This window comes from Streptomyces sp. NPDC046866 (genome assembly GCF_040704625.1).
GTDB lineage: Bacteria > Actinomycetota > Actinomycetes > Streptomycetales > Streptomycetaceae > Streptomyces.
The window spans coordinates 57,253-171,173 of sequence record NZ_JBEYXN010000015.1 but is presented as its reverse complement, the minus strand read 5'-3'; the positions used below and the strand labels follow the sequence as shown (position 1 = coordinate 171,173).

The window sequence follows — 113,921 nt, the reverse complement described above, 5'->3', positions numbered from 1 at the left end:
GTACGTCACCCAGCCGTCGTACGACAACTGCGCCTCGCCGTGGCGCGGCGCCGACACGCCGACGGCCGTGCTGCCCGCGGGGCACGCGGACAGCACGTTCACCGAGCCGGACCCGCCCGGCTCCACTGTCAGGTGCAGGCCCCGGGCGGCGGGCGCCCGCAGGGGCAGCGCCTCGGCGTCGAGCTTTGCGGTGCGGGTCGTCCTGCGCCCGCTCCCGTCCGGGATGCCGACCATGATCTGCGGCCGGATCCGCCGGGCCGCGGCGGTGTCGTGCACGCGCAGGTGCAGGACGCCCGTCGCGGTCTCGCCCGCCTCGGCGCGGAGGCGGAACCAGCGCTGCTTGGGGAAGAACTCCAGGCCCTGCATGCCGACGATGTCGGCCGCCTCGGCCAGCGGGGCCCGCAGCAGGTAGCCGAAGCCGCGCGGCGCGCCCTGGTCGGGGGCCGCGGACAGGCCGAGCTGGAGCGTCTCGCCGGGGGCGACGCCGCGGCGCGGGTCGGCCGAGCTGTACAGGGCCGCGTACACGGCGCCGGGCGCCGAGCCCTCGCCGAGGGCCCGGCCGCGGCACAGGAGGTGGTTCACGGGACGACTCCTCAGGCGCCGGGGTACGTGGAGACGCGGGACTGGGTGCGGTGGCGGAAGGTCTCCTCGTCCAGCCAGCCCATCTCGCTGTAGTCGAAGCGCGTGCGGTCCAGGTCCCGGACCCAGCGGGCCGGGATGATGCCCTGCTCCAGCATGCTGCGGGCGGTGAAGCGGGCGACCTCGATCGCGCCTTCCGCCCGCAGGTGCACGTTGTCGCCGTCCAGGATGTGCTCCTGCAGGGGCTCGCCGCGGCGCAGGTACACGAAGACGGCCTTGCTCGCCTCCGGTCCGAGCTCCTCCCACCACTGCAGGCTCTGCCCGTACACGTCGACGACCGGTACGTGCTCCTCCTCGGCCAGCAGCCGGGCGGCGCCCGGGTAGTCCCCGAGGAAGCGGGCCACGTTGCCGTGCCGGTCGATCCGCCGCCGCTCGTACGGCAGGTAGATCACCGGGTGGCCCCCGCGCTCGCGTGCGCCGTGCACGTACGCGGCCATGTGCTCCAGGAAGGTGGAGTACGGCTCGGTGTGCAGGCCCGGGTCCGGCTTGATGTCGTTCTGGCCGAAGCCGAACAGCAGGTAGTCGCCCGGCTCCATGTTCTCCAGGATCCACTGGAGCCGGCCGCGCTCGCGGAAGCTCTTGGAGCTGGCCCGCGCCCGGGCGCAGGCGACCACCTCGACCTCGTCGGTGAGGAAGAGCGGGAGCGTCTGCGCCCATCCGGCCATCGGCAGGAAGCTGTACGGGCGGCTGACCGCATTGGAGCCGCCGACCACGAAGATCCTCGGGCGGCGGCCCGGCTGCGGGGAGGGTGCGTACGTCACGCCTAGACCCCCTGGTCCTCCGTGGTCTGGATCAGCACGTTCGCGAGCGCCTCCTCGAAACCGCTGCGCTGCGCCGGCGTCGAGGTCGGGTCCTGCCTGCGTACGTCGATCACGTGGCCGGTCATCTCGGACAGCAGCACGTCCAGCGAGGTCAGCGCCACCGACTCGGAGGTCAGCAGCGAGCCCGCCGGCTCCTGGCCGAAGGCCTTGGTGCGCATCGGGGTGGCGGTGCGCTCGGGGTTCACGCAGTTGACGCGGATGCCGTCCTCGGCCCACTCGTCGGCCAGCGCCTGGGTCAGGTTGACCATGGCCGCCTTGGTGGAGGAGTACAGGCTGTACTCGGCGCGGCCGCGGGTGTAGCTGCTGGAGGTGAACAGCAGCAGCTGCCCGCCGGTCTCGCTGAGGTACTTGTACGCGGTCCGGGCGATGTGGACGGGCGCGAGGTAGTTGACCTCCAGCGCCTCGCGGATGGTGTCGTTGTCGGTCTCGTCGAGGCGGCCGACGCGCAGCACGCCGGCCGTGTTGACGACGTAGTCGATCCGGCCGGTCTCGCCGTAGGCCTTGGCCAGCGCCTCCTCGACGTGGCCGGGGTTCTCCACGTGGGTGCCGGTGGTGGAGCGGCCCAGGGCGTAGACGCGGGCCCCGAAGCCCTCGGCGATGCGGCAGATGTCGGCTCCGATGCCGTACGAGCCGCCGAAGACCACCATCGTCCGGCCGGCCAGCTGCTCGCGGTAGGCGGCCTCGCCGGCCTGGGCGGGTGCGGCGTGGGAGGCGAGCTGGAACAGCTTGTCGGCGATGAACACGTCGACCGGCTGGGTGACCTTCATGTTGTAGTCGTCGCCGGTGACCACGTGGACCGGGACGTCCGGCAGGTACTTCACGACCACGGAGCAGTCGTCGGTGGCCTGGAAGAACGGGTCGGAGGCCGCCCGCTCGTACGCGGCGCGGATGGTGGACAGGCGGAAGCCCTGCGGGGTCTGGCCGCGGCGCAGCCGGGAGCGGTCGGGCACCTCGGTGATGAACTCGCCGTCGTCGCCGTGGGTCCGGGTCACGATGACCGTGTCGGAGGAGGGGATGGCCACGTCGACGGCCTGGTAGCGCTCCAGGGACTCGACGCACTCGCGCACCACGCGCTGCGAGAGCAGCGGGCGCACGGCGTCGTGGAAGAGGAGGTTGCAGTCCTCGCCCTCGGCGAGCCGCTCGGAGGCGGCGCGGATGGCGATGCGGGTGGTCTCGCTGCGGGTCGACCCGCCGGCCAGCACCGCGGTGACCTTGCCCAGCTTGGCCCGCTCGACGATGCGGCGGGCGTCCTCCACGTAGGCGGGCGTCATCAGCAGCAGGACCTCGTCCACGTCCGGCGCGTTCTCGAAGACGTGGAGGGTGTGCTCCAGGATCGGCTTCCCGGCGATCTTGAGCAGCTGCTTGGGTATTTCGAGCCCGATGCGCTGGCCGGTGCCGCCGGCGAGGACGACGGCGATGGTGCGGTGGGGGACAGGTCTCGGGGACACGGTCTTCTTCTTCCTGAGCGGGAGGATGCGGCACTGCGGTGGGGAGGCCGGCGACGCGGTGGGACGGGGGAACCGGGGCGGGGCGGCTACACGGGGAAGGGTGCCTGCTCCGGGTATTCGATGGGGAAGTCGCGCAGTCCCCGCCGGTAGAGGTCGTTGGCGGCCGCGTTGAAGCGGACGATCGAGGGCGGGTACTCGGCGCCGAGGAGGTACTCCTTGAGCTGCTCGCGGTAGGGGGCCATGACGTCCCGTTCGGGGTGGAGCGTGGCCTCGAGGGCCTCGGCCAGGCCGTTGCAGTCGGCGTCCAGCAGGTACGAGGCGTACGCGGTGCGCTGCTCGTTGCGGAACTCCTGGTCGGGCAGGCCCTCCAGGTTGAAGATGGCGTACGGCTTCAGGGTCGCGACGAAGTCCGAGACCACGCTCGACATGTCGCCGATGAGGAGGTCGGACTGGTTGAAGCAGTCGTACAGGGCCGGGATGCGCTCGGTGACCACGTGGTGCGCGGCGTCGGGCATGGCGCTCCAGTACAGGGCCCCGGCCTGGTTGCGGCTGCGCCGGATGCGCGCGGTGCGCTCCTCCTCGGTGAGGTCGGGGTACTTCGAGCGCACGCCCCGCTCGGAGAGGTCGGCGATGCGCTGGTCGATCCGGGCGAGCTTCTTGGCCGCGGCCTTGGAGTCGGTGAGGTTGCGGCCGAAGCGGCGGGCGTTGTCCTCTTCCAGCAGGGCGATGACGCGCCGGTGCGCGGCGGCGGCGACGGGGGAGCGCGAGCCGGTCAGCGGGTGCGGCTTGTAGATGATCCGGATCTCGCGGTCGTAGTCGAGGAGGGCCTCGATGAGCTTCTCGCCGGCCGGGATGACCGAGGTGTAGCAGGCGTCGTCCGTCCAGCCTTCCCAGGTGGGGGCGTAGATGACGGTGGGGATGGGGCCGGAGACCCTGCCGGTCCAGCGGTGCAGGGGCATCAGCTGGGGGCGGCCGACCTCGACGATCTGGTGCGGGGAGACGGCGTGCTTGATGCGCTCGTAGCGGTCGCGGCCGGCCCGGCCGGCGACCCAGATCTCGTCGAAGACCTTGCTGACGCGGTTGCTGCTGGCGAGCTTGTCGCTGTCGCCGTGGCCGATGAAGACGTGCTTGACCTCGGCGCGCTGGAGCATGTGCACGTTCTTGCCCGCATTGCCCGGATAAAGGGCGACACGCAGCTCGTTCATCTCGATACGGGCGAGATTATCCGCTTTGGGAATGCAGATGACGGGGACGGAGGTCGCGTCCAGGTAGCGCAGGGTGGCCCGTTCGCGCAGCACGATGATGGGCCGCAGGTCGAGTGCCTCCAGGGCCTCCAGCCACATGTTCACCTGGTACATGAAGTCTTTGGAGATGGCGGCGAACGTGAAGTACAGCGCGACCTGGGGGCGGTATTCGGCCAGCTGGTGGTTGAGCTCGTCGATGGCCTCGTCCGTGGTGGGCAGCTTGAGCGCGTTGCGCGCGTCGGGCACCAGCACCAGCAGGGAGAAGTAGGCGAGGAAGACGGTGGTGATCATGCCGTACGTGACCCAGCGCCAGTCGTCCGTGGCGATGGTGGCCAGGGCTCCGGCGACGAGCGGGATGTCCAGGTGCAGCGTCTTCCTGACGTGCTTGTTCATCAGGAACGGGTGGGGCATGCGGCGGATGCCGAGCGCCTCCAGGTCCAGTCCGCGGGTGGTGAAGGGAAGCTCGTTGCGCATCTTGCGGACGTGCTTGAGCAGGGCCCCGTAGGCGAGCTGGAGGATGAACAGCAGCAGCAGGCCGATGGTGGTCATCTGGGCCACGAACGACTCGATGTCGGCCACGGCCCCGCACAGGCCCAGCAGCAGGAACTGCCGGATCAGGAAGCGCATGGTCAGACCGAAGCGAGAGTCGCGCAGCTTCTCCAGGGTCGGCGACTCCGTGTTGTGGAGCATGAGGTCGGCGACGTAGCTGAGGGCGGCGCAGCCGGCGAAGAGGGGGAGCGAGACGAACGCGACGGCCACGAGCATCCCGAGGAAGCTGAGGATGAGCGCAGCCGTGATTCCGACGCCGAGCGCGGCGCGCAGCCGCTTGGAGCCCATGGTGCGGTGCCTCCCCCGTGGAGGTATAAGAGTCGCGTGAAGTGTCGCAGTAGTATAAGCAGCCTGATGGAGGCCCCCAGAACGTGCGGTGAACCACAGGCCAATGATTGCGGGCCTTCTCACGCGAATATGTGACGACGGTCCCTCGGCCGGGCGATGCCGGTCTCAGGGAGTGAACCGATACAGCGCCAGGTCGCGCCGGTCCTTCTCCTTCACGGAAAATCCGATGCACAAAGCGGGTTGGCCCCCGGCGCGGCTCACCGCGATTCCCTCCGGCTCCCGAAACGCCAGATCCGGGGCCACCGTCACGTGGTGGCGCCCCTGCGCCTTGCCGGTCCGCACGTCGATTGCGGAGATATAGGTATTACCGCCCGACTTTCGCGGATTCTTGCCGTTCTTCCCGCTGTACGGATTGCCCGTCAGCACGTACACGTAGTCGCCGTACAGTGCGCAGCCCTGGAACCACTCCTCCTCCTTGACCTGCACACCGGCCCGGATCGTCTGCGCCGCGTCGAAGCGCCCGTCGAGGAAGTCGGCCATCCCGTACACCGAGAACCGGTGCACGCCCTCCTCCTCGTGGCTCACCAGGACCCGCTCGTCCTCCAGGTCGAGCGCGGGGCACACGTCGACCGAACCGGGCACCGGGTCGAAATGCCGGACCGATTCGTGGGAACTGTCGAGGACCTCGCCGTCCTTGAACGGCACGCGCACCACCGTGCGCCCGTAGCCGCTCCCCGGATCGGCCCGGCCCTCCAGCCATATGTACGTACGCACCCCCGTCGGCTCGACGCCGAAGGAAATTCCGTGGCCGAAGCCGCGCAGATACATGTGCCCGAGGATTTTCCCGGAACTGCTCAGCCGGGTCAGGCACATATCCCCGGCGGACTTGCGCTCGCCGGAGTCGCGCGCCTCGTCCTCGCCGTCGAGCTGCAGACCGCTCTGCACCGTCTGCAGCACGTAGACCTGCCCGTTGGTGTCGTCGAACGCGAACGACTGCGGGCCCGTGGTGTTGAACAGGGGCGACGGCGCCAGCAGCTGGGCGCCGGTGCGCATGTCGAACTCGCCCGCCAGGGGCTGGGGATCGCCCTGCCCGCCCGGACCGCCGGGCCGAAGCGCCCACGCCAGGCCGCCCGTACCGAGCCCGGCGGCCGCCGCGCCGCCCGCGAAGAGCAGGGTCCGGCGGCTGAAAGGTCTCTTGCCGTCCGCCACGGGCCGTATTCTGCCAGCTCACCCGGGTCGCCCCGGCGCCGGGCCCCCGCACAGCGGCGGACGCCCGCCCCCGGTCACGGGGACGGGCGTCCGTACGGCTCACACGGTGTCAGGCCGTGGCGGCGGCGGCCGGCGTCAGGCCGGGACGCTCGCCAGACCCGGGGCGAGGAACCGCTTGCCGTTCACGCGCTCCGAGATGCCCTCGCGGTCCAGGTACGGCGTGATGCCGCCCAGGTGGAAGGGCCAGCCGGCGCCCGTGATGAGGCAGAGGTCGATGTCCTGGGCCTCGGCCACGACACCCTCCTCCAGCATCAGGCCGATCTCCTGCGCCACCGCGTCCAGGACGCGGTCGCGGACCTGCTCCTCGGTCAGGACGGAGTCGCCCTGGACCAGGAGGGCGGCGACCTCGGGGTCGAGCTCCGGCTTCCCGGAGTCGTACACGTAGAAGCCGCGCTTGCCGGCCTCGACGACCGCCTTCAGGTTCGGGGAGACCTTGAAGCGCTCCGGGAAGGCGGCGTTCAGGGTCTCGGAGACGTGCAGGCCGATCGCGGGGCCCACGAGCTCCAGCAGCACCAGCGGGGACATCGGCAGGCCGAGCGGCTCGATGGCCTTCTCCGCCGTGACGACCGGGGTGCCCTCGTCGATGACGTTCTGGATCTCGCCCATGAAGCGGGTCAGGATGCGGTTCACGACGAACGCCGGGGCGTCCTTGGTGAGGACCGCGGTCTTCTTCAGCTTCTTGGCGACGCCGAAGGCCGTGGCCAGCGAGGCGTCGTCGGTCTTCTCACCGCGGACGATCTCCAGCAGCGGCAGGATCGCGACCGGGTTGAAGAAGTGGAAGCCGACCACGCGCTCCGGGTGCTGCAGCTTGGAGGCCATCTCCGACACCGACAGCGAGGAGGTGTTGGTGGCGAGGATCGCGTGCGCCGGGGCGACCGCCTCGACCTCGGCGAACACCTTCTGCTTGACGGACATCTCCTCGAACACGGCCTCGATGATGAAGTCCGCGTCCGCGAAGCCCTCGGCCTTGTCCAGGACGCCGCTCACCAGCGCCTTGAGGCGGTTGGCCTTGTCCTGGTTGATCCGGCCCTTGCCCAGCAGCTTCTCGATCTCGGCGTGGACGTAGCCCACACCCTTGTCCACGCGCTCCTGGTCGATGTCGGTGAGGACCACCGGCACCTCCAGGCGGCGCAGGAACAGCAGCGCCAGCTGCGAGGCCATCAGGCCCGCGCCGACGACGCCGACCTTGGTCACCGGGCGCGCCAGGTTCTTGTCCGGGGCGCCGGCCGGGCGCTTGCCGCGCTTCTGGACCAGGTTGAAGGCGTAGATGCCCGAGCGCAGCTCGCCGCCCATGATGAGGTCGGCCAGGGCCTTGTCCTCGGCGTCGAAGCCCTTCTGCAGGTCGCCGTCCTTGGCCGCCTCGATGATCTCCAGGGCGCGGTACGCGGCCGGGGCCGCACCGTGCACCTTGGAGTCGGCGATGAAGCGGCCCTTGGCCACGGCCGCGTCCCAGGCCTCGCCGCGGTCGACCTCGGCGCGGACGACCTCGGTCTCGCCCGTGAGGACCTTCGCGGTCCACAGCAGCGACTGCTCCAGGAAGTCGGCGCCCTCGAAGATCGCGTCGGCGATGCCGAGCTCGAAGACCTGCTTGCCCTTGAGCTGGCGGTTCTGGTTCAGCGAGTTCTCGATGATCACCGAGACCGCGCGCTCCGCACCGATCAGGTTCGGCAGGATGGCGCAGCCGCCCCAGCCGGGGACCAGGCCGAGGAAGACCTCGGGGAGGGAGAAGGCCGGGATGGCCTTGGAGACGGTGCGGTAGGTGCAGTGCAGGCCGACCTCGACACCGCCGCCCATCGCCGCGCCGTTGTAGTACGCGAACGTGGGCACGGCCAGCGCCGACAGGCGCTTGAAGACGTCGTGGCCGCCCTTGCCGATGGCCAGCGCCTCGTCGTGGCTCTTCAGCAGTTCGACGCCCTTGAGGTCGGCGCCGACCGCGAAGATGAACGGCTTGCCGGTGATGCCCGCGCCGACGATGGAGCCGGCCAGGGCCTCCTGCTCGACCTGGTCGAGCGCCGCGTTCAGGTTGGCCAGGGACTGCGGGCCGAAGGTGGTCGGCTTGGTGTGGTCGAAGCCGTTGTCCAGCGTGATGAGCGCGAAGCGCCCGGCGCCGAACGGCAGGTCCAGGTGGCGCACGTGCGCCTGGGTGACGACCTCGTCCGGGAACAGCTCGGCGGCGCCCTTCAGGAGCTCAGCGGTGGTGCTCACTTGGAGTCTCCCTCGGTGTCGAAGTGCGGGTTCTCCCAGATGACCGTCGCGCCCATGCCGAAGCCCACGCACATGGTGGTCAGGCCGTAGCGGACGTGCGGCTGCTCCTCGAACTGGCGGGCCAGCTGCGTCATCAGGCGGACGCCGGAGGAGGCCAGCGGGTGGCCGAAGGCGATGGCGCCGCCGTACTGGTTGACGCGGGCGTCGTCGTCGGCGATGCCGTAGTGCTCCAGGAACGCGAGGACCTGGACGGCGAAGGCCTCGTTGATCTCGAACAGGCCGATGTCCTCGATGGACAGGCCCGCCTGGGCGAGGGCCTTCTCGGTGGCCGGGATCGGGCCGTAGCCCATGACCTCCGGCTCCACGCCGGCGAAGGCGTAGGAGACCAGGCGCATCTTGACCGGGAGGTTGTTCGCGCGGGCGAAGTCCTCGGAGGCGATGATCGCGGCGGTGGCGCCGTCGTTCAGACCGGCGGCGTTGCCCGCGGTGACCCGGCCGTGGGTACGGAACGGGGTCTTCAGGTTCGCCAGGTTCTCCAGCGTGGTGCCCGGGCGCATCGGCTCGTCGGCGGTGACCAGGCCCCAGCCCGTCTCGCCGACCTCCGCGTTGGTGTTGCGCACCGAGATCGGGACCAGGTCCTGCTGGATCTTGCCGTCGGCGTACGCCTTGGCGGCCTTCTCCTGCGAGCGCACGGCGTACTGGTCGGCGCGGAGCTTGGTGATCGTCGGGTACCGGTCGTGCAGGTTCTCGGCGGTCATGCCCATGAACAGGGCGGACTCGTCGACCAGCTTCTCGGAGACGAAGCGCGGGTTCGGGTCCACGCCCTCGCCCATCGGGTGGCGGCCCATGTGCTCGACACCGCCGGCCAGCGCCACGTCGTACGCGCCGAAGGCGACGGAGCCCGCGACCGAGGTGACGGCGGTCAGCGCGCCGGCGCACATGCGGTCGATGGAGTAGCCCGGGACGGACTGCGGCAGGCCCGCGAGGATGCCGGCCGTGCGGCCGAGGGTGAGGCCCTGGTCGCCGATCTGCGTGGTGGCGGCGATGGCCACCTCGTCGATCTTCTTGGGGTCCAGGTCCGGGTTGCGGCGCAGCAGCTCCCGGATCGCCTTCACGACGAGGTCGTCGGCGCGGGTCTCGTGGTAGATGCCCTTCGGGCCCGCCTTGCCGAACGGGGTGCGGACGCCGTCGACGAAGACGACGTCCCTGACGGTACGAGGCACGTTGGCTCTCCTCCAGGTGCGGGATGGCACTGCTGCGCGTAGCGGCGCCCTGCTACTGAGCGCCCGCTCACCCGGCCCATGCTACTTGCGGGTAACCAATGTGCACACCCCCTGCCCCCGGAGCGGCGAAGGTCACACCCGGCCGCCGCGCCACTTCCCGCGCGCGCCCCTGCGCACGCCCGCCCGATCGGACCGCCGGGAGGCCCCGATGGGGTCGTCCTCGGCCCTCCGCGGCCGGGCGCCGGGCCGGGCCTCCCGGCCGCCCCGATCCTTGGCTCCCCCGGGGCAGGCGCCCCGGGCCCCTCTGCGACGGAAACGGAGTCCCGCATGCCCATCAAGCACACCGACCACGCCGTCCAGCACAAGTCGACCGTCCCCGCCAACCGCGACACGCTCGTGAACCTCTTCGTCCGCGAGTACGACGGCACTCCACTGGGCACCCCACCCGATGAGCGGCGCGCGGTCCTGATGCTGCACGGCAGAACCGTGCCCGTCCTCGCGGTGTACGACATCGGCCTCGGCGACTACAGCTGGTCCCGGGTGCTGGCGCACGCCGGCTACGACGTGTTCATGATGGACCTCCAGGGAATGGGCCTCTCGCCCCGCCCGGAGATGGACAGCCCGTGCAACGCCAACCCGGCCCACCACGCCCGCGTGCTCGCCCCCAACCTGCCGCTGACCTCCGACTGCGCCCCCTCGTACCCCCACCAGCTGGGCAATGCGCAGAGCGACTGGGACGAGCTCCACACGGTCGTCGAGTACATCAAGGACCTCCACGGAGTGGAGCAGCTGGACCTGATCGGCAACTCCGCCGCCGCCTACGCGCTGGGCCCCTACGCCATCCAGTACAAGGAGAACGTCCGGAGCCTGATGTTCCAGGCGCCCGTCTTCAAGCCCAACGGCCCGGACAGCGCCCCCGGCACCGACTTCGGCGCCCCGTCCCCACTGCCCCTGAACACCCCGCCGTACCCGATGGCCCTCGGCCTCGTGGAGGGGTTCAAGTCGGCCTGGGACGCGGAGACCAGCGCCGACTGCCCGAGCCAGCGGGCGCCGGGCATCGAGGACACGGTCTGGGAAGCGATCATGGCGAGCGACACCAAGGGCCGCACGTGGGGCAAGCCCCTGCCGGACGGCCGGACGGAAGGGGTCAGCCGCCAGCGCCAGACTTTCTGGTGGGGCTGGAACAAGAAGACCGCGCCCCTGCACGGCACGCTCGGCGGCCCGGTCCCCGTCTTCATCGTGTACGGGGACCTGGACAAGACCGTCACCACCGGGGACCTGTCGGTCACCGAGCTCTACAAGGCCATCCCGGGGCCGAACAAGCTGATGTTCAAGGTGTCCTGCGCCAGCCACCAGATGCCGTGGGAGGGCCGGCGCACGACGCTGCACACGATGTCGAAGCAGTGGCTCAAGCACGCCAAGGTGTTCGGGAAGGACAAGGGCAGCTTCCACCTGGACGACCACGACGACGTCACGCCGCTGCCCGTGCCCTAGGAGCCGCCGCCCCGACGTACCGGCGCGGGCGGGCCCGCGGGCCGGCCCACGGGAAAGCCCCCGGCGCCGAAGGCAGGCCGGGGGCTTTCGGTTCGCGCGCCGTCGGGCAGGCGGGCGGGCGGCGCCGGTCAGGTGGCGGTCGCGGCCAGGGCCGTGACCAGGGCCGGGGTCACCTGCTCGATCTGCCACGGGCGGGCGCCGTGGCCCGCCAGGGCCTCGGCCACCGTGTCCTGCGCCAGCCGCTGCGGTGGCTCCCAGCACAGCCGGCGGACCGTGTCGGGGGTGACCAGGTTCTCCTGCGGCAGGTTCAGCCGCTCGGCGAGCGCCGAGACGGCGGTGCGCGCAGCCGACAGCCGGGCCGCGGCGGCCGGGTCCTTGTCGGCCCAGGAGCGCGGCGGCGGCGGGCCCGCCGGGGCGGCGCCCGGCTGCGGCAGCTCGTTCTCCGGCAGCGCCCTGGCCCGGTCCACGGCGGCCATCCACTGCTCCAGCTGGCGCCGGCCCATCCGCTGCCCGTATCCGGGCAGGGCCGACAGCGCGTGGACGTGCGCCGGCAGGGCGAGCGCGGCCTCGACGATCGCGGCGTCGCTCAGGACCTTGCCGGGCGAGACGTCGCGGCGCTGGGCGATGCGGTCCCGCACCTCCCACAGCTCCCGTACGACGGCCATCTGCCGGCGGCGGCGCACCTTGTGCATGCCGGAGGTGCGGCGCCAGGGGTCCTTGCGCGGCGGGGCGGGCGGCGCGGCGGCGATGGCGGCGAACTCCTGCCGGGCCCACTCCAGCTTGCCCTGCCGGTCCAGCTCCTTCTCCAGCGCGTCGCGCAGGTCGACCAGCAGCTCCACGTCGAGTGCGGCGTAGCGCAGCCACGGCTCGGGGAGCGGTCGGGTGGACCAGTCGACGGCGGAGTGCCCCTTCTCCAGCGCGTAGCCGAGCACGCTCTCGACCATCGCGCCCAGTCCGACCCGGGGGAAGCCGGCCAGGCGGCCGGCGAGCTCGGTGTCGAACAGGGAGGTGGGGACCATGCCTATTTCGCGCAGGCACGGCAGGTCCTGGCTGGCGGCGTGCAGGATCCACTCGGTCCCGGACAGGGCCTCGCCCAGCGCGGACAGGTCGGGGCAGCCGACGGGGTCGATCAGCGCGGATCCCGCGCCCTCGCGGCGCAGCTGCACGAGGTACGCGCGCTGGCCGTAGCGGTATCCGGAGGCGCGCTCGGCGTCGACGGCCACGGGTCCGGTGCCCGCGGCGAAGGCCGCGACCACCCGGGCGAGCGCGTCCTCGTCGGCGACCACCGGAGGGATGCCCTCGCGGGGTTCGAGCAGCGGAATCGGCAGCCCATCGGACGGAGTGTCGTCGTCCGGGGGGCCGCCCCCGGGGGTGGTGCGCAGGTGTGCTGCGGTCTCTTGGGCGTCGGTCACCGCTCAAGGGTATCCGCGGATCGGACGCGCCCGTCGCCGGAACGTTCCGGCGACGGGCGCGCTGGCGGGGTCCCGCCGTTCGCCCGGGGTTACTGCGGCGTTGTCGGCGGCGTTGCCCGCGGTCCGGCCGTCGGCCCTGCCTTCGGCGGTCTTTTCGGGGGCGGCTTCGGTGGTGTCGGCGGCGGTGTCCTCGGCGGTGCCGTCGTCACGGCGGCCGAGGGCGGGGAAGCAGGGAAGCCCGGAGAGGTCGGGCCAGTCGGGGAGGACGGGGAAGTCAGGGGAGTCGGGGGAGTCGGGGACATCGGGGAAGGGGCGGTGCAGCGGTCAGTGGATGATCCCGGTCCGCAGGGCGACGGCGACCATGCCGGCACGGTCGCCGGTGCCCAGCTTGCGGGCGATGCGGGCGAGGTGGGACTTCACGGTCAGGGCGGACAGGCCCATCGAGACGCCGATGGCCTTGTTGGACTGGCCCTCGGCGACGAGGCGCAGCACCTCGACCTCGCGGCCGGAGAGCTCGCGGTAGCCGCCCGGGTGGCTCGGGGCACCCGGGGGGCGGCGGTGCATGCGTGCGGCGGCGGCGCCGATGGGGGCGGCGCCGGGTCGGGTGGGGAGCCCGATGTTGGTCCGCGTGCCGGTGACGACGTAGCCCTTCACACCGCCCGCGAGGGCGTTGCGCACGGCGCCGATGTCGTCGGCGGCGGACAGTGCCAGGCCGTTCGGCCAGCCCGCCGCGCGGGTTTCGGAGAGGAGGGTCAGACCGGAGCCGTCGGGCAGGTGCACGTCGGCCACGCAGATGTCGCGCGGGCTGCCGACGCGGGGGCGGGCCTCCGCGATGGACGACGCCTCGATCACGTCGCGTACTCCGAGGGCCCACAGATGGCGGGTCACGGTGGAACGGACGCGCGGGTCGGCCACGACGACCATGGCCGTCGGCTTGTTCGGGCGGTAGGCGACCAGGCTTGCGGGCTGCTCGAGAAGAACGGACACCTAGGCCTCCTGGGGGAGTGGCGGGACGGCCGGCTCTGGGGAAGGAAGCCGGTGCGAACCGTGCGGATGGTCACTGACTCCTTCGGCACGTCACCCGCCCGGCTTTAGGGAATGATCACGATTTGGTGAGTAACAATTCGGGCAATTCGGACGCACGATCGATCATCGGGTGATCAGATGCCCACAATCTGTGCCGCATTCGGGCGACGGGCCGAAGCCTTTCGATCAGCCGTTCCAGCCGCCGTCGCCCGCACGGGCGCCCCGCCCCCGTGCGGGCGCATCCGTACGGCGGCAGCGGCCGTGGCGGCGCCCGCGTACGGCGCCACCGCTATGGGTGGTGCGGACCCCGGCGCTGTGGCAGGGAGACCACGCCCGTCCCGGACTCGCCCGGACCGGTCGGCGGCAGCCCCGCGATCTGGCACAGCAGCTCGCACCACGCCGCCAGGTGCCCGGGGGTGTCGGGCACCCCGCCCACGCCCTCGCGCGGCGTCCACGAGGCCCGGATCTCGATCTGCGTCGCCGGCCGCCGCTCGGCGAGGCCGCCGAAGTAGTGGGAGCCCGCCATGGTCACGGTGCCGCCCTCCTCGACGTACGACAGCCCGCGCGCGTCCAGCGCCCCCGTCAGCCAGGACCAGCACACCTCCGGCAGCAGCGGGTCGGCGGCCATCTCCGGCTCCAGCTCAGCCCGTACCAGCGTCACCAGGCGGAAGGTCCCGCGCCAGGCGTCGTGCCCCGCCGGGTCGTGCAGCAGGATCAGCCGGCCGTCGGCGAGGTCGTCCTCGCCGTCCACGACGGCCGCCTCCAGGGCGTACGCGTGCGGGGCCAGGCGCTGGGGCGGTCTGGCGGGGTCGATCTCGATCCCCGGTCGCAGCCGCGCCTTCTTCAAGCCCTCGACCGCCCGTCGGAACGGGAGCGGGACGGAGCTCTCCTTCCCGCTGTCCATGCCGTCCGCGCCATCTGAAAATCGTCCCTGAGCCGCAGCCATGCCCGGAAGACTAGGCGGAACGGGGGCTCGTACGGCGCAGGGACACCCGCGCCGGGCCGGGCACTTCTTCATACGTGCGAAGATTTGCGGCGTGAGCGCCAACGACCGCCCGACGGGCCAGCCGAGTCAGACGTACGATTCCGCCTTCCTGAAGGCGTGCCGCCGCGAGCCGGTACCCCACACGCCGGTGTGGTTCATGCGGCAGGCGGGGCGCTCACTGCCCGAGTACCGCAAGGTGCGCGAGGGGACCCAGATGCTGGAGTCCTGCATGCGGCCCGACCTGGTCACGGAGATCACGCTCCAGCCCGTGCGGCGCCACAAGGTCGACGCCGCGATCTTCTTCTCCGACATCGTGGTCCCGCTGAAGGCCATCGGCATCGACCTCGACATCAAGCCGGGCATCGGGCCGGTCGTCGCCCAGCCTATCCGGCGCCGCGAGGACCTCGCACAGCTGCGCGACCTGACCCCCGAGGACGTCGCGTACGTCACCGAGGCCATCGGCATGCTCACGGGTGAACTCGGCTCCACCCCGTTGATCGGCTTCGCCGGAGCGCCTTTCACCCTTGCGAGCTACCTCGTCGAGGGCGGGCCGTCGCGCAACCACGAGCACACCAAGGCCCTCATGTACGGGGACCCCGAGCTGTGGGCCGACCTGCTGGACCGCCTCGCGGAGATCACCTCCGCGTTCCTGAAGGTCCAGATCGAGGCCGGCGCCTCGGCGGTCCAGCTGTTCGACTCCTGGGTCGGCGCGCTGGCCCCGGCGGACTACCGCCGCTCGGTCATGCCGGCCTCGGCGAAGGTCTTCGAGTCCGTCGCCTCGTACGGCGTCCCGCGGATCCACTTCGGCGTCGGCACGGGCGAACTGCTCGGCCTGATGGGCGAGGCCGGCGCGGACGTCGTCGGCGTCGACTGGCGGATCCCGCTGGACGAGGCGGCGCGCCGGGTCGGTCCCGGCAAGGCGCTCCAGGGGAACCTGGACCCGGCGGTGCTGTTCTCCACCCCCGAGGCGGTGGAGGCCAAGACGGACGAGGTCCTGGCGGCGGCGTCCGGCCTGGAGGGCCACGTCTTCAACCTGGGCCACGGCGTCCTGCCGACCACCGACCCGGAGGCCCTGACCCGCCTGGTGGAGTACGTCCACACCCGCACCGCCCGCTGATCCCCGGCCTCCGCCGGGGCCGGGCCCCGGCGGGCCGTCAGGGCCTGGCGTCGGTGCAGGTGAGCTGGACCGCCTTCCGCTCCGACGTCATGTTCTGCGCGTGCAGGTCGGTGGTGACGGGGCGCTGGACCGCGGTCGGGGGGACTGTGACCACCCTGAGGACGGACGCGGTCCCCGCCTGCCCGTCGAACTCGACCGTGGCGGGTTGCACGGGGTCCGCCGGCATCCCTTTCACGATGCCGGCGGACCGGCGCCGACGGGATCACGGCTGCTTGCAGGTGAAGGTCACCAGATCGCTCTCCTTGACCAGGTTGAACTCAGGCACGTGGAGGGTGACGCGGACCTCTGCCTTGGAGCTGGTCGTGGGCGTTCCCGCCGGCACCACCAGCAAGTCGCTGTGCCCCGTGTTGCCGGGCTCGAAGGTGTGGGAACGCTTCTGTATCGGGTCGGCGCTGGACAGGAGCGTCCAGTACCAGCTGACCTTGCCGGTGCCGGTCACCTCGATGAGGCCGTCGAACTCGGCCTTCTGCGGTGTGCTGCAGTCGACCGTCTGGTCCTTGGTGAGGGTCTTGATGCCGATCCTGGTGACCTTGACGTCCTGCTTGCCGCCGTCGTGCCTGCCGCCGTCCGGCTCGTTCCGGGGCGGCGTCTGGCAGTGGACGCTCTCGCTGTGGTCCGCGCCCTCCGGCTTGTAGCTGACCTGGTACGTGCCGTACCGGACGCCCTGCCGGTCCAGCTTGCCCTGGGCGTCCACCGTTGTCTTGAACGACGTCTTCGGCCCCTCGATCCGCACCGACTGCTGCGGGGAGAACCCGCTGAGGTGGAGGTCGTAGCCCTTGTTCCCGCCCGCCCCGCCGGTGGTGTGCGGTATCAACGCACAGGCGGGCACGGGACGGGCGGCGCCGGTCGCCGACGTGCGGCCCGGTGCCGCGTGGGCGGGGGCGAGGGCGAAGGCGACCGAGGATGCGAGGAGCGGGGCGGCGAGGAGAGCGCTGCGCCGGTGCCGGTTCATCGTGCTGCCCTTCGTCAGAGGAAAGCCCCCGATGTCCGGTTTCAGGATATCGGGGGCCGCTACGCCCCCGCCGCGCGTACCGCCGACACCGCCTTGCGGGCCGCGACCAGGATCGGGTCCCACACCGGCGAGAACGGGGGCGCGTAGCCCAGGTCGAGGGCGACGACCTGCTCGACCGTCATGCCCGCGGTGAGGGCGACGGCCGCGATGTCCACCCGCTTCGCCGAGCCCGCCCCGCCGACGATCTGCACCCCGAGCAGCCGCCCGGTGCGCCGCTCCGCCAGCATCTTGACCGTCATCTCGGCCGCCGCCGGGTAGTAGCCGGCCGTGGTGGTGGAGCCGATGGTGGCCGTCACGAAGCGCAGGCCCGCTTCCAGGGCGTCCTTCTCGCGCAGGCCGGTCCGGGCGATCTCCAGGTCGCAGACCTTGCTGACCGCGGTCCCCACCACCCCGGGGAACGTGGCGTAGCCGCCGCCCACCCCCGAGCCGATGACCTGCCCGTGCTTGTTCGCGTGGGTGCCGAGCGGGATGTGCCGGTGGCGCCCGGCCACCAGGTCGAGGACCTCCACGCAGTCCCCGCCGGCCCAGATGTTCCCGTGTCCGCGGACCCGCATCGACAGGTCCGTCAGCAGGCCGCCCGACTCCCCGAGCGGCAGGCCCGCCGCCCGGGCGAGCGCCGTGCGCGGCTCCACGCCGATGCCGAGGACCACCACGTCCGCCGGGTACTCCTGCCCGGCGGCCGTGGCCACCGCGCGGGCCCGGCCCTCCTCGTCGGTCAGGATCTTCACCACCTCGGCGCGGGAGACGGTGGCGATGCCCATGCGGTTCATCGCGCCGTGCACCAGGCGGCCCATGTCCGGGTCGAGGGTGGCCATCGGCTGCTCGCCGCGGTGCAGGACGGTGACCTCGTACCCGCGGTGCACCAGCGCCTCGGCCATCTCCACGCCGATGTAGCCCGCACCGACGACCACCGCCCGGCGGCCCGGCGTGCGCTCCAGGGTGTCCATCAGGCGCTGCCCGTCGTCCAGCGTCTGGACGCCGTGGACCCCGTGCGCGCCGATCCCGGGCAGCCGGGGCCGGACCGGGCGGGCGCCGGTGGCCAGCACGAGCTTGTCGTACCCGGTCCACGACTCGGCCCCCGAGTCCAGGTCGCGGACCCGGACCCGGGCGCCGGCCGGGTCGAGCTCGACGACCTCCGTGCGGGTGCGCAGGTCGATGCCGCGGGCGCGGTGCTCCTCGGGGGTACGGGCGATCAGCCGGTCCCGGTCGGGGACCTGGCCGCCGATCCAGTACGGGATCCCGCAGGCGGAGTACGAGGTGAAGTGCCCGCGCTCGAAGGCGGTGATCTCCAGTTCCGCCGGGCCCTTCAGCCGCCGGGCCTGGGACGCGGCGGACATGCCCGCCGCGTCACCGCCGACCACCACCAGTCGCTCCGCTGCCATCGTCCGCACCGTCCTTCGCTCCCGCCGCCGTCGTCTTCGGGGAACACGCTACGTCCGTACGGGTGTTCAGCCCGAAACCTCCGCAGACTCCGTCGGGTCCGCAGGGGCCGCGCCGGCGGCGTCCGCGGACCGCGCCGCCGGGACCCGCGCCGGCGGCGGGGACTCCACCGCCCCGGGCCCCGGCCGGCGCAGCCGCCGCAGGACCCGGAAGACCAGCGCGCCCAGCGCCGCCGTCACCGCGAACGGCAGCACCACGGCCACCGCCAGCAGCAGGTACCGCAGGACCGTGGTGAAGGCGCTCCAGCCCTTGCCCAGGGCGCCGCTGACCGACGGGCCCGCGTCCTTCTCCTTCGCCTCCGGCGCGGCCGGCGGCTCCGAGACCTCCACCGTGATCGTGCCGAGCGCGGTCTGGTCCTTCAGCGCGTTCTGCTGGGCGAGCAGCGACTCCAGCTCCGACTGCCGCTTGCTCAGCTCCCCCTCCAGCATCACCACGTCGCCGAGCACGGTCGCCCTGTCCATCATCTCCCGCACCCGGGCCACGCTGGCCTGCTGGGACTTGACCCGGCTGTCGATGTCGGCGACCTTCTCCGTCACGTCCTGCGCCTCGACCTTGCGGTGCAGCAGCCGGCCGCCGCCCTCCAGGGCGCCGAGCACCGCGTCGAACCGGTCGGCGGGCACCCGCAGCACGACCGTCGAGGTGATCCGGCCGCCGTCGCGGCTGCCGTCGGCGCTGCGCCGGGTCGACTCGCTGCCGACGTAGCCGCCCGCGCCCTCGGCCGCGGTGCGGGCCGCCGCCAGCACCTTCCGGGCGTCCGCCGCCTCGATGCCGAGGGCCGCCGTGCGGACGACGTGCGGGCGGACCGCCGGCTGCTGCTGCGGGCCCTTCGCCGCGCCCTCGGCCTGCGGGGCCGCGGCCGCCGCCCCCGCCCTGCCGTCCGCGGCGGCCTCCGGGCCCGCGGCCGCCGCCCGGTCGGGCCCGGACGCGCCCGTACGGTCGTCCGCCGCACTGCATCCGCCGAGCACGAGCGCGCCCGCCAGCACCAGGCCGGCCGCCGCGCCCGCCGCGCCGCGCCGTCTGCCCGGACTGCCCGGCCTCCGCTGACTGCGGGGACTGCTCTGACCGTGAGGACTGCTGGGACTGCTCGGACTGGTCTGAGCGCGCACTGCACTGCCCCCCTGGATCGGCTGCCGTCGTGCCGGTTCGACGTCCACCGTCGGCCCGCGGGTTTCGCCGCCGCGGTCCCAGGACGGTCCCGATGCGGTCACGGTCCGGCCTCGGTGCCGGGCCGGTGAGCGGTCTGAGACGATGTGTCCATGCATGGAGCGGACACGCGTACGGACGGCACGGGCGGCCACGCCGTCGTCATCGGCGGCGGCATCGCAGGACTCGCCGCGGCCCACCGGCTGCTCGGCGCCGGCCTGCGCGTCACCCTGCTGGAGGCCGGGACGCGCCTCGGCGGCAAGCTGTACGCCGGCGAGCTCGCCGGAGCCCCCGTCGACCTCGGCGCCGAATCCGTGCTCGCCCGCCGCCCCGAGGCCCTGGAACTGGCCCGGGCCGTCGGCCTCGGCGGGGCGCTGCAGCCGCCCGCCACCACCGCCGCGCACATCTGGACCCGCGGCGCCCTGCGGCCCATGCCGCGCGGGCACGTTATGGGCGTGCCCGGCGACCTCGCGCCGCTGGCCGCGTCGGGCGTGCTCTCCGCCGAGGGACTGGCCCGGATCGAGGCCGAGCGCGACCTGCCGCCCGCCGAGATCGGCGAGGACGTCGCCGTCGGCACCTACGTCGCGGCCCGCTTCGGCCACGAGGTCGTCGACCGGCTCGTCGAGCCGCTGCTCGGCGGGGTCTACGCCGGGCGCGCCGACGGCATCTCCCTGCGCGCCGCCGTGCCCCAGCTCTTCGAGGCCGCCCGTGCCCACCGCACCCTGGGCGAGGCCGTACGCGAGGTCCAGCGCCGGGCGGCCGCCCAGCCGCAGCAGGCCGGCCCCGTCTTCGCCGGCATCGAGGGCGGCATCGGCCGGCTGCCGCAGGCCGTCGCGGCGGCCGTCCGGGCCGCCGGGGCCGAGATCCGCACCGGGGCCGCCGTCAGCGAGCTCCTGCGCACCCCCGAGGGCGGCTGGCGGGCCGTCACCGCCGCCGGGACCGTCGAGGCCGACGCCGTGGTCCTCGCCACCCCGGCCGGACCGGCCGCCCGGCTGCTGGACGCCCTCGCACCGGCCGCGGCCGCCGAGCTGCGGGCGGTCGAGTACGCCTCGATGGCGCTGGTCACCATGGCCTTCCGGCGCTCCGACCTGCCGGCGGTGGTCGCCGACGGCCGGGCCAGCGGCTTCCTCGTCCCCTCCGTCGACGGCCGCAGCATCAAGGCCTCCACCTTCTCCAGCAGCAAGTGGTCCTGGGCCGGCGCCGACCCCGACCTCTTCCTGCTGCGCACCTCCGTGGGCCGCCACGGCGACGAGGGCGACCTGAAGCGCGAGGACGCCGAGCTCGTCGACCTGTCCCTGGCCGACCTCGGCGAGGCCGTCGGCCTCACCGCCCGCCCGGTCGCCTCCACCGTCACCCGCTGGGACGGCGGCCTGCCCCAGTACCCGGTCGGCCACCTCGGACGCGTCGCCCGCATCCGCAGCGCCGTCGCCGCCGTGCCCGGCCTCGCGGTGTGCGGCGCGCTCTACGACGGCGTCGGCATCCCGGCGTGCATCGCCAGCGCCGGCACGGCGGCCGACGTGGTCATCGCCACGTTGGGCACCCCTGGCACCGACCACTGATCAGCACACGGGACAATGGACACATGACTGCACCGGAGAAGATTCCCAACGCGGGGAAGAAGGCGAAGGACCTCAACGAGGTCATCCGCTACACCCTGTGGTCCGTCTTCAAGCTGAAGGACGTGCTGCCCGAGGACCGCGCCGGCTACGCCGACGAGGTCCAGGAGCTCTTCGACCAGCTGGCCGCCAAGGACATCACGGTCCGCGGGACCTACGACGTCTCCGGCCTGCGCGCCGACGCGGACGTCATGATCTGGTGGCACGCGGAGACCGCGGACGAGCTGCAGACCGCGTACAACCTGTTCCGCCGCACCCGGCTGGGCCGTGCGCTGGAGCCGGTGTGGTCGAACATGGCCCTGCACCGCCCCGCCGAGTTCAACAAGTCGCACATCCCGGCGTTCCTCGCCGACGAGGTGGCCCGCGACTACGTCAGCGTCTACCCCTTCGTGCGCAGTTACGACTGGTACCTGCTGCCCGACGAGGACCGCCGCCGGATGCTCGCCGACCACGGCAAGATGGCCCGCGGCTTCCCGGACGTCCGCGCCAACACCGTCGCCTCCTTCTCGCTGGGCGACTACGAGTGGCTGCTGGCCTTCGAGGCGGACGAGCTGTACCGCATCGTCGACCTCATGCGCCACCTGCGCGCCTCCGAGGCCCGTATGCACGTCCGTGAAGAGGTTCCGTTCTTCACCGGGCGCCGCAAGTCCGTCGCCGATCTGGTGGCCGGGCTCGCCTGATACCTCCCCTGGGGGGACAGACCGGAGGACGACTGCGCTCCTGCAGCAGGAGTGACCTCCGGTGGATCGGGAGGCCCTGCCCCCGAAACGACGCAGCCGGAGATCCCGCCCGGAAGTTCAGACGGCCGGCGGCAGCACGGCCCTGGGTGCCTTCCCGGGGGCGCTCGCTGCCCGGTCGTCCAGCGACACCGGTGCGGGCTCCGGATGCGGCGCACACGTGACGCGCCAACCCGGCACGGCGCCCGTCAGCAGGTACCGCTCCACATGGCGGTCCACGCAGGCGTTCCGCCCGCCGAACACCCCGTGGGCGCCGGCCCCCGCCTCCGTCACCAGGGAGGCCTGCGGGCCGAGCCGCCGCTGGAGCTCCAGCGCACCCCGGTACGGGGTCGCCCCGTCCCGCTCGGCGGCCAGGACGAGCGTGGGCGGCAGGTCGGCCGGCTCCTCGCCCGCGGCCGGCGGCCGCGCGCCCACCGCCACCGGCTGCTGCCGCTCGCGCACCGGCCAGTAGGCGCACGGCAGGTTCAGGAACGCGTTCGCCCAGGTCTCGAACGGCGCCCGGCGCGCCCGCGCGCTGTTGTCGCGGTCCCAGACCGCCCAGTCCGCCGGCCAGGGCGCGTCGTTGCACAGCACCGCCGTGTACACGGCCCGGGCGTTCTCCCGCGCGGCCGCCGACTCCGGGTCCGGTCGGGCCTGCCGGACCAGCGGCCCGGGATCCCCCGCCAGGAACGCGGCCAGCGCCGCCGCCCGGTCCGGCCAGACCTCGTCGTAGTACGCGGCCTGCAGGAACGCCGAGCGCAGCTCGCCGGTGCCGACCGTCCCGCCCGCCGGGGTGCGCGCCACCGCCGCCCGGACCCGCTCGTAGCTCGCCTGCACCGCCTGGGGGGTGGCGCCCAGCCGGTACACCGCGTGGTGCCGGGCCGCCCACGCGCGGAAGTCGTACCAGCGGCGCTCGAAGCCGGCCGCCTGGTCGAGGTTGTCGAGGTACCAGATGCGGCGCGGGTCGGGATCGACCGCGGAGTCCAGCACCATCCGGCGCACGCGGCCCGGGTGGAGCGTGGCGTACACCGCCCCCAGGTACGTGCCGTACGAGGCGCCCATGAAGGTCAGCCGGCGTTCGCCGAGCGCGGCCCGCAGCACGTCCAGGTCGCGGACGTTGTCGAGGGTCGTGTAGTGGGGGAGCGCCGCCCCGGCCCGCTGCGCGCAGCCGCGGGCGTAGGCCCGGGCGGCGGCGATGCGGGCCCGCTTGTCCGCGGGGGACGGGTCGGAGGGGTCCGCCGGGTCCTGCGTGGGGCCGGCCGCTGCCGCGGCCGCCGGATCCTCGCAGGACAGGGGGGCGGACCGGCCCACGCCGCGCGGGGACCAGCCCACCAGGTCGTAGGCGGCGGCGAGGCCCTGCCACTCGGGGAGGTCGGCGACGAGGGGGAAGTACAGGCCGGAGGCGCCGGGTCCGCCCGGGTTGAAGACGAGCGCGCCCTGACGGGCGGCACCGCCCCGGCCGCTCGCCGGGATCCGGCTGACGGCGAGGGTGATCTGCGGGCCGTCGGGGCGGGCGTAGTCGAGGGGGACGCGCAGGGCCGCGCACCGCGCGGCCGCGGGCAGCCCCTCGTCGAGCGGGCACTCCCCGAACCGCAGCCCCCCGCCCGGCGCTTCGGCGGCCGCCGCGGCCCGCCGCGCCACCACCGCGGCACCCACCTCCTCGGCCACCGTGCCCGGGGGGAGCGCGGCCGCGGCTGAGGGCGGGGGGCGGTGGTCGGGGGTCGGTGCGGGTGCGGGGTGGGCGGGTGTTGCGGGGGAGGCTGCCGCCAGGCAGAGGGCCGCCGTGGCGAGCCGGGTCGGGGTTCGCATGGGGCCGCCCTCCATCTCGTCGGACGATCCGATGAGATGCGGTCGGCGGGGTGCTTGTACAGCATCCCCGCCGGGTGTCGCCGCCGAACCCCCGAATGCCGCAGGGCGCGCCCGGCGGAGCCGGGTGTCCGGCGGGGCCGCCGGCCGGTGAGGGGCCGTCAGGAGCTGCTGCCGCAGCTGGAGCTGGAGGAGCTGCAGCTCGAACTGCTGGAACAGCTCGAACTGCCGGAACAGCTGGAGCTGCTGCCGCCGCAGCTGCTGGACGAGGACCCGCAGCCCGATCCGGAGGAGGCGCAGCCGCTGACCGAGTACCCGCAGCCGGAGCCCGAGCCGCCGGGGTCGCTGCTCGCACACCACACGACCGGCACCACCTCGGCGCCGGACCCGCAGGAGCTGTGCGAGCCCCCCGAGTGGGAGGAGGACCCGGAGGAACGGGAGGTGCGGGGCGGGCGGGAGCCGTGCTGGGCCGCCGCGAGGCGGGTGCTGCGGGCCGCGGGGACCAGCAGCGAGCGCAGGTACGGGTCCCGCAGCCCCTTCAGCCCGAACAGGGCGATCTGCACCGGCGGGGTGCTCAGCCCCGCGTACCGGGCCCGCAGCTCCGCAAGGGCCCGCTGCCCGGCCGGGGAGACCCACTGCCGGGCCCTCCTCCGCGCGGCGGCGCCCATCACGATGCCGCCGATCAGGACCGGGAACACCTCGACGATGAACGGGACTCCCGAGTCCGCCTGCAGTGCCAGCGCCACGAAGGTGAGCGGCAGCGACAGCACCAGCAGGACCGCGCACACGATGACCTGGGCCAGGGCCCGGCGCCGCCAGCGGCTGCCCCACCCGGGCCGGGCGAGCAGCCCCCGCGCGACCAGCGCGTCCCCGGTCTCCTGGACCGCCGGGTCCAGCATGGCCAGGTAGCGCACCTGGTACAGCCAGCCGGAGGGGGCATGCGCGTGGGCCTGGAGCACGGCGCGCTCGGCCGGGTCGGCGGCCTGCGCCCCGGGCCGCACCTGGACGATGCCGGGCCCGCCGACGAGGAGCCGGCCGTGCGCGAGGAGCGAGACCAGGGCGGTGTCCACGACCCCGCCGGGGCCGCCGGTGGCGAACGCGGCCTCCGACAGGTCGAGCAGCCGCGGGTCCGGGCCCGCGTGCGGCAGGGCGCGGCGGATGCCGCGGAAGAGGAGCACGGTGGAGGCGATGACGCCGAGCCAGATACCGAGCGCGAGGAGGTTCATGCCGCTCTCCCCGCCAGGGCGCGGGCCCAGCGCACCACGCGGCGCGGCGGTCGGGCCCCGGCCCGGTCCCGCCACCAGGAGGTGAGCCGGCGCCGGGCGGCCGGATCGGCCGGCAGGTCCCGGACCAGCAGGTGCTCGGCGAAGTCCAGCGCGTCGCGGCGGTACCCGCCGGCCATGGGGCGGGTCCGGGCGTACGCGAGGAAGGCCTCGCGGAAGGGGTCGGCGCCGCCAAGGATCCCGGGCAGCTCCGGCGCGACCTTGGCGACGACCGAGGCCCGCTTGGCGGCCAGGGCCCGCGCCTGCACCCGTATCCGCTGCCGGTCGAAGCCCTCGGGCACCGGCGTCCCGGCCACGAGCGCGGACAGCAGCGCGGCCTGTTCCAACCCGACCCGCGTCCGCGCCGCTTCGAGCCCGCCGGCCCGGCCGCCGCCGGACGTGCCCTCGCCCGCGGCCGCCCCGGGGTCCGGAGCCGTCGCCACCGGCGCGGGGGCCGCCTGCGCGGGGGCCGCCAGCGCCCGGCCTGCCTGCGCGGAGCCCGCGGGCGCAGCCGCGCGGGACGGGCCGCCGACGGCCGCGGCCGGGCCCCGGCTCGGGCGACGGCGCGGGACCGCGCCGGCCCCGTCCGCCTGCGGGCGGCCGATCGCGGCCGTCGCGCGGATCGCGGCCAGTTCCGCCGCGAGTTCCTCCTCCGGCGGGAAGTCGTCGTCGCGCTCCAGCAGGACGCCGGGCGGGGCCACCCGGCTGCGGAGCCCGGCCAGCAGCTCCAGGACCGCGGGCGGCACCGGGTGGGCGTGGGTGTCGTGCCACACCCCGCCCCGCTCGACGCCGCCGGCGACGTGCACGTACGCGAGCGCCTCCAGCGGGATCGCGTCCAGCACGGCGGCGGGGTCCTCCCCGCGGTTGACCCGGTTCGTGTGCAGGTTCGCCACGTCGATCAGCAGCCGCACCCCGGTCCGCTCCACCAGCTCCGCCAGGAACTGCGCCTCCGTCAGCTCCTCGCCGGGCCAGGAGACCAGCGCGGCGATGTTCTCCAGGGCCAGCGGCACCGGGAGCGCGTCCTGCGCGATCCGGACGTTCTCGCACAGGACGTCCAGCGCGTCCCGCGTCCGCTGCACCGGCAGCAGGTGCCCGGCCTCCAGCGCCGGCGAAGCCGTCCGCACGAACGCGATGTGCTCGGTGACCAGCGGCGCGCCCAACGCCACCGCCCGCTCCGCGAGCGCGGCCAGCTTCTCCGGGTCGGGCCGCCCGGCGCCGCCCAGGCCCAGCGAGACCCCGTGCGGCACGACCCGCACGCCGCGCTCGCGCAGCCGCAGCAGCGGCTCCGGCAGGTGGCCGGGGCAGATGTTCTCGGCCACCACCTCGACCCAGTCCAGGCCGGGCAGCCGCTCCACCGCGTCGGCGATCTCCGGCCGCCAGCCGACGCCCACCCCCAGGTGTGCCATGGGCTCCATGTCCCCTTGCCCCCTCTCAGCGGTCCCGTGTGTGCCGGTCCGTGTGCCGGTGTCATCGCCCCGACGCAGCCGGGCCAACCACCGGTAGGGGACGTTCAGAGCAACATTTGAGGTTCCGCGGATCCCGGCCCGCCGGCCGGGTGCGGCCTCAGAGCCGGGCCCGCAGCGCCGGGTGGTCCGCGACCACCGTGGCCGAGCCCGGGGCGATCTCCGTGAAACCGGCGTCCCGGACGACCGGCAGCCCGCTGCCGCCCAGTTCCGGCCACCGCTCGCGCGGGGCCGTCCGCACCTCCAGCCGGAAACCGGAGTCCTGCCACGCGGTGCGCTCCGGGCCGGTCAGCTCCCACCAGGCGAGCTGCGCCGCGTGCCCGGCCTGGGCCATCGCCTTGCCGGCGGACATCTCCAGGTCCGGGTTGAGCCACAGCACCGGGACGCCCGGCGTGGGCGGGCCGGCCGGCTCCGGGTCCTCCAGGTCGGTCCCCGACACCTGCAGCTTGGCGAGCTCCTTGGGCCAGCCGTCCAGCGGGACCGGCGGGTAGACCCGTACCTCCGAGGTGTCACCGTGCACCGTGATGCCCGGCAGTGCCTGCGCCTTGCGCCACTCCGCACCGCGCGCCCGCCGCACGACCTTGCGGATCCGCGCGTCCTGCCAGTCGCGCACGGCCCCGGCCCACTCGCCCTCGCCGCGGGCCCGCTCGTCGCTCAGCAGCACCAGCACCGCACGGGCCGCCGTCTGCAGCGCGTCCGTGCGCGCGGGCGGTTCGGCCTTCTCGATCCGTACGACGAGGGGCAGCACGAACTGCGGGGCCTCGTCGCGGGCGATGCGTCCCTGCCGGAACGGGCTGTCGGCCCCGACGGCCGGTACCTCTGCGGAAGGATGGATGTCCTGGCTGCTCATCCCGCCAAGGATGCCAGGGTCCGTCTCCAGGATGATGCCGCGGGGGTACCCGCCGGGCGAGGATCGGGCGCATGAAGAGCGACCTCTTTGCCTCCGAGCACCTGGCCCGGTCCGCCGCCGCCGCACCCGGGATGACCCTGCAGAACGCCAAGTCGGTGAAGTACGCCGTCGACGGCGAGATGTTCGCCCGGCAGGGCTCGATGGTCGCCTTCCGCGGCAACCTCCGGTTCGAGCGCAAGGGCCAGGGCATAGGCGGCATGCTCAAGCGCGCCGTCACCGGCGAGGGGCTGCCGCTGATGTCCGTGCGCGGCCAGGGCGAGGCCTGGTTCGCCCACCAGGCCGGCAACTGCTTCATCGTCGACCTCGAGCCCGGCGACTCCCTGTCGATCAACGGCCGCAACGTCCTGTGCTTCGACCCCACCCTCGCCTACGAGATCAAGATGGTGAAGGGCGCCGGCATGACCGGCGGCGGCCTCTTCAACAGCGTCTTCACCGGCACCGGGAAGCTCGCCGTCGTCTGCGACGGCAACCCGATCGTCATCCCGGTCACGGCGCAGTCCCCCGTGTACGTGGACACCGACGCCGTCGTCGGCTGGAGCACGCAGCTCGAGACGGGCCTGCACCGCTCCCAGTCCGTCGGCTCGATGCTGCGCGGCGGCTCCGGCGAGGCCGTCCAGCTGATGCTGCGCGGCGAGGGCTTCGTCATCGTCCGCCCCAGCGAGCTGACCGAAGCGGTGGCGGCACACTGAAGCTCACCGGAGTCGGGCGCCGCTACGGCCTGCGGCGGCCCTGGGTGCTGCGCGGCATCGGCCTGGAGCTGGCGCCGGGCACCCTCGTGCGCATCGAAGGCCGCAACGGCGGCGGCAAGTCCACCCTGCTGCGCCTCGTCGCCGGCATCGACACCCCGACCGAGGGGCGCATCACCGGCCGCCCGCGCCGCACGGCGTACGTCCCCGAGCGCTTCCCGGCCGTGCTGCCGCTGACCGCCACGGCCTACCTGACCCACATGGGCCGGGTGCACGGGCTCGGGCGGGCCGAGGCCGCACGCCGGGCCGCGTACTGGCTGGAGCGGTTCGGCGCCGGCGCGCACGGCCGCACCCCGCTCGCCGAACTGTCCAAGGGCAGCAGCCAGAAGGTGGCCGTCGCCCAGGCGCTGCTCGCCGAGCCGGGCCTGCTCGTCCTCGACGAGGCCTGGACCGGGCTGGACCCGGCCGCCCGCGCCGAGCTGGACCGGGCCGTCGCCGAACGGACCGCCGACGGCGCCGCGGTCGTCTTCGTCGACCACGACCCGGCGCGGCTGGCCGGTGCGGCCGATGCCCACCACCGGGTGGAGGGGACGGGGCTGGTGGCGGTGTCGGGGCCGTCCGGCGGGGGCGCAGGGCCGGGGCCGCGGGTCCGGATCCGGGCGGCCGGACCGCCCGGCGCCGCCCTGCCGGCGGGGCTGGCGGGCTCGCCCGCGCCGCGCGGGGGCGGCCTGCTGCTGACCGTGCCCGCGGCCCGCTCCGACGCGGTGCTGCGGGCCCTGCTCACCGCCGAGCCGCCCTGGCACATCCGAGCCGTGGAGGAACTGCCGTGACCGCGCTGATCCGCTACCAGGGCGCCCTGCTGCTGCGCTCGCAGCGCTGGCTCGGCCCCGTCCTGCTGTACGCGGCCTTCGTGGCCGTCGGGGTCCGGCCCGGCGAGCCGGTCCTCGACTCCCTCGGCTGGGCGGCCGCCGGCCTGGTCCCGGTCGCGGCCTGGCTGGTCCGGGTGTGCGTCACGCACGAGCCCGACGCCGCCCGCGACTGCGCCGCCGCCGCGGCCGGTCCCGTACGGGTGCACGCGGCGGCCCTGCTCACGGCGGCGGGCGCGGCCGTGCTGGCCGGGGCCGCGGCCGTCGCCGCGGTGCTGCTCATCGGCGCGCGGCGCGGTGTGCCGGGCGCGGAGGCCGCCGCCGCGGGCGGCCTGGCGGTGCTGGCGTGCGCGCTGACCGGCGCGGCCGTCGGCGCGCTGGGCAGCCGGCCGCTGGTCCGCCCGACCGGCTTCGCGGTCCTGGCCGGCGCCATCGGCTCGCTCGCCGCCCTGGTCGTCGGCGCTTCTCCGGCCCACAGCGCGGTGACCGCGCTCGTCGCGGGCTCCCGCGCCGGCGTCGCCGACCTCCCCCTGGCGGCCGCCGCGGGGTCCCTGGCCCTGGCGGCCGGCGCAGCCGCCCTGACCTGCCGATTCGCCGCGCGGCGAGGCTGACCCCCCCGTGCCGGGGGCCGACCCCTGAGCGGGTTTCCTCGGGGCGCCGCCCCCCACCCCGCGCCTCACAGGCCGGCGAGGCCGGAAGGGACGGGCTATTTTCCGATGAGGTCGGACACCTTCACGAAGCGGAAGCCCCGTGCGCGCAGTTCCGGGACGATCTTCCGGACGGCCTCCTCGGTGACGGGGGCCGCGCTGCGCGTGCAGTGCATGACCACCACGGAGCCCGGCTTGACCGCACCGAGGACCTGCCGGGCCACCGCGTCCGGATCCTTCGCGAAGGCGTCCCCGCTGACCACGTCCCACTGCACGGCGGTGACCTTGGCCGTGGACAGCGCGCGCAGGGCCTGGTCGTCGTAGCAGCCGCCGGGGAAGCGGAAGTAGGGGACGGTGTTCACGGCGCCCGCCGTGCGGAAGGCGGCGAAGGCCCGGTCGACGTCGGCCCGGGCGGCCGCGGTGTCGAGCGCGGGGAGCCCGTAGCAGGGGGACTTGAAGGCGTGGTGGCTGTACGAGTGGTTCGCGATCTCGAAGTTCGGATCGGTGCCGATGGCCTTCGCCTGGTCGGGGTACTCCTCGGCCCAGCGCCCCGTCATGAAGATGGTCGACGGCACCTTGAGCGCCTTCAGGGTGGCGATGAGCTGCGGGTTGTCGAAGTGCTCCCCGCCCGCCGCGCGCGGCCCCTGATCGGAGGTCATGTCGGCGTCGAAGGTCAGCGCGACGGTCTTGTCGGTCTGCTGCCCGGCCCGTTCGAAGACGGGGGTCAGGCCGTTCGGGCCGGGCGGCAGCGTCGGTGCCTTGCCGGGCCCGCCGGCCCCGGCGGCCGGCGGCGAGGCGGAGGCGGCGGCGGGGGAGCTGGGGGCGGCGGCCGAGGCGGCGGAGGACGGCCCGTCGGACGCGGCGGGGGTGGCCAGTCGGGCCTGGCTGCCGGAGGGGGCGGCGGCGCCTCCGCATCCGGTGAGGGCGGTGCACAGGGCGGCACCGAGGGCGGCCGTGGCCACCGCATTGCGTACGGAATGGGTCACGCAGGCAAAATATATGAACATCTGCTTTGCGTATGGTCATGGCGCGGGGTGGCCCCGAGAATCCCCCGCCCGGGTCCGCCTCAGCTCGCCAGCAGCCGCGCACGGCACGCGCCGACGTCGAAACCGGGCTCCGGATACCGCGGGTCGATGTCCTCCAGATGCTCCAGCAGCAGGGTGCTGACGGCCCAGTTCCGGTACCACTTGCGGTCCGCGGGGACGACGTACCACGGCGCGGCGGTGGAGCAGCGTTCCAGCGCCAGGGCGTACGCCTCCTGGTACGCGGGCCACAGCGCCCGCTCCTCGATGTCGCCCGGGTCGAACTTCCAGCGCTTGTCCGGGTTGTCGAGCCGCTTCAGCAGCCGCTTGAGCTGCTCCTGCGGACTGAGGTGGAGGAAGACCTTCAGCAGGGTCACGCCGTCCTCGGCGAGGGACTCCTCGAAGCGGTTGATCTCCCCGTAGCGGCGCTCCAGACGGTCGCGCGGCACCAGCTCGCGGACGCGGGCGATGAGCACGTCCTCGTAGTGCGAGCGGTCGAAGATGCCGATTTCGCCCGGGCGGGGGAGCGCCTTGGCGATCCGCCAGAGGAACGGGTGGGCGCGCTCCTCGGCGGTGGGCGCCTTGAAGGAGGTGATGCGGCAGCCGGAGGGGTTGAGCGGGCCGATCACGTGTGCGACCGTGCCGCCCTTGCCGCTGGTGTCCATGCCCTGCAGGACCAGCAGGAGCCGACGGCGGTCACCGCCGGTGGCGGCCGCGTACAGCCGCTCCTGCAGCGCGGCGAGCGGCCCCGTCAGCCGGGCCGTGGCCGCCTGCCCGGCGGCCTTGTCGGCGGGGCCGGCGGGCATCGCCGACGGTGAGAGCGCGCCGAGGTCGACGGGCCTCCCGGCGGGCAGGCGCAGCAGCGGGCCCAGCCGGCCCGCCGGGGCGCCGCGGGCGTCGTGGCCCGGCCTTGCGGAGGACACCCTCCGATGGTCCACCACAACGGGCGGACCCGCGAGGCGTCGCCGGCGGGCGGACGCCTCAGCGCCAGGGGCCCGTCACGGCGAAGGTGGTGCCGGGCGCGTAGGCGTTGACGTACATCGTGCGGCCGTCCGGGGAGAAGGTCACCCCGGCGAACTCGCCCCATTCCGGGGCCCCGGGCCGCCCGATGTCCTCGGCGTTGCGGGCCACCGGGTACACCTCCCCGGCCCGGGTCACCCCGAAGACGTACTGGGCGCCGCCGCCGTCCTCGCACACCATCAGGCCGCCGTCCGGGGCCAGGCAGATGTTGTCGGGGCAGTCCCCGGGCAGCGCGATGTCCGTGGCCGGACCGAAGAGCACGTCGAGGCGGACCTTGGAGCGCCGCGGGTCGTGGAACCAGACCTGGCCGTGGTGGTCGGCGGCGGAGCCCTCGCCGCTGCGGGCGTAGCTCGAGACGAAGTGGACGCCGCCGTCGCCCCAGTAGCAGCCCTCCAGCTTCTGGGCGTGCGTGATGCCGCCGGCGCCGAAGTCCTGGAACCGGATCGGGGTGCCGGCCGCGGCCGGGTCCGGTACGGGGACCCACTCGGCCGGGAACTCGGCGCCCGGCTCGTCCACCACCGACAGGTCGGGCACCCCGGGCACCCGCAGGGCCTGGAGGACGCCGCCGGCCCGCAGCGAGCCGGGGCCGCCGAGCGGGCGGACCGGCAGGAAGCGGTAGAACAGGCCGAAGGGGCGGACGAAGGCGTCCTCGGTCTCGTACACGATCCCGGTGTACGGATCCACGGCGACGGCCTCGTGCGCGAAGCGGCCCATCGCGGTGAGCGGGACCGCGCCGGAGCGGTGCGGGTCGGCGGGGTCGACCTCGAAGACGTAGCCGTGGTCGCGGGTGTAGCCGGAGGTGCCGGCCCGGTCCTCGGTCTCCTCGCAGCTCAGCCACGTGTTCCAGGGGGTGCGGCCGCCCGCGCAGTTGACGGCGGTGCCGGCCAGGGCGACGCGCTCGGCGGTGACGCGGCCGTCGGGGGCGAGCTCGAGGAGGGTGCAGCCGCCGAGGGCGGCGGGGTCGTAGGTCAGGCCCGCGACGGGCGGGACGCGCAGGGTGGCGGCGGGCTTGTTCTCGTGGTTCCGCACGAGCCGGACCCCTGCGCCGGAGGCCGGGTCGGCGGCGAACGCGGCCATGCCGTCGCAGTTGCCGGGCACGGTCCCCTCGCCGGACCTGAGCGGGTCGCCCGCACGGGAGAGGACGGTGTACGCGAAGCCGGCCGGGAGGTCGAGCAGCCCGCGGGGGTCGGCCACGAGCGGGCCGTACCCGGGCCCGCGCCCGGCGGGGGCGGCCCGGCCGCCGGTGAACAGCACCCCGACGGCTCCGCTGAACGCGATGGAGGCGGCGGCGAGCACACTGCGGCGTGAAACGGACATGCGGGACTCCGATCGGGGGGACCGGGAGCCGTGGTACCACGCCGCACCCGCTGCCCCCGGTGCGCCCCGCCGCAGCCCTCCCCCCACCGGCGGCACCGCTGCCGGTGGGGCGGGCACTGCCCCCGGTGGGGCGCGCCGCCGGTGGGGGGACTGCCCCGCCGTACCGGCCCGGCCGCGGGGCCTGCCGGCAGGCGGGGCGGAGGAGGCCGTCAGGCCAGGGTGGCGCTCAGGGTGATCGTCGTGCCCGTCAGGGCCTGGCTGACCGGGCAGTTCTTCTTCGCGTCCTGCGCGGCCGCCTCGAAGCCAGCCGCGTCAAGACCCGGAACCTGCCCCTCCACCGTCAGGTGGATCCCGGTGATGCCCTCGCCCGGCTGGAACGTGACGTCCGCCTTCGTCTCCAGACGGGTGGGCGGCGTGCCCCTGCCCGCCAGCGCGTGCGACAGCGCCATCGAGAAGCAGCTGGAGTGCGCGGCGGCGATCAGCTCTTCCGGGCTGGTCTTGCCGTTGGCGGCCTCCGCCCGCGAGGGCCAGGAGACGTCGTACGACCCGATGCCCGAGGAGTCGAGGGTGACGACACCCTTGCCCTCCAGCAGGTTGCCTTCCCAGACGGTGTGTGCGTGACGGGTGGTGGCCATGTTCTGTGGTGTCCCTTCGCGGAAGCTCAAAGAAGTTCGCAGAAGCCGGACCCCAAACCTACTGGGACACCAGGGGTTTCGCGTCGCGTGCCAGCGCGGTGAGCCGCGATATGGCGCGGAAGTACTTCTTGCGGTACCCGCCGTTCAGCATCTCGTCGCTGAACAGCCGGTCGAACGGGACGCCCGACGCGAGCACCGGTATCTCCCGGTCGTACAGCCGGTCGGCCAGCACCACCAGCCGCAGCGCCGTCGACTGGTCCGGGACCGGCACCACGTCGGTGAGGCAGACCGCGGTTATCCCCTCGGTCAGGGCCCCGTACCGGCTGGGGTGCACCCGCGCCAGGTGCTCCAGGAGCCCGGGGAAGTCGTCGAGGCTGGCGCCCTCGGTGGCGTACGCGGCCTTCGCCACCTGCTCGTCCGAGAACGGCGCCGGCGCCTCCGGCAGCCCGCGGTGGCGGTAGTCCTGGCCGTCGATGCGCAGCGGCCGGAAGTGCGCGGACAGCCCCTGGATCTCCCGCAGGAAGTCCGCGGCGGCGAAGCGGCCCTCGCCGAGCTTGCCGGGCAGCGTGTTGGAGGTGGCGGCCAGCGCCACGCCCTGTTCGACCAGCTTGCCGAGCAGCGAGGACACGAGCACGGTGTCGCCCGGGTCGTCCAGTTCGAATTCGTCGATGCACAGCAGCCGGTGCCCGCCCAGCGTCTGCACGGTCTGCTGGAAGCCGAGGGCGCCGACCAGGTTGGTCAGCTCCACGAAGGTGCCGAAGGCCTTCAGCGCCGGCTCGGCGGGGGCGGCGTGCCACAGGGAGGCCAGCAGGTGGGTCTTGCCGACGCCGTAGCCGCCGTCGAGGTAGATCCCGCGCGGCGCGGCCGGGGCGGCGGGCTTGCGGGCGAACCAGCGCCGCTTGCCGGAGCCGCTGGCGTGCGCGCCGCCGAGCCCCGCGGCGAAGCCGCTCAGGACCGAGACGGCCTCGGCCTGGCTGGGCTGGGTGGGGTCGGGGTTGTACGTGTCGAAGCGCACCGAGTCGAAACGCGGCGGCGGGACCATCTCGGCCACCAGCCGTTCGGCGGGCACCCGGGGCTCGCGGGCGCACAGGGCCTGCGGGCCGGCGTCGGCTATCGGGTGTCGCCCGTAGGTGGAACCGGAGGTCGAGAGTGATGTTGACACAGCTCTTAACTCTACGTGCCGTGGCACACTTCACCGATGCGACGGCTGTTCCCTGTGACCGATCAGACATCCCCCGCCGAGGCTCCGGACCGGGCGCGGGCCCGGCAGGCAGAGGCCCTCACCGACCGTGAGTGGTCCCTGGACGAGCTGGCGGAGGCGTATGCGTACCCCGCCCTCGGCCCGGACGGCCACTGGCTGCGCGCCAACATGGTCTCCACCCTGGACGGCGCGGCCCAGCACGACGGCCGCTCGCAGCCCATCTCGGGCGAGACGGACATGCGGATCTTCGGCACCCTGCGGGCGCTGGCCGATGTGGTGATCGCCGGAGCCGAAACGGTTCGCCAGGAGGGCTACCGCCCGGCCCGCGCCCGCGAGGCCTTCGCGGCCCGGCGGGAGGCCGCCGGACAGGGCCCCGCCCCGGTCATCGCGGTGGTGACCGCCGGCCTGGACCTGGACTTCTCCCTCCCCTTGTTCACCTCCCCCCTCGTGCCGACCCTGGTGGTCACCGGGGCGGGCGCCCCCTCCGACCGGGTGGCCGAGGCCGTACGGGCCGGGGCCGAGGTCGTGATCGCCGGCGAGGGGGCCGCCGTGGACCCGGCCCGGGCGGTCCGCGAGCTCGCCGACCGCGGGCTGCGCCGCCAGCTCACCGAGGGCGGGCCCCGGCTGCTGGGCCAGTTCGTGGCCGCCGACGTGCTGGACGAGCTGTGCCTGACGATCTCGCCGATGCTCACCGCCGGCGATGCCCAGCGCATCGCCGGCGGGCCCGCGGTCGCGGTGCCGCACCGGCTGGCGCCCGCCTCCGTGCTGGAGGAGGCCGGGTTCCTCTTCACGAGCTACCGTCGGATCTGACCAGGGGCGGAATTTGTCGTTCCGCTTAGCTCCTGCTGGGCAGATATATCTGCGCAGGCCTCGTGCGAGAGCGGGGCAGGATGGTTTCCGCAGGGGCCGGCCGGCTGGCCGGCCGCGGCCCATGAAGGAGAGGGCGTCCGTGTTCACGAGCGTTTTGATGATCGAGCAGCCGCTGACCACCGTCGACGTGGACTTCGTCACCACCCTGCACGGGGACGACCCGGTCTCCTTCATCGTGCTCATGCAGCCCCGGGGCGACCAGGACCGGCTGCTGCGCGCCATCGACGACGTCGCGCTCGGCGAGCTGCCCGAGGCCCTGCGCGAGGCCGACGTGCCCGAGGGCGAGGCCGCCCGCGGCCCTGCCGAGCAGGCCCTGGCCCACTCCGTGGAGGCCTTGCGCCGCAGAGGCGCCCAGGCCACCGGGCAGATCGTCGAGGACCACCCGCTCGACAAGCTCAAGGAGGTCGTGGACTCCGCGGCCGCCGACGAGGTGATCGTCCTGACCGCTCCGCACTTCGTGGAGGAGTTCTTCCACCGGGACTGGGCCTCCCGGGCGCGCCACAAGGTCGGGGTTCCGGTGCTCAAGCTCTTCGCCCACAACGAATAGGCTGGCGTCCGACACTTTCGCCGAGACGTCCCGGTGCCCATGCGCCGGGGCGCCCGGCGCAACCGACCCGCACCTTGGGGAGCATCCGTATGACGCCGCCGTCCGGCCTGCCGAACGCCATGGAACGCCCGCACTTCATCGGCATCGGCGGCGCCGGCATGTCCGGCATCGCGAAGATCCTCGCCCAGCGCGGAGCCGAGGTGGCCGGCAGCGACGCCCGCGACTCCGAGACCGCCGCGGCCCTGCGCGCCCACGGCGCGACGGTCCACATCGGGCACGCGGCCGGACACCTCGCCGACGACGCCACCTGCGTGGTCGTCTCCAGCGCCATCCGCGCCGACAACCCGGAGCTGGCCCGCGCCGCCGAGCTCGGCGTGCCCGTCGTGCACCGCTCCGACGCCCTCGCCGCCCTGATGGACGGGCTGCGCCCGATCGCGGTGGCCGGCACCCACGGCAAGACCACCACCACCTCCATGCTGGCGGTGTCCCTCTCGGCCCTGGGCCTGGACCCCTCCTACGCCATCGGCGGCGACCTGGACGCCCCGGGCTCCAACGCCCACCACGGCGCCGGCGACATCTTCGTCGCCGAGGCGGACGAGAGCGACCGCAGCTTCCACAAGTACGCCCCGCAGGTCGCGATCATCCTCAACGCGGAGCTCGACCACCACGCGAACTACGCGTCGATGGAGGAGATCCACGAGTCCTTCGAGACCTTCGTCGCCCGGATCGTGCCCGGCGGCACCCTGGTCGTCGCACACGGCCAGGAGGGCGCCGCCGAGATCGCCCGCCGGGTCCGGGGCACCGAGGGCCTGACCGTCGTCACGTACGGCGAGGAGGCCGACGCCGACGTCCGGATCGAGAAGATCACCCCGCGCGGCCTGACCAGCGAGGTCACCGTGGTCCTGGACGGCCGCACGATCACCTTCACCGTGTCCGTGCCCGGCCGCCACTACGCCCACAACGCCGTCGCCGCCCTCGCCGCCGGCGTCGCCCTCGGCATCCCCGCCGAGGACCTGGCCGGCGCGATCGGCAAGTACACCGGCGTCAAGCGCCGCCTCCAGCTCAAGGGCGAGGCCGCGGGCGTCCAGGTCATCGACTCCTACGCCCACCACCCCACCGAGATGACCGCCGACCTGGAGGCCATCCGCGGCGCGGCCGGCGACTCCCGGATCCTGGTGGTCTTCCAGCCGCACCTGTTCTCCCGCACCCAGGAGCTGGGCAAGGAGATGGGCCAGGCCCTGGCGCTGGCCGACTCGGCCGTGGTCCTGGACATCTACCCGGCCCGCGAGGACCCGATCCCGGGCGTCACCAGCGAGATCATCATCACGGCCGCGCGGGCCGCGGGCGCCGACGTCACGGCCGAGCACGACAAGGAGTCCGTCGCCGACGTGATCGCGGGAATGGCCAAGCCCGGCGATCTCGTTCTCACGATGGGCGCGGGAGACGTCACGGACCTCGGTCCGGCGATCCTGGCCCGGCTGTCGCACTGACGGACCAGGGACGGAAGACGAGGGAGCGGGAGAGTCATGGCGTACGAGGTCGAGAAGCCGGACGAGCAGTGGCAGGCGGAGCTGACCCCGTCCGAGTACCAGGTGCTGCGCCTCGCGGGCACCGAGCCGGCGTTCCGCGGTGAGTACACCGACACCAAGACGCCCGGCATCTACAGCTGCCGCGCCTGCGGCGCCGAGCTCTTCCGCTCCACCGAGAAGTTCGACTCGCACTGCGGCTGGCCGTCCTTCTACGACCCGAAGGACTCGGACGCGGTCGAACTGCGCGCGGACACCTCCCACGGCATGATCCGCACCGAGGTGCTCTGCGCCCGCTGCGGCTCCCACCTGGGCCACGTCTTCGAGGGCGAGGGCTACCCGACCCCCACGGACCAGCGCTACTGCATCAACTCGATCTCCCTGCGCCTCATCCCTGCGCAGGAGGACTGATCCCGCCCGACACTCCCCGGTGGGCCCTTCCGATCCCTCAAGGACCGGCAGGGCCCACCGGCGTACCGGGAGCCGCGCCGGGCAGCAGGTGAATCGCAGCGCGACCTACTTCGGAGTTCCCTCCGCCGAGAGCGGTGCTCCCCCGAGTGCGTTGCTGCCGACCACGTCGGCCGGGCCGGAGTAGTGCACGGCGGCTTCCCGTACGTCGTACGTGTTGTTCGGCGGCGGCTGCCGAGTGACCGCGATCCCCCCTGGATCGCCGAACACGCCCTGCACCGGGCCGAATCTGCTGTCGGCATTGCCCCGGCTCGTACGTCTCCCTGCGCCTCAACCCCGACGAGTCGGCGGGACCGGGCCGGCGATGACGTCCTTGCCCAGGTGCTCCTTGATGAGGTAGACGAGCTCGGGCCCCTCGATCAGCTGGAGGCGGCCGTGCGCGGCCGCGAAGGTGTGGCTGGCCCGCCCGAACCAGGACGTGGTGATCAGCACCCCCTTCGCGGCCCGCTTGTGCTCCACCACGCCTGCCAGGGCCTGGACCGACTCGACACCGACGAGCTTCGCGTAGCGCTTGGCCTGGATGATGCACTCGCCGTTGAAGATCGGGTCCTTGCTGATCGCCACGGCATCGACACCCTCGTCCTTGGAAGCCTGGGTGTTCCACGCCTCCATGCCGATGGCCTCGAACAGCTGCCGCACCAGGTGCTCGAACTCCGTCGGCGACAGACTGGTCAGCACCGGGCGGCTGTCGAGTCCGGCCACCACGTCCATGCTGTCCATCAGCCGGTACTTCTTGAGGTCGAACTCGATGATGGGCCGCACCGGCTGGAGCTCGTACGGGTTCGGGGAGACCAGCGCATTGAGGTGCTTGAGGCAGGCGGTCGGTTCGACCTGGCTGAGCCTCAGCTTCCCGAACTGCTCGCGATCGCTGCTCAGCGTGATCAGGCAGGGCGAGACCACCTGGCCGGTTGCGCGGTCGACGGTCGTGACGTGCCCGTTGAGCACGACACTGTCGACGATCCCCTCCTCGTCGGAGGCGAAGATCTCGTGCACGGTGCGCAGTGCGCACTGGGCGAGGACGGAGGCGTACAGCTCCTTGCGCTCCTTCTCGGGGCGCGGCAGGGCCTTCATTTCGTCCCGCGACTTCACGTAGGTGTAGCTGCGGGCGGCCGGAACGATGTCCTCCGCCGGCAGCTCGATCTCCACCAGCACGCTGCCGTCCGCCGGGCGGAAGGCCACCCTGTGACGTGACGGGAAGCCCCGGGGGTAGTCGGAGGCGTCCAGGACCTCGCCGAGGAACCATTCGACGCTCGCGGGCTCGCCGGCCAGGTAGCCGGTGTGCCGCTGGTCCAGTTCCGCGTTGAACTGTCGTACCGCCCTGGCCGCCTGCTCCTGCTTCGCCGCGTGCTCGGCCCGCTCGCGGTCGAGCTTCGCCCGGTGCTTCGCTTCCTCTGCGCGGTGGCGCTGCTCCGCCTCCTCGAACAGCGCCTGCTCCTGCGCCAGCCGCTGCTCGTACCGGCGGCGGCCACCGAAGAGGGCGGACAACGCGCCGGGCGCAGGGGGAGCGAACTCCTCCCACCGGGGCGCCGGCCCGGGCCCGGGCCGGCGGCTGCCGTCGAACCGCTGCGCCCTGTGCGTGCGGCGCAGGCGGCCGAAAGAGACCGGCGGGTCGGACACCACGGCGTCGCGCAGCAGCTGCCGGAGGCGATCGACCTCGTGCTCGACCGCGGTCGAGCGGTCAGCGGCGTCCTGCACCTGGTGGGCGACATGGGCCTGTTGGCGCTCCCGCTCCCGGCGCTTGCGGTCCGCTTCGGCGGCCCGCTGCTGCCGTGCCGCCTCGCGCTGCATCCGGAGTTGCTCGCGCTGTGCCGCCTGCTGCTGCCGTACGTACTCCTGCTGCCAACTCCCCCGGCGCTGCGCCATCGCCACTCTCCCCTGTGCACGCATCGGTCAAGTGATCTTACTGTGGGTGAGGGTCGGTGGCCATCGCGTTCACGGCAGGCTGCGCTTGGTCAGGCGGGGGCGGTGCAGGCGGGGCAGAGGCCGCGGTAGGTGATGGCGGCTGCGGAGAGGGTGAAGCCGTGGTGTTCCGCGGGCGGGAGGGCGGTCAGGGGGTCGGCCACCGGGTGGACGTCGCGGATGGTGCCGCAGCCCGAGCAGACCAGGTGGTGGTGGGGGCGGTCGGCGTTGGGGTCGTAGCGCTTGGCGCGGCCCTCGGTGGCCACCTCGGCCAGCTCGCCGAGCGCCACCAGCTCGCCGAGGGTGTTGTACACCGTCGCCCGGGAGATCTCGGGCAGCCGGGCGGAGGCCCGGGCGAGCACCTCCTCCGCGGTCAGGTGGACGTGCTCGCCGCTCAGCACCTCGGCGACGACCCTGCGCTGGGCGGTCATCCGCCAGCCGCGTCCGCGAAGCCGTTCCAGCAGGTCACCCATGCCCCACCAGCCTTACTGCCGCACCGTCCGATGAATGACTCGGTATGCGCCTGGTTCTTGTATTGACTTGGACTAAGTCGATCGTAGGATCGGATCCGGTGGTAGCCAAGACACAGGACGACGGCGGGGGAGCACATGGGGCGTCTCGGGACCGGTTTACGCCGGCGGAGCCGGCCCGTTGCGGCGGAAGGCGTCCCCGATCCCGTGTCCGGCACCGTGCAGGTACCGCACCACCACCGCCCTCAGCTCTTGAGATCCGTGATCCGCTCAGTTCGGAAGGACGTCCATGTCTGAGAAGCAGGATGCAACCGTGGTAGAGGCGTCGGCGGAGGGCGCAGGCGGCTGCCCGGTGGCGCACGGCCGCGCCGCGCACCCGACCCAGGGCGGCGGGAACCGCCAGTGGTGGCCGGAGCGGCTCAACCTGAAGATCCTCGCGAAGAACCCGGCCGTGGCCAACCCCCTCGGCGAGGAGTTCGACTACGCCGCGGCGTTCAACACCCTCGACCTCCCGGCCGTCAAGCGGGACATCGCGGAGGTGCTGACCACCTCCCAGGACTGGTGGCCCGCCGACTTCGGCCACTACGGCCCGTTCATGGTCCGCATGGCCTGGCACAGCGCCGGCACCTACCGGATCAGCGACGGCCGCGGCGGCGCCGGCGCCGGCCAGCAGCGCTTCGCGCCGCTGAACAGCTGGCCGGACAACGCCAACCTCGACAAGGCCCGCCGCCTGCTGTGGCCGGTCAAGAAGAAGTACGGCCAGGCCATCTCCTGGGCCGACCTCATGATCCTCGCCGGCAACGTGGCGCTGGAGTCCATGGGCTTCGAGACCTTCGGCTTCGCCGGCGGCCGCGCCGACGTCTGGGAGCCGGACGAGGACGTCTACTGGGGCCCCGAGACCACCTGGCTCGCCGACGAGCGCTACTCCGGCGACCGCGAGCTCGAAGACCCGCTCGGTGCCGTCCAGATGGGCCTCATCTACGTCAACCCCGAGGGCCCCAACGGCAATCCGGACCCGATCGCCGCGGCCCGCGACATCCGCGAGACCTTCCGCCGGATGGCGATGAACGACGAGGAGACCGTCGCCCTCATCGCCGGCGGCCACACCTTCGGCAAGACCCACGGCGCCGGCCCCGCCGACCACGTGGGCGCCGACCCCGAGGCGGCCCCGCTGGAGGCCCAGGGCCTCGGCTGGCAGAGCTCGTACGGCTCCGGCAAGGGCGCCGACACGATCACCTCCGGCCTCGAGGTCACGTGGACCACCACGCCGACCCGGTGGAGCAACAACTTCTTCGAGAACCTCTTCGGCTACGAGTACGAGCTCGGCTCCAGCCCGGCCGGCGCCCACCAGTGGGTGGCCAAGGACGCCGAGGCGGTCATACCCGACGCCTACGACGCGTCGAAGAAGCACCTGCCCACCATGCTCACCACCGACCTGGCACTGCGCTTCGACCCGGCGTACGAGCAGATCTCGCGGCGCTTCCTGGAGCACCCGGAGCAGTTCGCCGACGCGTTCGCCCGCGCCTGGTACAAGCTGACCCACCGCGACATGGGCCCGATCGCGCGCTACCTCGGCCCCGAGGTCCCCTCCGAGGAGCTGGTCTGGCAGGACCCGCTGCCGCAGCGCACCGGTGAGCTCGTGGACGCGGCGGACGTGGCCGCCCTCAAGGAGCGGATCCTCGGTTCCGGCCTGTCGGTGGCCGAGCTCGTCTCCACCTCCTGGGCGGCGCTGTCGTCCTTCCGCGGCAGCGACAAGCGCGGCGGCGCCAACGGCGGCCGCATCCGCCTGCAGCCGCAGATCGGCTGGGAGGTCAACGAGCCCGACCAGCTCGCTCGCGTGCTGCGCGTCCTGACGGACATCCAGGAGGCCTTCAACTCCGCCCAGAGCGGCGGCAAGCACGTCTCGATCGCCGACCTCGTCGTCCTCGCGGGCGCGGCGGCCGTCGAGAAGGCCGCCAAGGACGCCGGCCACGACGTCGAGGTGGCGTTCACCCCGGGTCGCGTGGACGCCTCCCAGGAGCAGACGGACGTGGAGTCCTTCGCCGCGCTCGAACCGCGCGCCGACGGCTTCCGCAACTACGTCGGCAAGGGCCAGCGCCTGCCCGCCGAGTACCTGCTGGTGGACAAGGCGAACCTGCTGAACCTGAGCGCCCCCGAGCTCACCGTCCTGGTCGGCGGCCTGCGCGTGCTCGGCGCCACGTACCAGGGCTCGCAGCTCGGCGTCCTCACCGAGACCCCCGGGCAGCTGACGAACGACTTCTTCGTCAACCTGCTCGACCTCGGCACCACGTGGACGGCGACGTCCGAGGACGCGCACACCTTCGAGGGCCGCGACGCCGCCACCGGCGAGCTCAAGTGGACCGGCACCCGCGCGGACCTCGTCTTCGGCTCCAACTCCGAGCTGCGGGCCCTGGCGGAGGTGTACGCGAGCGACGACGCCAAGGAGAAGTTCGTGAAGGACTTCGTCGCGGCGTGGGTCAAGGTGTCGAACCTCGACCGGTTCGACCTCGTCTGACCGGCCCCGGCCACAGGGCGTCCGGGCCGGCCCGCAGGGGCCGGCCCGGGCGCCCTCAGTCGTTGCCGACGGCCGCGTCGCAGGACGCGCACACCAGCTCCGCGGACTCCGGGGCGTACCACGGGACTCCGGGGTCCTCGGCGGCGCGGCGCGGGGCCGGCGCCATGGCGAAGGTGTCCCGGCCGCAGTACGTCCGCGGGCCGGGCGCGGACGGCCGGCCCAGGGAGGCGGGGGCCGCGTGCACGCGCACGGTACGCCCCGGGGCGTGCGCTGCGGAGGGCTGGTCGAGCTCGTACACCACCACAATCTCGCTCATGGGTAGACCGTAGGCCGCCGCGGCGCCGCAGCGGCGGATCCGGGCGGGACACCCCGTGGAACCACGCGGACAGCACGCGAACCGGCGCACCCGCACATGCGCGCACCGCGCGGACGCCGCCCCGGCACCGCTCCGATACCGATTCGGACTCCGGTTGGCAACAACTCGTGCACCCATAGGGCCCAAGGCGCCGCAATAGCGCCCAACTGGAGCGGAATCTGACTATCCGTTTCTTTGTCTTGGCTGGATATGATCGGCGCGCGCCCTCCGTTGGCCCTGATTGCGCCCTTCCACCTCCCCGTCCCGCCGCCCGTCCGTCCCCCGCCGTCCCGAGGACCGATGTCTGCCACCGAACCCGAAGGCGCCCCGGCGCCGCCCCCGAGCCGGCGGCGGACCGTGCGCCGGCGGACCGTGCGCCTGCGGACGCTGCTCATAGGGCTGGCGGTCGTCCCCACCGTGGCGATGGGCGCCCAGAGCGCCCTCACCGCCGAACGGCTGCTGGCGCAGTCGGCCCACCTGCGCGCCGACGTGGCCGCCAGCGAGCGGATCGGCGTCCCGCTCTACACCCTCATGGTCGACCTCCAGGCCGAGCGGACCGCCACGGCCGCCCGCTGGGCCGGCACCCCCGGCTCCGAGGAGGAGCTGCGCGGCCGCCGCACCGCCACGGACCGCGCCGCGGCGGAACTCCGCGCCCTGGCCGCCCAGCCGGCCTCGGCCGACTCCCTCGGCGGAGTGGCCCGGCGCCTGGCCGACCTGACCGGCTACCGCGAGCGCACGGACGCCCGCACCGGCACCCCCGACGGCACGATCGGCTACTACACCACGGTGATCAACGAGATCATCCGGGTGTACCAGCAGGAGTTCAGCCACGCCGAGGACGCCGAGCTCACCGAGGCGAGCCGCCCCGTGGTCTCCATGCTCTCCGCCTCCGAGATGCTCGCGCGCGAGGACACCCTCCTGGCGCTGGCCGGGCCGTCCAGGGAGCTGAGCACCGCCGGCTTCGACCAGTTCACCGGCGCCGTCGGGGCCCACCGCTACCTGTACGAGACCTGGGTCGTGCCGTACCTGCCCGAGGGCGACCGTACGTTCTACGAACGCATCACCGCCTCGCCCGACTGGCAGACGAAGACCCGCATCGAGAACGCGGTCATCTCCGAGCACAAGGACACCGAGAACGGCATCAGGCTGCCCGCCGACGTCGGCGGCTGGCGGGCCGCGCACGACAACTTCTCCGTGCAGATGGCCGCCCTCAACATCGACCGCGCCCGGGGCGTCCTCATCCGCAGCGCGGCCAAGGCGGACGAGCTCCAGACCGAGGTCGCCTGGCTGGTCGGCACCAGCGCCGCCGCCCTGCTGCTGGTCGTGGCCGCCGTCGTCCTGATGACGCGCTCGGTGCTGCGCCGCCTGAACGGCCTGCACCGGCGCACGGTGGCCGTCGCCGAGCAGACCCTGCCGGACGTGGTGGCCCGCCTCCACCGCGGCCAGAGCATCGACGAGGACGCCCTGCCCGCCGTCCGCGGCATCCGCGACGAGGTCGGGCGGATCAGCGACGCCTTCGCCCGGGTCGTCGCGGTCTCCGTCGACGGACACCGGCAGCTCGCCGCCGAACGCCACGGCTTCGGCATGTTCGCCTCCGGCATCGCCTCGCGCACCGGCAACCTGGTCAGCCGCCAGCTGAGCCTCACCGAGGACATCCAGGACGCCTTCGGCCACGACGAGGCGCTGCTCGCCCAGCTGATGCGCTCCGACCAGCTGACGGTCGGCATGCGCCGGCAGGTCGAGAACCTGCTCATCCTCTCGGGCGGCGAGGTCCCCGACCCGCACACCGAGCCCATGCGCATCGCCGACCTGCTCCGCGAGGCCGCCGCGGAGGTCGAGGACTTCCGCCGGATCGAGCGCCAGGCCCTGGACGAGGCCAGCGTGCAACCGCAGGTCATCAGCCAGATCAGCCACCTCCTCGCGGAGCTGCTGGACAACGCCACCCGGTTCTCCCCGCCGCGGTCGAAGGTGGTCATCCGGGCCGAACTCGTCGCCGACGGGCTGTCCGTCGAGGTCGAGGACCGCGGGCCGCGGGTGAGCGGCGAGCGCTACGAGGAGATGAACCGGCGCCTGCACACCGCCCCGCCGTACTCCGTCCTCGCCGAGAACGCCCACCGCCTCGGCCTCTTCGTGGTCGGCCACCTCGCCGACCGGCTCGGGGCCACGGTCACCCTGCGCCGCTCGGTGTACGGGGGCACCTCGGCGGTGGTGATCCTGCCCGACAGGCTGCTCGCGGACGCGGGCGGGCCCGTACGGGAGCCCGGGCCGGCGGCGCCGGCCCCGGTACCCGCCGCCCTGCCCGGACCGCGCGCCGCGGCGCCGGAGCGCACCCCGCGACCGGAGCCGGAGCCGGAGCCGAAGCCGGAGCAGGAGCCGGAGCGGAAGTCCGAGCTCCTGCCGGCCCGGATCGCGGCGCCCGCGCTGCGACCCGTACGCGAGCCCGGAACCGGGGCCCGCGCCGCGACCGCGCCCCCGGACGGCGCGGCCCGCCCCGGCCTGCCCCAGCGCGTCCCGCAGACGCACATGACCGAACGGCTCCGCGGACCGCGGACGCCGGAGCCCGGCCCCGGCCAGGACGGCGCGACCCCGGAAGAGGTCGCCGACGCCTGGGCGGACTACGAACAGGGGACCCAGACAGTGGAAGAAGAGCTCCGACGGGATCAGCCATGACGACGAACAACGACGTGATCTACAGCGTCCTGGACAACAACCTGAGCAGGATCGCCGGCATCGAGGGAGCCGTGCTCCTGTCCAACGACGGGATCGGGCTCAGCTCCTACCTGCTGGACCGGGACCGGGCCGAGCGCATGGCCGCCGCGGCCTCCGGGGTCGCGGCCACGATGAAGGCGATATCGCGGGAGGTCGAGGGCGGACAGGTCATCCGCCAGCTGGTCGAGACCGACGACCGGTACCTCTGCATCGTCGCGTGCGGGGAGGGCAGCACCCTCATCGTGGTGACCTCCCGCAAGGCCCGCCTCGGCGAACTGGGCGGCGAGGCCGTGCGGACCGCCCAGGCGCTCGGCGAATGGCTGGGCACCCCCGAGCGCGGCCAGTCGCCCGCCTCCTCGTAATGCCCGACGACGATCCGCAGTCGCAGGCGCAGGCGCAGGCGCAGTCGCAGCCGCCGCGGGAGGCCGAGGAGCCGGTGCGGCCCGCACCGCCGCCCCGGCCCCGGACCGCGCGCCGGACGCGGCTGTACGCCCTCACCGACGGCCGCACCGCCGCCCCGTGCACCGCGCTGACCATGGACACCACGATCACCGCGGCGGTCGACCCGGACGCCGACAGCGGCCTGCCCACCGAGTGGCGGGCCGTCCTGGCCCTGTGCCCGGCGCCCGACGGGCGGGCGGTCGCCGAGCTCGCCGCGCGCATGCACATCCGGCTCACCCCGATGACGCTGCTCCTCGGCGAGCTCGCGGACCGCGGGCTGATCCACCACCGGCCGCCCCTGGAGGGCGCCGAGACCACCAATGTCCACCTGCTCAGGAGAATCAGGGACAACCTTGCCCGGATATGAGACCCCCGCCCCCCAGGCGGCCCCCGTCAAGATCCTCATCGCCGGGGGATTCGGAGTCGGCAAGACCACCCTGGTCGAGACGATCTCCGAGATCGAGCCGCTGCGCACGGAGGAGCGGCTGACGGCGGCGGGCGTGGGCGTCGACGACCTCGACGGGATCGAGTCCAAGGCCGTCACCACCGTGGCGATGGACTTCGGCCGCCTCACCCTCGCCGACGCCGGGGTGGTCCTGTACCTGTTCGGCACGCCGGGCCAGGAGCGCTTCTGGTTCATGTGGGACGACCTGCTGAACGGCGCCCTGGGCGCGGTCGTGCTCGTCGACACCCGGCGGCTGGACCGCAGCTTCCCCGCCGTGGACTTCTTCGAGAGCCGCGGCCTGCCCTTCGTGATCGGCGCGAACTGCTTCCACGGGGTGCAGCCGTACACCGCCGAGGAGATCGCGCAGGCCCTGCACCTGCGCGACCCGGACACCCCCGTCCTGATGCTCGACGCCCGCGAACGCGCCGACGTCCGCGGCGTCCTGGTGTCCCTGCTCGACCGGCTGATCGCCGCGGCCGAGCCCGGGCAGCCCGCGCTCTCGACCGCTCAGACCGCGATGCGGTCCAGGGCCGGCAGGAACTGGTCGTAGAAGGCCAGCTTCAGGCCCAGGGCGCGCTCCTCCGCCTCGCGGAAGCAGTCGGAGGAGTCCTCGCGGGCCAGGAGCTCGGTCACCCGGGTCGCCAGGCGGTCCGAGTGGCTGCCGGACAGCAGGGACACCGTGGCCAGGGAGTGCGTCTTCGCGTCGTGGACCAGGTGCGGGTGGTAGAAGCGGGAGCGGTTGCGGCCGGCGCCGTCGGTCAGCAGCGGAGCCATCCGGCCCCACAGCTTCTCGTACTCCACGGAGACCAGGACCTCGCCCCAGAACCGCAGGATCGTCAGCAGCCGCAGGTCCGCGTCGTCGTGGCCGCCCGCCTCCGCGATCAGCTCGAACGCCTCGCCGATGGCCCGCTTCGTCTGCGCCGTCGGTCTCGACGCCACCAGCGCCTCGCGGCCGACGCCCAGCCGGAGCAGGTCCTGCACCATGTCCTCGCGGTGCGAGGGGGTGTGCCCGTGGCCGTCCGGGTACTCCTCGCGCAGGATCACCCGGGCGATGCGCAGCCCGGCCTCGTCGCGCAGCAGGTCGATGGCCAGATCGTAGGACGGGGTGAACGCGAGCGACACGAACCGCCGTTGGAGGAGCAGAGCGGTGAAGTCCTCGTCCTGCAGCTGGGCGACGTTCGCCAGTACCGGGTGTTCCTTGAACCGCTCGATCAGGGAGTCCTCGAAATCGTCCAGTGCGTGCATGAGCCGTACCCGTGCCTTTCCGTCCGTTCCGATCATCTGCGGTTGTTGTCGAGCGACGTACGCCAGTCGGGCAGGTCCACGTCGACACCGATGCTCCACAGTGTGTCGAACTCCTCCTGCACTTCGCGGCCCATCAGGGTGTGCGCGCCGTCCACCTCTATCTGGGTGGAGTCGACGGCGAGCTGCCCGTGCAGGAACGAACTGACGAGGTAGCGCTCGTCGGCCTTGAACACGGCGATGGACGGCAGGGAGTTGTAGACCTTCACCTGGAGCCGCGGATGGGCACCCGGCGCAAGACGCCGGTGGATCCTGGCGAGTCCGGCGAGACAGCCCTCCACCCTGGCCTTGACGTCCTCGGCCAGCGCGGGGTCGAGCACGTCCTTGAGCGCCTCGTTGCGTAAGCCGGCCACGGGCGAGGCCGGGTCCAGCAGCAGGATCCGCACCGGTACCTGCTGCGCCACCAGGGCCTTGACGAGGGCCTCCTCGAGGTGGCGCAGGTTCGGGATCCAGGTCTGCAGGATCGCCACCTCCTGGCCGGTGTCCTCCACGTACCCGATGAACTCCTCCTCCGGGAAGCGCCGGTGCACCTTGACCACGCCGCCGTAGTGCTGGTCCTTCAGGCGCTGCGACATGGCGTCGATGTCGAGCTTGGACAGGTGCGCCTGCATGTGCGCGTCCATGTCCGTGACCTTCTCCTGGATGCCCGCGCCCAGGAGCGCCACCTGCGCCTGCACCCTGCCGTCCAGGGCCTCGACGCGGCTGTGGACGCTGCTGTCCAGGGCCTCCACCCGCTCCTGCACGTCGTCGAGCTTGCGCAGCCGGTCGATCTCCAGCAGCAGGAAGACCGTGACCGTGCTCAGGATCAGCAGGGTGACCTTCGGCAGTGCGCCGCCCGGCGCCAGCGCGTCCAGCCACCCGAAGAGGTCGGCGAGGAGCACCACCACGCCCGACGCGGCCATCAGGGCCAGTGCGACCCGCTCCACCCGATAGCGAAACCCACCGCTCATGTACGGCTCAGCCCCCGTCCCCAAGGCTTTCCGGCCCCCTCGCCGGAGACGATGACCGTACACCGGGCGGTTCCGGCCGGGGAGCGCAAACGGCCAAGTTCAGACCAGGCTGTGACGTACGGCGCAGGCCTTCCTCGCGCTGCTGGGCACCCGGCAGGGGCTGGCGGAGCCCTTCACCCGCTATCCGGTGCTGGCCCGCATCCTCGGCCAGTGCTGCACGTACGCCGCCGAGGCGGCGGCGGAGCTGCTGGACTACGCGCTCGACGGCGTGGACATGCACGACGAGAACGTCATCGCCGGCGGCGACCAGCCGGTCCCGGTGGACGCCGAGACCCTGCTGCACTCCGGCCTGCCGACGGCCGTGACCTGCGGGGCCGACCCGGCGGCCGACGCCCTGGCCGCCTCGGTGTACCGCAGCTGCCTGCTGCCGAGCCTGCTCATCGGCGACAACGGCGCCATGGACGTTCTTTGCCCTCGGCGGCGGCGACGGCGGCGCGTACCCCAGCGCGCCGGATACGACACGATCGCCGCGCACCGGGGCGAACTGCTCGGCGAGGGCGGCCTGCTGGCCCGCTGGGCCACCAGCCCCGGCCGGCTGATCGCCCGCTCCACCCGCCTGTACACCACCCTCCGCCAGGGAAGGAGCGGCAGCACGGGCCGCCGGTCCTTCTGCGCGTTCGTCCCTAGGGGCGGGCGGGTGGCGGCGGCAGGGTGGTGGCCGCAGACGAACGAGGCCAGGCGCGGGGGAACCGAGCCCCGCCGACCGGCCGGAGGGGAGCGCCGTTCGGGCCCCGACGGGCCCGACCGGCACGGCCAGGGCCCGACCGGCACGGCGCGGGCACGGGCGGGGCGCTGCCCGGCCACGGGCGGGCAGGAACCGCTCACCCCGTCCACCCGTCATCCCCAGGGGTTGACGCAGACCCGACACCCCTTTCGCTCTTCACCACCACCGAGGTCCGAGGAGATCCATGGCCGACACCGTCAACTCATTGGCCACCCGCGTCCACGAACTGCTGGTGGCGTCCTTGACCCACGGTTTCGCCGCAGCGGGCACCGCGGGCCTGCAGGACGTCGTCGCGCGCGCCGGGGCGCTCGGCCCCGACGCCGCGTGGCTCGCCGCCGCGGGCCATGCGGGCCTCGCCGGCATGGCCGTCGCGCGCGGACAGGCGGACCAGGTCCTCTTCCACCTCGACGCCGCGGTGGGAGCCGGCTTCAACGACTGCGTGGCGCTCCACAGCCCCCCCGTGCGGCCGCTGCACGGCGATCCCCGCTTCCGAGCCCTGTACCAGCGGATGCGGATCACCCAGGCCGACCTCGACGAGTTCTTCTGGCTGCACGGGGAAATGCAGACCATGTCGAGGGAGGCCCAGACGGCGAGCGTCGACAACATCGGCCGCCTCGACACCGGGGTGTCACTGCTCCCGCAGGCCCCCATGCCGACCCGCGAGCCGAACACCCCCGGCGTCCTGATCACCCGCCTCGATCTCGCGGCGACCCAGACCGCACTGCGGCAGGCCGCCCTGAAGGCGGAGTTCCTGCGCAGCTCCGGCAACACCAGTCTCAGTCTCATCGACGACTCGTGGGACCTTCCCCGCGCCCAGCGCGACGCCTGGCACGCCGACGAGTTGGATTCCCGGCGGCAGCAGGCCGCCGAGGCCCGCGCTTTCGTCGAACGCCCCGGCGCCGACACCACACTCATCCCCTGCCCGCCGCTGGGCTCGATCTCCTACCCGGGCTGAGCAGTTCCTCTCGGATCATCTCGCTGACCAGAAGAAAGACGGCGGCGATGCAGGGCCCGGCACAGTAGGTGGTGGCGGTCTTGTTGTAGCGGGTGGCCAGACCGCCCCCATTGCTTGAGCCTGTTGCTACACCGCTCGACGGTGTTGCGCTGCCTGTGGGCCTCACGGTCGAAGGCCGGCGGACGGCCACCGAGCCGGCGGAGCCGCTCGCGGTGCGCAGCCTGGTCCGTCACCGGCCATCGTGCACACCCGCCACCCCACCCACCCCAACCGGCACTCCCCAAGGAAGGACGTGAGGAGGGCCGGACGGGCGCGCCGGTCCGGCGCTCAGGCTGCGGTCAGGCAGTCCTCTCCGAGGCCGTCGAGAACGAACCCGTTCTCGAAGCGCACCCTGTACCGGATCCCGGTGCCGACTCCGGCGCCGGTGCCGTACAAGGCCTGTCCGACGACCTGCTGACGCAGCTGCTCGACCAGGTCGGCCGTGAATCCCTTCAACCGGCCCTCGCGGATCTGCTGATCGAGGACCTCGTGCTCCCGGGCGAAGCCGCCGGCTTCCCCGGCGGAGCCCGTGACGATGCCCTCCAGGCCCTCGGCCAGGAACAGCGGACCGGCGAAACCGGCCCCGGCCGCCGTGCCGTCCGAGGTGACCTGCACCTCCCGGGTCAGCTTCACCTTCGCGCCGGTCTCGTACGGCATGGGCGTCCCCCTCGTTCGACCTTGGTCGTGACCACGGCAAGCGTAGTCGGGGTGCGGTGGAGGGAAGGGGCGTCCGGAAGGATCAGCCGTCCCCGGAGCCCCGGCCGTGCCCTCGACCGCCCGGCAGGGTGGACAGGTAGTCCGGCAGGGTGCGGTGCGGGGTCCAGCCCTGGGCACGGGAACGGGTGAGGTCCAGGACGACCGGATGGGCCAGCTGGTCCACCGCGTACCGGCTCAGCGCCGGCTCGCCCCCTCGGGCCAGCGCCTCCGCCGCCCGGGCCGCCGCCCGGGCCGCCCCCAGCGGGAGGTGCCGGATCCGGGCCCGGATCCCGTGGGCCCGCAGCACCCACCGTACGGCCGCGTCCCGCCGGTACGGCTCCGCATCGGCCACGTTGTACGCCCCCGGCTCCCACCCGGCCGCGGCGAGCGCCGCCCCGGCCAGGTTCTCCACCGCCGTCAGGCTGAGCGGGACGTCCGGCCCCGGCAGGAACAGGGTCCCGGCCCGCACCCGGGACACGATCCGAGGCAGCAGCGTGGTGTCGCCCGGACCGTAGACGGCCCGCGGCCGCAGCACCACCGCCCCCGCGGCCAGGGCGAGGGCCTCGCCCGCAGCCTTCGTGCGGCCGTACGCGTTCAGGTGGCCGCCCCGCGGATGGTCCTCGCGGACCAGGCTGCGGTCCTGCCGCGGGTCGTACACGCTCGCGCTGCTCACCCACACCACCGGCCGGCCCCCGGCGGCCGCCAACAGCCGCTCGGTGCCCGCCACGTTGACCGCGTGCATCTCCGCCTCGGCCGGCGAGCCCGGCGCCGGATCCCCGACCGCCGCCGCGCAGTGCACCACCGCGTCCGTCCCGGCGAGGTCCGGCAGCGTCCGGGCGGCGTCCCAGTAGCGGTGCTCGCCGACGGGCCCGGGGCGGCGCCCCACGCAGACCACGTCGGCGCCGGCCGCCGCCGCGGCCCGCGCCACGTGCCCGCCGCAGAAGCCGGCGGCCCCCGTCACCGCGATCCGGGTCATGACGCGGCCCGTACGGTCAGGACCCGCCAGCCCGGCAGGGCCGCCTGCCGGTCCACCCGGGCGCGCACGACCCGCGGCCGGTACGGGGCCAGCGCAGCCAGTACGTCGGCCAGCTGGGCCCGGGCCAGCCGCGCGCCGGGACACGCGTGGGGGCCGGCGCCGAACACCAGTCGGGCCTCGGCGGCCGGGGCAGGGTCGAGCGCGTCGGGATCGCGCCGGTGCGCCCGGGCGGCATGCCGGGCGACCAGCAGCAGCCGGTCGCCGGACCGGACCGGGCATCCCCCGACCCGCCCGTCGGCGGCGGCCACCCGCGGCAGCAGCGGCGAGGCCGCGGTGACCCGCAGCAGCTCGTCCACCAGCCGGGGCAGCACCTCGGGATCCGCGGCCTGCCCCCACAAACCGGCATCGGCACACCACGCCGCGGCCCGCGGCACCGCGGCCACGCTGGTGTTGACGGCGGCCACCGCCACCATGGCGGCCAGCGCCCCGTCCCACCCCGGCCCCGCGGCCGCCGCGTCCGGCCCCCCGCCACGGCGACCGCAGCCCTGCCGGCCGGCACCCGCGACCCCACCCGGCAGGCCTGGGGCCAGCGCGTCCGGGTCTGGCTGCGTGTGGTCCGCCGCGGTGTCCGCGGCCGGGCCCGGTGCGTGCTGCCCGGGCGGCGCTGCGGTCGGGTGTGCGGCCGGATTGGCGTCCTCGGCCGGGGCCGGCGGTGTGCGGTCCGGCGCGGTGCCGGCGGCTCGGCCCGCGGGCTGCTGCGCGGGCGTCGGTACGGTCACGTGCGCGCCCGGCTTCGCGCCCCTGACGGGGGCCGAGCCGTCAGGGGTCGGGTGTGTGTCGGCCGGTGTGGTGTCCGCGGCTCGGGCCGGGGAGTCGGCCGGGCTGCCGGGCGTGGCCGGGGCCAGCAACGCCCGTAGGGTGCGGGCCGTTTCGGCGGCCCGGGCGCGGGCGCCCGGGCGGGGCGGGCCCGGCAGGTGGGCGCGGATGGAGGCCGAGGCGGCCCCGGCACAGGCGCGGGCCACCTCCGCCGGGTCGGCGGGGGAGTCCAGCAGGGCGCAGACCACCGTCCCGGACAGCTCCCGGGCCAGGGCCACCAGGTCCACCTCGCCGCCGTCGGCGAGCGGGGCGAGCCGGCGTTCCAGCAACGGCCGCCACAGCGCGCGCAGTTCCTCCACCCCGGCCGCGCCCAGCCCCTCGGCGAGGCCGCGCCGGCCGGCCCGGTGGCCGCTGCCCTCCTGGTCGAACAGGACCCCGCCGCCCGGGGCGCCCGCCCCGGCCAGCGCCTCGCGCGCGGCGCCGCCGGTGGTGCCTGCCGCCGTACGGTCCAGCGGCAGGCGGGTCAGCGCCTGCCGGTAGGCGCCGGCGTCGTGGACCAGAACCGTCCGCCCGAGCCGGCGCACCCCGCGCCCGCGCGTGGCGGCGAGCAGCGCGAACAGCACCGGGTGGCTGCGGAGGTACACCCGGCGGTCGCGGCGCCGCGCCGCGGCCGTCCCGGCCGCCCGGTTCCCGGCCGCGCTCATCGCCGGCCCCGCAGCCGCGCCGCCGCCAGGGCCGAGGCAGCCGCCCGGTCCGGTTTGCGGGAGCGCCCCGCCAGCGGGACCTCCGCGAAAAGGACGGCGTCGGGCCGCGCCGAGCCCATCCGGCGCAGCGGGCCGGCCAGCGCGGCACGCAGCTGCGGCACCGCCGCCCCGGGGCGCGGCTGGACCACCGCCACGAGCCGTTCGTCCCCTGCCACCCCACCGGCCCCACGGGCCCCACCGGCACCCCCGTCCGCCGGTATGCCGACCAGCACGGCCAGTTCCACCCCCGGCACGTGGAGCCCGGGTTCGTACAGGCCCGGGTAGATGTTCTCCGCCCGGCGCAGCACCATGTCCTTCGTCCTTCCCTCCAGCACGATGCGGCCGCAGCCGTCCAGCCGTGCGCGGTCTCCCGTGCGGACCCACGGGTCGGGCTCCTCGCCCAGGTACCGGTGCCGGGCCGCCGGACCGGCCAGCAGCAGCTGCCCGTCCTCGTCGGCCTTGGCGCTCACGCCCGGCAGCGGCGCCCCGACGAGGTCGCCGCCGCGGCCCTCGGCTTCGTACGCGGCCTTCTCGCCCGCCTCGACGGCCGCGGCCGGGAAGAGCTCGGTCAGCGCGTACACCCCCCACGCCTGTCCGGCGCCCGCCTCCCGAACGCGGCCCAGCAGCTCCGCGGGGGCCGGCGCCGAGCCGGTCCACACCCGCCCGTGGAAGCGGGCGTCGGCGCGCAGCGCGTCCCGCAGCTGCGGCGGCGTCAGGTACGTGTCCGCGGGCCGCAGCCGGTCCAGCTGCCGGGCCAGGACGCGCGGGGAGCGGGCCGGCAGGGCGACCGGCGCGCCCCGCGTGAGCGCGGGCACCAGCACGAAGAAGGTCCCGCCGAGCACGGGCGCCGCAGCCCCCGCCCCCGCCCCCGCCCCCGCAGCGGCAGCCGCGGCCCCGGCGGCCGGCCCCCCGTCCGCGAACAGGGCGCTCACCGTGTCCATCCCCGCGGCCAGGCTCGCCCGGGTGTGCACCACGGCCCGCGGCTTCGACGTGGTCCCCGAGGTGAACACGATCACCGCATCGCCCTCGGGGTCCGGTTCCGCCCCGCGCGCCCCCGGTACCCCGGCCCGCCGCGCCCCGAGGTCCAGCCCGGGCGCGCACCCCGGCAGCCGCGGCCCGACGGTGGCCACCGGCCCGCCCAGCCCGGCCAGGTCGGGCAGTTCGAGCCGGGCCCGGCGGGCCAGCGGCCGGGCCCAGCCGGCGACCGCCTGGGCGGCGGCGTCGGCCAGCACCAGCGAGGGCCGGGCCAGCGCGAGCCGGGCCCGCAGCACGTCGGGCCCGGCGCCGGGGTCGAGGACCGCTCCGCGCAGCCCGAGCCGCCACAGGGCCAGCAGCACGGCGAGGGCCCGCGGCCCGGGCCGTACGGCGACGCCGACGGTGTCGCCGGGCCGCAGCCCGCGCGCGTGCAGGGCCGCGGCGAAGGCGTCGGCCAGGTCGGCGAGTTCGCCGCGCCGCACCCGGATCCGCGGCGCGCCGCTCCGGCTCGCGGTCAGTACGGCGGCCCGCTCGGGGCGGACGGTGCGCAGGGCGTGGTCGAGTCGGTCGAGCATCAGCGGGGGTCCGTTCCGTGGGGGCCGCTGCCCCGGTCGAGGTACCAGCGGGCGGTGCCGGCGATGCCGTACGCCCGCAGCCGTCGCGTGGAGTTCTCCACGACCATGGCCCGGCAGCGGCTGATCCGGTCGGTGCGGCGGCGTACGGCGTTGAGGAAGAGCCGGTCGGTGGGCGAGGGCCGCCGCGGCATGCCGCCGACGGCCAGGTACAGCTCGGCGGTGATCGCCATGTTGTTCCCGGCGTGCATGCGGTACGGGGCGCGGAAGCCGTGGCGGCGGGCGTGCTGCGGCCGCAGCCGCCCGAACAGGGCGGCGAGGGCGACGAGCACGGCGAAGCCGGCCCGTCCGAGCGGCCCGTGCTCGTCGCGCCGGGCGGTGACCCGCCCGCACACCAGCCCCGGGCGGGCCGTCAGCGCCGCGCGGGCCGCGCCCGTCCAGCCGGGCCGGGGCAGGCAGTCGGCGTCGGTCCGGGCGAGCAGGGCGGCGCCGCGGCCGATCGCGTACCGGAAGCCGGTGTCCACGGCGGAGCCGACGCCCTTCTCCGGCTCCTCGAGGACGTGGACCGGGAACGGCGCCGAGGCCGCGAACTCCCGTGCCACCCGGGCGGTCCCGTCGGTGGAGGCGTTGTCGACGACCAGCAGGGTGAAGTCCCGGTCGCGCTGCGCGGCGAGCGCCCGGAGCGTCTGCGCCAGCCGGGCCTCCTCCTGGTGGGCGGGCACCACCACCCACAGGTCGTGCGCCGCGGCCGGTACCGGCCGGTTGCCGCTCACGACTTCTCCCAAACCATCGTCATGATGCTGATCCCGCCGCCCAGCCCCACGCACATGACCCGTTCGCCCGGAGCCAGTTCGGGGAAGACCCGGTCGAGCTGCACGCCGATGCTCGCGCTGGCGACGTTGCCGAGCTCGGGCACGGTGACCACCAGCTTCCCGGCCGGCACCCCGGTCAGCTCCGCGAACCGCTCCAGGTACGGCACCGTCACCTGGTGCACGAGGACCCGGGCGAAGCCGTCCCAGTCCAGGCCGGTGCGGTGCAGGGTCCGGTCGATGACCGCGGTGCCGGTCTTCTCGAACACGGTGCGCAGTTCGTGCCCGTCGCCGCGGAAGTAGGTGTACGCGTCCCCGCGCGGGTGGCGCGATCCGCCGCCCGGGATCCCGCCGACCTCCCAGTGCTCGGAGTGCGTCTCGGTGTCCACGTCCAGGATCCCGCCGCGCTCCACCGCCTCCACGACCACGGCCGCGCCGGCGTCGCCGAAGGTGTACCCGGCGAAGCCGGCGCGCAGCTCGGCCGTGCCGGCAGGCTCGTACTGCACGGCCCGGCTCGGGGTCTCCCCGGTGACGACCAGGGCCCGCCGGGCCCGCCCGGCAAGGATCATCGCCCGGGCGAGGTCGATGCCGTTGACGAAGCTGTTGCAGGCGTTGGTGACGTCGAGGGCGTGGGCCCGGGTGCCGAGCTCCGCCTGGACGATGTGGGCGGTGGCCGGCTCGACCATGTCGCGGGACGCGGAGGCGAACAGCAGCAGGTCGATGTCCGGCGCGCTGAGCCCGGCGGCGGCCATGGCGCGGCGGCCCGCGGCGGCGGCGAGGGTGGACGCGTACACGCCGTCGGGGGCGACGCGGCGGGAGCGGATGCCGGTGGCCTGGGCCAGCAGCCTCGGCGGCAGCGCGAGCCCGCTGCGCCGCGCCAGCTCCTGCTGGAGCGCCTCCGAGGAGACGGCCCGGTCCGGCAGCACGCTGCCGACGGCGGTTATCCCGGCGCGCGGGACATCGGACGACGACTGAAGGAACATGCCCCCACCCTGGCAAGCGGCCACCCCCCGAACCTGAGTACGCATGCTCAACCGCCCCCCGCCACACCCCCATCCCGCCTGAGTAGCCGCCCCCGACCACGCGCTTCCAAGGCCGCGACGACAACCCCAGCCGCCCCTCCCGAGACGGGGCCCGGCCATTCCAGCGCCGCCGGCGTTTCAGGCCCGGGGTCTGCGGCGCAGCCACGGCTCCGCCGGGCACCCGGCCGGGCCGCGCCTGGCCGCGCGCACCAAGTCCGCTGCAACGGCGCACTGTTGGCCGCGGCCGGTTCCCCGTACCGTTCCCCCGGCGGAGCCACCGGCGGGCCGCCCACCGCACGGCCCGCCACGCAATCCGGGCTCCGCCGTGTCCGCGTGTCCGCCGCGTCCCCACGCAGACGGTCCTCGGGAGGTCGATCGAGCAGTGCAGCGCAGTGCAGGCGCAGGGCAACGCAGCGGCAGCGCAGCGCAACCGCCCGGCGCCCGCGGAGCACACGCCGTTCTCCCGCTGTACCGCGCGGCGTCACGGTCTGATCCCCGGCCGGTACCCCGGACCCGCTGTCCTTGGGGCGCCCCTCGACACCCCCTCACCCCGCAGAGGTCGTCATCCATGGCTGAACTCAACCGCCGCCGGTTCCTGCAGATAGCCGGCGGCAGCGCCGCCGCGGCGATGCTGAACGAGAGCATCGCGCGGGCGGCCGCCATCCCCGCCCAGGTCACCACCGGCACCATCCAGGACGTGGAGCACATCGTCGTCCTGATGCAGGAGAACCGGTCCTTCGACCAGTACTTCGGCACGATGAAGGGCGTCCGCGGCTTCGGCGACCCGCGCCCGGTGCTCCAGGACAACGGGAAGTCCGTCTTCTACCAGTCCAACGGGACGAAGGACATCCTCCCCTTCAACCCGCAGGTGAACGACCTCGGGATGCAGTTCGTCGAGGGCCTGAACCACGACTGGGCCGGCGGCCACCAGGCCTACAACAACGGCAAGTACGACAAGTGGGTGCCGGCCAAGACGGCCACGACGATGGCGTACATGACCCGGAACGACATCCCGTTCCACTACGCCCTCGCCGACGCCTTCACGGTCTGCGACGCCTACCACTGCTCCTTCATCGGCGCGACCGACCCCAACCGCTACTACATGTGGACGGGCCACACCGGAAACGACGGCACCGGCGGCGGCCCCGTCCTCGGCAACCAGGAGGCCGGCTACGGCTGGAAGACCTACCCCGAGCGCCTGGAGGCGGCCGGGATCTCCTGGAAGGTCTACCAGGACATCGGCGACGGCCTGAACGCCGCCGGCTCCTGGGGCTGGATCGGCGACGCGTTCCGCGGCAACTACGGCGACAACTCCCTGCTGTACTTCAACAGCTACCGCAATGCCCAGCCCGGCGACCCGCTGTACGAGAAGGCCCGTACGGGCACCAACGCCAAGGCGGGCGAGGGCTACTTCGACCGGCTGCGCGCCGACGTCGTCAACGGCACGCTCCCGCAGGTGTCCTGGATCGCCGCGCCCGAGGCGTTCAGCGAGCACCCGAACTGGCCGGTCAACTTCGGCGCCTGGTACATCTCGCAGGTCCTGGACGCCCTGACAGCGAACCCGGCGGTGTGGGCGAAGACGGCGTTCTTCATCACCTACGACGAGAACGACGGCTTCTTCGACCACGTCGTGCCCCCGTACCCGCCGGCGTCCTCCGCCTGGGGCCTGTCCACGGCGGACGTGACGCGCGACCTCTACGCCGGGGGCGGCGGCTACACGGCCGGTCCCTACGGCCTCGGCCCGCGCGTGCCGATGATCGTGGTCTCGCCGTGGAGCAAGGGCGGCTACGTCTGCTCCGAGACCTTCGACCACACCTCGGTGATCCGGTTCATGGAGAAGCGGTTCGGGGTGCAGGAGCCCAACATCTCGCCGTGGCGCCGCGCGGTCTGCGGCGACCTGACCTCGGCCTTCGACTTCACCCGGGCCGACGCGACGCCCGCGTCCCTGCCCTCCACGGCCGGCTACCTCCCGCCGGACCACAACGCCCACCCCTCCTACCACCCGGTCCCGCCGGCCACGGGCACCCTGCCGAAGCAGGAGGCCGGCTCCAAGCCGGCCCGCGCGCTGGGCTACGCCCCGTACGTGGACGGCAGGGCCACCGTCTCCACGGGCAAGTTCACCCTGACCTTCTCCTCCGGGCCGACCCTGGGCGCGCACTTCCACAGCACCTCGGGCAACCGCACGGACGGCCCGTGGCCCTACACGGTCGAGGCGGGCAAGACGCTCTCGGACACCTGGTCGACGAGCAGCTCCACCGGCAACCGGATCGACCTGACGGTCTGGGGACCGAACGGCTTCCTGCGCACCTGGAAGGGCCCCGCGAAGAAGGCCGGCCCCGAGGTCACGGCCCGCCACGACGCCGCCACCGGCAACCTGCTGCTGACGCTGGCGAACTCCGGCTCCACCGCGGTCAACCTGACGGTGACCAACGCCTACGGGGGCGCCTCCCAGACCCTCCGCGTCGCCGCGGGCGCCACCGCCTCGCACACGGTGGACCTGAGCGCCTCGTCCCGCTGGTACGACGTCAAGGTCGTCTCCGACCTCGACAGCACCTTCCTGCGCCGCTTCGCCGGCCACGTCGAAACGGGCGCCCCGAGCCTCTCGGACCCGGCCCTCAGGACCGTCTGACCCGTTCGGGTGAATGCGGCTGCCGCCTGCACGGCGCCCGCGCGGTCGACGCACGCGTCGGCTTCGCGGGCGCGGGGCCCGGCAGTTGCGGGTCGTGGCGGACTTCGGGGGCACCGCGTGCGCGGTGGTGTGACGCCGGGGCGGTGTGGGGGCGGGTGCGGTGGGCAGAACGTACGGCGGCGGCTCCGGCGGCGGCTCCGGCGGCGCCACCGGCCCGCCGTGTCCGCCGCACCACCCGCACCGCCCGCACCGCGACCCCGCCACCCGTCACGAGGGAGACCGCATGGCCATCGCCCACCGCAGGATCGGCACCGGACCCGTCCGCGCCATCGTGCTGCACGACTGGTTCGGGACCTCCGCCAACTGGGGCTCCGTGCTGGACCACCTGGACCCGCAGGGGTTCTCGTACGCCTTCCTCGACTACCGCGGCTACGGCGACCGCCGGGACGTCGAGGGCCGCTACACCGTCCCCGAGATCGCCGACGACGTCCTCGCCCTCGCCGACGAGCTCGGCTGGGACGCCTTCTCGCTCATCGGCCACTCCATGGGCGGCAAGGCCATCCAGCAGGTCCTGGTCCGAGCCCCCGAGCGGGTCGAGAAGCTGATCGGCATCAATCCGGTCCCGGCCGCCCCGTACGAGATGGACGACGCCACCCACGCGCTCTTCCGCGGCGCGGCCCACAGCCCGGAGAACCGGCGCACCATCCTCGACCTCGTCACCGGCCACCGCGCGAGCGGCCACTGGCTGAACCGCATGGTCGGGCACTCCCTCGCCGTCTCCCGCCCCGAGGCCTTCGGCGCGTACCTGGAGAGCTGGCAGCCGCTGGACCTGTCCGCCGCCGTCAAGGGCAGCACCGTCCCGGTGCTGGTCCTCGTCGGGGAGTACGACCTCGCGCTCACCCCGGAGGTGATGCGCGCCACCTGGCAGGTGTCGTACCCGAACTGCCGGGTCCACCCGCTGCCCGGCGCCGGCCACTACCCGCCGCACGAGGTGCCCGTGGCCTTCGTCACAGCGGTCGAGGACTTCCTGCGCAGCTGACCGGCGGCTGCGCCGCCCGGAAACGCCTGTAGGGCACGAGGAAGACCTCGCGCCCTACAGGACCCACAGGGTGAGTGACGGGACTCGAACCCGCGGCCACCTGGACCACAACCAGGTGCTCTACCAGCTGAGCTACACCCACCACGACGGGCGGCGGACCGCCCGTTCGATGTGCATGCACAGCATAGCCGATCAGCGGGGTGGTCCCGCGCCGCGCCGTCTCACGCGGTGAGGGCGACGGCCTCCCGCCCGGTGCGCCCGGCGGCGTGCGCGACCGCGGCCGCCGCGAGCGCCTTCACGATCGGGTGCGGGCGGGTCCCGTCGCCGTGCAGCTCCGGCTGGAACAGCGTGGCCAGGAAGAACGGGTGGCCCGGCAGCTCCGCGACCCGGACCTGCCCGTCCTCGTCGTGCCCCGTCAGCCGCAGCCCGTGGGCGGTCAGCGTCGGCAGGTGCCGGGGGTCGGGGCCGTAGTTGCAGTGGTAGCGCTCCATGCTCCGCTCGGCCCCGAGCACGGACTCGGCCAGCGTGCCGGGCTCCACCCGTACGAGGCCCTCGTGCCCGACGAGCGAGCAGGCGAGCGGCGCGATCAGCAGGTCCTCGCCGTCGGGGTCGTTCTCGGCGTGGGCGGCCCCGGTCAGCCCGCACACCGAGCGGGCGTACTCCAGCAGGGTGTGCTGGAACCCGCCGCAGGTCCCGAGGAAGGGGATGCCCTCCTCGCGGGCGACGCGGATCGCGGCCAGCGCCCCGGCCTCGCTGGCGTACGGGCTGCCCGGCAGCACCCACACCGCGTCGAAGCGGGCCAGCACCCCGGAGGCCGCCTCCGCCTCGGCGTCGGCCGTGGGGATCCAGTACGCGTCGAGGACGAGCCCGTCGCGGTCGGCCAGCGCGTCGAAGAGCACCGGGATCCGGACGTGGGAGGTCACGTGCGGGGAGCGGTCGCCGACGAGGGCGATCCGGGCGACGGGGGAGGCGGGCGTGAGCGGGTCGGTGTTCGCTGTCGTCATGCGGATCATCCTGGGGGCGCCCCCGCCTTCAGCGCCAACGATTGTTCCTGCACCTGCGATAAGCGAGGCTGATGACCATGGATCCGCACCTCCTGCGCACCTTCGTCACCGTCGCCCGGCTGTCCTCGTTCTCCGCCGCCGCCCGCGAGCTCGGCTACACCCAGTCCGCAGTCTCCCAGCACATCGCCGCCCTCGAGGGCGATCTGCGCACCGAGCTGCTCACCCGCCGCCCCGTGGAGCCCACCCCGGCCGGGGTGCGGCTGCTGGAGCACGCAGGGCCGCTGCTGCTGCGGCTCGACGCGGCCCGCGCCGACGTGCTGCGGCTGGCCGCCGCGCCGCCGGGGCGGGTCACCCTGGCCGCGTCTGCGCTCGCCGTCGGGCCCCGGCTGCTCGCGGCGCTGCCGGCCACCGGGGTCGAGCTGCGGGTACTGCCGCGCGGCGAGGTGCCGGCCGCCGTCGCCACCGGCGGCTGCGACCTCGGGCTCGTCGACGGCCTCGCCGCCGTCAGCGACCCGCTCCGGTTGCCCGACGTGGCCCCGCTGACCGTCACCGGCATCGGCGAGGAGGAGCTGGCCGTCCTGCTCCCGGGCGGCCACCCCTTCGCCGGTCGGCCCTCGGTCCGGCTGGACGACCTCGCCGACGCGCGCTGGCTCGACGCCCCGGACGCCGGCCTCACCCCCGCCGCCGTCCGCACCACCCCCGCCCTTCGCTACGAGGGCACCGACCTGCACGCCCTGTGCGCCCTCGCCGCCGCCGGGCACGGCCTGGCCCTGCTGCCCCGCCGGATCGCCGAGGCCGCCGGCGCGGGGGCGGCCGTACCGCTGGCCGACCCGCGCCTGGTGCACCGTACGGAACTCCTCCTCCCCGGCGCCCCCACGGGCGCGGCCGCCGCGCTCGCCGCCCGCCTCACCTCCGCGTCAGCCCCGTAGCGGAGGCGGCTCCCCCGGACGGGGGAGCGCCGGTGACCACCACGGACCGACGACCTGAGGCGCCCCGCCGCCGAAGGTGGTCCCATGACCGATACGACGATGCGCCCGGTGCCCCGCTGGGCCGAACGGGTCGCCCGCGCGATCCCGCTGCTGATGCTCCCGGTGTGCCTGTGGCGGCTGCCGTTCGCCTTCCACTTCCCGATGGGGCTGCAGTCCGACGGGTTCGTCCCGGACTCCCTCTGGCTGTCCGTGCCGTACGTCTTCGGGCTCAGCATCCTCTCGGAGCTCGCCGCGCTGTCCTGCTTCGCCCTGGTACGCGGCTGGGGCGAGGTGGTGCCGCGCTGGGTCCCGCTGGCCGGCGGCCGCCCCGTCCGCCCGGCGGCCGTGCTCGTCCCGGCGGTCCTCGCCTCCCTGGGAGCCCTGGCCCTGCTCGCCGACTGGGTCCTCTCCGGCTTCGGCCTCGCGGGCGTGGCCGGACCGCGCTTCGCCAACGGGTGGTGGGCGCTGCTCGCCGCCGTGACCAGCGGCCTGTTCGTCCTGTGGGGCCCGCTGCTGACCGCCCTGACCTGGCAGTACTACGCGCGGCGCTGCCGCACCTGAACCGTCGTGGTCCCGCGGCGGGCTGCCGCGGGGCTCCGCGGCCGACACCCCTCGCGCCCGGCCGTCCGCGGCGGGAGGATCACCGCATGGACCTCGCACCCGAACCCTTCACCTGTGCCGACCACGCCGCCCGGATGGCCGCCGCCCTGCAGGCCGCGGCCGAGGCCGGGCTCGACGGGGTGCTCGTCGCGCCCGGGCCGGACCTCGTCCACCTCACCGGATACCGGCCGCCCGCCGAGACCGAGCGGCTGACCCTGCTCGTCCTCGCCGCCGACCGGGACCCCGTCCTCGTCGTGCCCGCGCTCGAGGCCGCCGACGCCGCCGCGGCCCCGGGCGCGGCCGCGCTGGGCCTGCGTGACTGGGCCGACGGGAAGGACCCGTACCGGATCGCCGCCGAGCACCTCCCGGCCGGCGGCCGCTTCGCCGTCAGCGACAACGCCTGGGCCCTCCATCTGCTCCGCCTCCGGCGGGAGTTGCCCGGGATCTCGTACACCCCGCTGACCGACGCCCTGCCCATGCTGCGCGCCGTCAAGGACCCGCGCGAGCTGGAGCGCCTCGCGGCGGCCGGCGCGGCCGCGGACGCCGCCTACGCCCGGATCCTCGACCTGCCCTTCGCCGGCCGGCGCGAGCGCGAGGTCGCCGCGGACCTGGCGGAACTGCTGCGCGAACACGGCCATTCCCGGGTCGACTTCACCGTCGTCGGCTCCGGCCCCAACGGCGCCGATCCGCACCACGAGGCCGGCGAACGGGTCATCGCCCGCGGCGACATGGTCGTCCTGGACTTCGGCGGCCTCAAGCACGGCTACGGCTCCGACATCTCCCGCACCGTGCACGTCGGCGAGCCCACCGCCGAGGAGCAGCGCGTCCACGACGTCGTCCGCGAGGCCCAGCGGGCGGCCTCGGCCGCGGTCCGCCCCGGGATCGCCTGCCAGGACGTGGACCGCGCGGCCCGCGCCGTGATCACCGAGGCCGGGTACGGCGACCGGTTCGTCCACCGCACCGGCCACGGCATCGGCGTCACCACCCACGAGCCGCCGTACATGGTCGAGGGCGAGGAGCAGCCGTTGGTGCCCGGGATGTGCTTCTCCGTGGAGCCGGGCATCTACCTGCCCGGCCGCTTTGGCGTGCGCATCGAGGACATCGTCACCGTGACCGAGGACGGCGGCCGCAGCCTCAACAACGCTCCGCGCGAGCTGGCGGTGGTCGAGTAGCCGCGGCCGCCGTCGCCCGTCCCGGGGCTACGGCGCCAGCAGCACCGGCGTCCGCGCCGGGACGTGGAGCCGGCCGTCCGGGCCCGGGTGCTCCACCGGCTCCCAGGAGGCCAGCACCCGTACGCCGTTGCGGCCCAGCGCGATGGTCGCGGGCCCGTCGGAGAGGTTCAGCACCACCCGTACGTCGCCGCGCCGGAAGGTCAGCCAGCGCCGCTCCTCGTCGTACGCCACGCGCACCGCGGCCAGGTCCGGGTCGCGCAGGTCCGGGTGGCTGCGCCGGAGCCCGACCAGGGTGCGGTACCAGGCCAGCAGGCGGGCGTGCGGGTCGCGCTCCGGCTCGGTCCAGTCCAGGCAGGACCGGTCCCGCGTGGCCGGGTCCTGCGGGTCCGGGATCTCCTCGGCCTGCCACCCGTGGGCCGCGAACTCCCGCCTGCGGCCCGTGCGGACCGCCTCCGCGAGCCCCGGGTCGGGGTGGTCGGTGAAGTACTGCCAGGGCGTGCCGGCCCCCCACTCCTCGCCCATGAACAGCATCGGCACGAACGGCCCGGTCAGCACCGCGGCCGCCGCGCACGCCAGCAGCCCGGGCGCGAGGGAGGCGGAGAGCCGGTCGCCGAGCGCCCGGTTGCCGATCTGGTCATGGGTCTGGCCGTAGCCGAGGAACCGGTGGGCGGGCGTGCGGCGCCGGTCCACGGGCCGGCCGTGGGTGCGGCCCCGGAAGGAGGACCAGGTGCCGTCGTGGAAGAAGGCCCGCGTCAGGGTCTTGGCCAGGGCGGCGAGCGGGGCCTCGGCGAAATCGGCGTAGTAGCCCTGGGACTCGCCGGTCAGGGCAGCGTGCAGGGCGTGGTGGAAGTCGTCGTTCCACTGGGCGTGCAGGCCCTGCCCGCCCGCGGCGCGCGGGGTCGTCGTCCCCGGGTCGCACCGGTCCGACTCGGCGATCAGGAACAGCGGGCGGCCGGACTCGGCGGCCAGCGCGTCCACCGCCGCCGACAGCTCCTCCAGGAAGGTCAGCGCCCGCTCGTCGGCCAGCGCGTGCACCGCATCGAGGCGCAGCCCGTCGATCCGGTAGTCGCGCAGCCAGGCGAGGGCGCTGCCCACGAGGTACGCGCGCACCTCGTCCGAGCCGGGGGCGTCCAGGTTCACCGCCGCGCCCCACGGGGTGTGGTGGGTGTCGGTGAAGTACGGGCCGAAGGCCGGCAGGTGGTTGCCCCAGGGGCCGAGGTGGTTGTGGACCACGTCCAGCACCACCCCCAGGCCCGCGGCGTGGGCGGCCTCCACGAACCGGGCGAGCCCGCCGGGGCCGCCGTACGGCTCGTGCACCGCCCACGGCGCGACGCCGTCGTACCCCCAGCCGTGCCGGCCGGGGAACGGGCAGACCGGCATCAGCTCCACGTGCGTGACCCCGAGCGAGACCAGGTGCGGCAGGCGGGCCGCGGCCGCGTCGAAGGTGCCCTCCGCGGTGAAGGTCCCGACGTGCAGCTCGTACAGGACCGCGTCCTGCAGCGGCACGCCGGGCGGGGGCGAGGGCGAGGCCGGCACCGTCGACTCCATGTCCACCACCGCCGAGAGCCCGGCCGGACCGTCCGGGAGCCGCCGGCCGCGCGGATCGGGCCGTACGGCCGGGTCGTCGCCCAGCCGGAAGCCGTAGCGGTCCCCGTCCGCGGCCGGGGCCTCGACGACCCACCAGCCCCCGCGGTCCGGATCGCGCGCCATCTCGTACGCGGTGTCGCCGAGCCGCAGCGCGACCCGGTCCGTCAGCGGTGCCCACACCTCGAACTGCACGGACGGTCCCCTCGTCAGCGGTGCTACCGGAACGTGTGCCTGGCCATGTGCTGCACCCCATCATCGCGCGATGGCCGGACCCGTTCTGGACACTCCGCCCCCGACGGGCCGACAATCACCCTGTGACGTCGAGTTTCAAGTTCTCCGCCTACCCCGTTCCCCGTCTCTCCGACGCCGAGCGGGACCGGGTGCTGGACCAGCTCCGCGAGGGTGCGGCCCTGGGCAAGATGTCCCATGACACCTTCGTGCGCCGGATGGAACTCGCCCTCGCCGCCCGCCGCTCCGAGGAACTCGCCGTCCTCACCGCCGATCTGGTCGAGCCGGAGCCCCAAGGGCGTTGGACCGGCCGCCTGTTCGGCTGGGTGGGCCGGGTCTCGGCCGTCTCCGCGGGTGTCCGGCGCGCCTGGACCCTGGAACGGCTCCCGAAGCTGCTGCTGCCGCACCCCGACGGCTCGGCCCTGCGGATCGGCCGCGACCCGGGCAACAGGCTCCGGCTCACCGACGAAACGGTCTCCCGGGTCCACGCCGAGCTCGTCATGCGGGACGGGAACTGGGTCCTGACCGACCTCGGCTCCTCCAACGGCACCACGGTCAACGGCCGCCGGGTGACCGGCTCGATCGTCGTCCGCGCCGGCGACCAAGTCGGCTTCGGCCGCACGGTCTTCCGCCTGTCGGCGCACTGACGCACCCGCACCCGCACGTGGGCGCCGGGGCCGGGACTCACCGGGCCCGCCGATCCGCATGCGGGGTCACCACCGGGATCACCGCAAAGCCAGGCAGTACGCATAGGCCCCTATGAACAGAAGCGCCAGGGAGAGCGTGATGTGGGCCAGCGCCACCGTGCCGGGGAGGAGCACCTTCCTCACGCGGTTGATCCCCGGACGGCCCTTTGCCTTCACCGCGATGCCCGGCGCGGCGAATGCCGCGGCGAAGGTGTGTCCGGCGATCCGTCCCAGTGCGATCGCGGCAAGTGCGGTGAAGACCGAGGCGAGAGCGTTCCCGCCCATGACCCCGACGTCGTACATCGTCTTCGACACCGCGTCGGCGAATTTCATTCCGGCTCCCGTCTTCTCGACGAGTTCGGATTGGACGAAGAGGGCACTCCTCAAGCTCAGTACGAGGCACACCACCGAAGCGACTTCTGCCGCCAGGGCACAGGCGGACAGTACGACAGCTTGTTTGACCTTCGGAGGGAGCGGACCCTTGTGGGCCTTCGCTTGGATCGGCGGCCGAGGAGGTACACGCTGAGGCTGCTGCACAGGCGGCCGGGGTGCATGTTCGTGTGGCGGCGAAGCAACGGTGCCGACGACGACGTGCGGCCTACCCGCTGGTTTGGCTGTGATCTCCGCGTCGACCTGGAGCGTGGTCTCACCCACGGGGCCCTTCAGGGCGATGCCTGCGCTCAGCTGCCCCGCTGGGGACGTGTCGAGCGAGACGTCCAGGCCGTCTGCCGTCTTCTCCACCCTGATGCGGTCGTCCTCGGGGGAGGCCTCGCAGTGCCTCGCCAGGGCAGGGCCCAGCAAGCGCACCTCTGTGTGGGGCGGAGGCGATCCCTCGGCCAGGCTGCCGAAGTCCAGCGCGGCCGGCTGGGGGCTGATTGCGACCTCGCGCAGGGCGGCGGCGGCTTCGTCGGCGACCCACTGGATTTCCGTGTTCACCATTTCCACAAGTGCCTGATGCGCACCCACCGCGTTCTCCAGGTCCGTACTCGTCATGCGGAAGCGGAGTTCCGAGATCGCCCCCCGCCGCGTGAAGACGTTCGGGCTGGAAATGGCTTCCTGGAGGTCCGGCGGCAGTTTGGCCGGCTTGATCCTCTTCCGGCCGCTGTGCGCCACGTACAGGTCGCCCTGGAGGTTGATGGTGCGGCTGGGCGTCTGACGCGGATTCTCCTGTCGAACCCGCTCGTAGACGTAGTCGTAGAGCTCGTTGAGTGACACCAGGCCGTCCTCGTCGCGGTCCGCCTCGCCCGTGGTGAGGCCGTTGACCAACGCGCCGGTGAAGACGGAGGGCCGCGGACTGTCGAACTGATCGCTCAAGTGGTTGCCCTCGAACGCGTACTCCATGGAGTTGGAGGCGGTGATCACCGCCCAGCCGCGGCCGCCACCGAGTTTGTCCGGCGAGAAGGCTTCGAGCACATGGACGTCCTCGCCCGCCCGCATGCTCATCCCCTGCGAGAAGGCACCCCCGTAGCAGCAGTCGAGGAAGAGCACGATGCTCTGCGCCCGACTGGAGGAGATGCGGTCGCGGACGAAATCCGCCGACACCGCCGTGGACGGCTTGCCCGGCACCGTGTCGGTCCCCGCGAAGAAGAGCTGCCCCGACTCGCTCTTCAGCCCGTGGCACGAGAAGTGCACGATGAGGGCGTCGCCGGGCCGCCGCTCGTCGAAGAAGTCGTCGAGTTTCCTGGCGATCACCCACGAGGGCTCGTTCCGGGCCACCTGGACGTCGAAATCGCCGATCTTCGGATTGGAGAGGACGGTGGCCAGCGCCAGGGCATCGGCCGCCGGCGACACCAACTTCTTGAGCCCCGGGTTCTCGTAGTCGTCGTTCGCGATGATCAGGGCATGGCGTGAGTCGTTCATGAGGCGGCCCCGTGCGTGGAATGCCGGTTGCCGAAGATCTCGATCGACTGGTTCACCTGGTCCGTGGACGCCTCGGAGATCTCCAGTACGTCGCCGTCCATCTCCAACCGGATCGTCGGGCGGCTCCGGCTGCGCCGCCACCAGTCGACGACGGCGTGGAGTACTTCCTTGAGGATCGCGACGGACGATCCGAGGTCGACGAGCAGGGCCCCGGCCTCGAAGGCCACCCCCCGCGCACCGGCGGGGTCATCGCCGCGCCGCACAGTGGTTACTTCGTCAACTTCCAATTGGAGCAAATCGTGCCGCAGGAGGCCGGCCAGCCTTTCCAGGTGCTCGGCTTCCGCTCCGTCTTCGGAAACGAATATCTGCAGCGAATTCACCGGCTCACCCCTCTCGGGGAAGGGGATCGGCGCTGGTAACTCCCAGTGTGGTCCCGCCCCTGGGCCACTGGCAACCATCGGCCGACCGCAGGTGATGATGGGGGTATGGATCACCTGCCAGTTGTGCGTCGGGCGCGGCCCGAGGACCTGCCGCGGCTCGTCGAGCTCATCCACGAGCACGTGGCGTACGAGAGGGCCGCGCCGCGGCCGGCGGATCTCGGGGAGCGGCTCGGGCCGCAGCTGTTCGCCGAAGGGGCGCGGCTGTGGGTGCTGCTGGCCGAGGGGCCGGACGGGGCGGTCGCCGGGTACGCCGCCTGCTCGGCCGAGTTCGCGTTCTGGGACGCCCGCCACTACCTCCACATGGACTGCCTCTACCTCGCCGAGGGCGCCCGCGGCCACGGACTCGGCGCCGCCCTGATGGAGGGCGTGGCCGCGCTCGCCCGCGAGCTCGGCATGGAGCAGGTCCAGTGGCAGACGCCCGACTGGAACGAGGGCGCGATCCGCTTCTACGACCGGATCGGGGCCGCCGGCCTGCCCAAGCGCCGGTACGCGCTGGCCGTGCGGCCTGCCGCGGCCGCCGCTACGGATTGAGCGGTCCGACCGCGAGCAGCCTCTCGTACGCGGCGAGGACCGTGCGGGACTGGTGCTCGACCTGGGTGGCCACCGGCACCCACCGGGCCTGGAACCGGGCCGCGAACTCCGTGCACCAGCCGGTGACGAGGCGGTCCAGACCCGGTGCGGCCGGATGGTCCTGCCCGCGCAGTACGCGCAGCAGCATCGCCGCGGCGCGCAGCGACAGCCGCCGCCCGAAGGCGTCGATGCTGGCGATGCGCGCCGCGGTGGCCTCGGCGGGGGCGCCGGGGCCGGTCCACTCGGCGGTGATCTGCGGGATCAGGCCGAGCGTCCAGTCGACGGCGCGCAGCAGCGGGGCGTCCGCCGGGCCCGCCTCCGCCGTGAAGGCGTCCGCCGGTGCGCCGCCGGCCACCTCCCGCCGCACGGCGGCGACGAGCGCTGCGTCCGCGGCGAGCCGGGCGGCCAGGAGCCGCAGCGCGCCCCGCGGGTCCGGGTGCGGGGCGGGGTCGTCCACCAGGTCGGAGGCCCACATGGGGACTTCGACGATGGCGGTGGTGCCGGCGTAGCGGTGGGTGCGGCACCAGGTGCTGAGCCGGGTGTCCTCCGGGTGGAAGGCCCCCGGCGCACCCGTCGCCGCCTCCTGCTCCGGCATCACGAAGATGCCCGGGCCGGGGGAGGGCCAGCCGGCCGCGTCCGAGGCCCCGGTCTCCACCGGGATGCGCAGCTCGGCGGCCGACTTGGCGAAGGGTTCGGCGAGGCCCGGTATGTCCCGGGTGAGCTGCACCCAGGACCCGCCGAGGTCGGTGCCGTGCAGGGAGACCTGGAGCACCGGGCGCAGCTCGTCGATGAGGGCGGTCAGCGCGAGCGTCTCGGGCGGCAGCCGGTCCGGGGGCAGTAAAGACGGCGCCCACTCGGGCTGTTCGGGGCCGGGCGGGCGGTAGAAGTTGCGGTGGTAGTCGAGCAGCGAGTGCGGGCGCGGGGTGCGGTGCAGGGCCGCCCCGTCGGGGTCGGCGCACAGCAGGAAGTGCCAGCCGCAGCCGGCGCGCGGCGCCCCGCCCTGCACGATGCGGCGGGCCAGGGTCAGCGCGGTGGCACCGCCGACGGGTTCGTTGGCGTGGGCTCCGGCGACGACGAGCACACCGCGGCCCTGGGGTTCGGCGCCGCCGGGGTCGACGGAGAGCAGCCAGAGCGGCTCCCCGGCCCGGGAGCTGCCGGCCCGGCGCAGGCGCGCCAGGTGCGGGTGCTCGTCCGCGAGGGCGCGGGCGGCGAGCGCGAGTTCGCGCGGTGTGGGGTAGCGCATGTCACGGAGGAGGGTCACGTCTGATGCAATGCCCGCCGCGCACGCCCCCTACTGCTCCGCACGCCCCGCACTTCCCGGAATCCGCTGACGGAGGGGGTGGTCGTGGCCAAAGTCGTTACTGGGGGTGGCGGGGCTGGGTGACCGGGGGCCGAGGCCGTCGGCCCGACGCGGGGACCCGCGGTCCTCCCCGGCCCGGTGCGCGTCTTCCCTCCCTGCCCCTTCCCGCTGTGCCGGATATGCGGCTCCGCCGGGTGGCCGGGGCTCCGCCCGCCCCCCTCCGCCCGCACGCAGGCGGGACTGGCACCCCGGGCGCTCCGCGCCGGGTGCGCTCCAGCGCCGCGCGGGCCGGTTGTGGTGCTGCGTTCCGGGGCCCGTTCGGCTCGGGTGGCGGTGGGGCTCAGGGGCCCCCGGTGCTTTGCGCCGGGTGCGCTCCAGCGTGGGGGTGCTGCGTTCCGGGGCCCGTTCGGCTCACTTGGCGGTGGGCTGAGGGGCCCCGGGTGTGTTGCGTCACGTGCGGCTCTGGCGTCGTGCGGGGCGGCTGGTGCAGCGTCCCGGGGCGCTGGTGGGCGGGGGTCAGGGCTCGGCGGGGGTGAGGGCTGCTACCGGCCAGGTCGACAGGAGGTCCGCGAGGGGGGCCTCGCCCTCGTACACGGTTGACGGGGCCGGCAGCAGGGGGGCCCACCGGCCCGGGGGCAGGGGCAGCACCGTGTCCCGCCAGCCGCCCGACCGGGCCAGCCGGAGCGAGAGGCGGGTGGCCCCCGCGACCAGGCCGCCCGGGCGGGCGAACGCCAGGCAGTGGCCGGCCGCCGGCCCCCGCGCCGCCAGCGCCGCGTACCCGCGGAACAGCAGGGGCCGGTCCCGGCGCAGCCGCAGCAGGGCCGCCGTCAGCGCGAGCTTCTCCTGCGCCACCCCCGCCGGCGCCGCCCCCGCGTCCAGCCGGGCCAGGGCCTCGTACGGGAAGCGGGCCGGGCGCCGGTTGTCCGGGTCCACCAGCGCCCGGTACTCGGTCTCCGCCCCCTGGTACACCTCCGGGACGCCCGGCATCGCCAGGTGCAGCAGGGCCATCCCCAGCACGTTGGCCCGGGCCGCCTGCGCCACCTCGGCCGGCAGCTCCCCCGACGGCGGGACGTGTTCCGCGACCGCGGCCTCGTACGCCGCGTCCTGCTCCGTCCAGCTGGTCCGCAGCGCCGCCTCCCGGACCGCCTTCAGCAGCGCCTCCCCGATCCGCCCGTCGCGGTCCGGCACGTCGTCCCCGAGCCCGAACGCCGTCTGCCGCGCCACCCAGGCCAGCTGCGGGTCCGCCCCGGCGGGCTGCTGCCGCGCCCCGTCCATCAGGGACGGCGCCTGCGACAGCGCCGCGATGCGGGCGCGGACGTCCGCGCTGCGCTTGGTGTCGTGCGTGGTGAGCACCGTCCCGGTGCCGGGCCAGTCCCGCTCCAGCGCCGCGCAGTACGCGTGGAACTCCTCCGGGGCCACCGCCGGGCACCCCGGGTCCCCGCCCACCTCGGTGGCCGACAGCAGCGGCGCGTACCGGTAGAAGGCGCGGTCCTCCAGCGACTTGGCGCGCAGCGCCGCCGACGTCTGCGCGAAGCGCGCCGCGAAGGCCGGATCCCCGCGCACCAGGTCCCGTACGCCCTCCACCGCCTCCGCACCGGCCCGCCGGGCCGCCTCCGCCAGGGCCTGCGGGTCCGGCCCGCCGTCGCCCGGGTACGGCCGGTACACCGGATAGGCGATCAGCAGCTCCCGCACCGCCGGGGCGAGCCGCGGGCCGGCCGCCCGCTCCAGGCGGCCCAGTTCGGCGGCCAGGTCGCCGGTCAGCACCTCCTCGGCGCAGGCCCGGGCGGTGCTCGGCCAGTCGTCCGGCAGGCCGGTGGACTCCCGGTAGCGGCGGGCCAGTTCGGCGGCGCCCGCCGGGTCGGTGAAGACCCCGTCCACCTGCCGCAGCGCGTCGTACCCGGTGGTCCCGGCCACCGGCCAGTGCGACGGCAGCCGCTCCCGCCGGGCCAGGATCTTCTCGACCACCACCCAGCAGGCGTCCCCCACGGCCGCCCGCAGCCGCCGCAGGTAGCCCTCCGGGTCCGCGAGCCCGTCGACGTGGTCGATCCGCAGCCCGGCGGCCACCCCGTCGCGCACCAGCTCCAGCACCTTCGCGTGCGTGGCCGCGAACACCCCGGGGTCCTCCACCCGGACCCCGATCAGGTGCGCGATGGTGAAGAAGCGGCGGTAGTTGAGCTCGGTGCGGGCCAGGCGCCACCAGGCCGGCCGGTACCACTGCGCGGCGAGCAGCTCCGGCAGGGCCAGCCCCGCGGTGCCCGCGCGCAGCGGGAACTCCCACCCGCCGTGGCGCAGCACGTCCCCGTCGACCGTGCACTGCGCCGGGTCCAGCGGCTCGGCGAGCACCGGCAGCAGCAGCCGCCCGCCGCCCGCCTCCCAGTCGATGTCGAACCAGCGTGCGTATGGCGAGTGCGGCCCCTCCCGCAGCACCTCCCACAGCGGCCGGTTCAGCCGCAGCGGGGACGGCACCGCCATGTGGTTCGGCACGATGTCCAGCACCAGCCCGAGCCCGCGGGCCCGGGCGGCGGCGGCCAGCGACCGCAGTCCGGCCTCGCCGCCCAGCTCGGCCCGGACCCGGGTGTGGTCGGTGACGTCGTAGCCGTGGTCCGAGCCGGGCACCGCCTCCAGCACGGGCGACAGGTGCAGGTGCGACACGCCGAGCGCGGCCAGGTGCGGCAGGGCCCGCTCGGCCTCGGCGAACGGGAACTGCGGGCCCAGCTGGAGGCGGTACGTCGAGGTCGGGGTCGTGGGGCGCGTCGGGGCGGGTGTCGGGGTCGGGGCGGAGGGGCGCGTCGAGGTGGGTGTCGCGGGAGTGACAGCTGTCAGAACATCGGATTCCGTTGTGAAGTGCGTATGACGCCGGCTCATGAGAACGTACGTACCCACCTTGCCCGATTCCGTGCCATGACCCAATGCATCCGGGTGACTGCACTGCGTTAGCGTTGATCGAGTGGTTGGAACCGTCAGCACCTATCGACACGTCATCGCCCTGACCGGGCCCCTACTCCCGCTCTACTCGTTCCTCGCCCGACTGCCCGTCGCGATGTCCCAGTTCGGGAGCGTGCTGCTGGTGGCCGAGACCAGCGGCTCGCTCGCCACCGCCGGCATCGTCGGCGGCACCCTGTCCGCCGGGCAGGTCCTCTGCGGGCCGGTGCTGGGCCGCCTCGCCGACCGGCGCGGGCAGCGGCCCGTGGTCCTGGCGGCCGCCGCGGTCAACGCCGTGGCCACCGCCGCGCTCGTCGCGGGCGCCCTCGGGGGCCTGCCGACCGCGCCGCTCGCCGCGCTCGGGGCCGTCACCGGCGCCTCCGTCCCGCTGATCGGGCCCCTGGCGCGGACCCGGTCCGTGGCCCTGGCCCACCGGGCGGGGGCCGGGGAGGGCGTGGTCGGCGCCGTCCACTCGCTCGAAGGCACCCTCGACGAGGTCTCGTTCGTCTTCGGCCCCGCCCTGGTCGGCCTCGCGGCGCTGGTCGCCCACCCCGCGCTCGCGCTCGGCCTGGCCGCCGCCCTCGTCGCCGTCTTCGGCTCCGCCTTCGCCCTGCACCCGACGGCCGCCGTCACGGCCGGGAGCCCGGCGGGGGCCGCAGAACCCGGGGCCCCCGGGCGGGCCGCCGGCCGGGCCGCCCGGAGGCGCGCCGCGGCCCCCGGCAGCCGCGGGGCCCGGGCGGCGCACCCGCGCGTCGTGTACGCCGTCCGGGGCTCCCTCTTCCTCCAAGGCGCCATGTTCGGCGCCTGCCAGGCCGGTATCGCCGCCCTCACCGCTCGTTTGGGCGTACCCGGCCAGGCGGGCATCGTCTACGCCGCCATGGGCGTCGTCAGCGCCGCCGTCGGCCTCGCGCTCGGCGCCCTGCCCGCCCGGTTCGGGCTGCGGCTGCGCTGGCGGGTGGCCACCGCCGCCGCGCTCGTGCTCTCCGCGCCCCTGCTGCTCACGCACGCCCTGGCCCCGCTGTACGCGGTCGTCACCGTGCTCGGCGCCGCCTACGCGCCCCACCTGATCACCGCGTTCGCCCTCACCGAGCGGGCCGTGGCCCCGGCCCGCCTCGCCGAGGCCATGGCCTTCGCGGCCAGCTCCCTCGTCGCCGGCCAGGCCACCGCGCTCGCCGCCTCCGGGCGGCTCGCCGAGGCGTACGGGCCCACCGGGGCCTTCGCGGTCGCCGTCGGGGCGGCCGCCTCGGCCCTGCTGCTGGCGCTCGCCACGCGGGTCCCGGCCGCCCGCCCGCACGCGCCCGCCCTCCGGCCCGCGGCCGCCCCCGCGCCCGACCCGGCACCCGAACCCCGGGTCTTCATCCCGAAGCAGCAGACGGCCTCGCCCGGCTCCCGCTACGCCGGCCGCTGAAGCACCACCAGCGACCGCCCCGTCAGCGCCACCCGGTCCCCGGCCGAGAACTGCGGCCCGGTGCCGGGTGGCAGCACGTCCGGGCGCGCGGTGTCCACGACGAGGCGCCACCGGTCCCCGTGCCCGGCCGGGATCGTGAACTCCTGCGGATCGGGGTCCGCGTTGAACATCAGCAGGAACGAGTCGTCCGTGATCCGCTCCCCGCGCGGGCCCGGCTCGCTGATCGCCTCGCCGTTGAGGAACACCGTCAGGGCCCGCGCGTGCTGCGCCTGCCAGTCGCGGGCGCGCATCGGCTCTCCGTACGGGGTGAACCAGGCGATGTCGGAGAGCTCGTCGTGGGTGCCCTCGACCGGCCGCCCGTGGAAGAACCGGCGCCTGCGGAACACCGGGTGGTCGCGCCGCAGCCAGACCATCCGCCGGGTGAACTCCAGCAGCGAGGGCGCCGGCTTGCCGGGCTCCGGCCACTGCACCCAGGCCAGTTCGTTGTCCTGGCAGTAGGCGTTGTTGTTGCCGCCCTGCGTGCGGGCGAACTCGTCGCCGTGGCTGAGCATCGGCACGCCCTGCGACAGCATCAGGGTGGCGGTGAAGTTGCGCATCTGGCGCTCGCGCAACTGCAGGACCTCGGGGTCCTCCGTGGGGCCCTCGACCCCGCAGTTCCAGGAGCGGTTGTGGGTCTCGCCGTCCCGGTTGCCCTCGCGGTTGGCCTCGTTGTGCTTCTCGTTGTACGAGACGAGGTCGTGGAGGGTGAAACCGTCGTGGCAGGTGGTGAAGTTGATGGACGCGAGCGGCCGCCGGCCGTCGTCCTGGTAGAGGTCCGAGGAACCGGTCAGCCGGCTCGCGAAGTCGGCCAGGGTGCGCGGCTGCCCGCGCCACAGGTCCCGCACGGTGTCGCGGTACTTGCCGTTCCACTCGGTCCACAGCGGCGGGAAGTTCCCCACCTGGTAGCCGCCCTCGCCCAGGTCCCAGGGCTCGGCGATCAGCTTCACCTGGCTGACGACCGGGTCCTGCTGGACGAGGTCGAAGAACGACGAGAGCCGGTCGACCTCGTGGAACTGCCGGGCCAGCGTGGCCGCCAGGTCGAAGCGGAATCCGTCCACGTGCATCTCGGTGACCCAGTAGCGCAGCGAGTCCATGATGAGCTGGAGCACGTGGGGGGAGCGCATCAGCAGCGAGTTCCCGGTCCCGGTGGTGTCCATGTAGTGCCGGGGGTCCTCCGCCAGCCGGTAGTACGAGGCGTTGTCGAGCCCGCGGAACGACAGCGTCGGACCCAGGTGGTTGCCCTCGGCCGTGTGGTTGTAGACCACGTCGAGGATCACCTCGATCCCGGCCTCGTGCAGGGCCCGGACCGCCGACTTGAACTCCAGCACCTGCTGCCCGCGGTCGCCGGAGGCGTAGCCGTTGTGGGGGGCGAAGAAGCCGATCGTGTTGTAGCCCCAGTAGTTGGTCAGCCCGTCGTTCACCAGCCGGTGGTCGTGCACGTACTGGTGGACCGGCATCAGCTCCAGTGCCGTCACCCCGAGCCGGGTGAGGTGCGCGATGACGGCGGGGTGCGCCAGGGCCCCGTAAGTGCCGCGGAGCTCCTCCGGGAGCTCGGGGTGGCGCATGGTCAGCCCCTTGACGTGGGCCTCGTACAGCACCGTGCGGTGGTACTCGTGGCGCGGCGGGCGGTCGTTGGCCCAGTCGAAGTACGGGTTGACCACGACCGAGCTCATCGTGTGGGGGGCGGAGTCGAGGTCGTTGCGCGAATCGGGCCGGCCGAAGTGGTAGCCGTACACCTCCTCGCCCCAGGCGATGTTCCCGGCGATCGCCCGCGCGTACGGGTCCAGCAGCAGCTTGGCCGCGTTGCAGCGCCGGCCGCGCTCGGGCTCGTACGGTCCGTGGACGCGGAAGCCGTAGCGCTGGCCCGGCATGACGCCGGGCAGGTAGGCGTGCCGGACGAAGGCGTCGGTCTCGCGCAGCTCGACCGCCGTCTCCGAGCCGTCGTCGTGCAGCAGGCACAGCTCGATGCGCCGCGCCGCCTCGGAGTAGACCGCGAAATTGGTGCCGGCGCCGTCGTACGTGGCTCCCAGCGGATACGCCTGTCCCGGCCAGACCTGCATGGAGGACGACTCTTCCCTTCGCTGTCGGGCTGATGCGTCGATAAACCGGTGTGGTTTCGGTGAACTGGTGTGTCGGTGTGCAGATATGTCGGTACGTCAATCTGTTCGACGGACTGGGCTGACTCGGCGCGAACCGCTTCACTGCCAGGATCTTCCCCGAAAGTGGAGCCGTACGCGGGGACTTGGGTTGCTCCTGCCGGGTGACCCCGGGAGCCGATAGGCGGGTCAGCGGACTGTCCGCGCATCCGATAATGGGTCAACAGATCACCGGCGTACGGTTCGTCGGGCTGCGCGGGGCGGCATCGGGCTGCACCGGGCGCCGGGCTCGGAGTACCCTTCCGTGATCACTGGAGACGGGCGTCCAGACGCAGAAGGCGGTGCACGGGTGAGCTCGGGAGGTCTGGAGCTGCCCCCTGGTGACAGCGGTCACGAGGGTGGCCCGGCGGACGCACCGGGAGGCGCGGCGGGCGGAGTGCCCGGCGGGTCCGGAGGGGTGCCGGGCGGGGTCGGCGGCTTGCCGGGTGGTGCGCCGGGCGGCGCCGGGGGCGTGCCGGCCGGAGCGGTCTCGCTGGCGGACTCGCCGGCCGCCGGGAGCGCGCGGGCCGGGGCCGAACTGGACTGGGGCGCGGACGCGTGGAGCGAGGTCCGCACCCGGGCCCAGCGGGCGGGCCGGGCGTACATCTGGCTGAATCTGATCGAACAGCGGCTGCGGTCGGTGGTCGGGGCGGTGCTGCGGCCCATCTACGAGCCCGTGCACGGCGAGGACGACTGGGTGGTCGCCGCCGCCGGACCCGCCGGGCAGGAGTGGGTGCAGCGGGCCGTCGCCGTGCGCGAGGTCAGCCGGCGCAAGGGCTACCTGCTCGACCCCGCCGACGACAACGTGCTCAGCTTCCTGACGCTGCCGCAGCTGCGCGAGCTGATGGTCCAGCACTGGCCCTGCTTCGAGCCGTACTTCGACGACCGGCGCGAGATCGAGCTCGCCCTCGACGAGCTGGAGGTCACCCGCAACGTCGTCTCCCGCAACCGGGCCCTGTCGCGGGCGGTGCTGGAACAGGCCGAGCGGGCCTCGGCGCGGCTGCTGGAGGTGCTGGGCGGGGGCTCCGGCTCGCCGTCGGCGGACCGGCTGCCGATCGACGCGGTCGAGGACCTCGTCGGCGACCGGTACGCGGACGTGGTCTCCGTCCACCCCGACCGGGTGCGGCTCCAGCGGCAGCTGCCGGCCGAGGACCTGTTCGGCGGGGCCCGGCGGCTCGACGCCATCGGCATAGGCCTGAACCTGCTGGTCCAGAACTTCTCCGGCCGAAGACTCGTCCGGCTCACCGAGGCGGGCTGCCGGGTGCGGCTGCTGTTCCTGAACCCGGCGAGCAGCGCGGTCAAGCGGCGCGAGCGGGAGCTCGGGCTGCGCAAGGGCGAGCTCAGCCGGTCGGTGGAGATGAACATCCTGCACGTGCGGCGGGTGCGGGCCGGGCTGCGCGACCCCTCCCGGTTCGAGATCCACGTCTTCGACGAGACGCCGCGCTTCACGGCGTACCTGGTGGAGGGGGAGGCCTCGGGCATCGCGGTGGTCCAGTCGTACCTGCGGCGGGCGCGGGGCATGGAGGCGCCGGTGCTGGTGCTGCGGGGCGGCGGCGCGCGGAGCCCCGCGGGGGACGCGGGCCACGGAGAGAACGGACTTTTCCCCACATACAGGGAGGAGTTCGAGTCGATCTGGCAGGACTCCCGGCCGGTGTCGTGACTGTCAGTGGCCCGTGTCAGGCTGAAAGTCGTTGACCGGAAGTACGGGGGAGGATGCGTGATGGGGGAGTCGAGGGGCTCGGAGCCGTCGGGGGACTCGCAGGCGCAGTGGCACGGCGGGGTGCTGGTCGGGTTCGATCTGGAGACGACCGGCACGGAGCCGGGCGAGTCGCGGATCGTCACCGCGGCCGTGGTCGAGGTCCGCGGCGGCGAGGTGCACGAGCGGCGCACCTGGCTCGCGAACCCGGGCATACCGATCCCGCGGCAGGCCTCGGCCATCCACGGGATCAGTACGGAGCGGGCCGTCACCGAAGGCCGCCCGGTGCGGGAGGTCGCCGACGAGGTCGCGGAGGTGCTGGTGAGGCAGTGGCGGCAGGGCGCCGTCGTCGTCGCGTACAACGCGGCCTTCGACCTGAGCCTGCTGACGGCCGAGCTCGCCCGCCACGGGCTGCCGTCGCTCGCCGACCGGCTCGGCGGGGCGGCGACCGGGCCGGTGGTCGACCCGCTGACGATCGACCGGGCCGTGGACCGCTACCGGCGCGGCAAGCGGACGCTGGAGGCGGTGTGCGGAGTGTACGGGGTCACCCTCGACGCCGCGCACGACGCAGGGGCCGACGCCCTCGCCGCGGTCCAGGTCGCCCGCGCGATAGCCGCCCGGCACCCGGAGGTGGCCGCCCTCGCCCCGGATGTCCTGCACACCCGCCAGGCCGCCTGGCACGGGCGCTGGGCCCGGGACTTCGAGGCCTACCTCCGCCGCCAGGGCACCGCGGACGCGGTGATCGACCCGGCATGGCCGCTGCGGGGCACGGCGGAGGCGGGGTCGGGGGCCGAGGCGGCGGCCGGGGTGCCGGCCTAGGGGCCCGCCGCCCGCGCCCCCCGGGATGCCCCCGGACCGCCCTCTCCTCCGACGGGCCGTCAGAAGGCGTGCCAGCGCAGGAGCGGGTCCGCTTCGCGCAGGGAGCCGACGCGGCGGCGGAATTCGGCGAGGGCCGCGGGGTTGGCCGGGGCGTGCTGGGCGACCCAGGCGCAGCTGGCCGTCTCGCGGGCGCCGCGCAGCACGGAGCAGCCCTCCCAGTCGCGCACGTCCCAGCCGTAGGCGGCGGTGAACGCGTCGTACGCCTCGGCGGGCAGGCCGTACCGGTCGCGGGAGAGGGCCATCACCACCAGGTCGTGCTCGCGCAGGTCGAAGGAGACGGTCTCCAGGTCCACCAGGACCGGGCCGCCGGGGCCGACGTGCACGTTGCGGGGCAGGGCGTCGCCGTGGATCGGGCCGCGCGGCAGGTGCGGGGTCAGCGCAGACACCTGGGCCGCGTACGCGTCGCGGCGGGCGCGCAGGTATGCCGCGTCCGCGGGGTCGATGGCCGCGCCAGCCAGCCTCAGCCAGCGCTCGACGCCGCCGAGCAGGTCCCGGGCGGGCAGGGCGAACGGCGGTTCGGGCAGGGCGTGGATCTGCCGCAGCAGAGCCGCCAGGTCCTGCGGACCCGCCGGGCGGACCGCGTCCGGGAGGCGGTGCCAGACGGTCACCGGGTGGCCGTCCACCAGCCGCGGCCGGGGCTCGGCCGCCCGGACCGCCGGGATCCCCGCCTGCTCCAGCCAGCCGGCCACGGCGAGCTCGCGTTCGGCCCGTTCCAGCAGCGACGCCTCCCTCCCGACCTTCACGACGAGGTCGGCGGTGGCGAACACCGCGTTCTCGCCCAGCGAAAGGAGCGCGGGGGCAGGGCCGTCGCTGAGTCCTGCCGCGGCCAGTACGGCCCTGGCGTGTGCCTCGTCCATGGCCCCAGTCTCGCATCGGCCCGCGCCGAGAAGGCCGCCGGGACGGGAGCCGCACCGGTGCGCTGACGCCGCCGGCGCACGACGGCTCGCACTATCGTGCGGACATGAGCGACACGATGTATGCGGCCCTGCTGCGGGGGATCAACGTGGGGGGCAGGAAGAAGGTGCCCATGGCCGAGCTGCGCGAGGTGATCGAAGGGCTCGGCCACGGCGACGTGCGCACCTACGTGCAGAGCGGCAACGCCGTCTTCAGCGCCCCCGCGGAGCGGGACGCCGACGCCCTCGCGCGGGAGCTGGAACAGGCCGTCGAGGCGCGGTTCGGGTTCCCGGTGGCGTGCCTGGTGATCGACGGAGCCCGTCTGCGGGCCGTGGCCGAGGCCTGCCCGTTCCCGGCCGGGGAACTGGAGGGGAGGCAGCTGCACGTGACGTTCCTGTCGGAGCAGCCGGATCCCTCCCGGTTCGCCCGGATCGAGGCGTCAGAGTTCCTGCCGGAGGAGTTCCGCGTGGGGGACCGGGTCCTCTACCTGTACGCGCCGGACGGCCTCGGGCGCTCCAAGCTGGCCGAGGCCCTCCACCGGCCGGCCGTGCTCAAGGGCATCGACGCCACCACCAGGAACTGGAACACGGTCGTCAAGCTCGTGGAGATGACCGGCGACTGAGATCGGCGACTGAGCCCGGAAAACGGGTGGGACGGGCAAGCCGCCCGTTGCTACTGTGCGGAGCACCGTGGCAGGACGCGAGGAGGTGACACCCATGAACGCAGTATCGAGGTGGGTGCTCCCTCCTTCCGTCACGGTGTGCGACTGACCCAGGTGTCGTCGGGAGCGCCTTCACAACCAGGCACTCCGAAAGGCGACAACCATGAACTCCCTGATGGTCGACCGCGTGTCCGAAACCCAGTGGCAGGCCGTCTCCGGCGGCCGCACCGTCGGCCACGGCGACGTGGCCCAGCGGTCCGACGGGCGGCTCTTCGTCAGCATCGACGTGTGGCAGGACGAGGCCTTCGGCCGGCTCGCCGCCGCGATCCTGGCGGACCTGCCGGCCCCTCTCCACGCCCTGGTCGACGAGGCCGACCCCGACCTGAGGTCCCGCTGGGAGCAGGCCGGCTTCACCCTCGCCCGCCGCGAGGGCGAGTACGTCCTGTCCACCGACCCGTACGAAACCGGGCTCGCCGCGGTACGGGCGCCGGAGGGCGTCACGGTCCTGCCCGGCGCGGAAGCGGACGAGGAACTGCTGCGGGCGCTGGACCGCGCGATCCGCGAGGAGGTCGAGGCGGCCGTCGGATGGCGCACCATGCCGGCCGAAGTCCTGCCCTGCCCCGCCGGGGCGCTGCCGCTGGACCCGGCGAGGTACACCGTGGCGGTCCGGGACGGCGTCTACGCCGGGCTGGTCCGTGTGGTTCCGGTCCGCCGCCGGGCGCGGATCGGACTGGTCGCGGTGCGGGCCGGCCACCACCGCCGAGGCATCGGACGGGCGCTGCTGGCCCATGCGCTGGGCTCGCTGCACGCCGTGGGGATCGGCTCGGCCTGGGCCGAGGTCGATGCGTCCAACACCGCCGCGATCAAACTGCTGGAGCGCATCGGCGCCCGCCGGGCCGGCAGCAACCTCGAACTGGTGCGCCGCTAGGCCACGTCCCCGGCACACCCTTCTCCCACCCCACCACACACCCGATTCGAGAAACGAGGGACCTTGGCGAGGACCGCGAACGGCCTGGAAATCGAGGGCACCGTCGTCGAATGCCTGCGCAACGCCACCTTCACGGTGGAGCTCCACAACGGGCACCACGTGCTCGCCCACATCAGCGGGAAGATCCGCAAGAACCACATCAGGATCCTCCCGTTCGACCGGGTGCTCGTCGAACTCAGCCCGTACGACCTGACCCGCGGCCGGATCCTGTACCGCTACCGGACCTGAGCCGAGGGGAGCGTGCGCCCGGGCCGGCCCGGGCGCACGCCCCGGGCCGGCGCGGGAGGCCCGTGTCCCTTCCGCCTGGCTCCGGGCCGGGCCGGTTCAACTCCAGTCGATGTCGCGCTGGCGCTCCAGCGGGGCGCGTTCCGCCAGGGCCCTCGGCACCGCCAGGGTGTCCGCGTTGGCCATGGCCGTCGGGAAGCGGAGGTGGGCGCGGTTCTGGATCTCGCTCAGCTTCACCTGGAACACCCGGAACTCGTTCAGGTCGAGCGACTCGGCCAGGTTCAGGCTCTGCGTCAGCAGGAACGCCTTGCACTTCAGCGTTCCGCCCTCCGTGTACACGAGCACCTTCCAGAACTCCCGCGGTATCTGCACACCGCGGAAGAAGCGGTCGTCGCGCAGGAAGACCGGGCCGCCGAAGACGCTGACGCGCAGGTCGTCGACCTCGACGTCCTCGAAGACCGCGTCCTCCAGCCGCCCCCACAGGCCGTTGCGGGCGCTCTGGTTGAAGTCGTCCATCTGCGGAGTGATGTTCGTGTAGAAGAACGAGTCCCGGTTCGCCTTCTGCGCATCGGGCAGCGGTCCCCACAGCAGATCGGCGCGCCGCGCGATGTGGCCCCGGTCCAGCCGGTCGTCCTTGTACAGCTCGTTGCTGACCTGGGCCGCCGCCGGCAGGCGCGGGTCCTTGCGGAAATCGATGCCCTTGCGGTCCAGTTTCTTGATGCTGCCGCCGTCTATGTTCCAGGCCACCCAGATCGCGAACCGCCGCGGCGCGCTCAGCGCCAGCGAGAAGTGCGTGTACGGGATGACCTCGGAGCCGTTCAGTTCGACGGCGTCCGTCTTGATGGTCGGGTTCAGCTTGGGGGTGGCGATCGGGGTCGAGAGGAAGTCCGTGTCGTAGCCCGGCGCGGCGGCGTCCTCCGCCTGCTGCGGCCGCTGGAGGGTGAGCGGGTCCTGCCCGTCGCCCGAGAGGGCCGGGGTGGCCCTGGGCTTCGTGTGGGAGGACGCGTGCTTCGTGGCAGCCATCGAAGGCTCCCTTCACGCAGGGAGTTCGGGCGCGGGAAGCCCCGCCGGCGCGAACAGGCAGGCGCTCCCCGCTCGTGCGTACACATCCAGCGTACGACCGGGCCCCGGGGCAGGCGCGGCGAGCACCGCCCGCTTCCGGGCCGTGAGACGGATGGTTGCCGCGTCAAGGTTTCGCCCGGTGGACGGTTGAACCCGCCTGCCTGCGCCCGCACATCCGCCGGAAGCCGAAGCCGCCGGCTGTTCGGGCACCGGGCACCGGGCCCCGTTCCGAAGCCGAGCCGCCGAGAGACGCCACACGCGGCCCGCCGTGCCCCGGCCGCAACCCGGAAGGCCGCATGTGCCAGGCTCCTGGCCATGCGTTACATCATCATCGGCGCCGGAGCGATCGGCGCGACCATCGGCGGGCGGCTCGCCGGAGCGGGCCGCGAGGTCGTCCTCGCCGCGCGCGGCGCGCACGCGGAGGCGCTGCGGGCGGACGGGTTGAGGCTGACGACGGCGGACGGCACCCGGATCCACCGGCTGCCCGTGGTCGCGGGCCCGGACGAGTTGGGCGAACTGCGGCCGGACGACGTCCTGCTGCTGACCGTGAAGACGCAGGACGCCGTCGCCGCGCTCGACGCGTGGGGCGACGCGGAGGTGGCGGGCGGCGGCACGGCGGCGCAGCGGCTGCCGGTGCTGTGCGCACAGAACGGCGTCGAGAGCGAGCGGCTCGCCCTGCGGCGCTTCGCGCGGGTGTACGGGGTCTGCGTGTGGCTCCCGGCGACGTTCCTCGAGCCGGGGGTGGTCAGTGCGCTGTGCGCGCCGCTGACCGGGATCCTGCACCTCGGGCTCGCCGCCGGCGGCGCGGATGCGCGGGTGCGGCGGGTCGCCGCCGATCTGGAGGCCGCCGGGTTCGAGGCGCCGGTGGTGGACGACGTGATGCGGTGGAAGTACGCCAAGCTGCTGGGGAACCTCGGCAACGCCATCCAGGCCACCACGGGGCCCGAGCCCGCCCCGGCCAAGGCGGCCCTGCTGCTGCGGGCCCGGCGGGAAGGGGAGGCGGTGCTGCGGGCCGCGGGAATCGCGTGGGCGTCGGCGCAGGAGGAAGCGGCGGCGCGGGAGGGCAAGGTGGTCCCCGCAGCGGAGGCCGGTGTGCGGGGCGGCTCGTCCTGGCAGTCGCTGCGGCGCGGTACCGGGTCGATCGAGGCGGACTACCTCAACGGGGAGGTGTGCCTGCTGGGCCGGCTGCACGGGATCCCGACCCCGGTCAACGAGACGCTCCGCCACGCCGCGAACATCTTCGCCCGGCAGTCCCTGCCGCCGGGCGCCATGTCGATCGCTGACCTGACGGCCCTGGCCGACGAAGCCGAGTCCCGCCGGTAAGCCGCGCCGCCGAAGCCGCGGCCGCGGTTTGCCGCTGCGCGGAGCCTTCCCCCACCCCGCCCCTTCCCGAAACCGTGGCCTGCGGCCCCGGCCCCCGCTCCGCCTCAATCGCCGGCGAGGCTGGATTTCCGCCGGGCGGTGCCGGAATTGCCGGGCAGCGGCGGAATCAAGCCCGCGCGGCGTTTGAGCGCACCGGGCGCGCAGCGCACGGAACCGGGTCCGGGCGGAGCCCGGTTCGGGAAGGGGCGGGGAGGGGACAGGCTCCGCGCAGCGGCAGACGGGGGCTACGCCGTCAGGGCCGGGCGGAGCGTGGTGGCGCGGGACCCGTCGTAGCGGGTCAGGAGGAGGCGGGCCAGTTCCGGGGCGGGGCCGAGGACTTCGGCCAGGGTGTCGGCCCCGGCCGCCGCGGCGCCCGCGGCGATCCGGTCCGGCAGCCGCCCGGGGGCGATGACGTACGGGGCCACCGCGACCCGGCGGCACCCCTCGGCCCGCAGGGCCCGTACGGCGTCCTCCGTGGAGGGAAGCGCGGCGGAGGCGAACGCAGGCCGCACGGCGCACCAACCGGTGTGCCGCCACTCCCGCGCGATTTCAGCGATCACTGCGATCGCCTCCGGGTCGGTGGAACCGGCGGCCGCGAGGACGACACCGGTCGTCGCACGGTCCGCCGGGGTGAGCCCCGCCTCCTCCAGCCGGCGTTCCAGCGCGGCCGTCAGCAGGGGCGAGGGCCCCAGGACGTCGGCCACGCGGACCGACAGGCCCGGCAGCCGGGCCGTGGCCTCCGACAGCACCGCCGGAACGTCCGCCTTCGCGTGGAAGGCCCGGGTCAGCAGCAGCGGCAGCGCGACCACGTCGCGCACGCCGTCGCCGTGCAGGGCGGCGAGCACCTGCTCGACCCGGGGGGCGTTGAAGTCGAGGAACGCCGTCTCCACGCGCAGCCCGGGCCGCAGCGCCCGCGCCCGCCGGGTGAGGGCGTGCACGGTCGCCGCGTGCCGCGGATCGCGGCTGCCGTGGGCGATGACGAGCAGGACGGGGGCGGTGGACACGTCGGATCAGCCCTTGACCAGCAGGCCGCGGCTGCGCAGCACCCACCGCTCGAGCGGGCTGAAGATCAGCAGGTCGATGGCGATGCCGACGACGAGGATGAGGATGATCGCGAGGAACACGCCGGGCAGGTCGATGTTGTTGCGGCCGTTCTCCAGGAGTTGGCCCAGCCCCAGGCCCAGGTCGGGGGAGGAGGCGATGATCTCGGCGGCCATCAGGGAGCGCCAGGAGAAGGCCCAGCCCTGCTTGAGGCCGGCGACGTAGCCGGGCAGCGCGGCCGGCATCACGATGTGCCGGGCGCCGCGCAGTCCGGTGGCGCCGAGGGTGCGCCCGGCCCGCAGGAACAGCGGCGGGACCTGGTCGATGCCGGAGACGAGGCCGTTGGCGATGGAGGGGACAGCGCCGAGCAGGATGACGGTGTACATCATGGCGTCGTTCAGGCCGAACCAGAGCACGGCCGGCGGCACCCAGGCGACCGAGGGCAGGGACTGCAGGCCCTGCAGGATCGGGCCGATCGCGGCGCGCACGAACTTCACGCGGGCGACGAGCAGGCCGAGCGGGGTGCCGATGGCCAGGGCGAGGAGGAAGCCGAGCAGGCCGCGGGAGACGGAGGTCCAGACGACCTCCAGCAGCGTGCCCTTGAGCCACATCTCGGACAGGCTGTGTCCGACCGCGGACAGCGGGGGCAGCTTGGCGGCGTCGGTGACCTTCGCCGAGACGAGGACCTGCCAGACCACCAGCACCAGGCCGACCGCGAGGAACGGGGGCAGGACCTTCTTGGTGAGGACCTCGCGCACCGGGGTGCGGTGGGTCTGGACGGCGTCGAGGGCGTCGAGGCCTGCTTCGAGGCCGGCGAGGTCGTCGGCCTTGGCCGGCTTGGGGGCGGTGTCAGTGCTGGCCATGGCGGCGGATCTCCCCACGCAGGTGTTCGGTGATCTCGAGGGACAGTTCCGCGACGTCCGCGTCCTCGATGCGGCGCGGCTGCGGGATGTCCACGGCCCATTCCTTTGCGACCCGGCCGGGGCGCGAGGAGAGCAGGACGACGCGCTGGGCCAGACGGACGGCTTCGCGGACGTTGTGGGTGACGAACAGGACCGACAGCCCCCCCGCGGCGGAGCCGCTGGTGTTCGCAGCTTCCCAGATGCGGGTGAGTTCGCCGTGCAGGACGTCGCGGGTGATGGCGTCCAGCGCCGCGAACGGCTCGTCCATCAGCAGCAGCCGGCTGTCCTGGGCCAGCGCGCGGGCCAGGGCGACGCGCTGGCGCATGCCGCCGGAGAGTTCGTGGACGCGCTTGCCGTACGCGCCGCCGAGGCGGACGAGCTCCAGCAGCCGTTCGGCCTCCGGCTTGCGCTCGGCCTTGGCCACCCCGCGCAGGCGCAGGGCCAGTTCGATGTTCTTGCCCGCGGTCAGCCACGGGAAGAGGGCGTGCTCCTGGAACATCAGGGCCGGGCGGCCGCCGGGGGTCTCGATCGACCCCGCGGACGGCCGGTCCAGGCCCGCGACCAGGTTGAGCAGGGTGGACTTTCCGCACCCCGACGCCCCCAGGAGGGTGACGAACTCTCCGGGAGCGACATCGAGGCTGATGTCGTCCAGGACGAGCTGCGATCCGGCCGGGCCGGAGAAGGACTTCGAGACGTGCTCGATACGGGCGGCGTGCGCGTGCTCCGCTACCGCGCCCTCGGCAGCCTTGGCGAGAGTGGTGGCCATGGTCGTCACCTCCTGGGGTTTGCTGGGCTACGGACTTACTTGGCGCCGAGACCGGCGTCGGCGACCTCGGGCTTTCCGGCGGCCTTGAGCACCTTGTTCAGGAGCGACAGGTCGTAGATGCCGGCGAGGTCGGGCTGCTCGATGAGCTTGGCCTTGACCGCCCAGTCGGACTCGGTCTTCAGCGTGGAGGCCAGCGGGTCGTCGGTGACGAGGATGCTCTTCCAGGCCGGGTCGATGACGGCCGGCTCCAGCTCCTTGCCGCTCAGCGCCTTCAGGGCCGCGTTGGCGGAGGCCTTCGCCTTGTCCTGGTTGGCGTTGATCCACTCGTTGGTCTTCACCGTGCCGCGCAGCACGGCCTCGACGACGTCCGGGTGCTCCTTGAGGAACTTCTGCGACACGATGACGTTCGTGATCACGAACTTCTTGTCGGGCCACAGGGAGGTCTCGTCGAGGAGGACGGAGCCGCCCTCGGACACGAGCTTGGACGCGGTGGGCTCGGGCACCCAGGCGCCGTCGATCGAGCCCTGCTTGAAGGCGTCCGGGGTGACCTTGTTGTCCGTACGGACGACGGAGACGTCGCCCTTGCCGGACTCGGGGTCGACCGACCAGCCCTTCTCGGAGATCCAGTTGAGGAACGCGACGTCCTGCGTGTTCCCCTTCTGCGGGGTGGCGATCTTCTTGCCCTTGAGGTCGTCCAGGCTCTTGACCTTGTCCGGGTTCACCACCAGCTTGACGCCGCCGGAGGCGGAGCCGGAGATGATCCGCAGGTTGGAGCCCTTGGACTTCACGTAGCCGTTGATGGACGGCGAGGGGCCGATGAAGCCGATGTCGAGAGAGCCGCCGTTGAGGGCTTCGATCTCGGACGGTCCGGCGTTGAAGGTCTGCGGCTTGAGCTGGGTGCCGCCCAGCTCCTTCGCGATCAGGCCTTCCTGGATGCCGACCAGGGCGGTGGCGTGCGTCAGGTTCGGGAAGTAGCCGACGCGGACCTCGGAGGCCGACAGCTTCTTGGCGTCGTCGGCGACGGCCGCCTTCTTCTCGTCGGTCTTCTCGGCCTCGGAGCCGTACCCGCACGAGGCGAGAGCGCCGATCAGCAGCGGGAGGGCGGCGGCTGCGGCGATGCCGCGGCGCAGGGTCTTGGCGGTGGTACCGGGGGTGGCAGGCACGGGAGGGCTTCCTCTCGACGCGCCGTCTTGGGATTACGGCGCAGGTCTTCGTCTGTGGTGCAGGGGCAGGTACAGCTCGTGGGGGGTGAGGGCGCGCAGGCAGTGCGCGTACGTCATCGCGCACATCGCGCCACCCCTCCCTGGCCGCTGCCGAGGGCGCCGCTGCCTACGCGGCCGCCCTCCTTCGCGAAGGTGGTGTAGATGTCGGTCAGCATGATCTAGAAGTCCCACCCTTCTTCGTCCGCCTGTACGGCCTCGGCCGCGGAGGCGAAGGACTCGCCCGCCATGCCGGCCGCCAGGGTGGTTCCGTCGGCCGGGTCGATCAGCAGGAAGGACCCGGTGCGGCGCGAGTCGGCGTACGCGTCGAGCGCGAGCGGCTCGGCGGTACGGACGACCACGCGGCCGATGTCGTTGGCCACCAGCTGCCCGGGGTTCGGGTGCTGGGAGAGGTCGTCCAGCGTCAGCCGGGACGGGATCTCCCTGACGATCGCCTTCACCGTGCGCGTGGTGTGCTTCAGCAGCACCCGCGCCCCCACGGCCAGCGGCTGGTCCGCGACGTGGCAGACGGTGGCGACGACGTCCTGCGTGGTGGCCGGGGCGCTCGCGGTCGGCGCGATCAGGTCGCCGCGCGAGATGTCGATGTCGTCCTTGAGCCGGACCGTCACCGACTGCGGCGCCCACGCGATGTCCACCGACTCACCGAGCGCGTCGATGCCCTCGATGACCGAGGTACGGCCCGACGGCAGCACGGTGACCGGCTCGCCGACCCGCAGCACGCCGGAGGCGATCTGGCCCGCGTAGCCGCGGTAGTCGGGGTGCTCGGCGGTCTGCGGCCGGATCACGTACTGCACCGGGAAACGGGCCGGGCAGGCGGTGAGGTCGTGGCTGACCGGGACGGTCTCCAGGTGCTCCAGCACCGTCGGCCCGCCGTACCAGTCCATGTTCGCGGACGGCTCCACCACGTTGTCGCCGGCCAGGGCCGAGATCGGGATCGCGGTGATCTCCGGCACGCCCAGCTCCGAGGCGTAGGAGGTGAACTCCTCGGCGATCCTCGCGAAGACCGCCTCCTCGTAGCCGACCAGGTCCATCTTGTTCACGGCGAGGACCACGTGCGGGACGCGCAGCAGCGCGGCGACCGCGGCGTGGCGGCGGGTCTGCTCGATGACGCCGTTGCGGGCGTCGACGAGGACCACGGCCAGGTCCGCCGTAGAGGCACCGGTGACCATGTTCCGGGTGTACTGCACGTGCCCGGGGGTGTCGGCCAGGATGAACCGGCGCCGGGCGGTGGCGAAGTAGCGGTAGGCCACGTCGATGGTGATGCCCTGCTCCCGCTCGGCCCGCAGGCCGTCGGTCAGCAGCGCCAGGTCCGGGGTGTCCTGGCCGCGGTCGGCCGAGACCCGCTCCACGGCCTCCAGCTGGTCCTCCAGGACCGACTTGGAGTCGTGCAGCAGACGGCCGACCAGGGTGGACTTGCCGTCGTCGACGGAACCCGCGGTGGCGAAGCGCAGCAGCGTCGTCGCGCTGAGCTGCTCGGTGGTGCTGGTCATGGCTAGAAGTACCCTTCGCGCTTGCGGTCTTCCATCGCGGCCTCGGACAGCTTGTCGTCGGCGCGGGTCGCGCCCCGCTCGGTCAGGCGGGAGACGGCGATCTCGGCGATCACCGCATCGAGGTCGGCGGCGTCGGAGTCGACGGCGCCGGTGCAGGACATGTCGCCGACGGTGCGGTAGCGCACCAGCCGCTTCTCGACCGTCTCGCCCTCCTTCGGGCCGCCCCATTCACCCGCGGTCAGCCACATGCCGTTGCGCCGGAAGACGTCCCGCTCGTGGGCGAAGTAGATCTCCGGGAGCTCGATCCCCTCCCGCGCGATGTACTGCCAGACGTCCAGCTCGGTCCAGTTCGACAGCGGGAAGACGCGGACGTGCTCGCCGGGCGCGTGGCGGCCGTTGTAGAGCTGCCACAGCTCCGGGCGCTGGCGGCGCGGGTCCCACTGGGAGAACTCGTCGCGCAGGGAGAACACGCGCTCCTTGGCGCGGGCCTTCTCCTCGTCGCGGCGGCCGCCGCCGAACACGGCGTCGAACTTCAGCTGCTGGATGGCCTCGGTGAGGGGGACCGTCTGCAGCGGGTTGCGGGTGCCGTCCGGGCGCTCGCGGAGCTTGCCGGCGTCGATGTACTCCTGCACGGAGGCCACGTGCAGGCGCAGGCCGTGCCGGGCGACCGTGCGGTCGCGGTACTCGATGACCTCGGGGAAGTTGTGGCCCGTGTCGACGTGCAGCAGCGCGAAGGGCACCGGCGCGGGGGCGAAGGCCTTGAGCGCCAGGTGCAGCATGACGATGGAGTCCTTGCCGCCGGAGAACAGGATCACCGGCTTCTCGAACTCGCCCGCCACCTCGCGGAAGATGTGCACCGCCTCGGATTCGAGGGCGTCCAGGTGCGACAGCGCGTAGGGCGCGTCGGAGCCGGACTCGGTGTGCAGGTGCGCGGCGGTGGTCATGCCAGACCCCTCTCGGTGAGCAGGGCGTGCAGGGCGGAGGCCGACTCCTGCACGGTCTGCGTGTGCGATTCGATCCGCAGGTCCGGGGCCCCGGGGGCCTCGTACGGGTCGTCGACACCGGTCAGACCGGAGATCTCGCCCGCCGCCTGCTTGGCGTACAGGCCCTTCACATCACGCTCGGAGCACACCTCGACCGGGGTCGCGACGTGCACTTCCAGGTAGGTCGTCCCGGCGGCGGCGTGCCGCTTCGCGACGGCCTCGCGGCTGTCGGCGAACGGGGCGATCACCGGGACGAGGGCCTTCACACCGTTGCTGGCGAGGAGTTCGGCGACGAAGCCGATCCGCTGGACGTTGGTGTGCCGGTCCTCGCGGGTGAAGCCCAAACCGGCGGAGAGGAACTCGCGGATCTCGTCCCCGTCGAGGACCTCCACCCGGTGGCCCTCGGCGCGCAGCCGCTCGGCCAGCGCGTACGCGATGGTGGTCTTGCCCGCGCTGGGCAGACCGGTCAGCCACACGGTGGCTCCCTGGCCGGTCACGCTCATCCGCTTCTCCGTAGGTTCCGTGGTTTTCGGGGTGTCCGTGGTTCGTGCTGGCGGGGTGGACATCAGCCGTGTAGCCCGCACTCGGTCTTGGCCCGGCCGGCCCAGCGGCCGGCGCGCGCGTCCTCGCCCTCCGCCACGCGGCGGGTGCAGGGGGCGCAGCCGACCGAGGCGTAGCCGTCCGTCAGCAGGGGGTTGGTGAGCACGCCGTGCTCCAGCACGTACGCGTCCACGTCGTCCTGCGTCCAGCGGGCGATCGGCGAGACCTTGACCTTCTGCCGCTTCTCGTCCCAGCCGACGACCGGGGTGTTCGCCCGGGTCGGGGACTCGTCGCGGCGCAGGCCCGTCGCCCATGCCTCGTACGCGGTCAGGCCCTCTTCGAGGGGCTTGACCTTGCGCAGGGCGCAGCACAGGTCGGGGTCGCGGTCGTGCAGCTTCGGGCCGTACTCGGCGTCCTGCTCGGCGACCGTCTGGCGCGGGGTGAGGGTGATGACGTTGACGTCCATCACCGCGTCGACCGCGTCGCGGGTGCCGATGGTCTCCTCGAAGTGGTAGCCCGTGTCGAGGAAGACCACGTCCACGCCGGGGCGGACCCGGGAGGCCAGGTGGGCGACGACGGCGTCCTCCATGGAGGAGGTGACGCAGAACTTCGCGCCGAACGTGTCGGCCGCCCAGCGCAGGATCTCCAGCGCGTCGGCGTCCTCGAGGTCGCGGCCCGCCTGCTCGGCCAGCGCCTTGAGGTCGCGCGCCGCGGGATCGTCCGCGGGTGACTCCTGGGTCGCCGTCATGTCTCTTCCGTTCCCGTGCTGTCCGCCGCCGTGGTGTCCGTGTCCGTGGTGCCCGTGTCCGTGGTGCCCGTACCCGTGCCGTTCGCCGCCCGCAGGCCCCGGGCCAGCAGGCCCAGGTACTTCAGCTGGAAGGCCCGGTTGCACGACCTGCACTCCCAGGCTCCGTGGCCCTGCTCACCGGGGAACAGCTCCTCGTCGCCGCAGTACGGGCAGTGGAACGGGGCCGCGCGCTCGCTCACGAGAGGCTCTCGTCGCTCGCACGGGAGACCCAGGCCGCGAAGCGCTCGCCGTCCTCGCGCTCCTCCTGGAAGCGCGTGACGACCCGCTCGACGTAGTCCGGCAGCCCGGCCGCGGTGACCTTCAGGCCGCGGACCTTGCGGCCGAAGCCGGCCTCCAGGCCGAGCGCGCCGCCCAGGTGGACCTGGTAGCCCTCGACCTGGTTGCCGTCCTCGTCCAGGACCAGCTGGCCCTTGAGACCGATGTCCGCCACCTGGATGCGGGCGCAGGCGTTCGGGCAGCCGTTGATGTTGATGGTGAGCGGCTCGGCGAAGTCCGGCAGGCGGCGCTCCAGCTCGTCGATCAGCGAGGCGCCGCGCCCCTTGGTCTCGACGATGGCCAGCTTGCAGAACTCGATGCCGGTGCAGGCCATCGTGCCGCGGCGGAACGGGGACGGCTTGACCCGCAGGTCCAGCGCCTCCAGGGCCTCCACGACCGAGTCGACCTGCGCCTCCTCGATGTCGAGCACGATCATCTTCTGCTCGGCGGTGGTGCGCAGGCGCCCGGAGCCGTGGCTCTCGGCGATGTCCGCGATCTTGGTCAGGGTGGCGCCGTCGACGCGGCCGACGCGCGGGGCGAAGCCGACGTAGAAGCGGCCGTCCTTCTGCCGGTGGACGCCGACGTGGTCGCGCCAGTGGCCGCTCGGCTGCTCGGGCGCGGGACCGTCGGTGAGCTTGCGCCCCAGGTACTCGTCCTCCAGGACCCGGCGGAACTTCTCCGCGCCCCAGTCGGCGACGAGGAACTTCAGCCGGGCGCGGGTGCGCAGGCGGCGGTAGCCGTAGTCGCGGAAGATCGAGATGACGCCCTCGTAGACGTCCGGGACCTCCTCCAGGGAGACCCAGGTGCCCAGGCGCACGCCCAGCTTGGGGTTGGTGGACAGGCCGCCGCCGACCCACACGTCGAAACCGGGCCCGTGCTCGGGGTGGTTCACGCCGACGAAGGCGACGTCGTTGATCTCGTGCGCCACGTCGAGCAGCGGCGAGCCGGAGACCGCGGACTTGAACTTGCGGGGGAGGTTGGAGAAGTCCTTGTTGCCGACGATGCGGCGCTGGATCTCCTCGATGGCCGGGGTGCCGTCGACGATCTCGTCCTCGGCGATGCCGGCGACGGGCGAGCCGAGGATGACGCGGGGCGTGTCACCACAGGCCTCGGTGGTCGACAGGCCGACGGCCTCCAGGCGGCGCCAGATCTCCGGGACGTCCTCGATGCGGATCCAGTGGTACTGCACGTTCTGGCGGTCGGTCAGGTCGGCCGTGCCGCGGGCGAACTCCTCGGAGATCTCCCCGATCACGCGGAGCTGCTCGGTCGTGAGCCGGCCGCCGTCGATGCGCACGCGCAGCATGAAGTACTTGTCGTCCAGCTCCTCCGGCTCCAGGATCGCGGTCTTGCCGCCGTCGATCCCGGGCTTGCGCTGGGTGTAGAGGCCCCACCAGCGCATGCGGCCACGCAGGTCGTTGGGATCGATGGAGTCGAATCCGGTCTTCGAGTAGATCGTCTCAATGCGTGTCCGCACATTGAGACCGTCGTCGTCCTTCTTGAACTGCTCGTTGCCGTTGAGGGGGGTGTGGTGTCCAACGGCCCACTGGCCCTCACCGCGGTGACGGCCGGTCTTGCGGCGCGTTGCGGCGGGTGTTCCGGGGGTGGCGGCCATGGCGGTACGTCCTTCTTCGGCGGCTCAAGGCAAGGGCAGGGGGAGTTGGCGGCGCGGCCCCCGTGACGTTGCTGACGTTGAGCAGGTGTGGCTGAGCGCCGCCTGTTTCCGGTTGTGCCGGTGGTCAGGGCGGTGCTCGCCTCAGGGGACTGGCAGGGTGCGGCGCACCCGCGACGACGCTGTGCGGTGCGCTGTGCGGCGGTGGCTGGTTCCGTCAGCGCGCCGGACAGATGGCGCTGGACATGCGGCCGAGGTCGACGTGCCGCCGACTCACCAAGGCTGTTCCAGCTCCATTCATGGCGGAAGCGTGTCATGGCTCGATTGGAGGAGTCCACTACTGTCCATGATGTGGACCCGATCGTCCCGAATATTGGGACGAAGTGATCTGGGTTACGCCGCGCGGGCCGCCACCGCGGGCCGCGCCCCCCGGGCGGTCAGGCGCCGGGCCAAGGGCCCGGAGTGGGGGTGTCCTCCTTCTCCTCGGTCTCCGTCCGGAAGAGCCTGAAGCCGCGGCGCAGGTAGTTGTCCATCGCCGTCGGGCCGTCCTGGCTGCAGGTGTGCAGCCACACCCGGCGGGTCGGCTCGCGCTCCGCCCAGCGCTCCGCCAGGGACCAGGCCGCGCTCACGCCGACCGTCAGCAGGTGGCCGCCGATGCGCCGCCCGCGGAAGTCCGGCAGCAGCCCGAAGTACATGATCTCGACCACACCGTCGTCCTGCGGGTCCAGCTCCACGTATCCGGCCGGCGTCCCGCGCTCGTACGCCACCCACGTCTCCACCCCGGGCCGGGACAGGTACTCCACCCACTGCTCGCGGGTCAGCGACAGCCGGTCCGTCCAGTGGATGTCCCCGCCCACCGAGGCGTACAGGAAGCGGCTGAACTCCGGCGAGGGGACTTCCGCCCGCCGGACAGTGATCTCGGATCCCGGGACGGCCGCCGGGACCAGGTCCTGCGGGGAGGTCATCTCCAAGGACCACGTGGTGAGGGTGATGGTGCTCATGCAGGTCAGGGAATCACGCCCGGCCCCGGACGGCCCAGGCGGGCCCTGATCACCGCCGGCGCCGTCGAGTGCGGCAGCAGCCCGGCCGGGTCCGCGGGACGGATCAGCTCCACCTCCACGTCGTCCGCGAAGCGGTACGGGCGGTGCGCCAGCACCCCCGCCAGGTTCCGCCGCACCCGCGACAGCTCCGCCCGCACCGTCACCGTCCGCGTCGGGTCCCCGAACAGCTCCCCGGCCAGCTCCGCCGCCGACCGCCCCCGCGGGCTCTCCGCCAGCAGGAACAGCAGCTCCGCGTGGCGCGGGCTCAGCTCCTGCGACCAGCTCCCGGCCGCCCCGTACACCGTCGCCGTCCACGAGCGCGGCCGGCTCAGGTCCAGCACCACCCGGCTCGCCGCCGCCGAGCTCGCCGGCGCCTCCGCGACGCGCAGCAGCCAGCCGCCGGGCAGCGGCTCCACCACGCACGCCCCCAGCTGCGCCACCCGCACCCGGCCCGGCCCGAACCCCTTCGGCAGAGGGATCCGCTCCGTCGGGGCCAGCCCGGTCACCGCCGCCGTCCAGCCGTGCGGGTCCACCGCCAGGGCCCGGCCCGGCAGCCGGGCCAGCAGCGGCGCGGCCACCGCCCGCAGCCGCTCCAGCGACTCCAGGTGCCGCACCCGCAGCTCCCGCTCCGCGAGCCGGGCCACCGAGGTCACCCACGCCAGCGTCGCCGGGTGCATGGTGGCCAGCGGGCCGCTGACGTCCACCACGCCCAGCAGCCGCCCGTCCCGCGGGTCGTGCAGCGGCGCCCCCGCGCACGTCCACTCGTGGTGGCTGGAGACGAAGTGCTCCGCCGAGAACACCTGGACCGGCCGGCGGGCCACCAGCGCCGTGCCCACCCCGTTGGTGCCGACCACCGCCTCGTCCCAGTCCGCGCCCACCCCGAAGCCCAGCCGGTCCGCCGCCCGCAGGATCGGGGCCGCCCCCTCCCGCCACAGCAGCCGCCCGTCCGCGTCGGCGACGACCATGATGTGCAGCGCCGTGTCCAGCGTCGGCAGCAGCCCCTCGCGCAGCACCGGCAGGATCTCCCGCAGCGGCGACTCCTGGCGCCGCTCCTCGGTCTCGGCGGCCGACAGCACCCGCGAGCGGGCGTCCCGGTCCGGGTGCACCCCGCCGGCGAGCATCCGCCGCCAGGACTCCGCGATCTCCGGGCGCGGCAGCACCGGCGGCCGGTCCCCGGCCAGCGCCGCCGCCCGCACCCCCTTGAGCAGCCGCGCGGCCTCCCGCGCGTCCATGGCCGAGAGGCGCGCCACGTCGACCATGCTGCCTGCGGTGTCGGCCACCGGACCCTCCCCGTACGGAACAGGCGGAACAGGACGTACGACGGAACCGGCCCGGCGGGGGCCGCGGCGGCGACCCCGGCAGCCGCGCCGGCGGTCGTCCCGGCAGGCACGCCGGTGTGCCGCTGTCCCTGGCGCACCCGGCGGACGGTTCCGACCCAGAGGGTTGCAACGGTACGCAACTCTCGCCAAGTCTCCGGCGCCCGACCGAAACTGTCCGGACGCCGCCGAGCGGCGTGACAGCTCCTCCTCGGGGCTTTTCGGGCAGGGGTGGTGCCGAGTCGGCGCGGCGCCACCCCTGACCCGGTCGACGGGTCCGGATCCCGGCGCGGGGCGGTTTGGGGACCGCCGCTAGCCCGCGATCCGTGCCCGTTCCACCAGCGCCGCCAGGTCCAGGGTGTGCGGCAGGGTGCCGAAGGCCGCCCCGCGGTCGCCGCCCAGGCGCGCGGCGCAGAACGCGTCCGCCACCTCCGGCGGGGCCCAGCGCACCAGCAGGGACGCCTGGAGCAGCAGCGCCATGCGCTCCGCCACCCGCCGGGCGCGGGCCTCGATCCCCGACAGGTCCGCCAGCTCGGTCAGCAGGTCCTTGATCGCGGCGTCCAGCCGGTGGTCGGCGCCCCGCGCCCGCCCGATCTCCTGCAGGAAGGCGTTCAGCGCCCGGGGCTCGCGCCGGAGCGCGCGCAGCACGTCCAGGGCCTGGACGTTGCCCGATCCCTCCCAGATGGAGTTCAGGGGCGACTCGCGCAGCAGGCGCGGCATCCCGGACTCCTCCACGTAGCCGTTGCCGCCCAGGCACTCCAGGGCCTCTGCCACCATCGGCGTACAGCGCTTGGTCACCCAGTACTTCGCGACGGGCACCGCGAGGCGCAGGAAGGCCTGCTCCTCGTCCGTCCCCGCGTCGTACGCGGCGGCCAGGCGCAGGGCGAGGGTGGTGGCCGCCTCCGACTCCACGGCGAGGTCGGCCAGGACGTTGCGCATCAGCGGCTGGTCGACGAGCAGCGCTCCGAAAGCGGAGCGGTGCTCCGCGTGGTGCAGGGCCTGGGTCAGCGCCTGCCGCATCAGCGCGGCCGATCCGATCACGCAGTCCACCCGGGTCGCCGCCACCATCCCCATGACCGTCCGGAGCCCGCGGCCCTCCTCCCCGACCCGCAGTGCCCACGTCCCGTCGAACTCCACCTCGGCCGACGCGTTGGACCGGTTGCCCAGTTTGTCCTTCAGCCGCTGGAGGGCGAACGCGTTGCGGGTGCCGTCCTCCAGCACCCGCGGCACCAGGAAGCACGTCGGCTCCTCGGCCCCGCCGCCCTCGACCCGGGCCAGCACCAGGAAGGCGTCCGACATCGGGGCCGAGCAGAACCACTTGTGCCCGGTCAGCTCGTACGCCCCGCCCGAGCCGCCCGCCCCGCCGGAGCTCCCCGCCCCGCCCAGCGGCCGGGCCACCGTCGTGTTCGCCCGTACGTCGCTGCCGCCCTGCTTCTCCGTCATCGCCATGCCGAACAGCACCCCCGCCTTGCGCGCCGCCGGCTCCAGCCCCCGGTCGTACACGTGGGAGGTCAGCAGCGGCTCCCACACCGCGGCCAGCTCCGGATCCGCGCGCAGGGTCGGCACGGCCGCATGCGTCATCGACACCGGGCAGCCGTGCCCCGCCTCGACCTGCGACCACACGAAGAACCCGGCCGCCCGCCGCAGGTGCCCCGCCGGCCGCCCCCAGGCATCGGTCAGCCCCGCCCCGACCGCGTGGCCCAGCAGCCGGTGCCACGCCGGATGGAACTCCACCTCGTCGATCCGGTTCCCGTACCGGTCGTGGGTGCGCAGCCGCGGCGGGTTCCCGTCGGCCTGCGCGGCCCACTCCTGCGCCTCCTCCGAGCCGGCGGCCCGCCCGAGGTCCGCGAGCTCCTCCTGCACCTCGCCGAGCAGTCCGGGCGCGAGATCGCCGAGGTGGCGCTCCACGGCCTCGGTGAGCGCCCGGTCACCGCTGTAGACGTCGTGTCCCACCAGGGGTGGAGGCTGATTGGTGACGGTGTGGGTGGTGGCTGCCATGCGGATACCGTAAGGACGTGCAGCCAGCAGAAGAAACACCCGAGCGGGTCCACGGCCACGGGCCGGGCCACGGACGGGGCCGGGAGCCCGGCCACGGCCACGGGCACGGGCACGTGACGCACGGGCACGGACTCGGGCCCCGCGGGCGCCTCCACCGCGCCCGGGCCCTCTACCGCAACGTCTCCAAGCGCAAGATGGCCTGGCTGCTGCTGAAGGACACCGTGAACTCGTGCATCGAGTACCGGATCCTGGGCCTGGCCGCCGAGGCCGCCTTCTTCACCCTGCTCTCGCTGCCGCCGCTCTTCCTCGGCCTGCTCGGCCTCCTCGGCTACGTCGACGGCTGGACCCACCGCACCTTCGTCGCCTCCATCGAGGAGAACATCCTGCGGGCCGTCGGCACCGTCCTGTCCGACCGCGGCGTCAACGAGATCGCCAGACCCATGCTCGACGACGTGACCCGCGCCGGCCGCCCCGACCTGGTCTCCCTCGGTTTCGCCTTCGCCCTCTGGTCCGGCTCCCGCGCCGTCAACGTCTTCATCGACACCATCACCGTCATGTACGGCCTCGACGGGCAGCGCGGCATCGTCAAGACCCGGCTGCTTGCCTTCCTGCTCTACGTCATCGCCCTGGTCATCGGCGCCGTCGTGCTGCCGCTGATGGTCGCGGGGCCCGACGCCGTGGTGCAGTGGCTGCCCTGGAGCGCGGAGGTGATCGCCGTCCTGTACTGGCCGACCGTCACCCTGCTGTCCATCGTCTTCCTCACCACCCTCTACCACGTCTCCGTGCCCGTCCGCTCGCCGTGGATCGAGGACGTCCCCGGCGCGCTGGTGGCGCTGGCCATGTGGGTGCTCGGCTCGTTCCTGCTGCGGATCTACCTCACCAGCACCGTCGAGGGACCCACCATCTACGGCTCGCTCGCCGCCCCCGTCGCCGTGCTGCTGTGGATCGGCGTCTCCGCCTTCGCGGTCCTCGTCGGCGCGGCCGTCAACGCCGCCATCGACCGGGTCTGGCCCTCCGTGGCCACGGCCGCCGCCCGCGAGGCGAACGAGCGGGCCCGCGAGGCCGAGGCCGCGCAGCTCGTCGCCCGCGCCGCCGCCTGGCGCGCGCTCGCCGAGGGAGAGTCCGAGGACGACGAGGACGGCGACGCCGGCATGCCGTCGGAATTCCCGGAGCGCTGGTCGAACTTCCTTCCGCCCGACGACTACACCGCCCGGCTGCGCAAGCACTGATGTACGAGGAGCGGCCGTCCCTGCTGGTTCCCGGGGCGGTCCTGTGGCGGGCCGACGCCCCCGGCGCGGTGGTGCTGCCCGACGGCTGCATGGACCTGCTGTGGATCGACGGCCGGCTGCTCGTCGCCGGCCCGGACACCGGCCCGCACCCCGCGGGGGAGGTGCCGGGCACCGGCTTCGCCGGGATCCGGTTCGCCCCCGGAGCCGCGCCGGCGCTGCTGGGCGTACCGGCCCGCGAACTGCTCGACCGCCGCGTCGAGCTGGCCGCGCTGTGGCCCGGCGCGCAGGTACGCCGCCTCGCCGAGCAGGTCGGCGCGTACGGGGATCCGCGCACCGGCCTGGAGCGGCTGGCCCGTGCCCGCGCCGCCGAAGCCGGACCGGCCGACCCCCTCGCCGCGCGGGTGGCGGCCGGGCTGCGCGCCGGGCACCCGGTGGCGGCCGTCGCCGCGGACGTCGGGCTCGGGGCGCGGCAGCTGCACCGGCGCTCGCTCGACGCGTTCGGCTACGGGCCGCGGATGCTGGGGCGGGTGCTGCGGCTCCAGCGGGCCCTGGCCCTGGCCCGGCAGGGGCTGTCCGCGGCCGAGGTCGCCCACCGGGCCGGGTACGCGGACCAACCGCACTACGCCCGCGAGGTGCGGGCCCTGGCCGGGACGACGCCGGGGGCCTACGCGGCCGCCTGGGTCGGGGCGAACAGGGAGACGCCGCAGCCGTCCGGGTCGAGCACCACCGCGTAGCGCTGTCCCCAGAAGGCGTCCCAGGGCTCCAGGTGGCCCCGGTACCCGGCCTGCGTCAACTCCGCGTACAGCGCGTCCACCTCCGCGGGGGAGTCGCACAGGAAGGCGAGCTCCTGTCGGCCGCCCCCCTCCGGGCGGGACCACGACGGGTCGAAGGAGCGGACCACCGCCTCGGTGTCCCAGGCGATCCGCAGCCCGCCCGGCAGGGCGGCCTCCACGTGCGGCTGACCGTCCGCGTCGGCCGGGACGTCCAGGCCGAGGCGGCGGTAGAAGGCGAGCGAGGCGGCCATGTCGGAGACGACCAGGCCGATCATGTCGAGTCGGGGAGTCATGCGGCCAGACTAGGAGGGAGCCCCCGCACCGGTCTTGAACGCATCGGACACGGCGCTGCCGAAAAAGGATTGGCGCGGCAGCGGGGGCGGTTGTTAACGTGATCTCCGTGCCCGCCGGACCGAACCGGGCGGAGCCGTCGGACCGTTGTACGACCAGGAGGTGAGTTCATTGATGACTGTCGCTGAGCAGGGTGCTGCCCGCATCCAGAAGACCATCAATGTCACTTCCGTGGTCTCCGGCTGACCTCACACCACTTCCCGCGCGCCACTGCGCGCCGCTGCCGGGGCCACCCTTCGAAGGGTCCCCCTTGTCTCTCCCGCTTTCTCCCTCTTCCCCCTCTTCTTCTTCCTTCCCGCTCGCCGGCCTCGGCTGGGACGCGGCCTGGGAGGCCGAGTTCGCACCGTACGCGGCACAGGGCCTGCTGCCCGGCCGGGTGGTCCGCGTGGACCGCGGCCGGTGCGACGTCATGACCGCGGACGGCATCGTCCACGCCGACACCGCCTTCGTCACGCCCCACGACCCGCTGCGCGTCATCTGCACCGGCGACTGGGCGGCCGTGGAAGCAGCCGGCAACCCGCGCTACGTGAAGGCGTACCTGCCGCGCCGCACCGCCTTCGTGCGCTCCACCTCCTCGCAGCGCTCGGAGGGGCAGATCCTCGCCGCCAACGTCGACCACGCGATCATCGCCGTCTCGCTCGCCGTCGAGCTGGACCTCGGCCGCATCGAGCGCTTCCTGGCGCTCGCATGGGAGTCGGGGGCGCAGCCGCTGGTCGTCCTGACCAAGGCCGACCTCGTACCGGACCCGGTGTCGCTGTCGTACCTGGTCCAGGACGTGGAGGCCGCGGCGCCGGGCGTGCAGGTGCTCACCGTCTCCTCGCTCACCGGGGAGGGCACCGACGTCCTCGCGGCGGTCGTCGCCGACGGGACGAGCGTGCTCCTCGGCATCTCCGGAGCCGGCAAGTCCACGCTCGCCAACGCGCTGCTCGGCGCGGACGTCATGGAGGTGCAGGCCACGCGCGAGGTCGACGGCAAGGGCCGCCACACCACGACCACGCGCAACCTGCTCGCCCTGCCGGGCGGCGGCGTCCTCATCGACACCCCCGGGTTGCGCGGCGTCGGGCTCTGGGACGCCGAGACCGGGGTCGGGCAGGCCTTCTCCGAGATCGAGGAGTACGCCGCCGAGTGCCGGTTCCACGACTGCGCCCATGAGGCGGAGCCGGGGTGTGCGGTGCTGGACGCGGTCGAGTCCGGGGCGCTGCCGCAGCGCCGCCTGGACAGCTACCGCAAGCTGCTGCGGGAGAACCAGCGGATCGTCGCCAAGACGGATGCGCGGCTGCGGGCCGAGATCCGCCGGGACTGGCGCCTGAAGTCCGCCGTGGGCCGCGCCAACTATGCGGCCAAGCGCGGCAACCACTCCTGACGGGCTCCGCCCGCCGCCCCTGCCCCGCCGCCTCTCGGGCCGGGGGCGGCCGGGCACGCCGCTGCCCGGGCCCGGTCCCCTACCGCCCTTCCCCGGGCTCCGCCCGACCCCGCGCCTCAAACGCCGGCGGGGCTGGAAGGTCGGGGCTCCGTGCCTCGAGCGCCGGCGGTGGTGGGGGGCCCGTGCACGGACGTATCAGGCGCCGGCAGGGGTGATTTCAGCCCGCGCGGCGTTTGAGCGCGCCGGGCGCGGAGCGCGCGGAACCGGGGTCGGCGCGGCAGGCCGGGGGCCGGGGCGGAGTCCCGGGGAACGGGGGAAGGGCGGGTAGGGGAGCGGCCCCGCGCAGCGGCCCGCCCGCAGGGGAAGGCCGCACCCGCGGCCCGGGCCCCGCGCGCGCCCGCTCGGCAGGGCGGCGGACGGGGTCCGGGGCCCGGCGCGAGGCCGGTGGAGGCGGCCCCGCGCGAGGGGTGCGCCGCAGCGGGCTCAGGCCGCGGTGAACAGGAGGGCGGCGTTGTGGCCGCCGAAGCCGAACGCGTTCGCCAGTGCCGCCGGCACCGCCATGCGCCGCGGCGCGCCCGCGACCACGTCCAGGCCGATCTCCGGGTCCGGGACCTCCAGGTTCCGGACCGCCGGGACCACCCCCTCGTACACCGCCCGCACCGCGGCAATGGCCCCGACGGCCCCCGCCGCCCCGAACAGGTGCCCCGTCATGGACTTCGTCGCCGTCACCGCCGCATGCGTGCCCACCGCCTCGGCGATCGACCGCGCCTCCACCAGGTCGCCCGCCGGCGTCGACGTCGCGTGCGCGTGCACGAGCGCGACGTCGGCGGGGCCGAGCCCGGCCGCCGCCAGTGCCGCCCGCACCGCCCGTACCTGGCCCGGCGCGTGCGGGGCCGTGATGTGGTGGGCGTCCGAAGTCACCCCGGCCCCGGCCAGCTGCGCGTACACCCGCGCCCCCCGCGCCGCCGCGAACTCCGCCCGCTCCAGCACGACCAGCCCGGCGCCCTCGCCGATGACGAAGCCGTCGCGGCCGGCGTCGAAGGGGCGGGAGGCGGCCGCCGGGTCGTCGTTGCGCGTCGAGTGGGACCGGGCCTGGGCGAACCCGGCCAGCGGCAGCGGGTGCACGCAGGCCTCCGTTCCGCCGGCCACGACCACGTCGGCCCGGCCGAGCCGGATCAGGTCCAGCGCGAGGGCCAAGGCCTCACCGCCGGAGGCACAGGCGCTGACCGGGGTGTGCGCCCCGCCCTGCGCGCCGAGCTCGATGGAGACCCAGGCCGCCGGCCCGTTCGCCATCAGCATCGGCACGGTGTGCGGGGAGACCTTCCGTACGCCCGAGGCCTCCAGGACGTCGTCCTGCCCGAGCAGGGTCAGCGCCCCGCCGGTCCCGGTCCCGATCACCACGGCGAGCCGTTCCGGCTCCACCTCCGGCCGCCCCGCATCGGCCCACGCCTCGCGGGCCGCGACCAGCGCCAGCTGCTCGCACCGGTCCATGCGGCGCGCCTGCACCCGGTCCAGCGCCTCCGCCGGATCCTGGCGCACCCGTCCGGCGATGCGCACCGGGAGCGCGGCGGCCCACTCCTCCTCCAGCGCGCGGATCCCGTTCTCGCCGCGCAGCATCGCCTGCCAGGTCGTCGTGGCATCGCCGCCGAGCGGGGTGGTGGCCCCCAGGCCGGTGACGGAAACGCCGGTGGTGCCGGTACCGATACCCGTGCCGATAGCCGTACCCATGACAGATCCCCCTTGTGGTCATTCCACAGTCGTTCGGACTGCTCGTGTGTCCACTGTGCCAAGGGAATACGGGTGATAGGGGCAGGGTGATCCATCGATTCATGATCGTCAATTTGTAGGGTTCGGCCATGGAAGGCGCCGCGTCGACCGCCCCTCGGCCGACCACGGCCGTCCCCGCCCACGCGGCAACCGGACCAGCCCCACCGGGATCAGACGGGGCAGATCCAGGCGCTCAGCGTGCCCGAGCAGGTGCTACCGGGCCACCCAGCCCCGTTCGTACGCGTGCCAGCCCAACTGGAGCCGGGTCGTCACCCCGGCCAGCTCCATCAGGCCCTTCACCCGCCGCTGCACCGTGCGCAGGCCGAGCTCCAGGTGCTTGGCCACGCTGGCGTCCGTCATCCCGGCCAGCAGCAGCGTCAGGATCTCCAGGTCCGTGGCGTCCGGCACGCCGCCCGACTCCTCCGGCGCCCCGGTCGCCCCCAGCCGCAGCGGCATCGCCTCCCGCCACACCGCCTCGAACAGCCCGACCAGCGACTCCAGCAGCCCCGACGCATGGACGACGAGGGCCGCCGGCTCCGTGCCGCGCGCCGTGAGGGGGACCATCGCCAGGGCCCGGTCCGCGATCACCAGGCTGGTGGGGACCCGGTGCGTCACCCGTACCCGCTCGCCGCGCGCCAGCGCCGTCGACGCCTCCCGGATGCCGGTGGGCAGGGCCAGCACGTCCCGCTCGATCACCACCCGGTACGCGACGCCCCGTACGGCGGCCTGCTCCTCGGCCGGCTCGTTCTCCATGCCCGACACCACCAGCGGCCGGGCGCTGGCCAGGGCGAAGACCTCGCGGGCGGCGCCCAGCTGGATCTGGTGGAAGCGGTGCGCGACCGCGCTCGCGCCCGTCACCACCTCCACCAGGTCGTGCACCGCCGACTCCGCGGCCTCCCCGCGGTACTCCCGGGCCAAGAGCTCCGCCGCCTGCTCGGCCTGCTCCAGCTCGATCCGCTGCTGGGTCAGCAGCGCCCCCAGGGCCACCCCGGGCGGGGCCGCGACCCAGCGCCCCGGCCGCGCCGAGGACTGCGCCGCCAGGCCGTGCCGCTCCAGGTGGCGCAGGGCCCGCTCGGTCTGCGGCACCGGGAGGGCCAGGCGGTGCGCGAGATCCGGCACCTCCGCCGCCCCCAGCGCGACCAGCGCGCGGTACGCCGACTCCTGGCCCTCGTCCAGGCCTATCGCGTTCAGCAACCCGTCCACCCCCACCTCTCGCCACGGCATGCCCTTCCGCGGGCGGGAAACGGCCACGGCGCGAACCCGCCGCGCCCATATCACCGCACCTCCCGCCCCTCTGCCAAGGCGAGCCCCACGTCGCACGGAGGTTCGTCGTCCGGCGGGGTGTTCGGCGGAGGCGGGCGGGGGTCACCTGGGGGTGGGGCGGGGGGAGCCCATTTCGTGTATTCCGCGTTCTCCGGCGCGGGGCCGGGCGGAGAATGGGCGCATGAGTCAGCAGGGCGCGGACGACTGGTGGCAGAAGCTGTACGAGGAACCGGAAGCGGTCCCGCCGCCCGACCCGGGGGACACGCTGGAAAGCCGCTACCACTCGGCGGCCTCCCTGACGACCCCGCCGCAGGGGGCGGCACCCGCCGTGGCACCGCCGCTGCCCCCGCCCCCGGCCCCGCCCGCCGAGCCGCCCGTCGCCCCGCCGTGGCGGCCCGGAGCAGGGCCGGAGGGCGAAACGCCCCGCCGGCCGCTCATCCCCCAGCAGCCGGACCGGGGGCCCGACCCGGGGCCGGCGCCGCCCGCACCTGCGCCCCCGCCGGTCTCCGGGCCCCGGGATCCGCGGGAGGCCGGGGCCACCGGGTACGGGCTGGGGCGTGTGACCGTGCCGCCCGTGCCGCCCGCTCCCGCCGAACCGCCCGCGCCACCGGCCCCGCCCGTCCCGGACCGGCCCGCGGTGCAGTACCTCGGGGACCGCGCGCCCACCTACGCCGCCGAGCCCGGGGGGCTGCCGGCGGCCGAGCCGGACGCACTCGACGAGCTGGTCGCGGACACCGTCCTGGAGGGCGCCCGGCACGGGGCGTTCACCCTGCGCGCCGCCTCGGTGCGCGGCGACTCCGCCCGCTACCGCGCCGAGGCCCGCCGGGACTTCCTGCTCACCGCCCGCTTCGGCGGCGGCGACGACGCCCTGGTCCTGGTGGCGCTGGCCGGCGGTGACCGCGCGGCCGCCGGGGCCGCCGAAGCCGCGGCCGAGGTGTCCCGGTGGGTCGCCGCCTCCATCGGCCGCAGCCGGCAGCGGCTCGCCGACGACATCCGGGCCGGCCGCCGCGACGCCCTGCGCTCCGGGCTCCAGCGGCTCACCGACCGCGCCTACGGCCGGCTGCGGGCCCGCGCCGCCGAACTCGGCCACCCGGAGGACGCGTACACCGCCGGGCTGCGCGTCCTGCTGCTGCCGATCGACCCCGAGTGCCGGACCCGGGTCTGCTTCGGCGCGGGTCCCGGCGGGCTGTTCCGGCTGCGGGACGGCCACTGGCAGGACCTGGAACCGGCCGGGCAGGCCGGGTCCGCCGAACCGGCATCCGGGTCCGCCGAACCGGCATCCGGGCCCGCCGACCCCGCTGACCCCGCCGCCCCCGGCCCGGCCCCCGGCGCCGGCTTCCGCTTCCGGGCGGCCGTCGCCCGGCCCGGCGACACCCTGCTGCTCTGCTCCGGCGGGCTGGCCGACCCGATGCGCGAGGAGGCGCTGCTCCCGGCCGAGCTCGCCGCCCGCTGGTCCGCAGGGGAGCCGCCGGGCCTCGCCGCCTTCCTCGCCGACACCCAGCTCCGCGTCAAGGGCTACGCCGACGACCGCACGGCCGCCGCCGTCTGGGAGGCGTAACCGACAGGCGCGATCCGCCCGGCCGTGCGTGGATGGACCCATGGCCAAGCAGAACGTGGCGGAGCAGTTCGTCGACATCCTCGTCCGGGCGGGCGTCCGCCGCGTCTACGGGGTCGTCGGCGACAGCCTGAACCCCGTCGTCGACGCGATCCGCCGCACCGGCGGCATCGACTGGATCCAGGTCCGCCACGAGGAGACCGCCGCGTTCGCGGCCGGCGCCGAGGCCCAGATCACCGGCACCCTGGCCGCCTGCGCCGGCTCCTGCGGGCCCGGCAACCTGCACCTGATCAACGGGCTGTACGACGCCCACCGCTCCATGGCCCCCGTCCTCGCCCTCGCCTCGCACATCCCCTCCGGCGAGATCGGCCTCGGCTACTTCCAGGAGACCCACCCCGACCGGCTGTTCAGCGAGTGCAGCCACTACAGCGAGCTGATCTCCAACGCGCGCCAGATGCCCCGGCTGCTGCAGACGGCCGTCCAGCACGCCGTCGGCCGCAGCGGGGTCAGCGTGGTCTCCCTGCCTGGCGACATCGCCGCCCTGCCCGCCCCCGACAAGCCGGTCGAGCACGCCCTCGTCACCTCCCGGCCCACGGTCCGGCCGGGCGACGAGGAGATCGACCGGCTGGTCCGGCTGGTCGACGACGCCGAGCGGGTCACGCTCTTCTGCGGCAGCGGCACCGCCGGCGCGCACGCCGAGGTCATGGAGTTCGCGGGCCTGGTCAAGGCCCCCGTCGGGCACGCCCTGCGCGGCAAGGAATGGATCCAGTACGACAATCCGTACGACGTGGGCATGAGCGGGCTGCTCGGCTACGGCGCCGCCTACGAGGCCACGCACGAGTGCGACCTGCTGATCCTGCTGGGCACCGACTTCCCGTACAACGCGTTCCTGCCGGACGACGTGAAGATCGTCCAGGTGGACATCCGCCCCGAGCACCTCGGGCGCCGCTCGCAGCTGGACCTGGCCGTCTGGGGCGACGTACGGGCCACCCTGCGCGCGCTGAACTCCCGCGTACGGCCCAAGGCGGACCGCCGCTTCCTGGACCGCATGCTCAAGAAGCACGCCGACGCCCTGGAGGGCGTGGTCAGGGCGTACACGCGGAAGGTGGAGAAGCACACCCCGATCCACCCGGAGTACGTCGCCGCCGTCCTCGACGAACTGGCGGACGAGGACGCCGTGTTCACCGTCGACACCGGCATGTGCAATGTGTGGGCGGCGCGTTATCTTTCCCCGAACGGCCGACGCCGCATCATCGGGTCGTTCAGCCACGGCTCCATGGCCAATGCCCTCCCGCAGGCGATCGGGGCGCAGTTCACCGACCGCGGACGTCAAGTGGTGTCGATGTCGGGTGACGGGGGTTTCTCGATGCTGATGGGAGATTTCCTCACCCTGGTGCAGTACGACCTGCCCGTCAAAGTAGTCCTGTTCAACAACTCATCGCTCGGAATGGTCGAGTTGGAGATGCTGGTTTCCGGCCTTCCTTCGTACGGAACCACGAACCACAACCCGGATTTCGCGGCCATCGCCCGCGCGGCGGGCGCGTACGGGGTGCGCGTGGAGAAGCCCAAGCAGCTCAGCGGCGCTTTGAAGGATGCGCTGAAGCACAGGGGGCCCGCCCTGGTGGACGTGGTCACCGACCCCAATGCACTGTCCATTCCACCGAAGATCAGCGCCGAGATGGTGACCGGTTTCGCACTGTCGGCCAGCAAGATCGTGCTGGACGGCGGAGTGGGCCGGATGATCCAGATGGCTCGATCCAATCTGCGCAACGTGCCCCGTCCGTAACCCCGCAGGAGTGCGGAATGCCCCGGCGGGCATGCATCCCGGAGACCTGTTCGAGAGCAGTGGGACACGGGGGAGGTACATCGCCGTGCGGGTGGGGGCGAAGACCGGGAAGCCGTCGAGGAGAGGCCGACCCGTGGCGCGGGAGCCGTCGGGGACGCCACAGGCCTCGGCGGGGGCGCCGGGAGCGGCGGGGCAGCCGGTGCGGGCGATCACCCGCAGCGTGCGCCGGGCGGACCTGAAGGCCGTGGGCGAGGTCCGCAAGGCGCTGCGGGAGCTGATGCGCCACCGGTGCCGCAGCGACACCGCCGAGGTGGCCGAGCTCCTGATCACAGAACTGGTCACCAATGCCCTCGTCCACACCGACCAGGGCGCGGAGGTGGCCGCGACCCTCACTCCGACGAGGCTGCGGGTGGAGGTCCGGGACTACGCAGCGGGCCGGATCCGGCCGTACGTACCGACCGCCGACGACGGTACGCACGGCCGCGGGCTGGTGCTGGTGCAGGGGCTCGCCGACGCATGGGGCGTGGACGCGGTCGCGCCGGGCGGGGGCAAGGTGGTGTGGTTCGAGCTGGACGGGGCCTTCGGGGCCTTCGACGGGGCCGGAGACACGGGCCCGGGCCACGACGGAGGGCCCGCCTGACGGGCGGGCCCTCCGGGGCGGGGCAGGGGTTCTGCTCAGCCGAACTGCTGCTCCAGGTCCTTGAGTTTGCGCTCCAGTGAGTCGAGTCGGGGGATGGTCTGCGTGTCGTCCTCGGCGGTCAGGTCGACGGTGCGCGGGCCGGTCACCTCAGCGGTGTCCGGTCCGCTCACGGCCTGCAGGGAGCGGCGGGGGCGCGAAGCGGGCAGCTGTACCTGCTCGACTATGGCCGGCTCCGCGCCGGCCGGCGCGGAGCCCGCTGCTGAGGTCAGTCCCGGCAGGTCGACCTGGCGGCCGCGGGAGCGGCCGAAGGCCCGGTTCTGCCGGCCCAGCGCCTTGAGGCGCGCCCGGTTGAGCCGGTTCTGGTCGCGCCGGCGGTGGCGGTCCTGCTCCTTCTCCCGCTTGTCCTCGCGCACCTCCTCGACGGCCTCGTCGAGGGTGCGGACGCCCTCCAGCAGCATGAGCGACCATGCGCCGAAGGTCTCCCGGGGCGCCCTCAGCCAGCGGACCATGCGGATCTGCGGGAGCGGGCGCGGGATCAGGCCCTGCTCGCGCAGTGCGGCCCGCCGGGTCTGCTTCAGCGCCCGGTCGAACAGGACGGCCGCCGAGAGCGACATGCCGGCGAAGAACTGCGGGGCGCCGTCGTGGCCCATGCCCCGCGGGGCGTGGACCCAGTTGAACCAGGCCGCCGCGCCCGCGAAGAGCCAGACCAGCATGCGGGAGCCGAGGGCCGCGTCGCCGTGGCTGGCCTCGCGGACGGCGAGCACCGAGCAGAACATGGCGGCGCCGTCGAGGCCGAAGGGGACCAGGTACTCCCAGCCGCCGGAGAGGTTGAGGTTCTGCCGGCCGAAGCCGACCAGTCCGTGGAAGGAGAGCGCGGCGGCCACCGCCGCGCAGCAGAAGAGCAGCACGTAGGAGGCGGTTCCGTAGACGGCCTCCTTGCGCCGCCTGCGCTCCTCGCTGCGTTCCCAGGAGTCGTCGGCCGCGGCCTTGTCGCCCTCGCGCTTGCCCCGGGCCAGTACCGCAACTGCCGCAAGTACGCCCAGGATCAACAGGCTGCCGGGCAGCAGCCAGTCCAGCGATATGTCGGTCAGTCTCATGCGGATGTCCCTTGCCTTTGCCTCGCGTATGCGGCCTACCGGGGCCATGGTGGCGCAGGAGATCGCCTCGGCATGCGGGTTTCGGAGCAAGTGGACGCCATCGGGGGGTGGGGCCCGCCGGATAGGGTGTTGTGAGTCGAACTCCCGCTCGATCCATGGGAGTTGCGTTCGATTGTGGTCATCAGGACGGGTGGGTTCGCTCGGCGAAGGAGTGGATGTGCCGGTCGGCCCGTACCGTGTCGTTCCGCCGGATGCGGGTGGAGCGGCCGGCACGGCCGCCGCCCGCCGAGGCGGCCACCCTCCCCGGCGTACGGGCCCGGGGGCCGGCCGGGGCGCCACCGACCCGGCGACGGCCCGCGGCGGGCTCGTCCGTCACCGTGCCGCACACGGAGCACTCCGGCCGCGCCGCAGGGCGCGCACGTTGGCCCCGCCCGCTCCCGCGGCCGGGGGTCCGGAGGCCGGTGGAAGGGCCCCGGCCGCGGGCAGCCGGGGCAGGACGCGGCGCAGCGCGAAGCCGGTGGCCGGGGTGGTCCGGTCGCGGGTCGGGGTGGCGTCCGGTTCGGGTCCGTCGGCGGCGGGGCGCCCGGGTGGTCCGGTCGCGGGGCGGGAGGGCCGGTCGGGGCGCCGGGGCCGGCTTGCCGCGGTGGAGGCCACCGGGCCAGGGCGGGTGCCCGGCCGCCGGGGCGGGCGTGACCTGCGCCGCCTTCCCCCCACTTCGCTGGCCTGTTCAACTATTCTCCCGACAGGCCCGAACCCATCAGGAGGACCGAGTGCGCGAAGCGGCCCCCACCGGGGTGTCGGCGCTGATCCCGACGCAGAAGGTGCTGCGCCATTCCGTGCGCCGCCAGGTGCTCGACGCGCTGCGCGCGGCGCTCGTCGACGGCGAGCTGGTACCGGGGGAGATCTACTCCGGCCCGGCGCTCGGGGAGCGCTTCGGCGTCTCCGCCACGCCCGTGCGCGAGGCGATGCAGCAGCTGGCGCTCGAGGGCGCCGTGGAGTGCCTGCCCAACCGCGGCTTCCGCGTCCTGGCCCGTACGCCGCGCGCCCACGGCGAGCTGTTGGAGGTCCGCGCCCTGCTGGAGGTCCCGGTCCTGCTGCGGCTGGCCCGTACGCTCCCCGCCGAGGCCTGGACCGCCCTGCGGCCCGCGGCGGCCGCCACCGCCGAGGCCGCGGCCGCCGGCGACCTCGCGCGGTACGCGGACGCCGACCGGGCCTTCCACCGCGCGGTGCTCTCCCTCGGCGGGAACGAACAGCTGGTCGAGGTGGCCGGGGAACTCCACCGGCGCTCCCAGTGGCCGCTCCCCGGCGCGCCGCGCACCAGCCCCGCGGGCCTGGTCGAGGACGCCGCGGAGCACACGTCCCTCCTGGAGGCGCTCATCGCCGGCGACCTGTGCCGGGCCGAGGGTCTGGCGCACGCCCACTTCACCGTCTTCTGAAGCCGGCTCGCCCCGCCCGGCCGCCCGTGCCCCCGCGGAAGCGGTCAGGTGGCCGGGGCCGGGTGGAGGCGGTCCTCCAGCCAGGTCGGGATCCCGCCCAGCAGGTGGAACAGCCGCCGGGCCTCGGCGCGCAGCCGGCCGGCCTCCGGCTCCGGCTCCACCTCGGCCAGCGCCGCCAGCGCGGGCGCCGTGCCGATCAGGAACCCCAGCTCCTCCCGGATCCGCAGGGACTCCGCGAAGCCCTTGCGGGCCTCGGCGACCTCCCCGTCCCGCAGCGCGAGTGCGGCCAGGTGCCGCCAGGTGAAGGACAGCAGCAGCGTGTCCCCGTGGGTGGCGGCTCCGGCGTGGGCGCGCCGGTACGCGGGCCGTGCGGACTGCGGGGCGTCGCCGAGGTGCTCGGCGACCAGGCCCCGCCGGAAGTCCAGCAGCGGCCGGGTCCGCGAGTCGGGGGACAGCAGCGCCGCGGCGCGGCCGAGGGCGGAGCGGGCCTCGTCGGCCCGGTCCCGTACGCCGAGCACCGTGGCGGCGTAGGCCAGCTGGCCGCGCTCGCACGCGGCCGCGCCCCGCTCGTCGTCGTCACCGGCCACCGCCTCCGCGACCCGCAGCGCGTCCTCCGCCTCCGCCCAGCCCTGCCCCGTGAACAGGCACCGCTCGACCAGCAGCGCGGTCCGCTGCACGGCCGCTGCGGGGTCGTCCTGGCGGGGCGTCAGAAGGGCTGCCGCGTCGGTCCAACAACCGCGCGACCGCAGCCGCCATATCGCCCGCTGGAGGGGGTCGTCTCCCCCGGTGGTTCCGGTGCCGGACATGGCGGTCTCCGCCACATTGCCCTCCCCAAAGCAACCAAGCAGCACGTCGTTGAGCCCTGGGGCGAAATGAGAGCACGGATCGGCTGCTCCGGCCAAGGGGTCGGGTG

Annotated in this window: 100 protein-coding genes, 1 tRNA gene and 2 pseudogenes (1 of these 103 running past the window's edge); 39 read left to right on the top strand and 64 right to left on the bottom strand. The window is 74.1% G+C overall.

The features are described 5' to 3' along the window. From AB0953_RS22290 to AB0953_RS22260, 7 genes are all read right to left on the bottom strand, one after another. On the bottom strand, nt 1-582 hold the 5' portion of the coding sequence (locus AB0953_RS22290; protein WP_366861261.1) for an Ig-like domain-containing protein. 228 nt of this gene lie to the left of the window's left edge; 582 of the gene's 810 nt are visible here — the first part of the coding sequence; its start codon is at nt 580-582; its stop codon lies beyond the left edge, outside the window. A gap of 11 nt (nt 583-593) precedes the next feature. Continuing rightward, nucleotides 594-1,400: a rhamnogalacturonan acetylesterase gene (locus AB0953_RS22285; protein ID WP_366861260.1), complete on the bottom strand. Its 807-nt coding sequence runs from the start codon at nt 1,398-1,400 to the stop codon at nt 594-596. A gap of 2 nt (nt 1,401-1,402) precedes the next feature. Continuing rightward, nucleotides 1,403-2,908, bottom strand: a complete 1,506-nt coding sequence (locus tag AB0953_RS22280; RefSeq protein WP_366861259.1) for a bifunctional cytidylyltransferase/SDR family oxidoreductase — start codon at nt 2,906-2,908, stop codon at nt 1,403-1,405. A gap of 86 nt (nt 2,909-2,994) precedes the next feature. Further along, a complete protein-coding gene (locus AB0953_RS22275; RefSeq protein WP_366861258.1) occupies nt 2,995-4,989 on the bottom strand; it encodes a hypothetical protein in 1,995 nt (664 codons plus the stop codon). A gap of 165 nt (nt 4,990-5,154) precedes the next feature. Then, nucleotides 5,155-6,198, bottom strand: coding sequence for a signaling protein (locus AB0953_RS22270; protein WP_366861257.1), 1,044 nt, complete (start codon nt 6,196-6,198; stop codon nt 5,155-5,157). A gap of 135 nt (nt 6,199-6,333) precedes the next feature. Continuing rightward, nucleotides 6,334-8,463, bottom strand: coding sequence for a 3-hydroxyacyl-CoA dehydrogenase NAD-binding domain-containing protein (locus tag AB0953_RS22265; protein ID WP_366861256.1), 2,130 nt, complete (start codon nt 8,461-8,463; stop codon nt 6,334-6,336). Continuing rightward, on the bottom strand, nt 8,460-9,686 hold the full coding sequence (locus AB0953_RS22260) for an acetyl-CoA C-acyltransferase (RefSeq protein WP_366861255.1): 1,227 nt from the start codon (nt 9,684-9,686) through the stop codon (nt 8,460-8,462). The genes AB0953_RS22265 and AB0953_RS22260 overlap by 4 nt, the downstream gene beginning before the upstream one ends. Nucleotides 9,687-10,013: 327 nt before the next feature. On the opposite strand from AB0953_RS22260, the gene AB0953_RS22255 reads away from it, so the two are divergent. Next, nucleotides 10,014-11,180, top strand: a complete 1,167-nt coding sequence (locus AB0953_RS22255) for an alpha/beta fold hydrolase (RefSeq protein ID WP_366861254.1) — start codon at nt 10,014-10,016, stop codon at nt 11,178-11,180. A gap of 128 nt (nt 11,181-11,308) precedes the next feature. Here the strand turns inward: AB0953_RS22255 and AB0953_RS22250 are convergent, their stop codons facing one another. The 3 genes from AB0953_RS22250 to AB0953_RS22240 all read right to left on the bottom strand — a co-directional run bounded on the left by AB0953_RS22250 (nt 11,309) and on the right by AB0953_RS22240 (nt 14,564). After that, entirely contained in the window at nt 11,309-12,592 is a 1,284-nt protein-coding gene (locus AB0953_RS22250; RefSeq protein ID WP_366861253.1) for a ribonuclease D, read from the bottom strand. Between the two features lie 324 nt (nt 12,593-12,916). Then, nucleotides 12,917-13,579 carry a response regulator transcription factor gene (locus AB0953_RS22245; RefSeq protein ID WP_007267191.1) on the bottom strand — a complete coding sequence of 221 codons (663 nt, stop codon included), beginning with the start codon at nt 13,577-13,579 and terminating at the stop codon, nt 12,917-12,919. A 328-nt stretch (nt 13,580-13,907) separates the two neighbouring features. Then, on the bottom strand, nt 13,908-14,564 hold the full coding sequence (locus tag AB0953_RS22240; RefSeq protein ID WP_366861252.1) for a DUF3000 domain-containing protein: 657 nt from the start codon (nt 14,562-14,564) through the stop codon (nt 13,908-13,910). Between the two features lie 91 nt (nt 14,565-14,655). Between AB0953_RS22240 and hemE the strand changes: the two genes are divergently transcribed. Then, nucleotides 14,656-15,720 (top strand): uroporphyrinogen decarboxylase, encoded by a 1,065-nt coding sequence (hemE, locus tag AB0953_RS22235; protein ID WP_366861251.1) that lies wholly within the window; start codon nt 14,656-14,658, stop codon nt 15,718-15,720. A 37-nt stretch (nt 15,721-15,757) separates the two neighbouring features. On the opposite strand, the gene AB0953_RS22230 is transcribed toward hemE, so the two are convergent. From AB0953_RS22230 to AB0953_RS22215, 4 genes are all read right to left on the bottom strand, one after another. Then, a complete protein-coding gene (locus tag AB0953_RS22230; protein ID WP_366861250.1) occupies nt 15,758-15,946 on the bottom strand; it encodes a hypothetical protein in 189 nt (62 codons plus the stop codon). Between the two features lie 36 nt (nt 15,947-15,982). Beyond that, nucleotides 15,983-16,732, bottom strand: a complete 750-nt coding sequence (locus AB0953_RS22225; protein ID WP_366861249.1) for a hypothetical protein — start codon at nt 16,730-16,732, stop codon at nt 15,983-15,985. Between the two features lie 59 nt (nt 16,733-16,791). Then, nucleotides 16,792-18,174: an FAD-dependent oxidoreductase gene (locus AB0953_RS22220; RefSeq protein ID WP_366861248.1), complete on the bottom strand. Its 1,383-nt coding sequence runs from the start codon at nt 18,172-18,174 to the stop codon at nt 16,792-16,794. Between the two features lie 66 nt (nt 18,175-18,240). Continuing rightward, nucleotides 18,241-19,215 (bottom strand): DUF4349 domain-containing protein, encoded by a 975-nt coding sequence (locus AB0953_RS22215; RefSeq protein ID WP_366861247.1) that lies wholly within the window; start codon nt 19,213-19,215, stop codon nt 18,241-18,243. Between the two features lie 273 nt (nt 19,216-19,488). Here AB0953_RS22215 and hemG point away from each other — a divergent pair, with 273 nt between their 5' ends. Further along, complete coding sequence (gene hemG, locus AB0953_RS22210; RefSeq protein ID WP_366861246.1) at nt 19,489-20,934, top strand: protoporphyrinogen oxidase; 1,446 nt, start codon at nt 19,489-19,491, stop codon at nt 20,932-20,934. A gap of 23 nt (nt 20,935-20,957) precedes the next feature. After that, nucleotides 20,958-21,671 (top strand): hydrogen peroxide-dependent heme synthase, encoded by a 714-nt coding sequence (hemQ, locus tag AB0953_RS22205; RefSeq protein ID WP_366861245.1) that lies wholly within the window; start codon nt 20,958-20,960, stop codon nt 21,669-21,671. A 117-nt stretch (nt 21,672-21,788) separates the two neighbouring features. On the opposite strand, the gene AB0953_RS22200 is transcribed toward hemQ, so the two are convergent. From AB0953_RS22200 to AB0953_RS22185, 4 genes are all read right to left on the bottom strand, one after another. Then, the gene (locus AB0953_RS22200; protein WP_366861244.1) at nt 21,789-23,516 is read right to left on the bottom strand and encodes an alpha/beta hydrolase; all 1,728 of its coding nucleotides are present in this window, start codon (nt 23,514-23,516) and stop codon (nt 21,789-21,791) included. A 158-nt stretch (nt 23,517-23,674) separates the two neighbouring features. Continuing rightward, a complete protein-coding gene (locus AB0953_RS22195; protein WP_366861243.1) occupies nt 23,675-24,739 on the bottom strand; it encodes a TIGR04222 domain-containing membrane protein in 1,065 nt (354 codons plus the stop codon). Continuing rightward, nucleotides 24,736-26,190 (bottom strand): DUF692 domain-containing protein, encoded by a 1,455-nt coding sequence (locus AB0953_RS22190; protein WP_366861242.1) that lies wholly within the window; start codon nt 26,188-26,190, stop codon nt 24,736-24,738. Before AB0953_RS22190 ends, AB0953_RS22195 begins: the two co-directional genes overlap by 4 nt. A gap of 148 nt (nt 26,191-26,338) precedes the next feature. Beyond that, on the bottom strand, nt 26,339-27,088 hold the full coding sequence (locus AB0953_RS22185) for an aminoacyl-tRNA hydrolase (RefSeq protein ID WP_366861241.1): 750 nt from the start codon (nt 27,086-27,088) through the stop codon (nt 26,339-26,341). A 71-nt stretch (nt 27,089-27,159) separates the two neighbouring features. On the opposite strand from AB0953_RS22185, the gene AB0953_RS22180 reads away from it, so the two are divergent. From AB0953_RS22180 to AB0953_RS22170, 3 genes are read left to right on the top strand one after another with little or no spacing between them, the layout of a single operon-like run. Further along, entirely contained in the window at nt 27,160-27,837 is a 678-nt protein-coding gene (locus AB0953_RS22180; protein WP_366861240.1) for an AIM24 family protein, read from the top strand. Then, complete coding sequence (locus tag AB0953_RS22175) at nt 27,834-28,664, top strand: ATP-binding cassette domain-containing protein (protein WP_366861285.1); 831 nt, start codon at nt 27,834-27,836, stop codon at nt 28,662-28,664. The genes AB0953_RS22180 and AB0953_RS22175 overlap by 4 nt, the downstream gene beginning before the upstream one ends. Then, nucleotides 28,661-29,311, top strand: coding sequence for an ABC transporter (locus AB0953_RS22170; protein ID WP_366861239.1), 651 nt, complete (start codon nt 28,661-28,663; stop codon nt 29,309-29,311). Before AB0953_RS22175 ends, AB0953_RS22170 begins: the two co-directional genes overlap by 4 nt. Before the next feature lie 95 nt (nt 29,312-29,406). On the opposite strand, the gene AB0953_RS22165 is transcribed toward AB0953_RS22170, so the two are convergent. The 5 genes from AB0953_RS22165 to zapE form a co-directional block, all read right to left on the bottom strand. Continuing rightward, the gene (locus AB0953_RS22165) at nt 29,407-30,333 is read right to left on the bottom strand and encodes a polysaccharide deacetylase family protein (protein WP_366861238.1); all 927 of its coding nucleotides are present in this window, start codon (nt 30,331-30,333) and stop codon (nt 29,407-29,409) included. Between the two features lie 80 nt (nt 30,334-30,413). Further along, nucleotides 30,414-31,292 carry a PPK2 family polyphosphate kinase gene (locus AB0953_RS22160; protein WP_366861237.1) on the bottom strand — a complete coding sequence of 293 codons (879 nt, stop codon included), beginning with the start codon at nt 31,290-31,292 and terminating at the stop codon, nt 30,414-30,416. Nucleotides 31,293-31,350: 58 nt separating this feature from the next. Beyond that, the gene (locus AB0953_RS22155) at nt 31,351-32,706 is read right to left on the bottom strand and encodes an alkaline phosphatase PhoX (RefSeq protein ID WP_366861236.1); all 1,356 of its coding nucleotides are present in this window, start codon (nt 32,704-32,706) and stop codon (nt 31,351-31,353) included. A 209-nt stretch (nt 32,707-32,915) separates the two neighbouring features. After that, the gene (locus tag AB0953_RS22150) at nt 32,916-33,341 is read right to left on the bottom strand and encodes an OsmC family protein (RefSeq protein WP_366861235.1); all 426 of its coding nucleotides are present in this window, start codon (nt 33,339-33,341) and stop codon (nt 32,916-32,918) included. Between the two features lie 58 nt (nt 33,342-33,399). Continuing rightward, entirely contained in the window at nt 33,400-34,503 is a 1,104-nt protein-coding gene (zapE, locus tag AB0953_RS22145) for a cell division protein ZapE (protein ID WP_366861234.1), read from the bottom strand. A gap of 36 nt (nt 34,504-34,539) precedes the next feature. Here zapE and AB0953_RS22140 point away from each other — a divergent pair, with 36 nt between their 5' ends. From AB0953_RS22140 to msrB, 4 genes are all read left to right on the top strand, one after another. Beyond that, nucleotides 34,540-35,352 (top strand): pyrimidine reductase family protein, encoded by an 813-nt coding sequence (locus tag AB0953_RS22140; RefSeq protein WP_366861233.1) that lies wholly within the window; start codon nt 34,540-34,542, stop codon nt 35,350-35,352. 139 nt (nt 35,353-35,491) lie between these two features. Continuing rightward, nucleotides 35,492-35,959, top strand: a complete 468-nt coding sequence (locus tag AB0953_RS22135; RefSeq protein WP_366861232.1) for an indole-3-glycerol phosphate synthase — start codon at nt 35,492-35,494, stop codon at nt 35,957-35,959. An 89-nt stretch (nt 35,960-36,048) separates the two neighbouring features. Continuing rightward, nucleotides 36,049-37,449 carry a UDP-N-acetylmuramate--L-alanine ligase gene (gene murC / locus AB0953_RS22130; protein WP_366861231.1) on the top strand — a complete coding sequence of 467 codons (1,401 nt, stop codon included), beginning with the start codon at nt 36,049-36,051 and terminating at the stop codon, nt 37,447-37,449. Between the two features lie 36 nt (nt 37,450-37,485). Then, on the top strand, nt 37,486-37,896 hold the full coding sequence (msrB, locus tag AB0953_RS22125; RefSeq protein WP_366861230.1) for a peptide-methionine (R)-S-oxide reductase MsrB: 411 nt from the start codon (nt 37,486-37,488) through the stop codon (nt 37,894-37,896). 327 nt (nt 37,897-38,223) lie between these two features. Here msrB and AB0953_RS22120 read toward each other — a convergent pair whose 3' ends face one another. After that, nucleotides 38,224-39,816, bottom strand: coding sequence for a restriction endonuclease (locus AB0953_RS22120; RefSeq protein ID WP_366861229.1), 1,593 nt, complete (start codon nt 39,814-39,816; stop codon nt 38,224-38,226). Nucleotides 39,817-39,905: 89 nt separating this feature from the next. Continuing rightward, nucleotides 39,906-40,325, bottom strand: coding sequence for a Fur family transcriptional regulator (locus AB0953_RS22115; protein WP_366861228.1), 420 nt, complete (start codon nt 40,323-40,325; stop codon nt 39,906-39,908). Between the two features lie 286 nt (nt 40,326-40,611). On the opposite strand from AB0953_RS22115, the gene katG reads away from it, so the two are divergent. After that, on the top strand, nt 40,612-42,837 hold the full coding sequence (gene katG / locus AB0953_RS22110; RefSeq protein ID WP_366861227.1) for a catalase/peroxidase HPI: 2,226 nt from the start codon (nt 40,612-40,614) through the stop codon (nt 42,835-42,837). Between the two features lie 55 nt (nt 42,838-42,892). Here katG and AB0953_RS22105 read toward each other — a convergent pair whose 3' ends face one another. Continuing rightward, the gene (locus AB0953_RS22105) at nt 42,893-43,153 is read right to left on the bottom strand and encodes a hypothetical protein (protein WP_366861226.1); all 261 of its coding nucleotides are present in this window, start codon (nt 43,151-43,153) and stop codon (nt 42,893-42,895) included. A gap of 339 nt (nt 43,154-43,492) precedes the next feature. On the opposite strand from AB0953_RS22105, the gene AB0953_RS22100 reads away from it, so the two are divergent. Genes AB0953_RS22100 through AB0953_RS22085 form a run of 4 tightly spaced genes read left to right on the top strand, consistent with a single transcriptional unit; the run spans nt 43,493 to nt 47,337 of the window. After that, the gene (locus tag AB0953_RS22100) at nt 43,493-45,862 is read left to right on the top strand and encodes a sensor histidine kinase (RefSeq protein ID WP_366861225.1); all 2,370 of its coding nucleotides are present in this window, start codon (nt 43,493-43,495) and stop codon (nt 45,860-45,862) included. After that, entirely contained in the window at nt 45,859-46,263 is a 405-nt protein-coding gene (locus AB0953_RS22095; protein WP_366861224.1) for a roadblock/LC7 domain-containing protein, read from the top strand. Before AB0953_RS22100 ends, AB0953_RS22095 begins: the two co-directional genes overlap by 4 nt. After that, nucleotides 46,263-46,709 carry a DUF742 domain-containing protein gene (locus AB0953_RS22090; protein ID WP_366861223.1) on the top strand — a complete coding sequence of 149 codons (447 nt, stop codon included), beginning with the start codon at nt 46,263-46,265 and terminating at the stop codon, nt 46,707-46,709. Before AB0953_RS22095 ends, AB0953_RS22090 begins: the two co-directional genes overlap by 1 nt. Continuing rightward, nucleotides 46,696-47,337 (top strand): ATP/GTP-binding protein, encoded by a 642-nt coding sequence (locus AB0953_RS22085; RefSeq protein ID WP_366861222.1) that lies wholly within the window; start codon nt 46,696-46,698, stop codon nt 47,335-47,337. The genes AB0953_RS22090 and AB0953_RS22085 overlap by 14 nt, the downstream gene beginning before the upstream one ends. On the opposite strand, the gene AB0953_RS22080 is transcribed toward AB0953_RS22085, so the two are convergent. Further along, entirely contained in the window at nt 47,295-48,032 is a 738-nt protein-coding gene (locus AB0953_RS22080) for a hypothetical protein (RefSeq protein ID WP_366861221.1), read from the bottom strand. The two genes, AB0953_RS22085 and AB0953_RS22080, sit on opposite strands and share 43 nt — an antisense overlap. Before the next feature lie 32 nt (nt 48,033-48,064). Then, complete coding sequence (locus AB0953_RS22075) at nt 48,065-49,039, bottom strand: hypothetical protein (protein ID WP_366861219.1); 975 nt, start codon at nt 49,037-49,039, stop codon at nt 48,065-48,067. Between the two features lie 187 nt (nt 49,040-49,226). Here AB0953_RS22075 and AB0953_RS22070 point away from each other — a divergent pair. Next, a pseudogene (locus AB0953_RS22070) lies at nt 49,227-49,493 on the top strand (DUF4135 domain-containing protein); the annotation flags it as partial. 514 nt (nt 49,494-50,007) lie between these two features. Then, entirely contained in the window at nt 50,008-50,778 is a 771-nt protein-coding gene (locus tag AB0953_RS22065; protein WP_366861218.1) for a hypothetical protein, read from the top strand. A 64-nt stretch (nt 50,779-50,842) separates the two neighbouring features. Here the strand turns inward: AB0953_RS22065 and AB0953_RS22060 are convergent. From AB0953_RS22060 to AB0953_RS22030, 7 genes and pseudogenes are all read right to left on the bottom strand, one after another. Then, a pseudogene (locus AB0953_RS22060) lies at nt 50,843-50,969 on the bottom strand (IS5/IS1182 family transposase); the annotation flags it as partial. A gap of 136 nt (nt 50,970-51,105) precedes the next feature. Continuing rightward, nucleotides 51,106-51,474 carry a hypothetical protein gene (locus AB0953_RS22055; RefSeq protein ID WP_366861217.1) on the bottom strand — a complete coding sequence of 123 codons (369 nt, stop codon included), beginning with the start codon at nt 51,472-51,474 and terminating at the stop codon, nt 51,106-51,108. 82 nt (nt 51,475-51,556) lie between these two features. Then, nucleotides 51,557-52,489, bottom strand: a complete 933-nt coding sequence (locus AB0953_RS22050) for an NAD(P)-dependent oxidoreductase (RefSeq protein WP_366861216.1) — start codon at nt 52,487-52,489, stop codon at nt 51,557-51,559. Next, nucleotides 52,486-54,009, bottom strand: coding sequence for a cytochrome P450 (locus AB0953_RS22045; RefSeq protein WP_366861215.1), 1,524 nt, complete (start codon nt 54,007-54,009; stop codon nt 52,486-52,488). Before AB0953_RS22045 ends, AB0953_RS22050 begins: the two co-directional genes overlap by 4 nt. Beyond that, nucleotides 54,006-55,598: a class I adenylate-forming enzyme family protein gene (locus AB0953_RS22040; protein ID WP_366861214.1), complete on the bottom strand. Its 1,593-nt coding sequence runs from the start codon at nt 55,596-55,598 to the stop codon at nt 54,006-54,008. Before AB0953_RS22040 ends, AB0953_RS22045 begins: the two co-directional genes overlap by 4 nt. Beyond that, entirely contained in the window at nt 55,598-56,368 is a 771-nt protein-coding gene (locus AB0953_RS22035; protein WP_366861213.1) for a glycosyltransferase, read from the bottom strand. The genes AB0953_RS22040 and AB0953_RS22035 overlap by 1 nt, the downstream gene beginning before the upstream one ends. Next, the gene (locus AB0953_RS22030; protein WP_366861212.1) at nt 56,365-57,387 is read right to left on the bottom strand and encodes a 3-oxoacyl-[acyl-carrier-protein] synthase III C-terminal domain-containing protein; all 1,023 of its coding nucleotides are present in this window, start codon (nt 57,385-57,387) and stop codon (nt 56,365-56,367) included. Before AB0953_RS22030 ends, AB0953_RS22035 begins: the two co-directional genes overlap by 4 nt. Nucleotides 57,388-57,994: 607 nt before the next feature. Between AB0953_RS22030 and AB0953_RS22025 the strand changes: the two genes are divergently transcribed. Continuing rightward, complete coding sequence (locus AB0953_RS22025; protein ID WP_366861211.1) at nt 57,995-60,055, top strand: phosphocholine-specific phospholipase C; 2,061 nt, start codon at nt 57,995-57,997, stop codon at nt 60,053-60,055. A gap of 283 nt (nt 60,056-60,338) precedes the next feature. Beyond that, a complete protein-coding gene (locus AB0953_RS22020; protein ID WP_366861210.1) occupies nt 60,339-61,094 on the top strand; it encodes an alpha/beta hydrolase in 756 nt (251 codons plus the stop codon). A gap of 69 nt (nt 61,095-61,163) precedes the next feature. Here AB0953_RS22020 and AB0953_RS22015 read toward each other — a convergent pair. Continuing rightward, nucleotides 61,164-61,236, bottom strand: a tRNA-His gene (locus AB0953_RS22015). A 79-nt stretch (nt 61,237-61,315) separates the two neighbouring features. Beyond that, nucleotides 61,316-62,098 (bottom strand): hypothetical protein, encoded by a 783-nt coding sequence (locus AB0953_RS22010; protein WP_366861209.1) that lies wholly within the window; start codon nt 62,096-62,098, stop codon nt 61,316-61,318. 77 nt (nt 62,099-62,175) lie between these two features. Between AB0953_RS22010 and AB0953_RS22005 the strand changes: the two genes are divergently transcribed. The 3 genes from AB0953_RS22005 (at nt 62,176) to AB0953_RS21995 (ending at nt 64,838) form a co-directional block, all read left to right on the top strand. Next, nucleotides 62,176-63,027: a LysR family transcriptional regulator gene (locus tag AB0953_RS22005; RefSeq protein ID WP_366861208.1), complete on the top strand. Its 852-nt coding sequence runs from the start codon at nt 62,176-62,178 to the stop codon at nt 63,025-63,027. A gap of 84 nt (nt 63,028-63,111) precedes the next feature. Next, nucleotides 63,112-63,627, top strand: coding sequence for a hypothetical protein (locus AB0953_RS22000; protein ID WP_366861207.1), 516 nt, complete (start codon nt 63,112-63,114; stop codon nt 63,625-63,627). A gap of 86 nt (nt 63,628-63,713) precedes the next feature. Beyond that, nucleotides 63,714-64,838, top strand: coding sequence for an aminopeptidase P family protein (locus AB0953_RS21995; RefSeq protein WP_366861206.1), 1,125 nt, complete (start codon nt 63,714-63,716; stop codon nt 64,836-64,838). A gap of 27 nt (nt 64,839-64,865) precedes the next feature. Here AB0953_RS21995 and treZ read toward each other — a convergent pair whose 3' ends face one another. After that, entirely contained in the window at nt 64,866-66,617 is a 1,752-nt protein-coding gene (gene treZ / locus AB0953_RS21990; RefSeq protein ID WP_366861205.1) for a malto-oligosyltrehalose trehalohydrolase, read from the bottom strand. Nucleotides 66,618-66,739: 122 nt separating this feature from the next. On the opposite strand from treZ, the gene AB0953_RS21985 reads away from it, so the two are divergent. After that, on the top strand, nt 66,740-67,300 hold the full coding sequence (locus tag AB0953_RS21985) for a DUF1707 and FHA domain-containing protein (protein WP_366861204.1): 561 nt from the start codon (nt 66,740-66,742) through the stop codon (nt 67,298-67,300). A 78-nt stretch (nt 67,301-67,378) separates the two neighbouring features. On the opposite strand, the gene AB0953_RS21980 is transcribed toward AB0953_RS21985, so the two are convergent. After that, on the bottom strand, nt 67,379-69,199 hold the full coding sequence (locus AB0953_RS21980) for a caspase family protein (protein WP_366861203.1): 1,821 nt from the start codon (nt 69,197-69,199) through the stop codon (nt 67,379-67,381). Next, nucleotides 69,196-69,579: a hypothetical protein gene (locus AB0953_RS21975; RefSeq protein ID WP_366861202.1), complete on the bottom strand. Its 384-nt coding sequence runs from the start codon at nt 69,577-69,579 to the stop codon at nt 69,196-69,198. Before AB0953_RS21975 ends, AB0953_RS21980 begins: the two co-directional genes overlap by 4 nt. Before the next feature lie 105 nt (nt 69,580-69,684). On the opposite strand from AB0953_RS21975, the gene AB0953_RS21970 reads away from it, so the two are divergent. After that, on the top strand, nt 69,685-70,170 hold the full coding sequence (locus AB0953_RS21970; RefSeq protein ID WP_366861201.1) for a GNAT family N-acetyltransferase: 486 nt from the start codon (nt 69,685-69,687) through the stop codon (nt 70,168-70,170). Here AB0953_RS21970 and AB0953_RS21965 read toward each other — a convergent pair. Then, the gene (locus AB0953_RS21965) at nt 70,160-71,470 is read right to left on the bottom strand and encodes a M14 family zinc carboxypeptidase (protein WP_366861200.1); all 1,311 of its coding nucleotides are present in this window, start codon (nt 71,468-71,470) and stop codon (nt 70,160-70,162) included. The two genes, AB0953_RS21970 and AB0953_RS21965, sit on opposite strands and share 11 nt — an antisense overlap. A 555-nt stretch (nt 71,471-72,025) precedes the next feature. Further along, the gene (treY, locus tag AB0953_RS21960; protein ID WP_366861199.1) at nt 72,026-74,374 is read right to left on the bottom strand and encodes a malto-oligosyltrehalose synthase; all 2,349 of its coding nucleotides are present in this window, start codon (nt 74,372-74,374) and stop codon (nt 72,026-72,028) included. A gap of 82 nt (nt 74,375-74,456) precedes the next feature. Here treY and AB0953_RS21955 point away from each other — a divergent pair, with 82 nt between their 5' ends. Further along, entirely contained in the window at nt 74,457-75,839 is a 1,383-nt protein-coding gene (locus tag AB0953_RS21955) for an MFS transporter (RefSeq protein WP_366861198.1), read from the top strand. On the opposite strand, the gene glgX is transcribed toward AB0953_RS21955, so the two are convergent. Next, entirely contained in the window at nt 75,824-77,938 is a 2,115-nt protein-coding gene (gene glgX, locus AB0953_RS21950; protein ID WP_366861197.1) for a glycogen debranching protein GlgX, read from the bottom strand. The genes AB0953_RS21955 and glgX overlap by 16 nt on opposite strands. 547 nt (nt 77,939-78,485) lie before the next feature. Here glgX and AB0953_RS21945 point away from each other — a divergent pair. Together AB0953_RS21945 and AB0953_RS21940 are read left to right on the top strand one after the other, a co-directional pair. Continuing rightward, nucleotides 78,486-79,673 carry an SAV2148 family HEPN domain-containing protein gene (locus AB0953_RS21945; RefSeq protein WP_366861196.1) on the top strand — a complete coding sequence of 396 codons (1,188 nt, stop codon included), beginning with the start codon at nt 78,486-78,488 and terminating at the stop codon, nt 79,671-79,673. 60 nt (nt 79,674-79,733) lie between these two features. Continuing rightward, nucleotides 79,734-80,528: an exonuclease domain-containing protein gene (locus AB0953_RS21940; RefSeq protein ID WP_366861195.1), complete on the top strand. Its 795-nt coding sequence runs from the start codon at nt 79,734-79,736 to the stop codon at nt 80,526-80,528. A 59-nt stretch (nt 80,529-80,587) separates the two neighbouring features. On the opposite strand, the gene AB0953_RS21935 is transcribed toward AB0953_RS21940, so the two are convergent. Beyond that, nucleotides 80,588-81,445 (bottom strand): aminoglycoside phosphotransferase family protein, encoded by an 858-nt coding sequence (locus AB0953_RS21935; protein WP_366861194.1) that lies wholly within the window; start codon nt 81,443-81,445, stop codon nt 80,588-80,590. A 104-nt stretch (nt 81,446-81,549) separates the two neighbouring features. Here AB0953_RS21935 and AB0953_RS21930 point away from each other — a divergent pair, with 104 nt between their 5' ends. From AB0953_RS21930 to infA, 3 genes are all read left to right on the top strand, one after another. Then, complete coding sequence (locus tag AB0953_RS21930) at nt 81,550-82,104, top strand: DUF1697 domain-containing protein (RefSeq protein WP_366861193.1); 555 nt, start codon at nt 81,550-81,552, stop codon at nt 82,102-82,104. A 202-nt stretch (nt 82,105-82,306) separates the two neighbouring features. Then, a complete protein-coding gene (locus AB0953_RS21925; protein ID WP_366861192.1) occupies nt 82,307-83,071 on the top strand; it encodes a GNAT family N-acetyltransferase in 765 nt (254 codons plus the stop codon). 63 nt (nt 83,072-83,134) lie between these two features. After that, entirely contained in the window at nt 83,135-83,359 is a 225-nt protein-coding gene (gene infA / locus AB0953_RS21920) for a translation initiation factor IF-1 (protein ID WP_366861191.1), read from the top strand. Nucleotides 83,360-83,455: 96 nt separating this feature from the next. On the opposite strand, the gene AB0953_RS21915 is transcribed toward infA, so the two are convergent. Beyond that, the gene (locus tag AB0953_RS21915) at nt 83,456-84,379 is read right to left on the bottom strand and encodes a DNA/RNA non-specific endonuclease (RefSeq protein ID WP_366861190.1); all 924 of its coding nucleotides are present in this window, start codon (nt 84,377-84,379) and stop codon (nt 83,456-83,458) included. A gap of 354 nt (nt 84,380-84,733) precedes the next feature. Between AB0953_RS21915 and AB0953_RS21910 the strand changes: the two genes are divergently transcribed. Next, on the top strand, nt 84,734-85,741 hold the full coding sequence (locus tag AB0953_RS21910) for a 2-dehydropantoate 2-reductase N-terminal domain-containing protein (RefSeq protein ID WP_366861189.1): 1,008 nt from the start codon (nt 84,734-84,736) through the stop codon (nt 85,739-85,741). 284 nt (nt 85,742-86,025) lie between these two features. Here AB0953_RS21910 and AB0953_RS21905 read toward each other — a convergent pair whose 3' ends face one another. The 14 genes from AB0953_RS21905 to AB0953_RS21840 all read right to left on the bottom strand — a co-directional run bounded on the left by AB0953_RS21905 (nt 86,026) and on the right by AB0953_RS21840 (nt 99,748). Next, nucleotides 86,026-86,784, bottom strand: a complete 759-nt coding sequence (locus AB0953_RS21905) for a sirohydrochlorin chelatase (protein ID WP_366861188.1) — start codon at nt 86,782-86,784, stop codon at nt 86,026-86,028. 6 nt (nt 86,785-86,790) lie between these two features. Next, nucleotides 86,791-87,684 (bottom strand): ABC transporter permease subunit, encoded by an 894-nt coding sequence (locus AB0953_RS21900; protein ID WP_366861187.1) that lies wholly within the window; start codon nt 87,682-87,684, stop codon nt 86,791-86,793. Continuing rightward, entirely contained in the window at nt 87,671-88,489 is an 819-nt protein-coding gene (locus AB0953_RS21895; RefSeq protein WP_366861186.1) for an ABC transporter ATP-binding protein, read from the bottom strand. The genes AB0953_RS21900 and AB0953_RS21895 overlap by 14 nt, the downstream gene beginning before the upstream one ends. 35 nt (nt 88,490-88,524) lie before the next feature. Further along, nucleotides 88,525-89,652, bottom strand: coding sequence for an aliphatic sulfonate ABC transporter substrate-binding protein (locus tag AB0953_RS21890; RefSeq protein WP_366861185.1), 1,128 nt, complete (start codon nt 89,650-89,652; stop codon nt 88,525-88,527). A 218-nt stretch (nt 89,653-89,870) separates the two neighbouring features. Next, nucleotides 89,871-91,199, bottom strand: a complete 1,329-nt coding sequence (locus AB0953_RS21885) for a GTP-binding protein (RefSeq protein ID WP_366861184.1) — start codon at nt 91,197-91,199, stop codon at nt 89,871-89,873. Between the two features lie 2 nt (nt 91,200-91,201). Next, on the bottom strand, nt 91,202-92,143 hold the full coding sequence (gene cysD / locus AB0953_RS21880; RefSeq protein WP_366861183.1) for a sulfate adenylyltransferase subunit CysD: 942 nt from the start codon (nt 92,141-92,143) through the stop codon (nt 91,202-91,204). Next, a complete protein-coding gene (cysC, locus tag AB0953_RS21875) occupies nt 92,140-92,685 on the bottom strand; it encodes an adenylyl-sulfate kinase (RefSeq protein WP_366861182.1) in 546 nt (181 codons plus the stop codon). The genes cysD and cysC overlap by 4 nt, the downstream gene beginning before the upstream one ends. A 62-nt stretch (nt 92,686-92,747) precedes the next feature. After that, entirely contained in the window at nt 92,748-93,470 is a 723-nt protein-coding gene (locus AB0953_RS21870) for a phosphoadenylyl-sulfate reductase (RefSeq protein ID WP_366861181.1), read from the bottom strand. Next, the gene (locus AB0953_RS21865) at nt 93,467-93,709 is read right to left on the bottom strand and encodes a hypothetical protein (protein WP_366861287.1); all 243 of its coding nucleotides are present in this window, start codon (nt 93,707-93,709) and stop codon (nt 93,467-93,469) included. Before AB0953_RS21865 ends, AB0953_RS21870 begins: the two co-directional genes overlap by 4 nt. Beyond that, complete coding sequence (locus AB0953_RS21860) at nt 93,706-95,397, bottom strand: nitrite/sulfite reductase (RefSeq protein WP_366861180.1); 1,692 nt, start codon at nt 95,395-95,397, stop codon at nt 93,706-93,708. The genes AB0953_RS21865 and AB0953_RS21860 overlap by 4 nt, the downstream gene beginning before the upstream one ends. Before the next feature lie 214 nt (nt 95,398-95,611). Next, nucleotides 95,612-95,695: a putative leader peptide gene (locus AB0953_RS21855; protein ID WP_366861284.1), complete on the bottom strand. Its 84-nt coding sequence runs from the start codon at nt 95,693-95,695 to the stop codon at nt 95,612-95,614. Nucleotides 95,696-95,831: 136 nt separating this feature from the next. Then, complete coding sequence (locus tag AB0953_RS21850; protein ID WP_366861179.1) at nt 95,832-96,395, bottom strand: GNAT family N-acetyltransferase; 564 nt, start codon at nt 96,393-96,395, stop codon at nt 95,832-95,834. A 5-nt stretch (nt 96,396-96,400) separates the two neighbouring features. After that, nucleotides 96,401-97,693, bottom strand: coding sequence for a GAF domain-containing protein (locus tag AB0953_RS21845; RefSeq protein WP_366861283.1), 1,293 nt, complete (start codon nt 97,691-97,693; stop codon nt 96,401-96,403). A gap of 369 nt (nt 97,694-98,062) precedes the next feature. Then, nucleotides 98,063-99,748 carry an acyl-CoA dehydrogenase family protein gene (locus AB0953_RS21840; RefSeq protein WP_366861178.1) on the bottom strand — a complete coding sequence of 562 codons (1,686 nt, stop codon included), beginning with the start codon at nt 99,746-99,748 and terminating at the stop codon, nt 98,063-98,065. Nucleotides 99,749-99,861: 113 nt separating this feature from the next. Here AB0953_RS21840 and AB0953_RS21835 point away from each other — a divergent pair, with 113 nt between their 5' ends. Continuing rightward, nucleotides 99,862-100,977, top strand: coding sequence for a YihY/virulence factor BrkB family protein (locus tag AB0953_RS21835; RefSeq protein ID WP_366861282.1), 1,116 nt, complete (start codon nt 99,862-99,864; stop codon nt 100,975-100,977). After that, entirely contained in the window at nt 100,977-101,711 is a 735-nt protein-coding gene (locus AB0953_RS21830; protein ID WP_366861177.1) for a helix-turn-helix transcriptional regulator, read from the top strand. Before AB0953_RS21835 ends, AB0953_RS21830 begins: the two co-directional genes overlap by 1 nt. On the opposite strand, the gene AB0953_RS21825 is transcribed toward AB0953_RS21830, so the two are convergent. Beyond that, nucleotides 101,642-102,043: a VOC family protein gene (locus AB0953_RS21825; protein WP_366861176.1), complete on the bottom strand. Its 402-nt coding sequence runs from the start codon at nt 102,041-102,043 to the stop codon at nt 101,642-101,644. The two genes, AB0953_RS21830 and AB0953_RS21825, sit on opposite strands and share 70 nt — an antisense overlap. 308 nt (nt 102,044-102,351) lie before the next feature. On the opposite strand from AB0953_RS21825, the gene rsgA reads away from it, so the two are divergent. After that, nucleotides 102,352-103,464: a ribosome small subunit-dependent GTPase A gene (gene rsgA, locus AB0953_RS21820; protein WP_366861175.1), complete on the top strand. Its 1,113-nt coding sequence runs from the start codon at nt 102,352-102,354 to the stop codon at nt 103,462-103,464. A gap of 483 nt (nt 103,465-103,947) precedes the next feature. On the opposite strand, the gene AB0953_RS21815 is transcribed toward rsgA, so the two are convergent. Both AB0953_RS21815 and AB0953_RS21810 read right to left on the bottom strand, forming a co-directional pair. Then, complete coding sequence (locus tag AB0953_RS21815; protein WP_366861174.1) at nt 103,948-105,192, bottom strand: beta-ketoacyl-ACP synthase II; 1,245 nt, start codon at nt 105,190-105,192, stop codon at nt 103,948-103,950. Nucleotides 105,193-105,444: 252 nt separating this feature from the next. Beyond that, the gene (locus tag AB0953_RS21810) at nt 105,445-106,425 is read right to left on the bottom strand and encodes a helix-turn-helix domain-containing protein (protein ID WP_366861281.1); all 981 of its coding nucleotides are present in this window, start codon (nt 106,423-106,425) and stop codon (nt 105,445-105,447) included. 250 nt (nt 106,426-106,675) lie between these two features. Between AB0953_RS21810 and AB0953_RS21805 the strand changes: the two genes are divergently transcribed. The 3 genes from AB0953_RS21805 to AB0953_RS21795 all read left to right on the top strand — a co-directional run bounded on the left by AB0953_RS21805 (nt 106,676) and on the right by AB0953_RS21795 (nt 110,475). Continuing rightward, the gene (locus tag AB0953_RS21805) at nt 106,676-108,052 is read left to right on the top strand and encodes a protein phosphatase 2C domain-containing protein (RefSeq protein ID WP_366861173.1); all 1,377 of its coding nucleotides are present in this window, start codon (nt 106,676-106,678) and stop codon (nt 108,050-108,052) included. Nucleotides 108,053-108,092: 40 nt separating this feature from the next. Further along, nucleotides 108,093-109,835, top strand: a complete 1,743-nt coding sequence (locus AB0953_RS21800; protein WP_366861172.1) for a pyruvate dehydrogenase — start codon at nt 108,093-108,095, stop codon at nt 109,833-109,835. 199 nt (nt 109,836-110,034) lie between these two features. Then, a complete protein-coding gene (locus tag AB0953_RS21795; RefSeq protein ID WP_366861280.1) occupies nt 110,035-110,475 on the top strand; it encodes an ATP-binding protein in 441 nt (146 codons plus the stop codon). Between the two features lie 35 nt (nt 110,476-110,510). On the opposite strand, the gene AB0953_RS21790 is transcribed toward AB0953_RS21795, so the two are convergent. Beyond that, a complete protein-coding gene (locus AB0953_RS21790; protein WP_366861171.1) occupies nt 110,511-111,572 on the bottom strand; it encodes a DUF2637 domain-containing protein in 1,062 nt (353 codons plus the stop codon). A 794-nt stretch (nt 111,573-112,366) separates the two neighbouring features. Here AB0953_RS21790 and AB0953_RS21785 point away from each other — a divergent pair. Further along, nucleotides 112,367-113,008, top strand: coding sequence for a GntR family transcriptional regulator (locus AB0953_RS21785; protein WP_366861279.1), 642 nt, complete (start codon nt 112,367-112,369; stop codon nt 113,006-113,008). A gap of 44 nt (nt 113,009-113,052) precedes the next feature. On the opposite strand, the gene AB0953_RS21780 is transcribed toward AB0953_RS21785, so the two are convergent. Continuing rightward, nucleotides 113,053-113,814, bottom strand: a complete 762-nt coding sequence (locus AB0953_RS21780) for a hypothetical protein (RefSeq protein WP_366861170.1) — start codon at nt 113,812-113,814, stop codon at nt 113,053-113,055. Nucleotides 113,815-113,921 lie beyond the last annotated feature (107 nt).

Coding starts and splice junctions, on each gene's coding strand:
- AB0953_RS21830 (WP_366861177.1), top strand. CDS start 100,977: ATGTACGAGGAGCGGCCGTCCCTGCTGGTTCCCGGGGCGGTCCTGTGG.
- AB0953_RS22100 (WP_366861225.1), top strand. CDS start 43,493: ATGTCTGCCACCGAACCCGAAGGCGCCCCGGCGCCGCCCCCGAGCCGG.
- AB0953_RS22000 (WP_366861207.1), top strand. CDS start 63,112: ATGACCGATACGACGATGCGCCCGGTGCCCCGCTGGGCCGAACGGGTC.
- AB0953_RS22200 (WP_366861244.1), bottom strand. CDS start 23,516: ATGCGAACCCCGACCCGGCTCGCCACGGCGGCCCTCTGCCTGGCGGCA.
- AB0953_RS21850 (WP_366861179.1), bottom strand. CDS start 96,395: ATGAGCACCATCACCCTCACCACGTGGTCCTTGGAGATGACCTCCCCG.
- AB0953_RS22030 (WP_366861212.1), bottom strand. CDS start 57,387: ATGTTCCTTCAGTCGTCGTCCGATGTCCCGCGCGCCGGGATAACCGCC.
- AB0953_RS22065 (WP_366861218.1), top strand. CDS start 50,008: ATGGCCGACACCGTCAACTCATTGGCCACCCGCGTCCACGAACTGCTG.
- AB0953_RS22180 (WP_366861240.1), top strand. CDS start 27,160: ATGAAGAGCGACCTCTTTGCCTCCGAGCACCTGGCCCGGTCCGCCGCC.
- AB0953_RS22120 (WP_366861229.1), bottom strand. CDS start 39,816: ATGGCGCAGCGCCGGGGGAGTTGGCAGCAGGAGTACGTACGGCAGCAG.
- AB0953_RS21925 (WP_366861192.1), top strand. CDS start 82,307: ATGAACTCCCTGATGGTCGACCGCGTGTCCGAAACCCAGTGGCAGGCC.
- AB0953_RS22090 (WP_366861223.1), top strand. CDS start 46,263: ATGCCCGACGACGATCCGCAGTCGCAGGCGCAGGCGCAGGCGCAGTCG.
- AB0953_RS21825 (WP_366861176.1), bottom strand. CDS start 102,043: ATGACTCCCCGACTCGACATGATCGGCCTGGTCGTCTCCGACATGGCC.
- AB0953_RS22140 (WP_366861233.1), top strand. CDS start 34,540: ATGCGACGGCTGTTCCCTGTGACCGATCAGACATCCCCCGCCGAGGCT.
- AB0953_RS22105 (WP_366861226.1), bottom strand. CDS start 43,153: ATGAGCGAGATTGTGGTGGTGTACGAGCTCGACCAGCCCTCCGCAGCG.
- AB0953_RS21855 (WP_366861284.1), bottom strand. CDS start 95,695: ATGAATGGAGCTGGAACAGCCTTGGTGAGTCGGCGGCACGTCGACCTC.
- msrB (WP_366861230.1), top strand. CDS start 37,486: ATGGCGTACGAGGTCGAGAAGCCGGACGAGCAGTGGCAGGCGGAGCTG.
- AB0953_RS21900 (WP_366861187.1), bottom strand. CDS start 87,684: ATGGCCAGCACTGACACCGCCCCCAAGCCGGCCAAGGCCGACGACCTC.
- AB0953_RS22220 (WP_366861248.1), bottom strand. CDS start 18,174: ATGGCAGCGGAGCGACTGGTGGTGGTCGGCGGTGACGCGGCGGGCATG.
- AB0953_RS22020 (WP_366861210.1), top strand. CDS start 60,339: ATGGCCATCGCCCACCGCAGGATCGGCACCGGACCCGTCCGCGCCATC.
- AB0953_RS21930 (WP_366861193.1), top strand. CDS start 81,550: ATGAGCGACACGATGTATGCGGCCCTGCTGCGGGGGATCAACGTGGGG.
- AB0953_RS22050 (WP_366861216.1), bottom strand. CDS start 52,489: ATGACCCGGATCGCGGTGACGGGGGCCGCCGGCTTCTGCGGCGGGCAC.
- AB0953_RS22095 (WP_366861224.1), top strand. CDS start 45,859: ATGACGACGAACAACGACGTGATCTACAGCGTCCTGGACAACAACCTG.
- AB0953_RS22155 (WP_366861236.1), bottom strand. CDS start 32,706: ATGTCCGTTTCACGCCGCAGTGTGCTCGCCGCCGCCTCCATCGCGTTC.
- AB0953_RS22045 (WP_366861215.1), bottom strand. CDS start 54,009: ATGAGCGCGGCCGGGAACCGGGCGGCCGGGACGGCCGCGGCGCGGCGC.
- AB0953_RS21790 (WP_366861171.1), bottom strand. CDS start 111,572: ATGAGACTGACCGACATATCGCTGGACTGGCTGCTGCCCGGCAGCCTG.
- AB0953_RS21840 (WP_366861178.1), bottom strand. CDS start 99,748: ATGGCAGCCACCACCCACACCGTCACCAATCAGCCTCCACCCCTGGTG.
- AB0953_RS22010 (WP_366861209.1), bottom strand. CDS start 62,098: ATGACGACAGCGAACACCGACCCGCTCACGCCCGCCTCCCCCGTCGCC.
- AB0953_RS21815 (WP_366861174.1), bottom strand. CDS start 105,192: ATGGGTACGGCTATCGGCACGGGTATCGGTACCGGCACCACCGGCGTT.
- AB0953_RS21915 (WP_366861190.1), bottom strand. CDS start 84,379: ATGGCTGCCACGAAGCACGCGTCCTCCCACACGAAGCCCAGGGCCACC.
- AB0953_RS22190 (WP_366861242.1), bottom strand. CDS start 26,190: ATGGAGCCCATGGCACACCTGGGGGTGGGCGTCGGCTGGCGGCCGGAG.
- AB0953_RS21895 (WP_366861186.1), bottom strand. CDS start 88,489: ATGGCCACCACTCTCGCCAAGGCTGCCGAGGGCGCGGTAGCGGAGCAC.
- AB0953_RS21885 (WP_366861184.1), bottom strand. CDS start 91,199: ATGACCAGCACCACCGAGCAGCTCAGCGCGACGACGCTGCTGCGCTTC.
- AB0953_RS21870 (WP_366861181.1), bottom strand. CDS start 93,470: ATGACGGCGACCCAGGAGTCACCCGCGGACGATCCCGCGGCGCGCGAC.
- AB0953_RS22275 (WP_366861258.1), bottom strand. CDS start 4,989: ATGGGCTCCAAGCGGCTGCGCGCCGCGCTCGGCGTCGGAATCACGGCT.
- treY (WP_366861199.1), bottom strand. CDS start 74,374: ATGAGCCGGCGTCATACGCACTTCACAACGGAATCCGATGTTCTGACA.
- AB0953_RS22195 (WP_366861243.1), bottom strand. CDS start 24,739: ATGAACCTCCTCGCGCTCGGTATCTGGCTCGGCGTCATCGCCTCCACC.
- AB0953_RS21860 (WP_366861180.1), bottom strand. CDS start 95,397: ATGGCCGCCACCCCCGGAACACCCGCCGCAACGCGCCGCAAGACCGGC.
- hemG (WP_366861246.1), top strand. CDS start 19,489: ATGCATGGAGCGGACACGCGTACGGACGGCACGGGCGGCCACGCCGTC.
- AB0953_RS21980 (WP_366861203.1), bottom strand. CDS start 69,199: ATGAACGACTCACGCCATGCCCTGATCATCGCGAACGACGACTACGAG.
- AB0953_RS22225 (WP_366861249.1), bottom strand. CDS start 16,732: ATGAACCGGCACCGGCGCAGCGCTCTCCTCGCCGCCCCGCTCCTCGCA.
- AB0953_RS22080 (WP_366861221.1), bottom strand. CDS start 48,032: ATGCACGCACTGGACGATTTCGAGGACTCCCTGATCGAGCGGTTCAAG.
- AB0953_RS21970 (WP_366861201.1), top strand. CDS start 69,685: ATGGATCACCTGCCAGTTGTGCGTCGGGCGCGGCCCGAGGACCTGCCG.
- AB0953_RS22025 (WP_366861211.1), top strand. CDS start 57,995: ATGGCTGAACTCAACCGCCGCCGGTTCCTGCAGATAGCCGGCGGCAGC.
- AB0953_RS22040 (WP_366861214.1), bottom strand. CDS start 55,598: ATGCTCGACCGACTCGACCACGCCCTGCGCACCGTCCGCCCCGAGCGG.
- cysD (WP_366861183.1), bottom strand. CDS start 92,143: ATGACCACCGCCGCGCACCTGCACACCGAGTCCGGCTCCGACGCGCCC.
- katG (WP_366861227.1), top strand. CDS start 40,612: ATGTCTGAGAAGCAGGATGCAACCGTGGTAGAGGCGTCGGCGGAGGGC.
- AB0953_RS22055 (WP_366861217.1), bottom strand. CDS start 51,474: ATGCCGTACGAGACCGGCGCGAAGGTGAAGCTGACCCGGGAGGTGCAG.
- cysC (WP_366861182.1), bottom strand. CDS start 92,685: ATGAGCGTGACCGGCCAGGGAGCCACCGTGTGGCTGACCGGTCTGCCC.
- AB0953_RS21940 (WP_366861195.1), top strand. CDS start 79,734: ATGGGGGAGTCGAGGGGCTCGGAGCCGTCGGGGGACTCGCAGGCGCAG.
- hemQ (WP_366861245.1), top strand. CDS start 20,958: ATGACTGCACCGGAGAAGATTCCCAACGCGGGGAAGAAGGCGAAGGAC.
- AB0953_RS22240 (WP_366861252.1), bottom strand. CDS start 14,564: ATGGCTGCGGCTCAGGGACGATTTTCAGATGGCGCGGACGGCATGGAC.
- AB0953_RS21800 (WP_366861172.1), top strand. CDS start 108,093: ATGGCCAAGCAGAACGTGGCGGAGCAGTTCGTCGACATCCTCGTCCGG.
- AB0953_RS22075 (WP_366861219.1), bottom strand. CDS start 49,039: ATGAGCGGTGGGTTTCGCTATCGGGTGGAGCGGGTCGCACTGGCCCTG.
- glgX (WP_366861197.1), bottom strand. CDS start 77,938: ATGCAGGTCTGGCCGGGACAGGCGTATCCGCTGGGAGCCACGTACGAC.
- AB0953_RS22115 (WP_366861228.1), bottom strand. CDS start 40,325: ATGGGTGACCTGCTGGAACGGCTTCGCGGACGCGGCTGGCGGATGACC.
- AB0953_RS21995 (WP_366861206.1), top strand. CDS start 63,714: ATGGACCTCGCACCCGAACCCTTCACCTGTGCCGACCACGCCGCCCGG.
- AB0953_RS21805 (WP_366861173.1), top strand. CDS start 106,676: ATGAGTCAGCAGGGCGCGGACGACTGGTGGCAGAAGCTGTACGAGGAA.
- AB0953_RS21935 (WP_366861194.1), bottom strand. CDS start 81,445: ATGGACGAGGCACACGCCAGGGCCGTACTGGCCGCGGCAGGACTCAGC.
- murC (WP_366861231.1), top strand. CDS start 36,049: ATGACGCCGCCGTCCGGCCTGCCGAACGCCATGGAACGCCCGCACTTC.
- AB0953_RS22150 (WP_366861235.1), bottom strand. CDS start 33,341: ATGGCCACCACCCGTCACGCACACACCGTCTGGGAAGGCAACCTGCTG.
- AB0953_RS21910 (WP_366861189.1), top strand. CDS start 84,734: ATGCGTTACATCATCATCGGCGCCGGAGCGATCGGCGCGACCATCGGC.
- AB0953_RS21845 (WP_366861283.1), bottom strand. CDS start 97,693: ATGGTCGACGTGGCGCGCCTCTCGGCCATGGACGCGCGGGAGGCCGCG.
- AB0953_RS22005 (WP_366861208.1), top strand. CDS start 62,176: ATGGATCCGCACCTCCTGCGCACCTTCGTCACCGTCGCCCGGCTGTCC.
- AB0953_RS22230 (WP_366861250.1), bottom strand. CDS start 15,946: ATGCCGGCGGACCCCGTGCAACCCGCCACGGTCGAGTTCGACGGGCAG.
- AB0953_RS21780 (WP_366861170.1), bottom strand. CDS start 113,814: ATGTCCGGCACCGGAACCACCGGGGGAGACGACCCCCTCCAGCGGGCG.
- AB0953_RS22185 (WP_366861241.1), bottom strand. CDS start 27,088: ATGAGCAGCCAGGACATCCATCCTTCCGCAGAGGTACCGGCCGTCGGG.
- AB0953_RS22255 (WP_366861254.1), top strand. CDS start 10,014: ATGCCCATCAAGCACACCGACCACGCCGTCCAGCACAAGTCGACCGTC.